This is a genomic window from Paenisporosarcina sp. OV554 (assembly GCF_003058165.1).
Classification (GTDB): Bacteria; Bacillota; Bacilli; order Bacillales_A; family Planococcaceae; genus Paenisporosarcina.
The window spans coordinates 1-90866 of sequence record NZ_QBUC01000015.1 but is presented as its reverse complement, the minus strand read 5'-3'; the positions used below and the strand labels follow the sequence as shown (position 1 = coordinate 90866).

81 protein-coding genes and 1 pseudogene are annotated in these 90866 nt (G+C 37.5%); 59 read left to right on the top strand and 23 right to left on the bottom strand.

Annotated elements, in window-relative coordinates; genetic code table 11:
* The first annotated feature begins 575 nt into the window (after window positions 1–575).
* On the top strand, window positions 576–1766 hold the full coding sequence (locus C8K15_RS13415; RefSeq protein WP_108586910.1) for an MDR family MFS transporter: 1191 nt from the start codon (window positions 576–578) through the stop codon (window positions 1764–1766).
* Between the two features lie 16 nt (window positions 1767–1782).
* Here C8K15_RS13415 and gyrA read toward each other — a convergent pair whose 3' ends face one another.
* The 7 genes from gyrA to dnaA form a co-directional block, all read right to left on the bottom strand.
* Window positions 1783–4353, bottom strand: a complete 2571-nt coding sequence (gyrA, locus tag C8K15_RS13410) for a DNA gyrase subunit A (RefSeq protein WP_108586909.1) — start codon at window positions 4351–4353, stop codon at window positions 1783–1785.
* Between the two features lie 27 nt (window positions 4354–4380).
* Window positions 4381–6306: a DNA topoisomerase (ATP-hydrolyzing) subunit B gene (gyrB, locus tag C8K15_RS13405; protein WP_108586908.1), complete on the bottom strand. Its 1926-nt coding sequence runs from the start codon at window positions 6304–6306 to the stop codon at window positions 4381–4383.
* A 38-nt stretch (window positions 6307–6344) separates the two neighbouring features.
* Window positions 6345–6602, bottom strand: a complete 258-nt coding sequence (locus C8K15_RS13400) for a hypothetical protein (protein WP_233260486.1) — start codon at window positions 6600–6602, stop codon at window positions 6345–6347.
* Window positions 6599–7717: a DNA replication/repair protein RecF gene (gene recF / locus C8K15_RS13395; RefSeq protein ID WP_108586906.1), complete on the bottom strand. Its 1119-nt coding sequence runs from the start codon at window positions 7715–7717 to the stop codon at window positions 6599–6601. Before recF ends, C8K15_RS13400 begins: the two co-directional genes overlap by 4 nt.
* Before the next feature lies 1 nt (window position 7718).
* Complete coding sequence (gene yaaA, locus C8K15_RS13390; RefSeq protein WP_108586905.1) at window positions 7719–7946, bottom strand: S4 domain-containing protein YaaA; 228 nt, start codon at window positions 7944–7946, stop codon at window positions 7719–7721.
* Between the two features lie 108 nt (window positions 7947–8054).
* Window positions 8055–9191, bottom strand: coding sequence for a DNA polymerase III subunit beta (dnaN, locus tag C8K15_RS13385; RefSeq protein ID WP_108586904.1), 1137 nt, complete (start codon window positions 9189–9191; stop codon window positions 8055–8057).
* A 168-nt stretch (window positions 9192–9359) separates the two neighbouring features.
* Entirely contained in the window at window positions 9360–10706 is a 1347-nt protein-coding gene (gene dnaA, locus C8K15_RS13380; protein WP_108586903.1) for a chromosomal replication initiator protein DnaA, read from the bottom strand.
* Window positions 10707–11227: 521 nt separating this feature from the next.
* On the opposite strand from dnaA, the gene rpmH reads away from it, so the two are divergent.
* From rpmH to C8K15_RS13325, 11 genes are all read left to right on the top strand, one after another.
* A complete protein-coding gene (rpmH, locus tag C8K15_RS13375) occupies window positions 11228–11362 on the top strand; it encodes a 50S ribosomal protein L34 (RefSeq protein ID WP_016428940.1) in 135 nt (44 codons plus the stop codon).
* A gap of 230 nt (window positions 11363–11592) precedes the next feature.
* A complete protein-coding gene (gene rnpA / locus C8K15_RS13370; protein ID WP_108586902.1) occupies window positions 11593–11940 on the top strand; it encodes a ribonuclease P protein component in 348 nt (115 codons plus the stop codon).
* A 68-nt stretch (window positions 11941–12008) separates the two neighbouring features.
* Entirely contained in the window at window positions 12009–12779 is a 771-nt protein-coding gene (gene yidC, locus C8K15_RS13365; protein WP_108586901.1) for a membrane protein insertase YidC, read from the top strand.
* Window positions 12776–13537 (top strand): RNA-binding cell elongation regulator Jag/EloR, encoded by a 762-nt coding sequence (gene jag, locus C8K15_RS13360; RefSeq protein WP_108586900.1) that lies wholly within the window; start codon window positions 12776–12778, stop codon window positions 13535–13537. The genes yidC and jag overlap by 4 nt, the downstream gene beginning before the upstream one ends.
* 170 nt (window positions 13538–13707) lie before the next feature.
* Window positions 13708–15093, top strand: coding sequence for a tRNA uridine-5-carboxymethylaminomethyl(34) synthesis GTPase MnmE (gene mnmE, locus C8K15_RS13355; RefSeq protein WP_108586899.1), 1386 nt, complete (start codon window positions 13708–13710; stop codon window positions 15091–15093).
* Window positions 15094–15123: 30 nt separating this feature from the next.
* On the top strand, window positions 15124–17013 hold the full coding sequence (gene mnmG / locus C8K15_RS13350; protein ID WP_108586898.1) for a tRNA uridine-5-carboxymethylaminomethyl(34) synthesis enzyme MnmG: 1890 nt from the start codon (window positions 15124–15126) through the stop codon (window positions 17011–17013).
* Between the two features lie 66 nt (window positions 17014–17079).
* Window positions 17080–17793 carry a 16S rRNA (guanine(527)-N(7))-methyltransferase RsmG gene (gene rsmG / locus C8K15_RS13345; protein ID WP_108586897.1) on the top strand — a complete coding sequence of 238 codons (714 nt, stop codon included), beginning with the start codon at window positions 17080–17082 and terminating at the stop codon, window positions 17791–17793.
* A gap of 93 nt (window positions 17794–17886) precedes the next feature.
* Complete coding sequence (gene noc, locus C8K15_RS13340; protein ID WP_108586896.1) at window positions 17887–18750, top strand: nucleoid occlusion protein; 864 nt, start codon at window positions 17887–17889, stop codon at window positions 18748–18750.
* Between the two features lie 244 nt (window positions 18751–18994).
* Window positions 18995–19756: a ParA family protein gene (locus C8K15_RS13335; protein WP_108586895.1), complete on the top strand. Its 762-nt coding sequence runs from the start codon at window positions 18995–18997 to the stop codon at window positions 19754–19756.
* The gene (locus C8K15_RS13330; protein ID WP_108586894.1) at window positions 19749–20600 is read left to right on the top strand and encodes a ParB/RepB/Spo0J family partition protein; all 852 of its coding nucleotides are present in this window, start codon (window positions 19749–19751) and stop codon (window positions 20598–20600) included. The genes C8K15_RS13335 and C8K15_RS13330 overlap by 8 nt, the downstream gene beginning before the upstream one ends.
* A gap of 142 nt (window positions 20601–20742) precedes the next feature.
* On the top strand, window positions 20743–21477 hold the full coding sequence (locus C8K15_RS13325; RefSeq protein WP_108586893.1) for a DUF554 domain-containing protein: 735 nt from the start codon (window positions 20743–20745) through the stop codon (window positions 21475–21477).
* On the opposite strand, the gene yyaC is transcribed toward C8K15_RS13325, so the two are convergent.
* Window positions 21397–22005, bottom strand: a complete 609-nt coding sequence (gene yyaC, locus C8K15_RS13320) for a spore protease YyaC (RefSeq protein WP_108586892.1) — start codon at window positions 22003–22005, stop codon at window positions 21397–21399. The genes C8K15_RS13325 and yyaC overlap by 81 nt on opposite strands.
* 87 nt (window positions 22006–22092) lie before the next feature.
* Between yyaC and C8K15_RS13315 the strand changes: the two genes are divergently transcribed.
* The 4 genes from C8K15_RS13315 (at window position 22093) to C8K15_RS13300 (ending at window position 24918) form a co-directional block, all read left to right on the top strand.
* Window positions 22093–23007 carry a mechanosensitive ion channel family protein gene (locus C8K15_RS13315; RefSeq protein ID WP_108586911.1) on the top strand — a complete coding sequence of 305 codons (915 nt, stop codon included), beginning with the start codon at window positions 22093–22095 and terminating at the stop codon, window positions 23005–23007.
* Window positions 23007–23216, top strand: a complete 210-nt coding sequence (locus tag C8K15_RS13310; protein ID WP_108586891.1) for a DUF951 domain-containing protein — start codon at window positions 23007–23009, stop codon at window positions 23214–23216. The genes C8K15_RS13315 and C8K15_RS13310 overlap by 1 nt, the downstream gene beginning before the upstream one ends.
* A gap of 155 nt (window positions 23217–23371) precedes the next feature.
* Complete coding sequence (gene ychF, locus C8K15_RS13305) at window positions 23372–24472, top strand: redox-regulated ATPase YchF (RefSeq protein WP_108586890.1); 1101 nt, start codon at window positions 23372–23374, stop codon at window positions 24470–24472.
* Between the two features lie 65 nt (window positions 24473–24537).
* Window positions 24538–24918 carry a gamma-glutamylcyclotransferase family protein gene (locus tag C8K15_RS13300; protein ID WP_108586889.1) on the top strand — a complete coding sequence of 127 codons (381 nt, stop codon included), beginning with the start codon at window positions 24538–24540 and terminating at the stop codon, window positions 24916–24918.
* A gap of 33 nt (window positions 24919–24951) precedes the next feature.
* On the opposite strand, the gene C8K15_RS13295 is transcribed toward C8K15_RS13300, so the two are convergent.
* Window positions 24952–25500 (bottom strand): metalloprotease family protein, encoded by a 549-nt coding sequence (locus C8K15_RS13295; protein ID WP_108586888.1) that lies wholly within the window; start codon window positions 25498–25500, stop codon window positions 24952–24954.
* A gap of 176 nt (window positions 25501–25676) precedes the next feature.
* Between C8K15_RS13295 and rpsF the strand changes: the two genes are divergently transcribed.
* The 8 genes from rpsF to C8K15_RS13255 all read left to right on the top strand — a co-directional run bounded on the left by rpsF (window position 25677) and on the right by C8K15_RS13255 (window position 33315).
* Entirely contained in the window at window positions 25677–25970 is a 294-nt protein-coding gene (gene rpsF, locus C8K15_RS13290; protein ID WP_024536273.1) for a 30S ribosomal protein S6, read from the top strand.
* Between the two features lie 56 nt (window positions 25971–26026).
* Window positions 26027–26533, top strand: a complete 507-nt coding sequence (gene ssb, locus C8K15_RS13285; protein ID WP_108586887.1) for a single-stranded DNA-binding protein — start codon at window positions 26027–26029, stop codon at window positions 26531–26533.
* Window positions 26534–26660: 127 nt separating this feature from the next.
* Entirely contained in the window at window positions 26661–26897 is a 237-nt protein-coding gene (gene rpsR / locus C8K15_RS13280; RefSeq protein ID WP_017378776.1) for a 30S ribosomal protein S18, read from the top strand.
* A 231-nt stretch (window positions 26898–27128) separates the two neighbouring features.
* Entirely contained in the window at window positions 27129–28070 is a 942-nt protein-coding gene (locus tag C8K15_RS13275; protein ID WP_108586886.1) for a YybS family protein, read from the top strand.
* Window positions 28071–28082: 12 nt separating this feature from the next.
* Entirely contained in the window at window positions 28083–30059 is a 1977-nt protein-coding gene (locus tag C8K15_RS13270; protein ID WP_108586885.1) for a DHH family phosphoesterase, read from the top strand.
* Window positions 30056–30505 (top strand): 50S ribosomal protein L9, encoded by a 450-nt coding sequence (gene rplI / locus C8K15_RS13265; RefSeq protein WP_108586884.1) that lies wholly within the window; start codon window positions 30056–30058, stop codon window positions 30503–30505. Before C8K15_RS13270 ends, rplI begins: the two co-directional genes overlap by 4 nt.
* Window positions 30506–30517: 12 nt before the next feature.
* Complete coding sequence (dnaB, locus tag C8K15_RS13260; protein ID WP_108586883.1) at window positions 30518–31879, top strand: replicative DNA helicase; 1362 nt, start codon at window positions 30518–30520, stop codon at window positions 31877–31879.
* 149 nt (window positions 31880–32028) lie between these two features.
* Window positions 32029–33315 (top strand): adenylosuccinate synthase, encoded by a 1287-nt coding sequence (locus C8K15_RS13255; protein WP_108586882.1) that lies wholly within the window; start codon window positions 32029–32031, stop codon window positions 33313–33315.
* A gap of 230 nt (window positions 33316–33545) precedes the next feature.
* On the opposite strand, the gene C8K15_RS13250 is transcribed toward C8K15_RS13255, so the two are convergent.
* Window positions 33546–34451 carry a YitT family protein gene (locus C8K15_RS13250; RefSeq protein WP_108586881.1) on the bottom strand — a complete coding sequence of 302 codons (906 nt, stop codon included), beginning with the start codon at window positions 34449–34451 and terminating at the stop codon, window positions 33546–33548.
* Window positions 34452–34805: 354 nt separating this feature from the next.
* Here C8K15_RS13250 and C8K15_RS13245 point away from each other — a divergent pair, with 354 nt between their 5' ends.
* From C8K15_RS13245 to C8K15_RS13200, 10 genes are all read left to right on the top strand, one after another.
* Window positions 34806–36281 (top strand): M23 family metallopeptidase, encoded by a 1476-nt coding sequence (locus tag C8K15_RS13245; RefSeq protein ID WP_108586880.1) that lies wholly within the window; start codon window positions 34806–34808, stop codon window positions 36279–36281.
* Between the two features lie 201 nt (window positions 36282–36482).
* Window positions 36483–37190, top strand: a complete 708-nt coding sequence (gene yycF / locus C8K15_RS13240; RefSeq protein WP_108586879.1) for a response regulator YycF — start codon at window positions 36483–36485, stop codon at window positions 37188–37190.
* Window positions 37191–37195: 5 nt separating this feature from the next.
* Complete coding sequence (gene walK / locus C8K15_RS13235; protein ID WP_108586878.1) at window positions 37196–39019, top strand: cell wall metabolism sensor histidine kinase WalK; 1824 nt, start codon at window positions 37196–37198, stop codon at window positions 39017–39019.
* Window positions 39010–40341, top strand: coding sequence for a YycH family regulatory protein (locus tag C8K15_RS13230; protein ID WP_108586877.1), 1332 nt, complete (start codon window positions 39010–39012; stop codon window positions 40339–40341). Before walK ends, C8K15_RS13230 begins: the two co-directional genes overlap by 10 nt.
* Complete coding sequence (locus C8K15_RS13225) at window positions 40328–41143, top strand: two-component system regulatory protein YycI (protein WP_108586876.1); 816 nt, start codon at window positions 40328–40330, stop codon at window positions 41141–41143. The genes C8K15_RS13230 and C8K15_RS13225 overlap by 14 nt, the downstream gene beginning before the upstream one ends.
* 12 nt (window positions 41144–41155) lie before the next feature.
* On the top strand, window positions 41156–41944 hold the full coding sequence (locus C8K15_RS13220; protein ID WP_108586875.1) for an MBL fold metallo-hydrolase: 789 nt from the start codon (window positions 41156–41158) through the stop codon (window positions 41942–41944).
* 171 nt (window positions 41945–42115) lie between these two features.
* A complete protein-coding gene (locus tag C8K15_RS13215; protein WP_108586874.1) occupies window positions 42116–43408 on the top strand; it encodes a S1C family serine protease in 1293 nt (430 codons plus the stop codon).
* A 201-nt stretch (window positions 43409–43609) separates the two neighbouring features.
* Window positions 43610–43774, top strand: coding sequence for a CxxH/CxxC protein (locus tag C8K15_RS13210; protein ID WP_108586873.1), 165 nt, complete (start codon window positions 43610–43612; stop codon window positions 43772–43774).
* Window positions 43775–43863: 89 nt separating this feature from the next.
* Complete coding sequence (gene rlmH, locus C8K15_RS13205; RefSeq protein ID WP_108586872.1) at window positions 43864–44343, top strand: 23S rRNA (pseudouridine(1915)-N(3))-methyltransferase RlmH; 480 nt, start codon at window positions 43864–43866, stop codon at window positions 44341–44343.
* Window positions 44344–44663: 320 nt separating this feature from the next.
* Window positions 44664–46223 carry a malate:quinone oxidoreductase gene (locus C8K15_RS13200; protein WP_233260485.1) on the top strand — a complete coding sequence of 520 codons (1560 nt, stop codon included), beginning with the start codon at window positions 44664–44666 and terminating at the stop codon, window positions 46221–46223.
* 379 nt (window positions 46224–46602) lie between these two features.
* On the opposite strand, the gene C8K15_RS13195 is transcribed toward C8K15_RS13200, so the two are convergent.
* Window positions 46603–47142, bottom strand: coding sequence for an ECF transporter S component (locus C8K15_RS13195; RefSeq protein WP_108586871.1), 540 nt, complete (start codon window positions 47140–47142; stop codon window positions 46603–46605).
* Window positions 47143–47755: 613 nt separating this feature from the next.
* Between C8K15_RS13195 and C8K15_RS13190 the strand changes: the two genes are divergently transcribed.
* Window positions 47756–48940, top strand: a complete 1185-nt coding sequence (locus C8K15_RS13190; RefSeq protein WP_108586870.1) for a ParM/StbA family protein — start codon at window positions 47756–47758, stop codon at window positions 48938–48940.
* 9 nt (window positions 48941–48949) lie between these two features.
* Complete coding sequence (locus C8K15_RS13185) at window positions 48950–49567, top strand: hypothetical protein (protein ID WP_108586869.1); 618 nt, start codon at window positions 48950–48952, stop codon at window positions 49565–49567.
* A 152-nt stretch (window positions 49568–49719) separates the two neighbouring features.
* Here C8K15_RS13185 and pgeF read toward each other — a convergent pair whose 3' ends face one another.
* The gene (gene pgeF / locus C8K15_RS13180; RefSeq protein WP_108586868.1) at window positions 49720–50484 is read right to left on the bottom strand and encodes a peptidoglycan editing factor PgeF; all 765 of its coding nucleotides are present in this window, start codon (window positions 50482–50484) and stop codon (window positions 49720–49722) included.
* A 437-nt stretch (window positions 50485–50921) separates the two neighbouring features.
* Entirely contained in the window at window positions 50922–51413 is a 492-nt protein-coding gene (locus tag C8K15_RS13170; protein ID WP_108586866.1) for a hypothetical protein, read from the bottom strand.
* 955 nt (window positions 51414–52368) lie between these two features.
* Between C8K15_RS13170 and C8K15_RS13165 the strand changes: the two genes are divergently transcribed.
* Both C8K15_RS13165 and C8K15_RS13160 read left to right on the top strand, forming a co-directional pair.
* Window positions 52369–53556, top strand: coding sequence for a NupC/NupG family nucleoside CNT transporter (locus tag C8K15_RS13165; RefSeq protein WP_108586865.1), 1188 nt, complete (start codon window positions 52369–52371; stop codon window positions 53554–53556).
* Between the two features lie 180 nt (window positions 53557–53736).
* Window positions 53737–55122 carry an MATE family efflux transporter gene (locus C8K15_RS13160; protein WP_108586864.1) on the top strand — a complete coding sequence of 462 codons (1386 nt, stop codon included), beginning with the start codon at window positions 53737–53739 and terminating at the stop codon, window positions 55120–55122.
* A gap of 435 nt (window positions 55123–55557) precedes the next feature.
* On the opposite strand, the gene C8K15_RS20350 is transcribed toward C8K15_RS13160, so the two are convergent.
* Window positions 55558–55716, bottom strand: a complete 159-nt coding sequence (locus tag C8K15_RS20350; protein ID WP_158268315.1) for a hypothetical protein — start codon at window positions 55714–55716, stop codon at window positions 55558–55560.
* 511 nt (window positions 55717–56227) lie between these two features.
* On the opposite strand from C8K15_RS20350, the gene C8K15_RS13150 reads away from it, so the two are divergent.
* Window positions 56228–57100, top strand: coding sequence for a proline iminopeptidase-family hydrolase (locus tag C8K15_RS13150; protein WP_108586863.1), 873 nt, complete (start codon window positions 56228–56230; stop codon window positions 57098–57100).
* A 226-nt stretch (window positions 57101–57326) separates the two neighbouring features.
* On the opposite strand, the gene C8K15_RS13145 is transcribed toward C8K15_RS13150, so the two are convergent.
* Window positions 57327–57569 (bottom strand): hypothetical protein, encoded by a 243-nt coding sequence (locus tag C8K15_RS13145; protein WP_108586862.1) that lies wholly within the window; start codon window positions 57567–57569, stop codon window positions 57327–57329.
* Between the two features lie 137 nt (window positions 57570–57706).
* Between C8K15_RS13145 and msrA the strand changes: the two genes are divergently transcribed.
* The 8 genes from msrA (at window position 57707) to C8K15_RS13105 (ending at window position 70347) form a co-directional block, all read left to right on the top strand.
* The gene (gene msrA / locus C8K15_RS13140; protein WP_108586861.1) at window positions 57707–58672 is read left to right on the top strand and encodes a peptide-methionine (S)-S-oxide reductase MsrA; all 966 of its coding nucleotides are present in this window, start codon (window positions 57707–57709) and stop codon (window positions 58670–58672) included.
* Between the two features lie 130 nt (window positions 58673–58802).
* Complete coding sequence (locus tag C8K15_RS13135; protein ID WP_108586860.1) at window positions 58803–59588, top strand: nucleotidyltransferase domain-containing protein; 786 nt, start codon at window positions 58803–58805, stop codon at window positions 59586–59588.
* A 53-nt stretch (window positions 59589–59641) separates the two neighbouring features.
* On the top strand, window positions 59642–60661 hold the full coding sequence (locus C8K15_RS13130; protein ID WP_108586859.1) for a phosphotransferase enzyme family protein: 1020 nt from the start codon (window positions 59642–59644) through the stop codon (window positions 60659–60661).
* A gap of 254 nt (window positions 60662–60915) precedes the next feature.
* Window positions 60916–61329 (top strand): hypothetical protein, encoded by a 414-nt coding sequence (locus C8K15_RS13125; protein WP_108586858.1) that lies wholly within the window; start codon window positions 60916–60918, stop codon window positions 61327–61329.
* An 80-nt stretch (window positions 61330–61409) separates the two neighbouring features.
* Window positions 61410–62366: an HD-GYP domain-containing protein gene (locus tag C8K15_RS13120; RefSeq protein WP_108586857.1), complete on the top strand. Its 957-nt coding sequence runs from the start codon at window positions 61410–61412 to the stop codon at window positions 62364–62366.
* 657 nt (window positions 62367–63023) lie between these two features.
* The gene (gene gltB / locus C8K15_RS13115) at window positions 63024–67610 is read left to right on the top strand and encodes a glutamate synthase large subunit (protein ID WP_108586856.1); all 4587 of its coding nucleotides are present in this window, start codon (window positions 63024–63026) and stop codon (window positions 67608–67610) included.
* Window positions 67611–67632: 22 nt separating this feature from the next.
* On the top strand, window positions 67633–69120 hold the full coding sequence (locus C8K15_RS13110; protein WP_108586855.1) for a glutamate synthase subunit beta: 1488 nt from the start codon (window positions 67633–67635) through the stop codon (window positions 69118–69120).
* Between the two features lie 225 nt (window positions 69121–69345).
* Window positions 69346–70347, top strand: a complete 1002-nt coding sequence (locus C8K15_RS13105) for an NADP-dependent oxidoreductase (protein ID WP_108586854.1) — start codon at window positions 69346–69348, stop codon at window positions 70345–70347.
* Between the two features lie 56 nt (window positions 70348–70403).
* On the opposite strand, the gene C8K15_RS13100 is transcribed toward C8K15_RS13105, so the two are convergent.
* Entirely contained in the window at window positions 70404–70829 is a 426-nt protein-coding gene (locus tag C8K15_RS13100) for a MarR family winged helix-turn-helix transcriptional regulator (protein ID WP_108586853.1), read from the bottom strand.
* A gap of 112 nt (window positions 70830–70941) precedes the next feature.
* Between C8K15_RS13100 and C8K15_RS13095 the strand changes: the two genes are divergently transcribed.
* Complete coding sequence (locus C8K15_RS13095) at window positions 70942–71349, top strand: organic hydroperoxide resistance protein (protein WP_108586852.1); 408 nt, start codon at window positions 70942–70944, stop codon at window positions 71347–71349.
* Window positions 71350–71762: 413 nt separating this feature from the next.
* On the opposite strand, the gene C8K15_RS13090 is transcribed toward C8K15_RS13095, so the two are convergent.
* The gene (locus tag C8K15_RS13090; RefSeq protein WP_108586851.1) at window positions 71763–72431 is read right to left on the bottom strand and encodes a TraR/DksA C4-type zinc finger protein; all 669 of its coding nucleotides are present in this window, start codon (window positions 72429–72431) and stop codon (window positions 71763–71765) included.
* Between the two features lie 715 nt (window positions 72432–73146).
* Between C8K15_RS13090 and C8K15_RS13085 the strand changes: the two genes are divergently transcribed.
* From C8K15_RS13085 to C8K15_RS13050, 8 genes and pseudogenes are all read left to right on the top strand, one after another.
* A complete protein-coding gene (locus C8K15_RS13085; RefSeq protein ID WP_108586850.1) occupies window positions 73147–74328 on the top strand; it encodes an ABC transporter substrate-binding protein in 1182 nt (393 codons plus the stop codon).
* Between the two features lie 88 nt (window positions 74329–74416).
* Window positions 74417–75292 carry a branched-chain amino acid ABC transporter permease gene (locus C8K15_RS13080; RefSeq protein ID WP_108586849.1) on the top strand — a complete coding sequence of 292 codons (876 nt, stop codon included), beginning with the start codon at window positions 74417–74419 and terminating at the stop codon, window positions 75290–75292.
* A 12-nt stretch (window positions 75293–75304) separates the two neighbouring features.
* Window positions 75305–76255, top strand: a complete 951-nt coding sequence (locus C8K15_RS13075; protein ID WP_108586848.1) for a branched-chain amino acid ABC transporter permease — start codon at window positions 75305–75307, stop codon at window positions 76253–76255.
* Window positions 76245–77033: an ABC transporter ATP-binding protein gene (locus tag C8K15_RS13070; protein ID WP_108586847.1), complete on the top strand. Its 789-nt coding sequence runs from the start codon at window positions 76245–76247 to the stop codon at window positions 77031–77033. The genes C8K15_RS13075 and C8K15_RS13070 overlap by 11 nt, the downstream gene beginning before the upstream one ends.
* Window positions 77026–77733 (top strand): ABC transporter ATP-binding protein, encoded by a 708-nt coding sequence (locus tag C8K15_RS13065; RefSeq protein ID WP_108586846.1) that lies wholly within the window; start codon window positions 77026–77028, stop codon window positions 77731–77733. Before C8K15_RS13070 ends, C8K15_RS13065 begins: the two co-directional genes overlap by 8 nt.
* Before the next feature lie 167 nt (window positions 77734–77900).
* Window positions 77901–78545: pseudogene (locus C8K15_RS13060) on the top strand (MFS transporter); the annotation flags it as partial.
* Window positions 78546–78882: 337 nt separating this feature from the next.
* Entirely contained in the window at window positions 78883–79635 is a 753-nt protein-coding gene (locus C8K15_RS13055) for a hypothetical protein (RefSeq protein ID WP_108586845.1), read from the top strand.
* Window positions 79636–79869: 234 nt separating this feature from the next.
* Window positions 79870–81168, top strand: coding sequence for an NCS2 family permease (locus C8K15_RS13050; RefSeq protein WP_108586844.1), 1299 nt, complete (start codon window positions 79870–79872; stop codon window positions 81166–81168).
* Window positions 81169–81232: 64 nt separating this feature from the next.
* On the opposite strand, the gene C8K15_RS13045 is transcribed toward C8K15_RS13050, so the two are convergent.
* The 4 genes from C8K15_RS13045 to C8K15_RS21190 form a co-directional block, all read right to left on the bottom strand.
* On the bottom strand, window positions 81233–81697 hold the full coding sequence (locus tag C8K15_RS13045) for an SRPBCC family protein (RefSeq protein WP_108586843.1): 465 nt from the start codon (window positions 81695–81697) through the stop codon (window positions 81233–81235).
* A complete protein-coding gene (locus C8K15_RS13040) occupies window positions 81694–82038 on the bottom strand; it encodes a MerR family transcriptional regulator (RefSeq protein ID WP_108586842.1) in 345 nt (114 codons plus the stop codon). Before C8K15_RS13040 ends, C8K15_RS13045 begins: the two co-directional genes overlap by 4 nt.
* A gap of 91 nt (window positions 82039–82129) precedes the next feature.
* Entirely contained in the window at window positions 82130–82504 is a 375-nt protein-coding gene (locus C8K15_RS13035; RefSeq protein ID WP_304590800.1) for an SRPBCC family protein, read from the bottom strand.
* Window positions 82440–82646: an SRPBCC domain-containing protein gene (locus tag C8K15_RS21190; RefSeq protein ID WP_255421113.1), complete on the bottom strand. Its 207-nt coding sequence runs from the start codon at window positions 82644–82646 to the stop codon at window positions 82440–82442. The genes C8K15_RS13035 and C8K15_RS21190 overlap by 65 nt, the downstream gene beginning before the upstream one ends.
* Window positions 82647–82838: 192 nt before the next feature.
* On the opposite strand from C8K15_RS21190, the gene C8K15_RS13030 reads away from it, so the two are divergent.
* Window positions 82839–83438, top strand: a complete 600-nt coding sequence (locus C8K15_RS13030) for a kinase (RefSeq protein WP_108586841.1) — start codon at window positions 82839–82841, stop codon at window positions 83436–83438.
* Between the two features lie 83 nt (window positions 83439–83521).
* On the opposite strand, the gene C8K15_RS13025 is transcribed toward C8K15_RS13030, so the two are convergent.
* Complete coding sequence (locus C8K15_RS13025) at window positions 83522–85924, bottom strand: immune inhibitor A domain-containing protein (protein ID WP_108586840.1); 2403 nt, start codon at window positions 85922–85924, stop codon at window positions 83522–83524.
* 707 nt (window positions 85925–86631) lie between these two features.
* On the opposite strand from C8K15_RS13025, the gene C8K15_RS13020 reads away from it, so the two are divergent.
* Complete coding sequence (locus C8K15_RS13020; RefSeq protein ID WP_108586839.1) at window positions 86632–87225, top strand: SET domain-containing protein; 594 nt, start codon at window positions 86632–86634, stop codon at window positions 87223–87225.
* A gap of 69 nt (window positions 87226–87294) precedes the next feature.
* On the opposite strand, the gene C8K15_RS13015 is transcribed toward C8K15_RS13020, so the two are convergent.
* Window positions 87295–88968, bottom strand: coding sequence for a ribonuclease J (locus tag C8K15_RS13015; protein ID WP_108586838.1), 1674 nt, complete (start codon window positions 88966–88968; stop codon window positions 87295–87297).
* A 401-nt stretch (window positions 88969–89369) separates the two neighbouring features.
* On the opposite strand from C8K15_RS13015, the gene C8K15_RS13010 reads away from it, so the two are divergent.
* A partial coding sequence (locus C8K15_RS13010; RefSeq protein ID WP_108586837.1) for a spore germination protein occupies window positions 89370–90866 on the top strand: 1497 nt, incomplete at its 3' end.

The window sequence follows — 90866 nt, the reverse complement described above, 5'->3', positions numbered from 1 at the left end:
TGTATTAGGCACGCCGCCAGCGTTCGTCCTGAGCCAGGATCAAACTCTCCATAATGGTGAGTCGATTAGCTCGACTTTGTTGCTGGCGTCAAAAATTTGACGTTTATAATGAACGGTTAAGTTCAAGTTTGTTTTCGATACCGACAGGTGTCGGCGGAAGAAAACGTTTTTGCTTCCAGCACCGAAGTGCGTTCCGCTTTATTAGTTGACGTTTTGCTGTTCAGTTTTCAAGGTTCATTTGGTTTTTTATGTTGTCACTTGTTTTGGCGACTCACTTATAATAACAATTCCCCATACTGATGTCAACAGTATTACAAAGAAAAACTCAATTTCTTTTGAGATATCTTAATCGCGAAATACATGAAAATGAACTTCTTCTATATATAGTAGTGTCTGTAACAAACTTTCTTTCTTTTTGTCTATATGCGGAGTTTGCCGATAGTTAAACTCTTGAGATTTTTTTCGTTAATTATTGCTTACTAGTCATTACAAATACTAAAGACTCTTTATTCATTTTTCGAACTATCCAGATAACTTATAGAAGGGTAGTATGAAAGTCAGAAAGAGGGGTTTGAATGCGAGACAAATTTTCATTTCATCCTGTTGTATGGACTTTGTTAATAGGAACTGTATTTGCTAGAGGGGCTAGTTTTATGGCTGTACCTTTCCTTGCCTTATATTTATCAAACACGCATGGAATCCACCCGATATTGATTGGTATAACGATTGGACTATCTCCATTGACTGGAACACTCGGTGGATTCATTGGTGGATATTTTTCAGATCGGTATGGTCGAAAAAAGGTTATGCTTTGGACCATATTCGTTTGGGGGTTGGTTTACTTTGGCTTTTCCCAAGCCTCTCATATCGGAACGTTTATGGTTCTAAATGCATTGAATGGTCTTTGCCGTTCGTTCTTTGAACCGTCTTCACAAGCATTGATGGCTGATTTAACTTCAGTTGATAAACGGAAACGCGTGTTTTCATTACGTTATACAGCTATTAATATCGGGGCTTCTCTTGGCCCGCTTCTTGGCGTTTATGTAGCACAGTTTTCTACTTCACTGCCGTTTTTATTAACGAGTATGATGTACCTTCTATATGGAGGAACTTTATTCATTATGTTAAATCGTTACTCAATCAGAAATGATTTACCTATTCACCAACTTCCGATTCTGGATTCTCTTATCGTGATATGGAGAGATAAAACCCTCCTTGTATTTATTATTGGTGGAATACTTGTCAATATCGGTTATTCCCAAATTGATTCTAACTTACCTCAATACATACAAAATTCTTTTTCAGATGGCATAGCTCTTTTTGCTAAGCTGATCGCATTAAATGCAATTCTCGTTATCGTTTTGCAAGTTCCTTTAAGTTTAGTATCAGAAAAGTGGCCAGTTCTTCGAGTGATGATTTTAGGAAGTATTTTGTTCGCAATTGGTTTTGCGAGTTTCGGTTATGTTACGACAACTATTGGCTTGATGATGGCGATGGCGATTGTCACGATTGGTGAGATTTTCATCTTTCCCTCCACAAGTGTGTTTATAGATCAAATTGCACCTGACAATCGAAAGGGAACTTACTTTGGAGCTGGCCAATTTCGATCAATCGGAAACTTCACCGGACCTGTTCTTGGAGGGTGGTTACTAAAAGATTTCGGAGGTACGCTATTATTCTCAGTAATCGGGATTATTATTTTATGTAGTATTATCTTTTACTCACTCGGTTATAGGAACATACAAAAAAAAGGACTAAGGCGATAATGCCTTAGTCCTTCTCTTATTCTTCGGATGTTTCAGGTTCAGTTGTTGTATTTTCACTTACGTCAGTGTTTGATTCTTCGTCACTCACTTCAGAAGTTAATTCTTTACCTACTATAGTAGTTCCCTCTTCACCGTCTTCATCAAATTCTTCTACATCTTCAGCTTTTTCTACTTTTGCGACAGTTGCCACGAGCTCTTCCTCGCCTAAACGAATTAAGCGAACGCCTTGTGTGCTTCGGCCCGTTATAGAAATGCTATTAACATCCATACGAATTAACATTCCATTAATCGTAATAAGCATTAAGTCTTCTGAACCATCCACCGTTTTTACTGCGGATAATGGACCAGTTTTATCTGTGATTTGGCTTGTCTTAATACCAACTCCACCACGAGATTGTAAACGATACTCTTCTTCAGGAGTTCGTTTCCCGTAACCATTTTCCGTTACGACTAATACTTCTTGACCTGGCTCCAAAATTTCCATGCCGACAACATAATCGTCTTCACGTAAGCGAATTCCTCGAACTCCAGATGCTGTACGTCCCATTGAGCGGATATCTGTTTCTTCAAAGCGCACAAGCATTCCTCTACGCGTTCCGATGATAATGTGTTTCTTGCCATCTGTTAATCGTACGGAAATCAATTCATCGTCTTCTCGTAAAGAGATTGAGATAAGACCATTTGCACGAATATTGGCGAAACCATTAACAGGGGTACGTTTAGTTACTCCTAGGCGAGTTGTGAAGATAAAGTACGCATCCTCTTCAAATGATGCCATTTGAATCATTGCCGTAACTTTCTCTTCTTTATCGACACCTAATAGATTGACGAGTGGTAATCCCTTAGCTGTTCGACCATACTCAGGAATTTCATATCCTTTTGCACGATAAACTTTCCCCGTGTTTGTAAAGAATAAAATCGTGTCGTGTGTTGACGTAAATAGTAAATGTTCTACGAAATCATTTTCATTCGTACCCATTCCTTGTACGCCACGTCCGCCTCGTTTCTGACTTCGGTAGGTATTAACAGGCAAACGTTTGATGTAGCCATTGTGTGTTAATGTCAGTACCGAATTCTCACGTGGTATCAAGTCTTCGTCTTCCATCATTTCAGCTCCACCGGCTGTAATTTCAGTTCGACGTGTATCGTTAAAGCGCTCTTTAATTTCAGTTAACTCTTCACGAATAATTTGTATGACTTTAAACTCGTCAGCAAGAATAGCCTTCAATTCAGCAATCAGCTTTTGTAATTCCTGGTACTCAGCTTCAATTTTGTCGCGTTCTAAACCTGTTAAGCGTTGAAGTCGCATATCAAGAATGGCTTGCGCTTGTCTATCAGATAAATGGAATTGTTCAATCAAACCATTTTTTGCTTCTTCGCCAGTTTGCGATCTACGTATTAACGCAATAATTTCATCAATATTATCAAGTGCTATACGAAGACCTTCTAAAATATGTGCGCGATCTTCTGCTTTGTTTAATTCAAATTGAGTACGACGTTTGATTACCACTTTTTGATGTTCTAAGTAATGATATAAAATCTCTTTTAAACCAAGTACTTTTGGTTGACCATCAACAAGAGCAAGCATGTTAACACCGAAGCTTGATTGAAGAGATGTTTGTTTATATAGGTTATTAAGTAATACATTAGCATTTGCATCTTTACGAACTTCAATGACAATGCGCATCCCATTCCGGTCTGACTCATCGCGAAGATCCGTAATACCATCAATCTTTTTATCACGTACTAGTTCAGCAATTTTTTCGATAAGTCTAGCTTTATTTACTTGATATGGAAGTTCGTGAACCAAAATAACTTCTTTACCACTCGACTTTTGTTCAATTTCAACTTTCCCTCGAATGATGACAGAACCTCTACCAGTTTCATAAGCACGACGAATCCCGCTTCTTCCTAAAATGATACCGCCTGTAGGGAAGTCTGGACCTGGAATAATTTCCATCAATTCCTCAGTCGTAATTGATGCGTTTTCAGCAAGTGCCAAGACTGCGTCAATCGTTTCTCCTAGTTGGTGAGGCGGAATGTTTGTCGCCATCCCAACCGCAATCCCTGATGTACCATTCACTAATAAGTTAGGGAAACGGCTAGGTAGTACAACAGGCTCTTGTTCTTGACCATCATAATTGTCTTTGAAATCAATTGTATCTTTATTAATGTCTCGAAGTAATTCCATAGCGATTTTTGACATACGTGATTCGGTATAACGCATTGCTGCAGCAGCATCTCCGTCTACCGAACCAAAGTTTCCGTGTCCATCAACTAGCATGTAACGGTAACTCCAGTGTTGTGCCATACGTACCATTGTGTCGTAAATTGAGCTATCACCATGCGGATGGTATTTACCCATTGCATCTCCAACAATACGTGCTGATTTCTTATGGGGCTTGTCAGATGTGTTCCCCATACCTTGCATCGCATATAAAATTCGTCGGTGAACGGGTTTCAATCCATCACGTACGTCTGGAAGTGCTCGTGAAACAATGACACTCATTGCATAATCAAGAAATGATGTTTTTATTTCAGTGCTGATATTAATTCCTTTTACTCCACTGTTCGGAATATCTGTCATGCAGGCAACCTCCCTTCACTTGGCTCATTAAATATCTAAGTTTTTCACGTATATTGCATTTTCTTCAATGAATAAACGACGAGGTTCTACTTCATCCCCCATTAATCGATTAAATGTATCATCAGCATCAATTGCATCTTCTAAATTCACTTGTAACAACGTGCGAACTGAAGGATCCATTGTCGTATCCCATAATTGAGTTGCATCCATTTCTCCTAGACCTTTGTAACGCTGAATTCCAGGTTTCGGATGTTTAGGAAGTCTTTCTAAAATTTCTTGAAGTTGTTTATCAGAGTAACAATATTCAACATTTTTGCCTTGTTTAATTTGGAACAAAGGCGGTTGAGCAATATATACATAACCCGCTTCAATTAAAGGACGCATAAAACGGAAAAAGAACGTTAAAAGTAGTGTACGGATATGCGCACCATCAACATCGGCATCGGTCATAATAACAACTTTATGGTAACGAGCTTTTTCAAGTGTAAATTCTTCTCCGATTCCTGTTCCTAGAGCAGTAATCATGGCACGAATTTCTGTATTTCCTAAAATACGGTCAAGACGTGCTTTTTCAACGTTTAATATTTTCCCTCGAAGTGGAAGAATTGCCTGGAAGTGACGATCACGCCCAGATTTTGCAGAACCTCCAGCCGAGTCACCCTCAACGATGTACAATTCACTATCTGCTGGAACGCGTGATGAACAGTCCGCTAATTTACCTGGAAGACTTGATACTTCTAAAGCTGATTTACGACGTGTAAACTCACGTGCTTTTTTCGCAGCAACACGTGCGCGAGCAGCCATCAAACCTTTTTCAAGAACTTGACGAGCAACTACTGGATTTTCAAGCATAAAACGCTCGAATCCACCAGAAAATAAAGAGTTAGTAATCGTACTTACTTCTGAATTTCCTAATTTCGTTTTCGTTTGTCCTTCAAATTGTGGATCCGGATGTTTAATTGACACAATAGCAACCAAGCCTTCACGGACATCATCACCAGATAAATTGGTATCTGCGTCTTTTAGCAAGTTATTTTTACGCCCATAATCATTGATTTCGCGTGTTAACGCCGTCTTAAAGCCGGATTCATGTGTTCCGCCTTCATAAGTATTGATATTATTCGCAAACGAGAAAATATTTGATGAGTAGCCACTGTTATACTGCAAGGCAATTTCAATAGAAATCCCATCTTTTTCTCCTTCAATGAAAATTGGTTCATGTATCGGCTCTTTTGATTTATTTAAATGTTCAACATACGACTTAATACCACCTTCATAGTAGTAAGTATTTGTACGAACTTCTTCTTCTCTATCATCAGCAATTATAATACGTAGTCCTCGGTTTAAGTAAGCTAACTCACGTAAACGATTAGCTAAAATATCATATTCGTAGACAGTCGTTTCAGTAAATATTTCTGGATCTGCTTTAAAACGAATGGTTGAACCTGTCTTGTCCGTTTCGCCTATAACACTTAATTCTTGTGTTACGTCTCCACGTTCAAATTTGATGTAATGAAGCTTTTCATCACGATGAACATAAACTTCTGTTACTTCAGAAAGTGCGTTTACAACTGATGCACCTACACCATGAAGTCCACCAGAAACTTTGTATCCGCCACCGCCAAATTTACCGCCAGCGTGTAAAACAGTCATAATAACTTCAACAGCAGGACGTCCCATTTTCTTTTCAATATCGACAGGAATTCCACGACCATTATCTTCAACTTTAATCCAATTGTCTTTTTCGATTGTAATGGCAATTTCATCACAGTAACCCGCTAATGCTTCATCAATCGCATTATCCACGATTTCCCATACAAGATGATGAAGACCTTTTGAACTCGTTGAACCAATGTACATTCCTGGACGTTTACGTACCGCTTCTAGACCTTCTAATACCTGTATTTGATCAGCATCATAAGATTTTTGCAGTTCTTTTTCTTCCATCGCCATAAAACTCACCTGCTCTTTCCTACTGTTTTCGCTATTATTCAAAAGGGGATTGCCCCTGGATTTAGATTAATTTTCTTCATAATGTTCTGCGGACTTAGTGGTGATGCATACGTTAAAAAAGGAGTAACAATTAAAGACTTTACACGAGGTCTATCTGTTAAGACTCGTGTGCGTGAATTTTGCAGCCACGCGTCCCGCTCTGTCTCTTCCTTTATCTCACGAAAATCTAAAATCGTGAGGATTTCGCTGTACTTGACGACAATTGAGTTGCCGATAACCACATACAAAATACTCACGCTCCTTCATCAACATGTCCTTGTTTCACATTATATATTGCTGCTTGTGTAATTGTTTCGTGGTTAATACCATCCACGCTTGTAGTTGTAACGAATGTTTGAACTTCGCCCTGAATGGTATTTAATAAATGTGACTGTCTATAATCATCAAGTTCGGACAATACATCGTCCAATAGCAACACGGGCGATTCACCGACTTCTTGTTTGATTAATTCAATCTCTGCAAGTTTGAGTGACAACGCTGTGGTGCGTTGTTGTCCCTGCGAGCCGTAAGTTTGTACATCATAGCCATTTACAAAAAATTGTAAATCGTCACGATGTGGACCAGTTAAAGTCACGCCTCTTGCTAATTCTTGAGATTTACTTGCTTCTAACTTTTGACGTAAATAATCAGCCATTTGATTGAAAGTTTTATTTTGATCAAGACCACTGACAGGATTATAGCGAACTTCTAATTTTTCAAGACCACGGGAAATACCGAAATGAATCGGTTCTGCCCATTTTTGAAGAAGCTCCATAAATTGAAATCTTTTACGAATAACACTGACAGCTGCTTGAATATATTGATCTGTATATACATCAAACATCACATCATTTAAAGATGATTTTCCTTGATGCATTTTTAATAAATGATTGCGTTGTTTTAATAATTTTTGAAACGTTAGTAAATCGTGTAAATAAACAGGTGAGATTTGTCCAATTTCCATGTCCAAGAAACGTCTACGTACTTGAGGACTGCCTTTAACTAAATGCAAATCTTCAGGTGCAAACATCACGACATTCAATTGGCCGATATAATCACTTAACCGACTTTGTTCTAAATGATTCACTTTTGCTTTTTTGCCTTTTTTCGACAAAGTTAATTCAAGCGGTAAGCGACCGTACTTTTTTAAAACATCACCTTTTATTTTACCATATTCTTCAGTCCAACGTATTAATTCTTTATCATTTGAAGTCCTGTGTGATTTTGCCATAGAAAGCACATAAATCGATTCCATGATGTTTGTTTTTCCTTGAGCATTTTCACCAATCAATACATTAATCGTTTTTGAAAAACTTAACTCTAACGATTCATAGTTTCGATAGTTTGTTAATTCAAGACTTTCGATGAACATCTTATTGTCCGCTCGTTTGTTCCACTATACGGAATTGTCCAACTCCTGGAATGCTTACAAGATCTCCATCTCGAAGTTTCCGACCTCGTCTTACCTCAACTTCATCATTCACTAATACCTCATTTTCTGATAAAAACCATTTCGACATTCCGCCTGAGCTAATTGCATCAGTCATTTTCAACATTTGGCCTAGTGTTACATATTCCGTTCCAATTTGAAGATTTTTCAAAGCAAATCCATCCTTCGTTTTTTAGTCTATCCCTTCATTTTACTCCATTTTCTCTAAGAAGTAAAAAAGGATAGCCCAGTAGAGGGCTATCCTTCAAATAGTTGATTATTAATACGTGCGAACCGGTAAAATTAATTGCAAAATCGCATCATCATGAACAGATTTTAAGATGAATGGGCGCATTGCACCAGTGAATTGAACCATTACATCTTGACCATCTACAGCTTTTAAAGCATCCATCATATATTTCGCACTAAAGGAAATTTTCAACTCTTCTCCTTCAATCGAAGTTGCTTGAATTTCTTCTTCCACTTTCCCAACTTCAGGTGAGCTTGAAGAAATTTCAACAACGTTGCCTTCTAAAGAACTAAAACGAACAATGTTATTGCGCTCTTCTCGTGCTAATAAAGAAGCACGATCAATGGCTTGCAGTAATGCTTTTCCATTTACAGTCACTGTTGTTTTATATTCATTTGGAATCAATCGAGATGTATCAGGATAATTACCTTCTAGTAAACGAGAATAAAACAATACATCAGAAGTTTTAAATAATACTTGTTGTTGAGTCATCACAATATTCACAGCTTCTGAAGAGTCTCCAATAATTTTGCTTAATTCATTTAAGCTCTTTCCTGGAATGACTACGCTATATTCCCCTTCAGGCATTTGTTCTAAAGTGGTTTTACGACGAGCAAGACGGTGACTGTCTGTAGCAACGCAAACAAGTTCTCCATTTTTCACTTCCCAATGAACACCTGTTAATACAGGACGACTCTCTGAAGTTGATACGGCAAAAACGGTTTCACGAACAATTGATTTTAATAAGTCAGCTGGAATAACAAACTGACGATCATCTTGAATTTCAGGAAGTAATGGATATTCAGAAGGATCTAGTCCAATTAAATGAAACTCTGATTTACCTGAACGAATATGTGTTTGATAGTTTTCATTAACATCTATTTCAACGTCATTAGTTGGTAACTTACGAACGATTTCGTTAAACATACGTGCTTGAACAACAATCGTACCTTCTTCGATAACTCGAATCACTTGTTCTCCATTTTCTTCTGCTTTTATAAATGTTTGAATCGTGATATCAGAATCACTACCTGTTAAGTGTAATCCTTCTTCTGTAACTTCAAGTTTTATTCCTGTCAAAATTGGAATTGTTGTCTTTGAACTAACTGCTTTCATAACATCGTTTAATCCATCTAATAACCGATCTCGCATGATTTCAAATTTCATCAATTATACCTCGCTTATATATTTATTAATGTTTAAAAGAATAATAGAAATAGTAATAGGGCCTGTGGATTTGTTGATAAGTCCACTTTTATGAATACTATCAATCTATCCACATGTTGATAACCTGTCCATAAACTAAGCAGCCTGACATAAGGTTATCCACAGTTGTTAAGTCTTGCTTAATAGACTCTTAATTTGTTTTAGGTCTTGTTGAAGAGCTTGATCCTCTTTTAATAGAGTAGAAATTTTTTCGTGTGCGTGGATAACTGTGGTGTGATCTCGCCCTCCAAATTCCTCACCTATCTTAGGCAAGGAGAAACTCGTTAACTCACGAGATAAATACATGGCGATTTGTCTAGGAAAAGCAATTGATTTCGTCCGTTTCTTCGCTGTGAAATCTTCTAAACGCATGTGATAGTGTTCACCGACCGTTTTTTGAATATCTAAAATTGTAATTTTACGTGGTTTAGCATTCGGCATAATATTTTTTAAAGCTTCCGCAGCTAAATCAGCATTCATATCTTTGTTTACTAAAGAAGAATAAGCTACCACACGGATTAGTGCCCCTTCTAGCTCACGTATATTGGAATCTATTTGGTTGGCAATGTACATCATTACTTCATTAGGAATGTCTAAGCCATCCGCTTTTGCTTTTTTCCGCAGTATCGCAATACGCGTTTCCAAGTCTGGAGGCGTAATGTCCGTGATTAAACCCCATTCAAAACGAGAACGTAAACGATCTTCTAAAGTTGGAATTTCTTTTGGCGGTCTATCACTGGAGATGACAATTTGCTTAGATTCCTCATGCAATGTATTAAATGTATGGAAAAACTCTTCTTGTGTTTGTTCTTTTCCAGCTAAAAATTGAATATCATCTATTAATAGAACGTCTACACTACGGTATTTATTGCGGAAATCAACCGTTTTATTATCTCGTATGGAGTTAATAAACTCGTTCGTAAATTTTTCTGAAGATAAATAAACGACTTTAGCATTTGGGTTATGTTCTTGTACATAATGCCCAATCGCATGCATTAAATGGGTTTTTCCCAACCCCACGCCACCATATATAAATAGTGGATTGTATGCTTTTGCCGGTGCTTCAGCTACTGCAAGAGATGCTGCATGTGCAAATCGGTTACCAGAACCAATAACAAATGTATCAAATGTGTATTTTGAATTTAGCATGCCAGGAGAAAACTCTGGTTGTTCGTGGTCTTTCATAGGAAGAATAGGTTTAGGAAGTGAAAAATCGTCTAAATTTTGATCTTTCGGAACGACAAATCTAATAGATAAGCCTTCACCAGTTAATTCAGTTAAAATACCTGCAATCAAGTGAACATAATGTGTATCCAACCAATCGCGTGCAAATGAGTTTGGAGCAGCGATTGTTACAGTATCTCCTTGATATGTCAGCATTTTTGTGGATTTGAGCCACGTTTCAAAGCTAGGTTTCGAGATTTTATTCTCTACTTGAGCAAGAACACTCGACCATAGTTCTTCTAAATGTTCCAACAACGTACCTCCTTATTTAAAATATTTATTTATCGACAATCTTACACATCAATATGTATAGTCATACACAATACCACAGGCTGTGGATAAAGGTTAATAAGAGTCTCGGGATAAGCTATCCACAGATTATCAACAGTTGTGGATAACATTTAATAGTCGTTTTTGTTTTTGAAGAGTAAAACACAAACATCGTATCAAAAAAAATGAGAAATTACAAGAGTTCTTGATGGTTATCCACAAAATGAATATTCATGCACAACGGTGTTGTCCACAGCCAGTTAGTTTGTGAAAAACCTGTAGATAACACTTGTGGATAGAAAAAATACTCGAAAATGGTTATCCACAAGGCTCAGGATAACCATTTTCTGATTTGTGGACAACTATAAACCATCTAGAGATTTACTGAAGTACAAGCATATTTCGAATTGCTATTGACATTTAGGGAGTAAATTATATATAATATCCAAGACTGTCTGTAGTAGATAAATCGACTTTCAAATATTTCAGGAGGTGTCACATAAATGAAACGCACATACCAACCAAATAAACGTAAACATAGTAAAGTACACGGGTTTCGCTCACGTATGAGTTCAAAAAACGGCCGTCGCGTATTAGCAGCACGTCGTCGTAAAGGAAGAAAAGTATTATCAGCTTAAGTCCACTGATCCGCATCAGTGGTCTTTTTTTTCTTTTCCTATAAGAAACATATAATCAGGTGAAGAAAATCGCTTTACGAAGAAAGTGATAAACATCGACGCTGGCGTATGCCGAAGAAGATGTCAATCGCAGCTTTACTATGAGGGTGAGTAACATCCGGACTGGGCGTGAGTCGAAGCAGATGTTTAATCTTTCTTTAAAGAATGCGTAAAGGTGAAGCAGGTGAATCATGAATAAACGTCAACGAGTAAAGAAAAATGCAGAGTTTCAAAAAATATTTAAACGTGGTAAATCCTTTGCGAATCGCCAGTTTGTTTTATACTTTTTACCAGTAGAAGGACAAGAGGAGTTTCGCATCGGCCTATCCGTTAGTAAAAAAGTCGGAAATGCAGTCGTCCGCAATCGAATTAAACGCTATATCAGACAATCTTTCTTGGAACTGAAAGATGAAATCAACCCAAAGATGGATTATGTCATTATCGCCAGAAATCAGGCGGCCAGTTTAGATTTTCATGAGTCAAAGAAAAGTTTGCAACATGTACTTAAAGTCGCCAAAATGATACAAATGATTAAGTAAAAAAGACAAGAAGTTTTAGATGTATATATATATAGAAGAAATGGAATGTCGTTTTAGGGGGAAGAAGGGTGAACAAACGCTTAGCTTTAGTCCTCACGCTTGTTTCTGTCACTCTATTACTGAGTGGATGTACAGAATATAATCAACCAATATATGAGGACAGTAAAGGATTTTGGAATGAATTCGTTGTTTGGCCTCTTGTTGCGTTAATAACTTATTTTAAGGAATTACTTGGAACTTACGGATTAGGAATTGTTTTCGTGACAATTATTATCCGATTAGCGATTCTTCCATTAATGATTAAACAAACAAAGAGTGCAAAAAAAATGCAAGAAATTCAACCTGATCTAGCTATACTCAAGAAAAAATACAGTTCAAAAGATGCGGCAACTCAACAGAAGTACCAACAAGAAATGATGGCGATGTTTAAAGAGAGAGGCGCCAATCCAGCCGCAGGTTGTTTACCTGTAGTTATTCAAATGCCAATCTTAATTGGTTTCTATCACGCGATTAGTCGCATGAATTCAACGCCAGAAATTAACTTAGGTAGTTTCTTATGGTTCCCACTTGCAGAACCAAGTATTATACTTGCTATTTTAGCTGGGATTATGCAGTTCTTAGTACTAAGAACAGGACCAGCAATGGATAATCCTCAAATGAAAATCATGATGTATTTCATGCCAGTAATGATTGTAGGGTTCGGTATTTTCTTACCATCTGCATTAACACTTTACTGGGTAATCGGAAATGTTATTTCATTAATTCAAAATATGATTATTTACAAACCATGGGAAAAACGCACACTTCAACCTGCTAAAACTGGAGGGGCTAAAAGGTGAATCAGATTACTCAAACGGGTACAACAACTGAAAAAGCGATATCTACAGCATTAGTTAAACTTGGGACGACGATAGAACAAGTTACCGTAAATGTTTTAACTGAAGGCAAAAAAGGATTTTTAGGATTTGGCTCTAGACTTGCAGAAGTGCAAGTCACGGTAAAAAATGAAAAACCTAATGAACAAGTGGATGAAGTCGTCTTGGCTGAACCTGAATCTGAACCTGAAGTTCCAGAAACAAAAGTAGAAGAAGTTGTAGCTCCTCAACAAGAATCAATTGTTTTAGAAAACACCGAGTCCACTCGAGGACTTGCTGTCGAAGAAGCGAAAAAATATCTGAAACAAATTGCCGAAGATATGAAAATTGATGACTTAATTATTGAGACGGTGCAAGACGGTAAATACGTCACACTACGTCTTGAAAGTAAAAAAGCTGCCGTTCTGATTGGAAAAAGAGGTCAGACGCTAAATGCATTACAACAATTGTCTCAGCTAGTAGCCAATAAATACTCCAACCAATTCTTGATGATTCAACTCGATGTTGAAAATTACCGCGAGCGTCGTCAAGAATCATTGGAACAATTAGCTGAACGCATGGCTGATAAGGCAATTCGAACAGGTAAAAAAGTAGAGTTTGAACCAATGCCTTCTTATGAAAGAAAAGTGATACACCACGCACTATCGCGTCGTTTAGATATTGAAACTGTATCAGTTGGAACAGATCCTAATCGTTATCTTGTTATCGAACCTTTGAAGTAATTAACAACGGACCTTACGTCATCAGACGAAAAGGTCCGTTTTCTTATGGGGATAACTGACGTTTCCTACTATCGATTTTGGTGATTTTATGCTATTATTATACGTTAGAGAATCATAATCGTTTTTAGTTATCCACATGTGGATAAACAAGGAAAAGGAGGTGGGCGATTATGGAATTCGATACTATTGCTGCGATATCCACACCTATGGGTGAAGGAGCAATTGCGATTGTACGATTAAGTGGATCAGATGCAATTTCAATAGCTGATCAAATTTTTCGTTCACCAGGTGCAAAAGCACTAAGCAATCAATTAACTCACACGATCCATTATGGACATTTAATTGAGCCTACAACAGGCGATGTAGTAGAAGAAGTCATGCTGTCTTTGATGAAAGGTCCAAAAACCTTTACAAGAGAAGACGTTGTTGAAATAAATTGCCATGGAGGCATCGTAATAGTCAACCAAGTCTTGCAACTTGTATTAAGACACGGAGCACGACTTGCCGAGCCTGGAGAGTTTACAAAACGAGCATTCTTAAATGGGCGTATTGATTTATCCCAAGCAGAAGCGGTAATGGATTTGATTCGAGCGAAGACTGATCGAGCTATGAATGTAGCGCTTGGACAAATGGATGGGAAATTATCACGATTGATAGCAACGCTGCGACAAGCATTACTTGAAACACTGGCACAAGTGGAAGTGAATATAGATTACCCTGAATACGATGATGTTGAAGAAATGACCCTTCCGATGATAATTGAAAAATCAACTTGGGTTAAAAATGAAATCGAACGATTACTACAAACATCCATGCAAGGGAAAATTTTAAGAGAAGGCTTGTCTACGGTAATTATTGGACGACCAAATGTTGGGAAATCATCTCTATTAAATAGTTTAGTTCAAGAAAATAAAGCGATTGTAACGGAAGTTGCTGGAACAACACGCGATATTATCGAAGAATATGTAAATGTTAGAGGAGTTCCACTGAAACTTGTCGATACAGCGGGTATTCGTGAAACTGAAGACATAGTGGAACGTATCGGTGTAGAACGCTCTAGACAAGTACTTAAACAAGCTGACTTGATTCTTTTAGTACTAAACCATTCTGATGAGTTAACCATTGAAGATGAGCGATTATTTGAAGCAATACATGGTATGGACTTTATTGTCGTTATTAATAAAACCGATTTAGAGAAAAAAATTGATACTCAACGCGTTCAAGAACTATCGGGAAATCGGAAAATTGTTACCACCTCTTTACTGCAAGAAGAAGGAGTGGACCAATTAGAAGAAGCAATTGCCTCTTTATTCTTCGAAGGATCTTTAGACAGTAACGATTTGACTTATGTATCTAACGCGCGTCATATTGCGCTATTAAATCAAGCTAAACATACAATTGAAGATGCAATAAATGCAGCACAAGCTGCCGTGCCAATCGATATGATTCAAATCGATGTCACTAGAACATGGGAAATTTTAGGTGAAATAACAGGTGATACAGTTGAGGAAAGTTTAATCGATCAGCTATTTTCACAATTTTGTCTTGGTAAATAAAAATACGATAAACGAAAGGAATGAACGAACATGCAGAATTTTGAAGCGGGCTCGTTCGATGTAATTGTTATTGGAGCAGGGCATGCCGGTGCTGAAGCAGCTTTAGCAGCAGCAGGAATGGGTGCAAAAACTCTAGTTCTAACAATAAATTTAGACATGATTGCATTTATGCCATGTAATCCATCCATCGGAGGCCCAGCCAAAGGAATTGTCGTCCGTGAAATTGATGCTTTAGGCGGCGCAATGGGGAAAGTAATAGATAAAACACATATTCAAATGAGAATGTTGAATACAGGTAAAGGACCGGCAGTGCGTGCCTTACGTGCACAAGCTGATAAGGTCTTATATCAAGCAGAAATGAAACGTTTAATGGAAGAACAAGATAATTTGTCTATTCATCAAGCGATGGTTGAAGAATTAATCGTTGAAAATAATGAAATCCAAGGGGTAATTACACAAGTTGGTGCAATCTACCGAGCTAAAACAGTCATTGTTACGACAGGAACATTTTTAAGAGGTGAAATTATTATTGGAAACTTGAAATATTCAAGTGGCCCTAATAACCAACAACCTTCATTAAAATTGGCAGACAATCTTCGGGATTTAGGTTTTGATTTAGTTCGATTTAAAACTGGTACGCCTCCACGCGTAAACAGTAAAACAATTGATTACAGCAAAACAGAAATTCAACCTGGAGACGATGTTCCACGAGCGTTTAGCTATGAGACATCTGAATTTATCACAGATCAATTACCTTGTTGGTTAACATATACCAATGAACGTACACATCAAGTGATAGATGAAAATTTACATTTGTCACCAATGTACTCAGGAATGATTAAAGGTACAGGCCCGCGTTATTGCCCTTCTATTGAAGATAAAGTCGTGCGTTTTAATGATAAACCTCGTCACCAAATATTCTTAGAGCCAGAAGGACGAAATACTCGTGAGGTATACGTGCAAGGTCTTTCTACAAGCTTACCTGAACATGTGCAACGTAAATTACTTGAAAGTATTCCAGGATTAGAAAAAGCAGAAATGATGCGAGCTGGTTATGCGATTGAATATGACGCAATGGTCCCAACTCAGTTATGGCCAACACTAGAAACGAAAAAAATCCGTAATTTATATACAGCTGGTCAAATTAACGGTACATCCGGTTATGAAGAAGCGGCTGGTCAAGGGCTAATGGCTGGTATGAATGCTGCTGCTCGTGCTTTAAATAAAGAAGAAATTATTTTAAGTCGTTCAGATGCGTATATCGGTGTGTTAATTGATGATTTAGTAACAAAAGGAACGAATGAACCTTATCGTTTACTTACATCAAGAGCAGAATATCGTTTGTTACTACGTCACGATAATGCAGACTTAAGATTAACCAAAATCGGATTTACTGCTGGATTGATTTCTGAAGAGCGTTACGAGCGTTTCGAAGCTAAAAAGAAATTAATCGAAGAAGAAATCATTAGATTGCGTAAAACCATCATTAAACCGAATGAAGAAACACAAAGTATTATTCGTTCGAAAGGTGGGACGGAGCTAAAAGACGGAATTAAAGGACAAGATTTATTGAAACGTCCCGAAATGACGTATGAGGACATTGCAAAGTTATCACCTTCAACTATTCAATTAACAGATGAGATGAAAGAACAAATCGAAATCCAAATTAAATATGAAGGTTACATTGAAAAATCTCTTCTACAAGTTGAAAAATTAAAAAAAATGGAAAACAAAAAAATTCCAGATCAAATTGACTATAATGCCATTTCTGGTATAGCTACTGAAGCGAAGCAGAAATTGAAAGAAGTTAGACCATTATCAATTGCCCAAGCATCTAGAATTTCAGGGGTAAATCCTGCTGACATTTCCATCCTATTGGTGTATATTGAACAAGGAAGAATAGCGAAAATATCCGGATAAGTATAAAAGTGTCTATGTTGCTAATTTCAGCATATAGACACTCTTCATATACGGAAGGGGTCTCATATGAACCAACAACAATTTGTTGAAGCACTAAAAGAAAAAGGGATTGATTTAAATCCTGAACAACTTCAACAATTTAATAGATATTACGAGTTGCTTGTTGAGTGGAATGAAAAAATGAACTTAACTGCAATTACAGATCAACCATCCGTTTACTTAAAACATTTTTATGACTCAATCAGCATGGCTTTTTATGTGGATTTTTCAAAAGGTCAATCAATTTGTGATGTAGGAGCCGGAGCGGGGTTCCCAAGTATTCCTTTGAAAATTTGTTTCCCGCAATTGCAAGTGACAATTGTGGATTCATTAAATAAACGTATACAGTTTCTCACTCATTTGAGTGAACAACTAAAGCTAACTAATGTTCATTTTGTACATTCTAGAGCAGAAGAATTTGGACAAAATCCAAAATACAGAGAACAGTATGATATGGTCACTGCACGAGCAGTAGCAAGATTATCTGTATTATCTGAACTTTGCATTCCATTAGCAAAAGTTGGAGGACAGTTTGTGGCGATGAAAGCTACAGCTGCACAAGACGAATTAAGCGACGCAAAAAAAGCATTATCCATTTTGGGTGCGGAAAAAATTCAAGAATATTCTTTCACTTTGCCTGTTGAAAATAGTGAGCGTTCATTGTTTGTTTTTAATAAAGTGAAAAGCACTCCTAAGAAATATCCAAGAAAACCTGGAGTTCCTAATAAGTCTCCATTGTAATTTTGTGTTTCACGTGGAACATTAATAAAGGATTGGCGAGATTTGTCGCGAATAAGTACAAGTAGTGAGTTTCTTAAAGGTGGTGCCTCGGGGATGAAAAGTCCTTTTTCACGTTTTTTTGGAAGTGGCGAAAAAGAAATGGCTGCTACAAAGCAAACAGCCGAACAATATGAAGAAGTTTTAAAAATCCCTTTAAATCTAATTGTCCCGAATCGTTTTCAACCTCGGACAGTTTTTGATGAGTCTAAAATTGAAGAATTAGCTCGTACAATTCACACTCATGGAGTAATTCAACCTATCGTTGTACGTAAAATGGATGACGAAGATCGATATGAAATTATTGCTGGAGAACGCCGATTCCGAGCAATGACGAAACTGGAGTGGGAGTTAGTTCCTGCAATTGTACGAAATTTAAGTGATAAAGAAACAGCATCAATAGCATTGATTGAAAATCTTCAACGTGAAGAGTTAACGGCAATTGAGGAAGCACTAGCATATCAAAAGTTGTTAGAACTACATGAATTAACTCAAGAAGCTTTAGCACAACGTTTAGGAAAAGGACAATCCACAGTTGCTAATAAATTACGATTGCTTAAACTACCACAAATAATCCAAGATGGTATTCTAAGACGTGAGATATCTGAACGTCATGCTCGTGCATTAATGCCTGTTAAAGAAGAAGATAAGCAAATTGAATTATTCCATGAAATTATTGCTCAACAATACAATGTAAAGCAGCTTGAAAAGAAAGTGGATGAATGGTTGAATCCACCAGTAGTAGAAGGAAAGAAAGAAAAACCAAAGAGAAAAACGATTAGTCGAGATGTAAGAATTGCATTGAATACACTTAGACAGTCATTTGCAATGGTAGCCAAAACAGGGATTAAAATGGAAACCGAAGAGGAAGAACATGAAGATTTCTATCAGATTACTGTGAGAATACCTAAAAAGAAATAATGATATTGCGAAGTTGTGAACTCTTGCTATGTAATTAGCAAGAGTTTTTTCATTTGTAATAATAATATAATCCTTTTTTAATGAAAATTTTGTTAGAATGAAATGATAAGAAAAATTGTAAAATTCTCAAATAATTAGTCAGAACAGTCTAATTCTTTTTTCGTGATTTTTCGAGTGGAAAACTGAAGAGGGTGTGAAGCTAACGTTTGAAGCTAGAAATGTGTAGAAGAGAGCAGGTGCAAGCGTGGGGAGAATTATTGCGATCGCCAATCAAAAAGGCGGCGTAGGTAAAACGACAACATCTGTAAGTTTAAGTGCATGTCTTGCTTACTTAGGGAAAAAAGTCTTGCTTATGGATACAGATCCACAAGGGAATGCAACAAGTGGTGTTGGCGTCAACAAGGGTGATGTACACCAATGTATTTATGATGTATTAATCGATGATATAGATATTAGGAATGTGATTTTAGAAACTAAAGTCGAAAATTTATATGTAGTACCAGCGACTATTTCTTTAGCGGGAGCAGAGATCGAGCTTGTTACAACGATATCTCGAGAAGTTCGGTTAAAACGGGCACTTCAAGAAGTAAAAGAAGAATATGATTATATCATTATTGACTGTCCGCCTTCTCTAGGACTGTTAACTATTAATGCATTAACAGCTTCAGATGCAATATTAATACCAGTTCAATGCGAATATTATGCGTTGGAAGGATTAAGCCAATTATTAAGCACTATTCGTTTAGTACAAAAACACTTAAATAACCAACTCACAATTGATGGTGTGTTATTAACCATGTTTGATGCTCGAACAAACTTGGGCATTCAAGTAATTGAAGAAGTGAAAAAGTACTTCCAAGATAAAGTGTATAAAACAATTATTCCTCGAAATGTCCGACTGAGCGAGGCTCCGAGTCACGGAGAACCAATTATTATTTATGATCCAAAATCTCGTGGTGCAGAAGTATATCTAGAGTTGGCTAAGGAAGTGATTCGTAATGTCTAAAGGTTTAAGTAAAGGTTTAGGTAAAGGTATTAATGCGATTTTCCCTGGAGAATCAATTAATCAAATGGAAACAGTTGAAAAAATTTCTGTAAATCTAATCAAGGTAAACCCGTTCCAACCTCGAAAAATTTTTGATGAAGTAGCACTAGCGGAACTATCTGAATCAATTAAAGAACACGGTGTGCTTCAACCAATTATTTTAAGAAAAAAAGGAAAATCATTTGAAATTGTAGTAGGGGAAAGACGTTTTAGAGCTTCTAAAGATGCTGGTTTAACTGAAATTCCTGCTGTAATTCGAGGGTTTACCGATCAACAAATGATGGAAATTGCGATACTTGAGAACTTGCAACGCGAAGACTTAACACCGATTGAAGAAGCGGATGCATACCAAAACTTGATGGAAAATCTAAGTCTTACTCAGGAACAATTGGCATTCAGATTAGGAAAGAGTCGACCTCACATCGCTAATCATATTCGATTATTATCTTTACCAGAAGTGGTTAGAGAGAAGATTTCCTCGAATAAAATCTCAATGGGACATGGACGTGCATTACTTGGATTAAAACAAAAAAAAATGATTCCTGCTATTTCAGATAAAGTTATGAAAGAGAACTTGAATGTAAGACAGCTTGAAGCACTTGTCCAACGGATGAATGAAAATGTTTCACGTGAAACAACTAAAACGATAAATAAAGATATTTTCATTGAAGAAAAAGAATCTCAATTGCGTGAAATTTTCGGGACAACTGTTTCAATTAAAAAAACTAAAAATAAAGGGAAAATCGAAATTGAATTTTTCTCTGAAGATGATTTAGAACGAATCTTAGAATTATTAGAAGATTAAATTGCCTATTCCCATGAAGAGTATTCTTTAAGGGAATAGGTTCTATTTTTGAATAATAATCTAGCATTAAATTTCATTGAATTAGGAAAAAATAGGGAATGACAACAAGAAAAGACTTTCTATGGTGAGATGAGGAAAAAAGATGGTGTTATTAGGGACCTTAATTAATGCTCTACTCATAATTGTTGGAACCATTATTGGTAGATTGTTAAAAAACATTCCAGAAAATATGAAGCAAACAGTAATGTACGCCATAGGTCTTGCAGTTACTGTAATAGGTCTTCAAATGGGGTTTGAAAGCGGTCAATTTTTAATTGTTATTATCAGTTTAGTTTTGGGTGCGGTCATAGGTGAATGGATTGATTTGGACCTTCAACTTAATCGATTAGGTCAATGGCTTGAAGCAAAAGTAGGTAAGAACAAAAAAGGTGAAAACATTAGCATTGCACAAGGATTTGTTTCTGCAACGCTGATTTTCGTTATTGGTTCAATGGCTATTTTAGGATCACTCGATAGTGGGTTGCGAAATGACCATGATTTATTGATTGTAAAAGGGTTAATCGATGGCTTTACATCAATTATTTTAGCTACTACATTGGGCATTGGGGTCCTTTTATCTGCGATTCCTGTAATTTTATATCAAGGGACTATCGCACTTTTTGCCACTCAAATTAGCCGCATTATTCCAGAAGAAGCTCTTGCATTGTTCATTCGGGAAATGACGGCAACTGGTGGAATCATGATTGTGGCGATAGGTTTAAATATGATTGGATTGACTAAAATAAGAGTAGCAAACTTATTGCCAGGCATTTTGGTGGTGGCTGTCGTCGTTGCTATTTCTTATCAATTTCATTTGGTACCGTTGCCAAGCAAGTAAAATCCCGCGTGATAGAATTTTACCCATGTCATATGGTAATTGAAGTCGAGTGTTTTGTAAGACGGTATACTCTTGAAAGCCGCCGATATTTACAATTCCTTTGATTGAAAGATCCCCGATAGATGGTAAAGTTTTTTTTACTGCTTTTCCTGGGAAAAGCGGGCCTTTTTCAATAACGATATGGCCAATTTTATCAACTTTTCCTAAGCAAGCATCTATTGCTATTACATATGGTTTGACTGTTCTTGCTTGAAATGATTCTATATTTTGTTGTAAATTCAAAGCGTGAAGAGGTTGCTGTAATGTACCGATAACTTCATATGGAAAAGAAGGATACTCGCTAAGCCAAGTACCCACTAAAGGGCCAAGTGCGTCGCCAGTGGATCGATCGGTTCCTATACAACAAAAAGTAAGATTGGATTTTTCGAAAGGAATAATCTGAAGAAAAAGCGAGCTTAGACGCCAAGCGACGCCGGAATCTTGATAGAAAAATTCTTCTGGTTGTAGATGAGACGAAAATGCAAACATAGGGTAAGCTCACTCTCTTTTTTTTCATAGTATACGTATTAGAAATAGGCTTTATTCAAAAAGGTGGTAGACAAATTGAACATCGAAATGAACATTGAAACAACCATAAATAAGATGAAAAAATTATTGCTAGACGAAGAATTATGGATTGATTCAGGTATCATCATTTTAAAAGTTTTCTTTATTATACTTCTTGCTGGAATTGTGGTGAAAATAGGTAAAATCGTGATTCAAAAATTGTTTGAAGTAAGGATGAAAGCGCCTTTACGTTATTCCGAACGCAGACAAAATACATTGCTTAAATTACTTCAAAACGGTCTTGCCTATATTGTATATTTCGCTGCTATTCTAGCCGTTTTATCAGCTTTAACTATTGATGTAACCGGGTTACTCGCAGGTGCTGGAGTACTTGGTTTAGCTATTGGTTTTGGGGCACAAAACTTAGTCCGTGATGTAATTACAGGGTTCTTTATTATTTTTGAGGATCAATTTTCAGTAGGCGATTATGTACGAATCGGTGCAGCTGAAGGAACTGTTGAAGAAATAGGGTTGCGAACGACAAAACTTAGTGGATTAAATGGTGAAATTCATATATTTCCGAACGGAACGATTGTTGAAGTCGTAAACTTTTCCTTAAACAATTCCATTGCCATTGTAGATGTTAGCGTAGCGTATGAAACGGACATTCCAAGGGCAGAAGAACTTATTCGTGAGTTTTTAATGGAACTTCCAGATAAATATGAACAGTTGGTGAAACTACCTGTGTTACTTGGTGTTCAAAACTTGGCAGCTTCGGAAGTAGTTATGCGCATTACTGCTGAAACAATGCCTATGCAACACTTTGCCATTGCACGTATCATTCGTCGTGATTTAAAAATCTTTATGGATGAGCATGGTATTGAAATTCCATATCCGAAAATGGTGATGTATCAGAAGAAGACAGGATCAGTGGACGCAGGAATAGGTGATCCTGTTAAGAATGATGATAAGGGGAAAATCTAATGGACGTAAAAACCTATGAACTTGGCGACATAGTTGAAATGAAAAAACAACACCCTTGTGGGACAAACGAGTGGAAGGTCATCCGCATGGGTGCCGATGTACGGATAAAGTGTGAAGGGTGTCAACATAGCGTGATGATTCCACGGAGAGAATTTGAGAAGAAAATGAAAAAGATAGTGAAGAAAACAGAACTCTCTTCAGAAGAATAGACAATAACCTTACAAAAATCTATAATATATAAGTTACATGAATATAGGAGAACTTCACACGAGCTCGATTCAGCGTTTGATGTGAGATTATAATAAAAGTGAAAAACTAGTGTTTATATATAGATAAGCTAGTAATTATGAAAGGTTGGGAAACCATGGCATTAACAGCAGGAATTGTAGGATTACCGAATGTTGGTAAATCAACTTTATTTAATGCAATTACAAAAGCAGGTGCTGAGGCAGCAAACTACCCATTCTGTACAATTGATCCGAACGTAGGAATTGTAGAAGTACCGGATGAGCGTCTTAATAAATTAACGGAACTTGTTGTTCCAAAGAAAACTGTTCCTACGGCCTTTGAGTTTACTGACATTGCTGGGATCGTTAAAGGCGCTAGCAAAGGAGAAGGGCTTGGAAATAAATTCTTAGCACATATTCGTGAAGTGGATGCAATTTGCCAAGTTGTGCGTTGTTTTGTTGATGAAAATGTAACGCATGTTGCTGGAAAAGTAGATCCAATTTCGGATATTGAAGTAATCAATCTTGAGTTGATTTTGGCTGACTTGGAAAGCGTTGAAAAACGTTTGCAACGTGTAGGCAAAATGGCGAAACAAAAAGACAAAGATGCAATGGTTGAAGAACCGGTTTTGATCAAACTTCGTGATGCTTTTGAAGAAGAAAAACCAGCACGTTCTGTTGAATTTACAGAAGAAGAATTACGCGTAGTTAAAGGTCTTCATTTATTGACAATCAAACCTATGTTGTATGTAACGAACGTTGCAGAAGACGAAATTGCAAATGCTGAAGAAAATGAGTACGTTCAAAAAGTTCGTGAATTCGCTAACGCGGAAAATTCACAAGTGATTGTCATTTGTGCGAAGATTGAAGAAGAAATGGCTGAACTTGATGATGAAGAAAAAGCGATGTTTATTGAAGAATTAGGCATTAAAGAAGCTGGATTAGATCAACTAGTAAAAGCTGCATATCAATTATTGGGACTTGCAACTTACTTTACAGCGGGTGTACAAGAAGTTCGTGCTTGGACTTTCCGTAAAGGTATGAAGGCTCCTCAATGTGCCGGTGTTATCCATACTGACTTTGAACGTGGATTTATTCGCGCAGAGACAGTATCTTATGATGACTTAGTGGCTAACGGTTCAATGGCTTTAGCAAAAGAAGCAGGTAGAGTGAGATTAGAAGGTAAAGAATATATCGTACAAGACGGAGACGTTATGTTGTTCCGCTTTAACGTATAATACAAAAGGGTTAGTCGAAATTCGGCTAACCTTTTTTTTGAATACCAAGTAAAGGGGGATTAGACATGAATTTATTTGTATACGGTACGTTATTACGTGGAGAGTCCAATCATCATGTGATGGACGGTGCAACACTTTTATATACAGGTGGAATGCTTCAAGCGAAAATGTATGACACGGGGAAGGGATATCCCGCCATTGAACTTTCGATGGGTTCCACTATCGTCGGTGACATTTACGAGATTCCAGACCATATGTGGTTAAACCTTGATGATTTAGAGGGGTATACGGGCAATCCTACAACGGATTTGTATTCAAGAGAATTCGTCAAAGTTCAAACATTGGACGGTTTAGTAGAAGCCGTAGTTTATACAGTTTGCGACGAATCGATGAAACTGTATGAAATTCCTTCCGGTGATTGGACGAACTATCGTCAATCTAAATAAGTAAAGCTGCTCCCTTGAAAACGGGAAGCAGCTTTACTTATGTTCGAAAATATATAGTTTAGGTAATTCTGGATCATCTTTAATCCATACATCATCATTTACTGTTCGAAGCTCTTTTATCATTGAAAAATCTCCGACAGCACCAGCGATTAACCAAGCTGATAATAAAACAAGAAGCGGACTATTTATCGAAATCGCAATAACTGCAGGTAGAACTCCTGTTGTCCAAAACGGAAGGATCAACACTTTTCTCATTGCTTTGTTCTGAACTGCTTCGTTTGTTGTCGCGTAAGCAACTCCTAATTGCATGTTAATCCCGAAATCCAGTGAGCGCCAAGGGACTTTAGCAAATAGGACAAAACCGACTAAGTGGCTAGCTTCATGTAAACCGATTAAGACAATGTATCCAACCAAGAAGAGGAGCAGGCCGAGCCAGGAGAAGTCAAATGAAAAATCTTGGTGTACAATACTATTCAATAGTAAGAGACCAATACTTAAGCCAATTGTCAAAATCAATCCGGTCTTACCAATTTGTTGAATGTCTAAGTCTATGATTTTTGTTGGATTGGTCCATTTCTGCATAATCTTCACCCCTATATAATTAGTATAGCGAAAAAGCTGCTTAGAAAGACCATTTAAATAGTTGGTTGCGTGTGTAGTAGGTTTGTGATACAATCAACTGATGTGAGTAATAAACGTTACTTGCTCCTTGCCTACTGTTACAGTCAGGCCCAAGTCCATAAGGAGGTGCAAAAAAGATGAAAAAATACGAATTAATGTACATTATTCGCCCAACAATCGAAGATGACGCGAAAAAAGCTCTAGTAGCTCGTTTCGACGAAATCTTGACTTCGAATGGTGCTGAAATCATCGAGTCAAAAGAATGGGGCAAACGCCGCTTAGCTTATGAAATCAATGACTTCCGCGAAGGTTTCTACCAAATCGTGAAAGCAAACGCTGATTCAAGAGCAATCGACGAGTACATCCGTCTTGCTAACATTAACGAAGATATTATTCGTTTTGTAGCTGTAAAAGCACACGTTAAAAAATAAGAATATAAAATCGAGTTTACTCGAAACAACTTGCAGACGAGGGAGGTTGTATTCTGATGATTAACCGAGTGGTTTTAGTCGGAAGACTGACAAAAGATCCTGAGCTTCGTTATACACCAAGTGGAGTTGCAGTTGCACGTTTTACAATAGCTGTAAATCGTTCATTCTCTAACCAGCAAGGTGAAAAAGAAGCGGATTTTATTAACTGTACTGTTTGGAGAAAACCAGCTGAAAACACAGCAAACTTTTTGAAAAAAGGAAGTTTAGCAGGTGTCGAAGGGCGTATTCAAACTGGAAGCTATGAAGGCACAGATGGAAAGCGTGTTTACACGACTGAAGTTGTAGCTGATAGTGTTCAATTCCTTGAACCACGTAATAGTTCTGGTGGAGATCGTCCTCAACAAGGACAACCTTTTGGCGGCGGTTCAAATCAAAACAATCAATATTCATCTAATCAACAGAATCAATCACCAAATCAGCAAAACTATACACGTGTAGATGAAGATCCATTCTCTAGTGGCAGTGGCCCAATCGAAGTTTCAGACGACGATTTACCATTCTAAGTCGAAAATCGGAAAGACTGAATCGAAAACTTGTTTTCGCATGAGGTCTTGAAGCCAGACAATCCATTATGATGAATATCTTATATACACACTCAAATACAACCAAAAACTAAGGAGGCGAAACGATATGGCACCACGTCGCGGAGGCAAAAGACGTAAAAAGGTTTGTTATTTCAACTCAAACAATATTACGCACATTGACTATAAAGATGTTGATTTGCTTAAAAAATTCGTATCAGAACGCGGAAAAATTCTTCCACGTCGAGTTACGGGAACAAGCGCAAAATATCAACGTAAATTAACTTCAGCAATCAAATTATCACGCATCATGGCATTACTTCCTTTCTCTACTGAAGAAAGATAAGAATTGAACATGAACGCTTAAAAGACCGGGAAACCGGTCTTTTTTTGATTTCTGCAGTTTCACTTATTTTGAACTTTTGTTGCATCTTGTACAACATGTTACAATAAGAAGGTAATGTTGCCCTTCAAAGGGTAGAATAAATGCCCAACAAATAGTGTTTCCTATATAGCTAAAGAGGATCAAGGTAATTTAATAATGAATATATGTTTTTTAAGTTAGGAAGGTTTTTGAATGCCGAATGAACAAACGAGACAGCTAAAATTAGGTGCAATGGTAATTGTACTGTTCTCTATTTTGTTGGCTGTTTCTTTATATGTGCCTATAGTTAGTTTTATTACCTCATTTTTTATCGCATTACCACTAGCCTGGTATAGTGCGAAATTTAATCGCAAAACGTCTATTCTCGTTACTGTAGTTAGTATCGGAATATCTTTTTTTATCGGAGGATTACTGGCAGTCCCAATCAGCATGATTCATGCAGTACTGGGTCTTGTTATCGGTGATGCAATTCGGATGAAAAAAAGCAAGCTATTTATGTTACTGTCGACAGTAATTGTATTACTTGCAACTATTGTCATTCAATATGTGGTTGTTGTGTTGCTTTTCGGAGTTAATCCGGTGAAAGAATTATTAACAATCGCGTCAAATCAATATGATCAAATTGGTGCGTTATTAGAACGTTATAATGCATTGCCGAATAACTATGATAATACTGTAGCAGAAATATTATTCATGTTTGAAACAGTTATTCCATCCATCTTGATTATTTCTGTTTTTCTTTTGGTTATTGTGTTTATCAATATTTTATTGCCTGTTTTAAAAAGATTGGGATTAGTTGTACCGAAGTTCCCCGCATATCGAAACATGAAATTCCCTAAATCTATTTTATGGTATTACATGGTAGTGATTGTAGTCACTTTATTTGTCGAATTGGAGAAAGGTACCTTTGCATTTATGGTATTTGCAAATGCAACCCTGATACTTCGAGTATTACTTATTTTACAAGGTATTTCGTTCATTCAATTCTACATCCATCAACAGAGATGGCCAAAATGGCTTGCTTTTGTCGCAACTATTTTAGCGTTCCCTTTACAGTCGATTACATTTATAATCGGAATTATTGATTTGGGATTCAACGCTCGATTGTATGTCAAAGAGAAGAACAGAAAATAAGGAGCTGGAAAAATGTCAGCATTTTTTAGAAAAAGACCAATTCGTGTTCCTTTATTTTTTCTATCATTGCTCGGCCTGATAAGCGCTCTCTTACTCCTGTTCTGGCATATGTGGATAGGTATAATTGTAGCTGTTCTATTTGCCACAGTTTTATTGATAGGTTGGCAATTAGAGAAGCGTTTATATGAAGAGACAGAAAAACATATCGAGACTTTGTCTTACCGGATGAAACGAGTGGGAGAAGAAGCGTTACTCGAAATGCCAATTGGTATTTTATTGGTAAATGAGCATTGGACAATCGAATGGGCAAATCCATACATGGCAAGAGAGCTCGAATTTGATTCAATTATTGGAGAAAATTTATTTACATTGTCTGAAGAATTTCACACACTTGTAAAGCAAGAAGATAATAAAGAGCAAACTATAAGTTTGTCAGGAAAGAAATTTAAAATCTTGTATAAACCAGAAGAAAAACTCTTATATTTCTTTGACATTACGGAGCAAACAGAGCTTGAAACGTTATATTATGCTGATCGTAGCGTGATTGCCGTGTTGTTTATTGATAATTATGATGAATTAGCACAAGGGATGGAAGATCAAACACGAAGTCAGTTAAATAGCATGGTAACGTCTCTGGTCAATAACTGGGGAGCAGGTTATGGAATTTATGTTAAACGAATTTCATCAGACCGCTTCATTGCTGTATTAAATGAATCCATTTTACTTGAACTAGAAAAAACGAAGTTTGCGATATTAGATGAAATAAGAGAAACTACTTCTAAATTAAACTTATCCTTGACGCTTAGTATCGGAGTTGGTGCAGGATCATCATCATTAGTTGAGCTTGGTCAACTTGCACAGTCAAGTTTGGATTTAGTATTAGGACGTGGTGGTGACCAAGTTGCCATTAAACAGCCAAGTGGAAAAGTAAAGTTTTATGGTGGTAAAACGAACCCAGCAGAAAAGCGCACTCGGGTTCGGGCACGTGTCATTTCACATGCATTGCGTGATTTAATTCAAGATAGTGATCAAGTATTCGTAATGGGGCATCAATTGCCGGACATGGATGCTATAGGTGCCGCTGTCGGTGTACGTAAGATGGCAGAGATGAATCAAATTAATGGCTATGTTGTCATTAATTTTGATGAACTTGACCAGAGTGTGACACGATTAATGCAAGAAGTGAAAAATAAGCCAGAGCTGTTTGAACGCTTTATAACACCTGAAGAAGCGTTATCGAAATTAACTGATCGCACATTACTCGTGGTCGTAGATACACATAAACCAAGTATGGTTATTGATGAAAAGCTATTAAATCGAGCTGAAAAAGTAGTGGTTATAGATCATCACCGTCGTGGTGAAGAGTTTATCTCTAATACAATGCTTGTTTATATGGAGCCTTATGCATCATCAACATCTGAACTTGTAACAGAGTTACTTGAATATCAGCCTAAACATGATAAAATATCCATGCTTGAAGCAACTGCGATGCTTGCTGGAATTATTGTCGATACGAAGAGCTTTACTCTTCGGACAGGAGCAAGAACATTTGAGGCAGCCTCATATTTACGCACAAATGGAGCAGACACAGTGTTAGTGCAGCGTTTGCTGAAAGAAGACATAGCGACATATATTGAACGTTCAAAAATTGTCCAAACCGTTGAATTTTTCCGCGAAGGTATAGCAATTGCGCACGGGGAAGAAACGAAACCTTATAGCCAAGTGCTTATTGCACAGACTGCAGATATTCTGCTGACTATGAAGGGTGTATCAGCCTCATTTGTAGTGGCTAAAAAAGATAATGGAGATGTGGGCATTAGCGCACGTTCTATGGGTGAAATTAATGTTCAAGTGATTATGGAAAAACTCGGTGGCGGTGGTCATTTAACTAATGCCGCATGTCAAATTAAAAATGGCATGATTGAGATAGCAATTGAACAACTGAAATTAGCAATCATTGAAATTGTCGAAGGAGGCCAATCAACATGAAAGTAATTTTCTTGAAAGATGTTAAAGGCAAAGGGAAAAAAGGCGAAATTAAAAATGTAGCAGATGGGTATGCCCATAACTTTTTATTGAAAAACAACTTAGCAACAGAAGCGAACCAAGCAACAATTAGTGCATTAGATGGTCAAAAACGAAAACAAGATCAACAGGCTGAACAAGTGCATGAAGATGCGAAAAAGTTAAAAGAGAAATTAGAAGAAATAACGGTAGAATTAAAAGCTAAATCTGGCGAAGGTGGCCGTTTATTTGGTTCGATTACAACGAAACAAGTAGCTGAACAACTTCACAAATCAACAGGAATTAAAATCGATAAACGTAAAATGGAATTAGATGATGCCATTCGTGGATTAGGTTATACAAACATTCCAGTAAAATTACATCAAGAAGTAACTGCTATATTGAAAGTACATGTAACAGAAGAAGCATAAGGAGAGACTGCAATGAGCGAGCCCATGATGGATCGGATTCCCCCTCACAACCAAGAAGCTGAACAGTCCGTTATTGGGGCTATCTTTTTAGAGCCTCAAGCGCTCATTACGGCTGCAGAAATATTACAATATGAAGATTTTTATAGAGTAGCGCATCAAAAGATTTTCCAGACGATGAATCGTCTAAGCGATCAAGGAAAACCAATCGACGTCGTGACAGTGACAGAAGAATTATCGTCAAAGAAGGAACTAGAAGATGTTGGTGGTCTTTCGTATTTAACAGAAATCGCGAATTCAGTGCCTACCGCAGCTAACATTGCACATTACGCACGCATAGTGGAAGAAAAGGCGTTGTTACGTCGTTTAATTCGAGTAGCAACAAATATCGTCGAGGATGGCTTTACACGTGAAGATGAAGTAGAAGCCTTATTATCTGAAGCCGAAAAGAAAATGATGGAAGTATCCAATCGGAAAAATGCGGGTGATTTCAGACACATAAAAGATGTGTTGGTGCAAACGTATGACAACATTGAACTTCTTCATGCTCGTAAAGGTGATATTACAGGTGTACCTACAGGGTTCCGTGATTTAGACCGTATTACTGCCGGTTTCCAACGCAATGATTTAATTATTGTTGCAGCCCGACCGTCAGTAGGTAAAACCGCTTTTGCCTTGAATGTGGCGCAAAATGTGGCAACCAAAACCGAAGAAAATGTAGCCATCTTCAGTCTAGAGATGGGTGCAGAGCAGCTGGTAATGCGTATGCTTTGTGCGGAAGGAAATATTGATGCACAAGTGTTACGTACGGGTGCATTAACTGCAGAAGATTGGCGCAAACTAACAATGGCTATGGGTAGTTTGTCTAACGCTGGAATTTTCATCGACGATACTCCGGGTATTCGTATAAATGAAATTCGGTCAAAGTGTCGTCGACTAAAACAAGAATTTGGTCTCGGTATGATCATGATTGATTACTTGCAACTTATTGTAGGTAGCTCAAACGGTAAAGAAAATCGTCAACAAGAAGTATCGGAAATTTCAAGATCATTAAAATCACTTGCACGTGAGTTACAAGTGCCTGTTATTGCATTGTCTCAGCTTTCTCGTGGAGTAGAGCAACGTCAGGACAAGCGTCCAATGATGTCCGATTTACGTGAATCGGGAAGTATTGAGCAAGATGCCGATATTGTATCTTTCTTATATCGTGAGGATTACTACGATAAGGAGACTGAAAATCAAAACATGATTGAAATTATAATTGCGAAACAACGTAACGGCCCTACAGGGACTGTAACCCTTGCTTTTGTTAAAGAGTTCAATAAGTTTGTAAACATTGATTGGAGTCAGCATCAACAACCAACACCTGACTATTAGCTTTCTGGAAAAAACACGAACGATGAATGTCTTATTTCATTTTTATGTTCGTGTTTTTCTTGTTTTTGGTTGACTAAATGCGTTTACGTTGGTACAATTAAGACTGTTTGATTCAGGACGCGTGAAAGCGTCTGACGGAGGTGCTGATTATGACATCGGTTGTAGTAGTAGGAACACAATGGGGAGACGAAGGTAAAGGGAAAATTACCGACTTCCTATCTGAGAATTCTGAAGTAATTGCTCGTTATCAAGGTGGGAATAACGCGGGACATACCATTATTTTTGGTGGAGAAACGTACAAGCTTCACCTAATCCCTTCAGGTATTTTTTATAAAGACAAAATTTCAGTAATCGGGAACGGAATGGTTGTCGATCCAAAAGCATTAGTAAAAGAGTTAAAAGGATTACATGAGCGTGGGGTAACGACTGAAAACTTACGTATTTCAAATCGTGCACACGTTATTTTACCTTACCACTTGAAGCAAGACGAAGTGGAAGAAACTCGTCGTGGTGCAAACAAAATTGGTACTACAGGTAAAGGTATTGGACCAGCTTACATGGATAAAGCAGCACGTGTAGGTATTCGTATGGCTGACTTACTTGATAAAGAAGTATTTGAAGAAAAACTTGAGCGCAATTTAGAAGAGAAAAACCGTTTGTTTGATAAGTTCTATGAAACAGAAGGTTTTACAAAAGAAGAAATTCTTGAAGAATACTACGGTTATGGTCAAGAAATTGCTAAGTATGTAACGGATACATCTAAAGTATTGAACGACGCTTTAGATGATGGCCGACGTGTTTTATTTGAAGGTGCACAAGGGGTTATGCTAGATATTGACCAAGGTACTTATCCATTTGTGACATCTTCTAACCCGGTAGCAGGTGGAGTGACAATTGGAGCGGGTGTAGGCCCAACGAAAATTAACCACGTTGTGGGTGTATGTAAAGCATATACATCTCGCGTAGGTGATGGTCCGTTCCCAACTGAATTATTTGACGAAGTTGGCAATCAAATTCGTGAAGTTGGTAAAGAGTATGGTACAACAACTGGTCGTCCACGACGTATCGGTTGGTTTGATAGCGTAGTTATCCGCCATGCACGTCGTGTGAGTGGATTAACAGATCTTACAGTTAACTCGATTGACGTGTTGACTGGATTAGACACGGTGAAGATTTGTACAGCTTACAGATATAAGGGTGAACTGATTACTGAGTATCCAGCGAACTTACGTATGTTAGCTGACTGCGAACCAGTATACGAAGAATTACCAGGTTGGAGCGAAGATGTAACATCTTGCAAATCACTTGACCAACTTCCAGAAAATGCAAGACACTACTTAGAACGAATTTCACAATTAAGCGGTGTACCAATTTCAATTTTCTCAGTAGGACCAGATCGAAATCAAACTAATATTATTACTAGCGTTTGGCGCTAAATTAATAACCCACGAAAAAGCGGGGAAAGGAAACTTTCTTCGCTTTTTTGCGTTTTTGGGCATTGGATCAATAGCGCTCTGGCTCATAGTTCAGATTGCATTTTTGATTCTTCTCAGATCACTTCAGAATATATTTCCTACAAACATTTAGCAGCAAACAACTGAATCGACCACTAACAAAAAAATGCGCTTCCCATAATGGGAAAGCGCATTTTTTCTTTACAGAGACATTAATGAATATTTTTTTTCTTGAAACGTCCACCACGTACTTCTGCTATGTTCCCAATTGCCACAAACGCTTGAAGATCGATATCTTCTACAATGGTTTTTAGTTTCGCTTCTTCTAAACGGGTGATTACAGTGAAAATAATTTTCTTCTTATCTCCAGTATACGCACCTTCACCGTGTAAATAAGTAACTCCACGTCCCAGTCGGTCAATAATGGCTTCACCGACTTCATCAACATGTTCACTGATGATATACACCGATTTTGATTCGTCTAATCCTTGGATTACAATATCGATTGTTTTATAGGCGATAAAGTAAGCCAATGCAGAATACATCGCTTGTTCCCAAGTAAATACAAATCCTGCAATCGTGAAAATCATTACGTTGAAGACCATAATAATTTCGCCTACAGAAAAAGCCGACTTGCTACTAAAAAGAATAGCTAAGATTTCAGTGCCATCTAAAGAGCCACCATAACGAATGACAAGTCCAACACCTATACCGAGTACGATTCCACCAAAAACAGTTGCTAAAAGTAAATCATCTGTGAAACGAGCAACAGGATGTAAAAAATATGTAAAAATTGAGAGGACAGTTATTCCTAACACTGTAGATAAAGCAAACGTTTTACCAATTTGTTTATATCCTATAAAAAAGAAAGGTATGTTTAGTAGGAAAATAAAGAGTCCTATTTCAAGACCCGATAGATGAGATAAGATAATGGATATTCCCACAATACCGCCATCTAATAATTGATTAGGTACTAAGAATAATTCAATACTCATGGCCATAAAAATAGCACCTATGATAATCATAACAATACGTTTTGCTACGACAGCTTTAGATGCTTTCCTGTGAGCATAAGGTATTTTTTTTATAGCATTTCGTTGTTCTTGTTCGTCAGTCATTGAATTTCCCCTTCTCTAACTAATACTCTAATTTTAACGTATTGCAGCTAAATAGCATAGGCAGGGGACTTAGAATATGACAAAAACAACAATAAAGGAGCGTCGAAATTGAAGTACTAGGTGAAAAGAGATATTTATTATGTGAAATAAAATAGAATTATTAGAATATAGACATCTTTTTAATGCAATTTATACCATTTAAATGTAATACATGGAATGAATGAGTCATTTTCTTTACAATGTGGGCGATCGTGAGGACTGAAGAAATAGGTTGTGTTAAATTATATAAGTGTGAAATGTTTCACACAAAAAGAACCATTCGTTTTCGGATGAGATTTTGAGAGGGGCTTTATCATGAATTTGAAATGGAATACTGGTGACAGGAAGAAGATTTCATCCGACCGAAAGCCAAACCGCACATCAAATATAATGAAAAAAGCAGCCATAATCGTAGTGCTTGCTTCAAGTCTTACATTTAATATCGGATTTGCAAAAGACAATGAAAGCAGTCAATTGCAGGAGATTTTTCATATATATGCTAGTGGTGAATATGTAGGAGCGGTTTCAGATAAAAAGGTTGTGAAAGACCTCGTAGAAGAAAAAATTGAAAAGACAAGCTCCCAATACGATGATTTGAAACTCACGGATGGATCGAAATTGTCCATCATTCCGGAGCAAGTCTTTGATCAAGAAACAAACGATACGAAAACAATTGACAAGCTAGACGACCTAGTAACGGTCGCTGCAGATGCATTTGCATTGTCGGTCAATGACGAGATTGCCGTCTACGTCAAAGACTTAAAATCGTACGATGAAGTAATTCGCAAATTAAAACTTCAATCTATTTCTGAAAAAGAACTCATCGAATTGGAAGCTCATCAAGACTCTAAAGATTCTTTACCACCATTGAAGGATAATGAAACAAGAATTTTAGACATTGAGCTAAAAGAATCAGTTTCTGGTGTGACAAAACAAGCAAAACCAGATAAGATTTTGACCGTAAATGAAGCAGTTAGTTACCTTCAACAAGGTGCTTTAGAAGAGAAAACATATTCGGTTCAAGCCGGGGATTCATTTAGCAAAATCGCTGCTCAACATAATCTTACTTCTGCTGAATTAACAAAGTTAAACAATGGCTTTAGCGAAGAGAGTGTTCTACAAATTGGTAAACAATTAAAAGTTACCGAGGTTAAACCTTTAGTGAATGTAGAAGTTGTTCGTGAGGGAAAACAAATAAAAGAAGTGAAGTTTGAAAAACAAGTGAAAAATTCATCTGAAATGTTTAAAGGTGATTCTAAAGTTCTTCAAAAAGGTAGTAATGGAGCCAAAGAAATAACGTATATAATTCGAGAACAAAACGGGATTCCTGTAGACAAATCTATTCAAAAAGAAAAGATTGTTAAAGAAGCAAAAAATAGTATCGTAGTTAAAGGGACAAAGGTAACTCCATCTCGTGGTTCAGGTAAGTTTTCTTGGCCAGCTGAAGGGGGCTACATTTCAAGTGAAATGGGCCGACGTTGGGGTAGAGAGCATCGCGGAATTGATATTGCTCGACCTAGTGGCTTTGCAATAAAAGCAGCTGATAATGGTGTTGTTACATCCGCTGGAAAAGAAGGCACTTACGGAAACAGAGTAGTAGTAGATCATAAAAATGGATTTCAGACTACTTATGCTCATTTAGCATCAATAAATGTAAAGAATGGACAAGTAGTATCTTCTGGTTCGAAATTAGGTGTTATGGGTTCAACAGGAAATTCTACAGGTATCCATTTACACTTTGAAGTACGTAAAAATGGTGTAATTGTCAATCCTCTTAATTATTTAAAATAATAATATCTTGTAAGACGGTCAATATTGCGAAATTGGCCGTCTTTTTATGTATGAATTTGTCGAATTATTGCCTGGGAAATATTCAACATTTCCCAATTGTTACTCGATAGATGCGAAACAAGGTAAAGCGTGATAGAGTAGGTGTATGATGAGGTCAATTTATATTCACATAGATAGATGGCAAGAGAGAGGATGGATTGTATGAGTAAAACGATTTTAGTAGTTGATGACGAAAAGCCGATTGCGGATATTTTGCAATTCAACTTAAAAAAAGAAGGATATAATGTAGTTTGTGCATATGATGGGGATGAAGCTTTAAAAAAAGCAGAAGAAATTAAACCGGATTTGATGTTACTAGATATTATGTTACCAAATCGAGATGGAATGGAAGTTTGTCGTGAGATTCGTAAAAAGTACGACTTTCCTATCATTATGTTAACTGCTAAAGATTCAGAGATTGATAAAGTACTTGGTTTAGAGTTAGGTGCAGATGATTATGTAACAAAACCATTTAGCACACGTGAATTGATTGCTCGTGTGAAAGCAAATATGCGACGTCATCAAACTTTACAATCAGAGGATGCTGAAGAGGCAACGAATGATATAGTGGTTGGCTTATTAATTATTCAACCAGACGCATATTTAGTGTTAAAACGAGAAGAATCTATTGAACTAACGCATCGTGAGTTTGAATTGCTGCATTACTTAGCAAAACATATCGGACAAGTAATGACGCGTGAACATTTATTGCAAACAGTATGGGGCTATGATTATTTTGGAGATGTTCGTACTGTAGACGTAACGATTCGTCGCCTTCGTGAAAAAATTGAGGATAACCCAAGTCACCCAGCATGGATTGTGACACGTCGTGGTGTAGGGTATTATTTGCGTAATCCTGAACAGGAGTAGACAGAATGCAAAAGGTTGGCTTTTTTAAATCGATTCACGTCAAAATCGTCCTGATTTACATTCTGTTGATTCTTTTGGCAATGCAAATCATCGGTCTGTATTTTGCGCGTGAGTTAGAACATACACTTAAAAAGAGCTTCACCGATTCCATTGAACAACGAGTGGATTTGGTGGAGTTTAGTGTGCGTACAGAAATTACCAAACAGCGGGGAGAAGAAGACCCGAGTTTAGAGCAAAGTTTACGCACAGTACTATATAGCATTCAATCAGAAGATATAAATGAAATAAGTGTAATAGATAACAATTTCCGCATTTTAGCAACGTCTGAAACAAATAATCAATCCATTGTTGGACAACGCTCAACGGAGACTTTGGTTCGTCAATCCATTTCGTCGGAGACACCGTTTAATAACATTCGTTTAGACCGTCAAAAAAAAGACAGGATATGGGTGTTAGCTTCTCCTATTATTTTTCAAGGTGAAGTCCTCGGTACGATTTATTTAGAATCAAACATTGAAACAGTGTTTGATCAAATGACTGAAATTAACCAAATTCTTGCTGGTGGTACAGCGATGTCCCTTGCCATAACGGTTATTCTCGGTATATTAATCGCTCAAACGATTACCCGACCTATTTCGGACATGCGTAGACAAGCCCAAGCCATGGCCAAAGGAAACTTTTCACGTAAAGTTCGAGTTTACGGGAATGACGAAATTGGACAGTTGGCGATTGCATTTAACCATTTAACCAATCGTCTACAAGAGGCGCAGTCTACTACTGAAGGTGAACGAAGGAAGTTAGCATCTGTCCTCTCCAACATGACAGATGGGGTAATTGCGACTGATCGCAAAGGACGCATCATTTTAATAAATGATCCAGCGTTAAGACTGTTAAGAGTGCCGAGAGAATTAGTGTTGCATCGTCCAATTTCAAGTGCTCTTGGAATTGAATCACAGTACGTATTTGAAGATTTAATTCATATGAAAGAGTCTATTAACTTAGATTTCAGTTCGCCTGAACGACCGTACATTTTGCGAGCAAACTTCTCCGTTATTCAAAAAGAAACAGGTTTTGTAAACGGCTTGATAACAGTTCTCCATGATAATACCGAACAAGAGAAAATTGATATGGAACGACGTGAATTTGTTGCGAATGTTTCGCATGAACTTCGAACACCATTAACCACAATGCGTAGCTACTTAGAGGCGCTTGCTGATGGTGCTTGGGAAGATAAGGAATTAGCACCATCATTTTTAAACGTTACACAAACTGAAACTGAACGCATGATTAGGTTAGTCAATGATTTGTTGCAGCTATCGAAAATGGATAGCCGAGAATACGATTTAAACAAGGAGTTTGTAGAGTTTAATAAATTCTTTAATCGCATCATTGATCGTTTTGAAATGTCGAAATCACAACAAGTTCATTTTGTTCGCAATTTACCAGAATCACAGTATTTTGTGGAAATCGATACTGATAAATTAACTCAAGTCATCGATAATATTATTTCGAATGCTTTAAAATATTCGCCTGACGGTGGAAATATTCGTTTTGGTATAATCGTGCACGATGGATTATTAAAAGTGATGGTTTCTGATGACGGGATGGGTATTCCGAAAGAAAATGTAGAACGAATTTTTGATCGTTTCTATCGTGTAGACCGAGCACGTGCAAGATCAATGGGTGGTTCTGGACTGGGACTTGCTATTGCCCGGGAAATGATTGAATCACATGGTGGTGCTATATGGGCAGAAAGTGAAGAAGGAAACGGAACGACCATATTTTTCACGTTACCATTTGAGTTAGATGAGGCAGGTGAATGGGATTGAAATATATAGAGCATGCAAAATCGATTTTCCTAGCCTTACTAATTGTTTTAAGTGTGACGTTAACTTTTACTATTTGGACCTATACTCCAACTTACGACACCATTGAATCAACACCAGTAGTAGACATATTAATCGCAGAGAGCAAGCGAATAGATGATGTCATTAAACCTTATAAAATGATTGCAAGTCGTGAAAACAACATGACAGGTTCGATGGAAACATTTGATTTAGAGCGAGTTGTCAATGTCATGAAGGACTGGCAAATTAGTGATTTGACTCTAGAAGATACTGAGTTAACTAACGAAGAATTAAATGAATTAGTCGGGGCAAATAATCGATACACATTGTTTTTCCCAGACGATGTACCATTTCCGGTATATGATAATATTTTGCCATTTTCTATTTCTGACATTCCAGAGGATGGATTTGATAGATTAATTGTAGATTGGAATCGTTCGGATAATGAGCAACTGAAAGTTTATTTTGCTAGTTCTAAAACAAAAACATTGTACTCAGCAGTAGCCAAAAATGTTGACTGGAAATTATTTGACCAAAAAGTAGTGTCATCGACATTAGGGTTCTCGAAGTTTACAGATATTCAGCGTAAGGGAAATCTGTCCCTTTATGTTTCCGCTCAAGATGTTGAAAGTATTCGTTACACGTATTATTTAAAAGAAATTGAACCGAAACGTTTCCAAGACGCCTTATTCAGCGATCCTAGTCTAGTACGTCAGAGTCCTGTAGGTACAACAAATGAAGAATATTCGGATGGTACATCATTGATGAATGTGAATTTATTGGAACGGACTTTAAGTTTTGTTAATCCATCTGCAGAAACTTTAGTACCAGCTATTCCTTCTAAATTAGTATTTGATAGTTTGAATTATATAAATGAGCATGGAGGATGGACTGACGAGTTTCGATTTGCCAAAATGAACCCTGCAAATCAACAAATTGATTATCAATTGTACTTGTTGGGCTATCCAGTCTTTAGTACCGAGACTTCTACAAAAATTACTGCATTCTGGGGAGATCCTGGAATTTTCAATTATTTGCGACCATACTATACACTTGATCTGTCATTGCCTTTTGATACTGTCATTTCGACTTTACCATCTGGTGAGAAAGCATCTAGAGTGATGCAACTGGTGAAAGACATTGATTTTAATAACGTGGATGAACTGACCCCAGGCTATTACTTAACTCGGGATGATGAAAAACGTTTACTGATATTAGAGCCATCTTGGTTTTATTTATCAAATAATCAATGGACTCGCCTTTCGCCTGAAGATCTAGGGGGTGGGAAGCGTGGATTGGAATAAAACCAAAACCATCTTTATTATCGTGTTTGCGATTTTAAACGTCTTTTTATATTCAATGTATTTAAATCGTTACATTGATTCAGAAGAAGTCGAAGTACTCGGTGAAACTTCCATTGAAGAGAGATTACAAGCTGGTAACATTCTCTATGAAAATATTCCTGAAAATACGTCTAAAGAAACGTATGTTTCAGGAAATATTCGGGTTTATGTAGAAGAAGAATTAAAACCAATGGATAACCAAACATTTAAAGTCCTTGATAAATCAAAATTAATCTCCACATTTGAAAAACCGGTTCCACTTGGCAGCATAGAAGACAAGACAAACATGAGGCAGTTTGTAGATGAAAATGTTTTAGATGGCTCATCCTATGAATTATTTAATGTCGACGTTAAAGAGAGAACAGCGACATTTTTCCAAAAGATCAATAAGCGACCGATTTTCTTTAACCAAAATGCTCTCCTCACTATTTACTGGAACGAAGAAAATGAAGTTTATAAATATGAACAGACAGGCTTTGAAGAGCTTGAAGATAATTTTGATCAAACAGAAAGTTTGTTACCCGATGAGCGCGCTGTTGAAGTGTTGTATCAACGAAATTTATTGAAACCCAATTCTACAATTACAATGATTAGTCTAGGGTACTCAACACTCGTGGAATTAACAGAAACCCAAGTGTTTGCACCAACTTGGCGAGTTCGTGTAGAATTACAAGATGGCACGAAAGAAGACTATTTTGTGAATGCGGTAGAAGGAAAGATTATCGAATTTAACAAAGAGTCAGAGGAACCACAAGAAGAGTAAGGAGTTTTCGTCATGCGTTTTAGTGTTTTAGCAAGCGGTAGTAGCGGGAATTCCATTTACGTCGAAAACGATGAACATGCGTTTTTAGTCGATGCAGGACTGAGTGGACGTAAAATGGAGGAGTTGTTTACCTCAGTTGACCGCAGTATGAAAAAGTTAAGTGGTATTTTGGTTACACATGAACATAGTGATCATATAAAAGGGCTAGGAATTCTAGCTCGTAAGTATAAAGTTCCGATTTATGCCAATGCCAAGACGTGGATGGCTATGGAACATTTAGTTGGAAATATTCCAATCGAACAACGCTTTCACTTTGATATGGAGTCTGTAAAAACATTTGGGTCACTGGATATACAGTCATTTGCTGTATCTCACGATGCAGCAGATCCAATGTTTTACGTGTTTCATGAGAATGGTCGTAAACTCGTATTAATAACAGATACTGGCTATGTAAGTGATCGGATGAAAGGCCATATTAAAGGCGCAGATTCATTTGTCTTCGAAAGTAATCATGATGTTGGTATGTTGCAAATGTGTCGTTATCCGTGGTCTATTAAACGACGTATATTAAGTGACGTCGGCCATGTTTCAAATGAAGATGCAGCAGTCGCGATGAGTGAAGTGGTTGAAGAGAAACCGACGCGCATCTATCTCTCGCATTTAAGTAAAGATAATAATATGAAAGATTTGGCTCGTATGAGCGTAACGCAAACGCTTGAATCTTGTGGTATTGTTACCGGCGAATTTTTGAAACTTTATGACACCGATGCAAATATAGCAACCGAATTAGTTACTGTCTAAACCCCGCTTTTGTGGGGTTTTTCTTTTGGAGGAATTCGTAGGAACTCTAATCTGACTCCAGTGTAATTTTCTCTTTTCGATATTTTGAGCAAGTTTTAAAGCCATTTTCATCTAATTTTAATGTTGGTTGGTTAAAGTAAGGATAACGAATAATAGAGAGGGCGATAATTTATGGGATATTATGATGACCAACCACCAAAACCACCTGAGCCGCAAGAACCGCAAGGAACACAAAATCGACAAGAACCACAAGAACCACGAGAAATAATAGAGCGACAAGAACGAAAAGAACCGCAAACAAGAATAGTCAAAAAAGGAAGTAAAGGTGGCTACTTTTTTAGCGGACTTTTAGGTGTTATGATCGGTGCATTGATTGTATGGCTAATGTTACCTTCTCTCGTGGGTATGATGCCAGGAAGTGAAACAGTAAGTGACACTACTTCAAATAAATCACAGCAATTATCTGCTGACATAACAACGGATGTCACATCTGCAGTAGACAAGGTAGCAAATTCAGTCGTAGGTATCACGAATATTCAAGGAACATCCAATTTTTTAAGTCCTTCAAATGAAGGACAAGAAGCAGGAGCAGGATCTGGTGTTATTTATAAAAAGTCGGGCGATAAAGCATATGTTATTACAAATAATCACGTCATTGAAGGTGCAAGCCAAATTGAAGTGACATTAGCAGATGGATCAAAAGTAGAAGCAAAATTATTGGGTACGGATATTTGGACTGACCTGGCCGTTCTTGAAATGGATGCTTCAAAGGTAACAACAGTTGCTGAATTTGGAAATTCGGATTCTTTAAAACAAGGTGAAACAGTGATTGCGATTGGTAATCCACTTGGTTTAAACTTCTCAGGTTCCGTTACAACAGGAGTTGTATCTGGTAAAGACCGAGCAATCCCAGTTGATTTAAATGGGGATAACCAAATCGATTGGCAAGCTGAAGTATTACAAACGGATGCAGCCATTAATCCAGGTAATAGTGGAGGGGCTCTCGTAAATTTAGCTGGACAATTAATTGGTATAAATTCAATGAAAATTTCTCAAGAGGCTGTTGAAGGAATAGGCCTTGCGATTCCTGTAAATTCCGTCATTCCAGTAATCGAAGATTTAGAAGAGTTTGGTGAAATGAAACGTCCATCAATGGGAGTTACATTAGTAGATGTAACAAATGTCTCTGCATTCCATCAACGCGATACGCTGCGTCTGCCAGAAGAGGTTTCAACAGGTGTGGTTATTGACAAAGTAGTAGAAGGGTCAGCATCTGACGTAGCGAGATTAAAACAATATGATGTCATAGTTGAAATGGATGGAGAAAAAATCGAAAATATGATTGATTTACGTAAACACTTATATAATGAAAAAGAAATTGGGGATAATTTGACTTTGAAAGTTTATCGTAAAGGGGAATTGATGGAAGTCACTTTGAAATTAAAAGATGACACAGCATTATAAACTCCCCAAAATCTCTTGTGGATGACAAGACTAGGTTGTGGATAACCATTTTCAATTTACAAAAGTTTTACACAGCGAGTAGGACGTGCTAATATGCACCTTTCCTACTCGCTTTTACTTTGTTAATATAGATTGTGGATAAAGGTAGACGAATTGTGTATAACTTAGTGAATTATTAGATAATCGAAAGGATGATAAGAAATGAATATTAACTGCTGTCAAACCCATATAGAACATGCACTTGATATGTTTGTGGCAAAGCAAAATACCTTTCCGATTTTAACAGAAATTTCAGATGAGGAAAAGTTATCCACAAAATGCGATTACTGTGATGTCGTAGCAATATATTTAGTGGCGAACGAATGATTGCATACTATATATAGTTTTGCTTGTGGATATGTGTATAACTTCTGTGGATAGCGTGTTTGTAAATAAAGTGTAAAGGTGGATAACCTGTGAATATCACAATTATTTCCGTTGGGAAGTTAAAAGAAAAATATTTAAAAATGGGTATTGAAGAGTATACGAAAAGATTAGGAAGTTACGCGAAAATAGATTTGATAGAAGTGGCAGACGAAAAAGCACCAGAAAATTTAAGTGATGCCGACATGGAAATCGTCAAGAAAAAAGAAGGCGAACGCATTTTAGCAAAAATCGGAGCGGATACTTATGTTATTGCACTGGCGATTGAAGGAAAAATGAAATCCTCTGAACAACTAGCCGATGATTTGCAATCGCTCATGACTTACGGTCGTAGCAAAGTGGCGTTTGTCATTGGAGGATCACTCGGGTTACATGACGACGTCATGAAGCGCTCGGATGAAAAGCTATCATTTTCGAAGATGACTTTGCCGCACCAATTGATGAAATTGGTATTAATTGAGCAAGTGTATCGTGCTTTTCGTATAATTAAGGGAGAACCTTACCATAAATAACTTCGAAAATTAGATGGTGTCGGTTCACTGCTTACGGCAAATCAAAGCTTCAATCCTTGCAAAAAGCTAGGTTAAGGCATTGGTTTTTGTGTGTTCTCCGGTTTTGTGGAAAGACTTCTCACTGTTAACCTGCTTTCAAAAGGCTTATAATTAATAGGTACTAGTAGATATTTTAATGTGCGAATAATTGTATTACAATATGATATGGATATAGTTGAAACAGAAAAGGTGTGTGGCTGGGTCTCGCCTAAGTTTTTTGGGACTTGTAAGCAAGAGCGCCTACATCCTTTCTGCAATTTTAGGGACTAAGGATGGTAAAAATGGACATTAGAGAAACTAAAACAGACGTCATCTTAATTGGTGCCGGAATTATGAGTGCGACTTTAGGGACACTTCTAAAAGAATTAGTACCGGAATGGAACATTAAAGTGTTTGAGAAGCTCGACAATGCAGGAGAGGAAAGCTCGAACGAATGGAATAATGCAGGAACAGGGCATGCGGCACTGTGTGAGCTTAACTACACTACTGAAAAAACAGACGGCTCTATAGATATTAGCAAAGCTATTAAAATTAATGAACAGTTTCAACTTTCAACACAGTTTTGGTCACATCTTGTAAAAAACGAGCTGATAAATAATCCACAGGACTTTATTATGCCCTTGCCTCACATGAGTATGGTACAAGGGGAACAAAATGTAACGTTCTTAAAGAAACGTTTTGAAGCGCTGTCAAACAATCCTTTGTTCCAAGGGATGGAATTTTCTGATGACCCAGCAAAACTAATGGAATGGATTCCGCTTATTATGCAAGACCGTCCAGCGAATGAAGCGATAGCGGCAACAAAAATTGACTCTGGAACGGATGTCAACTTTGGTGCTTTAACTCGTATGTTGTTTGACCACCTAAAGACTAAAAACGTCGATATCAAATATAACACTAGTGTGGATAATATTAATCGTACTAGAGATGGTTCATGGGAATTAAAAGTACGCAATGTCTATAGTGGCCGCGTTGAACACCATTCTGCAAAATTCGTCTTTATCGGAGGCGGGGGCGGAAGTGTGCATTTACTGCAAAAATCTGGTATTCCTGAAGGGAAACATATTGGTGGATTCCCAGTAAGCGGGATTTTCATGGTGTGTAATAATCCAGAAGTTATTGCGCAAAATCATGCAAAAGTATACGGTAAAGCAAAAGTTGGTGCTCCACCAATGTCTGTTCCGCATCTTGATACACGATATATCGACAATAAAAAATCGTTGCTATTTGGACCATTTGCCGGCTTCTCACCGAAGTTCTTAAAAACAGGTTCAATGTTGGATCTAGTAACCTCCGTAAAACCGAATAATGTCTTAACCATGTTGGCGGCAGGCGCAAAAGAGATGTCATTGACAAAATACCTGATCCAGCAAGTTATGTTAACGAAAGAACAGCGCCTTGAAGAGTTACGAGAGTTTATCCCTAACGCTAAGAGCGAGGATTGGGATTTAGTAGTAGCTGGCCAACGTGTACAAGTTATCAAAGATACCGCTGAAGGCAAAGGAACGCTTCAATTTGGTACGGAAGTTGTAAGTGCCGCTGATGGCTCAATCGCAGCATTACTAGGAGCTTCTCCAGGTGCTTCTACTGCTGTTCACGTTATGCTTGAGGTATTAAGAAAATGCTTCCCGCAACATATTGAAGATTGGGAGCCTAAAATCAAAGAAATGATTCCTTCTTATGGTGTGTCACTAATGGAAGATCCAGAGCTTCTACACGAAATCAATACTTCAACAGCAGAGACGCTCGGTCTAAGCGAAAAAGAAGCGGTCAATTCTTCTGATGGAGAAACAGAGGTAATTAATGAAAATGAAGAGATTGAAAAGGCAATAATTGAATAAAAGATAAAATTATTACTTAAAGATTGAGTAAAGCCTGCCGTCTGGCGGGCTTTTTTATGCAGATCGTTCATGAATGCAAATGGTTTAGATTAAAAAAAAATCAACTGCTGTACACAGGTGAAAAATCAGTAACAAAGCCTTCCCACATCGCGTGCATTTGAACAGTTTTTTCGGAGCAAACATTCATTCCGAAGCACCCATTCCCGAGCCAAATTACGTCATGTGCCTTCCGTGTACATACCAACAGCTGAATCGGCCCATAGTAAATGAGGTCATTTCTAAAGTTTAATGAAAAATAAAAGAAAAGGAGAAGGCTTGATTTACTAAGCCTTCTCCTTTTTAGTGTATATAAAATAGTTGAATGGTTGTGCGTTATTAACTATTTTAAAAAAGAAACTTTTTTCAGCGCAACACAAACAGGTATAGCTACAAGGATGCCGACAACATTTTGAACGATGTTTCCAGGAATAGAGGCCACTGGTGCAATCCAGTTACTATATAGAACCCCTTCACAAAGGTAATAAACCCCTAACATCACAGGAACTGAAATGATAGTAGCGAGTAGATTGAAAGTAACACTGTTACCATTGCGGCCGTTCGACCAAGCAATTTTTCCTACTATATAGCCTTGTAAGCCGCGAGCCACAATGGTGAAGGGTGCCCACAATGTCCAACCAGAGACTAAGTCGAATAACCCCATTCCAACAGCACCAGCGATGGCTGCTTTTTTAGGACCAAATAAGAAGGAGGCAATAAAGAGCATAGCTGTTCCGAGATGAACTAAACCGCCATTTGCCGTAATCGGTAGTTTGATATTTAATAAGAGAGTAGCAACGAATACGAGAGCAATAAGCATTGATGTTAGAATCAAATTAAAAGTTTTTGTGCGTGAGCTTGAGTAGCTTTGTGTGTTTTGCATAGTCATGAACCTTCTTTGCTTTTTTTGAATTCACTGATAACATTAGCAAAGGACTGGTATATTTAAAAGTATCAGTTTAGCGTAAAATGTAGGGGTCAGTTTGTAGAAAAATCGGAAAATCGAGTGTAGAATCATGATAGGAATTTTTAGTCACTAATCGATTATTTCAGCTAATATACTCAAAAAAGCACATCAACTTTATTCATTGATGTGCTTTTACCTATATATATTTTCTCAGATAGAAAAAAGTTTAATTAAGCAATCATGAAATTAGCGAGTTATCTAAAAAGTTGTATGATACCAAAAAAGTTATATAAATACGGAAAATGGAAAATTCCCACCACACAGATGATGTTCCGTGAAAATAATTTTAAATGTTTTCATAATGTGTACATGTATACATTATGAAAACAAATTGAATACAAAAGTGTACACGTGTAAACAAACCCGTACACATCCCTACGTATAGCCATGTGTACACATATGTATATTTTGTATACGAAAATAGGGCAAATGTTTACTTTTCGAATACAACTTTAGATGGGTTGACGTAGCTATAAACCTTATATAATCTATAATTGATTAGTATTATATAAACGAGAGGAATGATTTGATGAACACTTCTAGAATTTGTGCAATTGATGTAGGTAACGACTCGGTTAAGGCTTTATTTGGAAAGTCGGATTATGAATTATACATACCCAATGTTATTGCAATGGCAACTGAAGACAGACCAGTTATAGGAATAGAGGACTTAAATGATAAGGATCCCATTGAGGGAATTCATATTAAAGTCCACTCCCCTGCCTTAAAAGAGAACAATTTAATTTATCGTGTTGGTAGTTTAGCGACAAAAAGTGATAATGCAAGTGAACTAGATCCAGGTAGTAGCAAATCAGAGGAAGATCAGACATTAGTTATGCTTTTTGCTACTTTGGCATTAGACGCAGTGAGAGAAGAAAATTCTGAAATTTTCAAAAAGAATAATAATGTTATTGATGCGAATTATACGCTAGGTACGGGATTGCCACTTCGTGAAGTAAAAGAAGGAAAAGATGTAGGCTACCGCTCTCAGTTATTGGGTTCAGTTCATCAAGTTGAATTTTTAGTAACTCCTAAATATCAAGGATTAAAGGTAAATATTAAATTTGACCAAGTCAAGATATATCCTGAAGGATTTGCAGCCTATATTAACTTGGTTATGGATAGTGATTTAAATATTATTAATAGAGATTTAATAGACAAAAGCATCTTGATTCAGGATATTGGGGGACTATCTACTGATGTTGCAGTTATCAAAAATCGTAATGTAGACGATGATAAAGCCCAAGGATTTAATCTTGGCGTATCTGAGGCCTTAGAGTCGATAAGAGAAGAAATTAGACTAAAACATGGCGTGGAATTAGATAGTCGTAGAGATGTTGTTGATATCATCACAAGAAAAAATGATCGAAATCATATTATGGTAAAAGGAAGCCGTACAAGCGTCCATGATATTACAGATAGAATTCTTTTAGACTTAGCGAAGAAAGAATATCGCCATTTACGTAATGTTTGGCAAAAAAATTCCCAAACAGAAATCTGCTATTTTGTAGGCGGCGGAGCAATAGTTTTAAAAGAATATATCAAAACTATTAATAATAGCTTAAATGGTTATAATATTGAATTCTTTGAAGACGAAAAAGAAAGTATTTGGATGATGGCAAATGCTTATCATAAACTAATCTCTGATTATGTTAGAAAGAATACTAAAGAGATAAAAACTAAAGAGGCAACGAAAGAAAAAGTAGAAAAATAGGGTGATTTCATGGAAAGAACGGGAATGACTGGCATTCAGAGGGGGCAGGCGATTACATTTCGCCTGCCTGCTAACACTCCAGAACACATCATAAAGCAAATGCAAAAGTTAAAGGAAACTGAGCGAAGAAACTTTTCAAGCAAAATGGCAGAATTTATTTTAGAAGGCGTAAGTAACTCCTTATCCAGGGATAGAGAAACAGTAACGATTCCTCTGCCAAAACAATTAAGTAAGGAACAGCGTAATTGGCTCAAACACTCACATTCAGAAGCTTTGTTGGGGAATATTGTTTATCAATTGTTAAATGATCCAGTTCGAGCAATGTCTGTTCTAGCATCTCTTAATAGCAATGCTTTAGATATTGATCAAGCCCTGTATTTACAAGACATGAAGACTCAAAAGATAGAAGAAGACTTTTTAAAAGCAAGTATTAAGAATGACATTTCAACTGAATTAGAAGTAAATCAAGAGGTATTTCTTCATGACGAACTAGAAGATGATTTGATGAACTTTGATTGGGATAAAGCTAAACAAGAGCATGCTGCTACAGAGGAAGACTCAGCGGAGAATGTTGAAGAAGATGTAGAGGATTTACTTGGAAGTTTCCTTTCAAAAATGAATAAGTAATTAGATGCGAAATTGGTAGGAATCGTTATTTCTACCAATTTTGCATTTAAACGGTTCATTATTTCTTTATGAAAGCACATCATTGTTTCAGTTGATGTGCTTTTTTTAGTATATTTAGCTGATAATATCGATTGTTACTTGATTCGAATCGGTCATTCGCCTTTTTTCATAATAAAACTCAGATGTCTTCCGCTTTGCTTGTCTTGGCGATAAGAGAAACCATCAGGATTTACATACGTGCAGGTCTGATCAATCGTAATTTGCCCAGCTGGGATACCTGCCAACTCACATTGTCTTTTCACGATTAGTTGATTATCAATATGGTATTTGTGTGTCTCTTCTTTGTAAAACATAAAATCATCTGCATAACCAAGGGCTTTGAATCTTAAGTACACCTCTTCATCGACTTCAAATTTTCTCTGACTTAAAGCTGCGCCAATCTGTACATGCAGGTCATTTGCATCACAATGTTCAACTAGTTTTAAATGCTCAATAAGTTTTAAAGTAATTTCTTTGACTGTTCCTTGCCACCCAGAATGAATTACGCCTATGAGACCATTCACTTCATTATAAAAAATCACGGGGACACAATCTGCAGTGAAGCTGCATAACAGCACATTTGGCTCAAACGTATATAGAGCGTCTGTATCTGCAATGGCATTATTAAGTTGATTAGCACCGCGTCCTTTGTCATCAAGCATTACGCGATGGAAATTAGAGCTATGTGTTTGGTTTGCACAAACAAAATCATCCAGTTCACAATGCAACTCAGTAGCTAAATTCTTTCGGTTTTCAAGAACATGATCAGTGCTTTCACAAGCATGAAGTGCCATATTGTTGTTCTCAAGCTCGGCTTGATCTTTCATGGTCATCCCAGCTATGAATTTCTCATTATTTACATACATATTTATTTTCATATCATCACCTGTTTTTAATATATATGAGCGTGTTGTCTATGTATAGGGTGATATATATCCCACTTTAACAAAAAGACAGACTTCGTGTTCAGAAGTCTGTCTTTCGTTTTTTCAAAATAATCCCGGAGAGTATTTAATGAAATAATAAATAACATAAATCCAACTTAAACAACCATGTACGATGGCCCAACCGATTGACTGATATGCAGTGTAAGAGATAATCATGGAAAGGCAGGTTCCGTAACCGATTCCCTTTTTTATGACGTTTGCAGTTTTTTGTTCTTTAGTGAGATTTATTCGTATCCCCCCAGTCATAACCTTGAAATATCCTTATTGACACTACCAAGTTATGACAAAGTTCATGGGATTATTCCACAGAAGGAGACATAGGCTGGATTAAATTTGCAGACACATATTTGTGGGTTTTAGCTGAAGAATTAACACCAAACCACAATTTTATAAGGAGTGGTCTGAGCAGGAATGCTTCTTGTTGTAGGACCATAAATCACAATAAGATTGCGGTTTGTAGGGGTGTGTGTAAAGGCTTGCCCATTCGTCAATACAATTGGAGTGTAAGGTGAAAGATTCAATTTTAATTGTCCGTCCTGACTCTCTAACTGTGTATTAAAATAATCTACTTTTACATTTTGATAAGGATTTTCTTTTACCATTACCAGTGCCCGATATTGCGGTGGGTAAATAAGGGGAACGGGAGCATTACCATCATAATAGCCGGTTATCTGGTCTCCTACAGAAACCATTTCATGGTCTACAAAATAAGTGGTAGGCGATACCACGAAATTTACTGAAGCGCCTAAGCCGTTATCGACTGATATCATGCTATAACAACCTTCGTTATCACCATTTGCTCCAGTCATAAAATCACCGATCATGGTGACGATACCATGAAAGGATTGAAAATTTATCATACGCATACCTCCATTGTAGTTTTGACATATTCCTATATATGCTATGCATTCCTAAGCCTCTTTGTTATCTTTACAAAAATAAAAGCTTTAGAAACACGAATAATTGCTGTAAGTAGATGCAATACTGGAAGATTGTTAACACCACAAAGCTTTAAATGTACATTTAAATTTAGTCGCGACTGTTACTCAATAAGACTTAGAATGAAGAATTAATTACAACAAAAAAAGCTTCTTCTAGCATGTTATGTGTGCTTGAGGAAGTTTTTTTAGTGTGAAACCTACATATTTTTTTGTTACTTATTCCCGTTATTCAGAATTCCCCTGAAATCCAGGCTGTTTTTTCGTAATATTAATAATGACTTGGAAGCGGATACTGTTAGAATAACCCATCCATTTTCGACACTACATTGTTAAATTCATGTCGGTAATTGGCTAGCAATAAAAATCAGTAAATAGTAACTATTCTAAAATAAAGCGATTTCAATTTGATATAGTATATTAATTAAGTAGCTCTATTGAGGTGCTTTTTTTGTTGAGGATTAAGACTAAATTTGTTGGTGCTGTTCCAACCTTTTTGCCATAGTTAGACGTCATTCAGGGGAGCATTCGCAGTATGCGTACCTTAACTCATATGCATAAGAACCAGCTATTTGTGGGAAAGTTAACCTTACTTAATTGGAAGTATAGGGTGGTTTTTCAAAGTCACTTGAGGTAACGGAAAGAGGTTTACCGAGAGAAACACAAAGCAATAGGTAATAATTGTTTTAAAACTACCATTTAAAGAATTGGTTTATTAGGGCGAGACTTTGAGCAACATAAGGGTCAATTAGAAAACTAATATCTGAAATGGTTAAGATAACGGGTTTATGAATAAACTTCATAGCAACTCATGAGTTCTTGTTATTGAACAAGCTCAAGTTGCATAACAATAAACTGATGAAACGGGGAATTCGATATGACAGAACTATTAATAGCAATTCTATCCGTTATGGTGTTATTAGGTGCAGCATTCCTAATGTCAAACGATAGGAAAAATATTAACTATAGAGCAGTAGGAATCTTGTTTGTTGCTCAGCTAGTTACAGCTTATGCAATGCTTAATACGACAATTGGTGGACAGGTAGTAAGAGCAGTCACCAACTTTTTCTCTAAATTGATGGAATTTGGTAATGAGGGGATAGCTTTTGTCTTTGGAGGCTTTGAGTATCAAAACGATATGCCAGTATTCTTTATCTCAGTTTTATTATTGATCGTATTTACATCTACTTTACTGAGTGTACTGACTTACATCAGAGTATTACCTTTAATGATTAAATATCTTGGAGGAGCAGTTTCTAAAGTAACAGGCCTACCAGTAATTGAATCTTTTTCTACTGTAGCCTCTTCCATCTTTGGCGATACAGGCGCTTTGATTGCAGTAAAGACACATATACCTAAAATGAACAGAAATAGATTATTTATTGCGACCACAGCATCCATGACAAGTGTATCAGCATCTATAGTGGGAGCTTATATGACTATGATTCCTGCTGAATTTGTACTAGTGGCTTTACCTCTTAATGTAATGTCGGGCTTACTACTGGCGTCTATGGTAGCTCCTGCTCAATTAGTTGAGGGTGAGCAGATTAACATCAAAGATATGATTCATGATAAGTCTTTATTTGAGGCAATAGGTAATGGTGCAATTGATGGTATGAAAGTGGCAGGAATTGTAGGAGCGATGCTGATTGCTTACATCTCTCTAATTGCCATGGTTAACTTTATTCTTACATCGACGATTGGCACTGATTTAACAACTATTATGGGGTTAGTATTATCTCCTGTAGCTTGGTTGATGGGCGTACCTGCAAATGAAATGGTACAAGCAGGCGGAGTCATGGGAACTAAGATTATCTCTAATGAATTTGTTGCAATGTTGGGCTTTAAAGAGATGATACCTGCGTTGACTCCTAAGACTGTAGGAGTTGTATCGGCATTCTTAGTATCATTTGCTAACTTTAGTTCGATTGGCATCATCCTAGGGACAGTGAAGGCGATTGATGAAAAACAAGCAGGCGTAGTTGCTACGTTTGGTCTTAAAATGTTATTAGTTGCTACTATGGCATCTGTATTAACAGCTACAGTGGTTGGTTTATTCATCTAAGAAATAATTAATAAAATGCCCTTGTTACGATTAGTCGTAACAAGGGCATTTTATTATGAGTAATTAATCATTTAAAGAAGCTTAAATCACTCAAAATCCTTCATACTGATTGGGTCTGGCAATATTACTTATTACTTGGTAAGATAACTTAATTGTTAAATTTGGGAAGAAGGTGAATAAATGGCTTCAATCAAAGCTAAAAGAGGACAGGGTGAGAAGCTAAATTTATTTACCTTAACTTGGCCTATTTTTTTAGAAGTGTTTCTTTTTATGTTAATGGGAATAGTGGATACATTCATGCTCAGTGCATTATCGGATGATGCAGTATCGGGTGTTGGTGCAGCGAATCAGTATATACATATTGCCATATTAGTACTAGAAGTTGTCGGAACTGGGGCGGCGATTGTTGTATCTCAATACCTTGGTTCAAAACGATATATCGAAGCGTCCAAAATATCGGCGTTAGCAGTTACGTTGAATTTAGCAGTCGGTCTCCTAATCAGTGCTGGGTATCTTATATTTTCGAGAAGTATGATGACGGCGATGAATTTACAAGGAGAGGTATTGGAATACGCAGAACAATATTTATCTATTGTTGGAGGGGCAATTTTTCTTCAAGCCATCATTAACTCCTTAGCTGCCATTATTCGTGTTCATGGATGGACAAAACAAACGATGTACATATCTTTAGGGATGAACATTATTCATGTTGTGGGGAACTATTTACTGATTTTTGGTAAATTCGGTTTTCCCGAAATGGGTGTTCAAGGTGCTGCTATTTCTTCGGTCCTTAGCCGTGTTATTGCTCTCGTCTTCTTCTTTTGGTTACTCTACCAAGTAGTAGAATATCGAATAAAATTCCAATTTTACATTACCCTATCTAAAGAATATATTGGTCGGATATTACATATTGGAATTCCAGCCGCTTTTGAGCAAGTGATATACCAAGTGTGTCAACTGGTGTTCATATACTATGCAACGTATTTAGGCGCGGAAGCATTAGCTGCCAGACAATATGCTACGAATATTTCAATGTTCACATTCTTATTTGCCATTGCTATAGGTATGGGTACAGCGATTATTGTAGGGAGATTAGTCGGGGCGAATGAAAAAGAAGAAGCTTATTCGAGATTATGGAAGAGTTTAAAATCCGCATTGATGATCACCTTAACGATGGTGATTCTCGTGATGATCTTCCGCTACCAGCTTATCGAGTTGTTTACAGATAATCCAGAGGTTATAAAAATAGCGTCATCTGTTCTCTTGCTCAGTATATTTTTAGAGACGGGTCGAACGATGAACATCGTCATCATTAATTCCTTACGTGCAGCAGGAGATGCCAGATTCCCTGTCATAATTGGGGTGTTTTCAATGGTTTTGATGAGCTTACCATTAGGCTATTTTTTAGTATTTTATTTAAATATGGGTCTCCCTGGAATATGGATAGCTATTGCGGTAGATGAATGGACTCGAGCTACTATTATGTATTTTCGTTGGAAAAGCAGAGCTTGGGAAAAATATGCTCTGGTTCATCCTGAAGCTTCGGAGAAAAAAGCTATCACATAATTCATCCCTATCGCAAATTGAATTAGCGATAAGGCGTTTTTTTATATTGGTGACTTAGATAGGCTGGGAATGTATACAATCAAAAGTCAGAGGACGCCGTGGAATTCACCTCGAACTCTGATAGATGGGGATCTTAATAGAATTTAGTAATTAAAGGAAAGAGAATTATTCAGAGTGGAACTTACAATCTGTGGTAATTCTCTTTTATTAATAGAATTTTTAATGACAAGCTCCTTTATAGCAGTTACGAAATAAATGCTCTCCATCAACAATTGGGCTCTTCTATCGTTGGAAGTCCACAGACAGTAAAGAAAGGCTACAGAAAGTATTGAATGATAGTCAGGCCGATGAAATCATGGCAATTACCCAGGTATTTGATCACAAGGCTTGCCTTCGATTTTATGAAATTTTAGCAAATATTACACAAAGCAAAAGTTAAAAAGGACAATAATGGTAGGGGGACTTCCTTTTAGGAATTTCTTTAGATGTACACGAAGCAGTGGATTCACTTGTGAAATCCACTGCTTTTATTGTTGTTTTTTCTTGATTATGTTCCTCAATAAAGGCTGCCAGTCCAACCGCAGCCCCATTCAAGAACTTCCACGAATGGAAGACCCCCGATCCTAGCGCTTAACGAGTTTTTCTGTGAGCGAGTATCTAGTTTATAGGGTGAGCGGGCGCTCAGTCTGACTTTTTGGGGTTCACGTCTGAAAAAAGAGAGCTGACGTCTGAAAAAAAGGGTTTCCCGTCTGAAAGAACACGCTTCACGTCTGACTTTATCCAGAAAGTCATCCAACAAATAGGCTGCCAATACATATAATTAGAAACCGACGAAAGCTCCAATTTGTTACCTGTTATTTGTGATTCCTTCTGTTAGAATCTGAGGTGCAGCCCAAAACCAAAAAGAAAAAGCTAAAACAGAATTAGTGGTCTAACTAATTTAAGAAACTTTTACTAAGGGAGTTACGATTGACCGATATTTGTAAGCAGGATAATCTGTGATTGTGTTGAACTTTTAAAATAGGAAAGAAAATTGTGAATTCCTTTTATCAGTACGTAACATGTTTGGAACTATAAACAGTCGATATGAAAAGGGGACAATTAGATGAAGCAAGTTACGGAAGGATTTATTCCCGTTACAGGCGGAAATGTTTACTATCGAAAGACGGGGGATGGCCCTGGTATTCCGCTGTTAGTTTTGCATGGTGGACCGGGTGGGATGAGCAGAGAATCAGATCCACTAAGAATGTTAGGAGACAATCGACCGGTGATTCACTATGACCAGCTCGGGTGTGGGAATTCGGATCGACCTGAAGATTTGTCATTGTGGACCGTTGAACGATACGTCGAAGAATTGGCCCAAGTTAGAGAGGCCCTTGGTTTGGAAGAAGTTCATATTCTCGGACATTCATGGGGGACAATGCTTGCAGCCGCTTATCTTCTTGAACAACCCACAGGCGTCAAAAGTGTGATTTTTTCTAGTCCGTGCTTGAATTCACGTATGTGGGAGCGTGACCAGAGAGAATATTTGAAGGATTTACCGCAAGAGTCGCAGGATATTATTGAACGGAGTGAAAGAGACAAGACAACGGACTCAGATGAGTACCACCATGCCATGATTCAATTTTATGAACGTCACGTATGTCGACTACTTCCTTGGCCACAAGAACTTCTGGACAATATGAAGAGATCGAACCATGCCATTTATGGATTCATGTGGGGAGCTTCAGAGTTTACTGTAACGGGTACTTTACAAGATTTTGATGTTACGGAAAGATTAAAAGAAATCGTCATCCCAAGTTTATTTACATGCGGAAATTTTGATGAAGCAACGCCTAAGACCACTGAATACTATGCAAGCTTGGTTCCAGGATCTGAGTTTCATATATTTGAGAACAGTTCACATATGCCTGGAGTTGAAGAACCAGAAACGTATGCGACTAGAGTACGTGAGTTCTTAAATAATCAGTCTAAGTAACATGCGATCAAGTAGTACGAAAAGATGATTTTCTTTCTTTTTTTCATATTGAAGAGTTGATTCGACAGTCATTTCCCAGGAAATATCTCCTTTTTCGACATGATTTGCTACCTGGTTCTGGTGTCAAAAATACCCCCAATTATCAAGACGATTATTGGGGGAGGAACTATAACTTTTATTTTTCACCCGAAAATAATGACCGAACTAATGATGCATTGCTGCATACTTACATTTTGCCTTGCTTAATCCAAAGCCAATTGCGGAATGCTCCTAATAATGAAACGAAGAATAGAGCGCCTAACAGAATTAAATACATAAGTAACCGATTGTTTTCTTTAATAGCTTCTAAATGTAGTCCAAACCATATTAATAGTCCGAAAAAGGACAGCCACATGAGAATGTTTGGGCCAATTAACAGCCATCGTACCCCTTTGTCTTTTATGATTGTTTTGCCTTCCATTTTTAACATTACATCCTTCCTTACCGGAGTAGGTACCAAATTTGGGAGCTACCCAGTTGAAATACAAATACTAGACAATAAAAAGTATACCCTAAATATAAAGATGATGGATTTTACGAAGTTTTTCTAATGAAAGGTAGGTTACGATGACGACAAAATTTAAACTTGCAACATTTGGCGGAGGTTGCTTCTGGTGTATGGTTTCCCCTTTTGATGAGCAACCAGGTATCCATCAAGTGGTTTCAGGATATACAGGTGGACACACCGTGAACCCAACATACGATGAAGTTCATACACACAAAACAGGACATTATGAAGCGGTCCAAATTACATATGATCCATCAGTTATCCCATATGAAAAACTGTTGGACCTGTATTGGCAACAAATCGATCCAACCGATGCGGGTGGGCAATTTAACGACCGAGGTGATTCTTATCGCACCGCGATTTTTATTCATGGTGTCGAGCAAAAAGAGCTTGCAGAATCATCTAAAGAAGCTCTAGAAAACAGTGGACGTTTTACAACGCCGATTGTGACGGAGGTTTTACCTGCTCAACCTTTTTATCCAGCAGAAGAAAAGCACCAGCATTATTATAAAAAGGTACCGTTTCATTACAATCTCTACAAGGAAGGGTCGGGTCGCTCTGCTTTTATCCGCAAGAATTGGAAGAACACGAAAAGCGATGCTGAATTGAAGCTGGAACTCACACCTCTTCAGTATCACGTGATGAAAGAAAACGGGACTGAATCCCCTTATAATAACGAATATTGGAACAATAAAGATGAAGGGATATATATTGACCGTATTTCAGGTGAAGCGTTGTTTAGTTCCCTGGATCAATATGATGCAGGATGTGGATGGCCAAGCTTTACGAAGCCACTTCGACGCAATGAACTTACAGAAAAGCTTGATACATCTTTAGGGATGCGCCGCATAGAAGTGCGGACTAAAACATCTGATTCGCATCTGGGACATGTCTTTGACGATGGACCGGGTTTAGATCGCGCTCGTTATTGCATGAATTCAGCTGCACTTAAATTCATTCCAAAACAACAACTAGAAGCACAAGGTTATGGCGAATTTATCTCTTTGTTTCAGCAAGTTAACTAGGATACGAGGCGTGTTTGTGCGATAAAGTTTTCGCAAAGGAAACAACGTTCAAGCTGTCTCATTAGCCAAGTAAACTCGCTAATGAAAATAAAACAGGAGCGTAAAGAAAAAAATTAAAGGATGAATCAAAGTGAATGAAATAATCAAAATTAAATTAAAAGAAATTGAAGAGAAATATCAAGTTAAGGTCTTATATGCAGTTGAGTCAGGTAGTCGGGCATGGGGATTTCCTTCAAAAGACAGTGACTATGATGTGCGATTTATATATATACATCAATCAGATTGGTATCTGTCGATTGACCCACAAGGCATTGGGGAGAAGAGAGACGTTATCGAAGTACCCATAAATGATTTGCTGGATATCAGTGGATGGGAAATCACGAAGGCTTTACGACTTTTTCGCAAGAGTAATCCACCACTATTAGAGTGGATGAAAAGTGAGATTGTCTATTATCAAGCCTATTCATTCATTGACCAAATGCGGGAATTGGAGCCGCAGGTATTTTACTCAAATGCGACACTCTACCATTACTTAAATATGGCCAAAAAGAATTATCGGGAATTTTTGCAGGGAACAAATGTGAAGATAAAAAAATATTTTTATGTACTACGGCCAATTTTGGCATGTAAGTGGATTGAAGAGAAGCAAACAGTTCCGCCCATCGGTTTTCACGAACTAGTAGATACAATGGTATCCGATCATCATTTGAAACGTGAAATCGAGCTTCTTTTAAAACGTAAAATTGCTGGGGATGAAATGGATTTGGAGCCAAGGATTCAACTAATCAATGATTTCCTGGAAAGTGAAATGATACGCTTGGAAGCTTACGTCAAAACCATTTCTATAGAAATTGATAATCCTACTGAAAAATTGAATGTTTTATTCAGAAATACCTTGAAGGAAGTTTGGGAATAGGAGTCATTGAAGCGAAGAATTAGATAAATTATTGAAAATGAGGAGGAAATACCATGGAACAATGGGTGGAGAAACTATTTACCGAGGATGTACTGAAAGAAGCGGCAGCTCGCTACGGAGCAAATGCGACGAATGCCAAAAAGCTAGGGGACTTTGAGAATTATGTTTATGAAGTAGAACGAAACGGTACGCCTTATATTCTGAGATTGACGCACTCTTCGCATCGCTCGAAACAAGAAGTAGAAGGCGAACTAAAGTGGATTAACTTCCTCCATGGTCACGACGTTCATGTGTCACTTGTGCATACGTCAAAAAATGACGAGCTTGTGGAAGTATTGCCAGTCGAAGATTCATTCTTTTTCGTCTGCTTGTTCGACAAAGCGCCAGGGACTTCAGTCAAAATGAACAGTCCAGAATTCGGGCCGGAATTGTTTGAAAAATGGGGAGCCATTACAGCAAAAATGCACTTAGCAACAGAGCATTATCAAGATTCAGAAACAGAACGTCTGCAATGGGATGAAGATGATTTAATTGAGCTTGAAAATTTTATTGATGCGAATGAAGACGAAGCGATCATCATAGGTAACCGACAACTTGTTGCCAACATCCAACAGCTACCTCAAACAAAAGAAACATTCGGATTAATTCATTCAGACATACATATGGGCAATTTCTTTTATTATGAAGGGGATATACACGTGTTCGACTTCGATGATGCCATGTATTTCTATTTCATCAGCGATATTGCGATTCCTCTATATTACTCGACCTGGTGGAAGTATAGAGAAGAAACACTTGAAAAGCGTTCAGCGTTCGGAACCGAATTTCTAACGCATTTCCTAAAAGGTTATGTTAGCGTTCGACCAATGACGCTTGAATGGCTAGAGCGCTTACCACTATTCTTGAAGTTGCGTGATTATACACTTTACGGCGTCTTTCATAAGAAAATGGACCTCTCAAATGGACATGAACAGGAAAATAAGCGCGTTGCTGGCATCCGTGAGCGTCTTATAAAGGATGAACCTATAGTCAATCTGAACTACCAGGAGATTTGGAAACAATTGAATATCTGAGCTAAAGGTTTTTTAGAAAGTATAATTAGACAGAATAATACAAATAAATGTGTATTTAGGACGTAACTTCTTATATAATAAAAAAAAGAATCGAATATATTTTCATTGAGTGGATGTAGATATAGAGCTAAAGAGGCACATTTTGAGTAGGGTTTCGCTTTTTAGTTGCAAAATGACCCTTTAAGAACTAATAGATTTACATTATCTATCAATATGCACTTTTATTTATAAAATTCATCATTGGGGGTTATTTTTTGAAGAAAATTTTTACGATTCTATTAACAGCATTACTATTCTTGGGGTTAAGCACCAATGTATTTGCTGCAACTGATGAAGATCAGGCTAAAGGCCTTCAATTAATTGAAAAGGCCAATATAAAAATTGATAAAAAGATTGAACAGGCTGTAAAAGACGCAGATAGATTACAGGAAAACTATCTTTCACAAGTAGCTATGCCAAATGCAGAAATTGATCAATTAACTACAAAATATAATGAAGAACTTGATAAAATCATCCGCTCAGTATATGAAGAGACACTTCAAATATCAAAAGAAACAATCATTGAAGCTGAAGAATATGGCATTAAAGCTGAATGTAGCTGGGTGTTAGTAGAATTTGCGGACAGATCTGTATGGATTGATCCTATTAAAGTAGTAGGAGAGAACTAGTAATTTAAATTGTTATTCATTAATAAAAAAAGAGTTCTAGCTAATGATCTCTTTTTATATATGTATTTGGGGTGGAAAAGTTGGAAGGTTTTAAGATTGGTAAAAAGGGTTCATCTCTGGAAAGAGTTAAATATAATAGAAATGATATTAGCTTATTAACTCGTGGAGATGGGACTGAAGTATTATTACAATCAATCGAAAAAGATAGATTGTTTTATATTTATCCTTCTGATAACCCGGAAGTTATGGAATTTTATTTGATCTTATCCGGTGAAGTCGTTTGTGAAGTTGATAATGAAAAGTTAGTTTTGGGTCCTCAAGATTATTTCTCAGCTAAAGGACTTATCGAGCCTATACACTTTACTGCATTATCAAACGTTACGTTACTATGGGTTACTACAGAGCCTATATTTGATTCGTTGAGTAATGAGATATCTTCTCTTATGGATGTAGTAAAGAAAGTAGAATTAAAAGATCACTATACATATATGCACAGTGATCGTGTAGCGAATAACGCTGTGAAAATTGCCAAAAAAATGAATTTGAATAAAGACCAAGTGAATAACATCAATACCGCATCTTTTTTACATGATATTGGGAAAATTAATATTCCTGAGGATATTTTAAATAAACCAACTTTCCTTAGTGATGAAGAATTTTCAATTGTAAAGAAGCATCCAGTTGATGGTGTTGAGATGATTAAAGGCAACCAATATGAAGAAATCCTTCCCATTATTGAACAACACCATGAGCGTTTAAATGGGAGTGGTTATCCATACGGCTTAACAGGAGATCAGATTCTTTTGGAATCTCGTATTATCGCAGTTAGTGACTCATTTGACGCCATGACAGAAGATCGACCTTACCGTAAAGCATTTGAACCTCAGTTTGCATTAGACGAAATAAAAAGGCTCGTGGATATTCATTATGATAAGCATGTTGTAGAAGCGTTTGAAGAGGTCCTAAAAGAAGAGGGGAAAATTCCTGACTATCTAGATGCATCCATCGCTCCCTTGCAACCTGCAAGCACAGAGTAATCTAGATTTGGTTAACTACAGAATAGATGGTTTCTTTATGTAGATGTTCGGCCGAAGATGCTATTTCGGCCTCTTCCTGCTTTTTAAGGAAACGAAAGAGTGCATTTGCGCCTAGCATGCCGCAAGAGTGTGAAGCATGAGACCAACAAGTATGTGTTTTTCATACTTGTTGGCATGTGGAACGTGTGGCAAGCGCAAATGTTCGATAAACAACAATATAATATAAAAGAGCCAAATATAAAGGGATGTCCTCATCATAGGATATCCCTTTTTGTATTCTTAATAATATTCTTTTCTTCCCTTCCCGAAAATAGTAAAAACAATTGATCCTGGATATTTTAAGAGCATTATAAAGCGAAGAATTAGAAATGTATAAATGATGTTTTTTTAAATATATTTAATGTTAAGAAATTTTAAGGTAAATGAGTAATAAACCTTGATTTTGCTTGCTATTTTCGATGTTCGAAGAGTGTTTTTATAAATTAGCGGAAGCGTTTTCATTCATATAATTAAATAAAAATACAATAAAATTATGTCAGAATCTTATGTTAAAGCGTATTTTATGATATGATTATTCAAAATTGATAGTGAACTGTGAAGAATCCCTTCATGAAAATGAACCAACTTTCAACAGATTACTAGAGAGGGGACGTTGTCATGTCAAAGAATGGATACCCTGTTTCACAAGGCTTATATAGTCCTGAGCAAGAGCATGAAGCCTGTGGGATTGGAATGATTGCAAATATTAATGGTAAACAGACACATAGCATCGTTCAACATGCGATTACCATCTTATGTAACATGGAGCATCGAGGTGGCCAATCTTCGGATACAAGTACTGGTGATGGAGCAGGTATTTTAACGCAAATTCCACATCGTTTTTTCCAAAAACAGTGCGAGAAAGAAAACATCTATTTGCCAAGAGAAGGCGAGTATGGTGTTGGAATGGTATTTTTACCGAGGGATCACGATACTCGAATGAAAAGCAAAGATATTTTTGAGCGAATCATTGCAGAAGAAGGCCAAACATTCCTAGGGTGGCGTCCAGTTCCCATAAACGAATCATTTGTTGGGAAAGTGGCTTCAAAAACAAAGCCTTCGATTAGACAATTATTTATACAAGTAAGCGAAGATATAAAAACCCCACTGGATTTTGAGCGAAAGCTTTACATTATTCGAAAACGTATTGAAACAGAAATGGCAAGCATGAAAGGCTACGAAGATGTTTACATCAGTAGTTTATCTACCCGTACCATTGTCTATAAAGGAATGCTGATTCCCGAACAACTCGATTCGTTTTACATCGATTTAAACCATCCTGACTATAAATCCGCATTAGCACTTGTGCATTCCCGTTTTAGTACCAACACTTTCCCAAGTTGGAAGCGAGCACATCCAAATCGTTATACCATCCACAATGGAGAATTTAATACATTACGAGGCAATGTCAATTGGATGCGTGCACGTGAGCAAATGTGTGAATCGGAATTCTTCAATCGTGAAGATTTGCAAAAAGTGTTACCTGTCATCGATTCAGACGGCAGTGACTCATCCATGTTTGATAACTGCTTTGAGTTCTTACATCTTTCCGGACGTTCACTTGCGCACACAGCTATGATGATGGTACCTGAGCCTTGGGCGAACGATAAGAACATCAAAGAAGAAAAACGCGATTTTTATGAATACCATAGTACGTTAATGGAACCATGGGATGGTCCTGCTGCACTCGTATTTACTGACGGAAATCAAATTGCAGCGTGTCTGGATCGCAATGGATTAAGACCGGCTCGTTATTATGTAACCAAAAGCGGCATGATTGTTCTAGGTTCAGAAGTAGGGGCATTGGATATTTTCGCAGATGATATTGAATATAAGGAAAGATTAGCACCGGGTAAAATCCTTCTAATCGATTTGGAAAAAGGCACGATTATTCCGGATGAAGAAGTCAAACTTCAAATTGCGTCAGAACAGCCTTATAGAGAGTGGCTAACAAATATGACGGATTTAGAAGATATTCCAGAGGCACTCGAGCAACAACCAGTTCATGCGGGAGACCAGCTCTTAAAGCAACAACTAGCATTTGGTTATACACGAGAAGAATTAAATAAAATTATCAAACCACTTGTTACAGAAGGAAAAGATCCAGTCGGTTCAATGGGTTATGATTCTCCACTTGCAGTGTTATCGAAAAAGCCACAACTACTGTACAACTATTTTAAACAGTTATTTGCACAAGTAACGAATCCACCAATTGATGCGATTCGCGAGAAAATTATTACGATGACAGATACAACTATAGGTGCTGAAGGAAACTTAGTAAGCCCAAATCAAGACAGCTGTAAGCACATTCGACTTAAAACACCTGTGCTGACCAATCGTCAATTACAAAAAATTCGTTTGCAAAATTTAGATGGTTTCAAAACGATAACGTTCTCTACGCTTTTCGAAGCAAAGATGAACGAAAATAATATGGAAAATGCTCTCGATAGCTTGTTTGTTAAAGCTGATAAAGCAATAGAAGAAGGAACAACCTTGTTGATTTTATCTGATCGAAGTGTGTCAGAACATCAAGCAGCTATTCCAGCACTTCTTGCTGTTTCTGGTCTACATCATCATTTGATTCGACAAGGAACCCGTACAAAAGTAAGCATTTTACTTGAATCTGCTGAAGTGAGAGAAGTACATCACTTTGCGACGCTACTGGGTTATGGGGCAGAAGGAATTAATCCTTACCTTACATTTGATTCTATTCGCGATTTGATTGATAAAGGTGAAATCAACATCGATTCATTCGAAAAAGCGGTTGAGAAGTACATTTACTCAGTAACAGATGGCGTCATAAAAATCCTCTCTAAAATAGGGATTTCAACGATTCAAAGTTATCGAGGAGCTCAAATTTTTGAAGCAGTAGGCATTCATATGGATGTTATCGACAAATATTTCACACGAACATCTTCACGTTTAGGCGGAATTGGTATCAATATGATTGAAAAGGAAGTGCTAATGCGTCATGAGGAAGCATTTGGTGAAAATCGAGGAAGCAATCAAACACTAGATTCGGGAGATGAATTCCAGTACCGTGCAAACGGCGAAGATCATCAGTACAATCCGAGTACGATTCATACCCTCCAACATGCTTGTCGAACAAATAACTATGAAGTCTTTAAGAAATACACGAAAATGTTGACGGATGAAACGACAAACTTGCAATCACTTCGAGGACTTTTGAAATTTAAACAGCAACCATCAGTGCCGATTGAAGAGGTAGAATCGGTTGAGGCTATTTGTCGACGCTTTAAAACCGGTGCTATGTCATATGGGTCGATTTCTAAAGAAGCACATGAAGCTTTAGCTGTTGCCATGAACCGTGTTGGAGGTAGAAGTAACACGGGTGAAGGTGGAGAAGATATCGATCGATTTACCCCAGACCCAAATGGCGATTCGAGACGTAGTTCTATCAAGCAAGTAGCGTCGGGTCGCTTTGGTGTGACAAGTCATTACTTGGTCAATGCAGATGAGATTCAAATAAAGGTGGCGCAAGGGGCTAAACCAGGTGAAGGGGGACATCTTCCTGGGAAAAAAGTGTATCCATGGATTGCAGAAGTGCGTGGTTCAACCCCTGGTGTGGAATTAATTTCGCCACCACCACATCACGATATTTATTCAATCGAAGATTTAGCTGAATTAATTTTTAATCTGAAAAATGCCAATCCAAGAGCACGTATTAGCGTCAAATTAGTATCTGCTGTAGGTGTTGGGACGATTGCAGCAGGTGTTGCAAAAGGAAGAGCAGACCTTGTATTAATTAGTGGTTATGACGGTGGAACAGGCGCTGCTCCTCGAACAAGCTTGAAGCATACGGGATTACCGTGGGAGATTGGTTTAGCTGAAACTCACCAAACGCTTCTGTTAAATGGTCTCCGTGACCGTATTGTCATTGAAACAGATGGCAAAATGATGACAGGAAGAGACGTGGTTTTAGCTACATTACTAGGAGCGGAAGAGTATGGATTCTCAACAGCACCGCTTGTTGTTCTAGGCTGCGTTATGATGCGCGTCTGTCATATGGATACATGTCCAGTTGGTATTGCGACTCAAAACCCTGAGTTACGTAAGAAATTCACTGGGGATGCAGAACATGTTGCCAACTTTATGCGTTTTATTGCAACAGAAACAAGAGAGCTAATGGCTGAACTTGGTTTTAGAACGATAAACGAAATGGTCGGGCGTACAGATGCACTTGAAGTAAATGAAGCAATTGATCATTGGAAAGCGAAAGACATCGACCTTTCAGCCCTACTTTACTCACCAAACCTGCCAGCTAAAGTAGGACGTTATCATACTCGTGATCAAGATCATGAATTAGAGAAAACGCTCGATTTCCAAGAGCTAATTCCAATCTGCAAAAACGCGATTGAAAAACAGGAACCAGTTGAGTTTACAACGGCCATTCGCAATATTAACCGTGTTACCGGAACGATGCTCGGTAGTGAAATAACAAGACGTTACGGAGAAAAAGGATTGCCTGAAGATACGATTCGATTAACACTTAAAGGATCAGCTGGTCAAAGTTTTGGTGCATTTATTCCCCGGGGAATAACTCTGAGATTAGTCGGAGATTCAAATGACTTTGTTGGAAAAGGGTTGTCTGGTGGGAAAATAATTGTTCATCCTGACCCAGTTGTCACTTTCCAACCTGAGAAAAATATTATTATTGGGAACGTGGCTTTCTATGGGGCTTCCGCTGGTGAAGCATACATTCAAGGCATTGCAGGAGAGCGTTTCTGTGTACGTAATAGTGGAGCCAACGTAGTAGTTGAAGGCGTAGGTGACCATGGCTGTGAGTATATGACGGGTGGAAAAGTTGTCGTTCTTGGTTCAACTGGACGCAATTTTGCTGCAGGGATGTCGGGTGGTATCGCCTATGTCTTTGATGAAGACGGTACATTTAATTCAAAATGTAATGCAGAACTTGTTCTTATTCAACCTATAGAAAATCCAGAAGAATTAAAAGACGTATACAACATGATTGAAAAGCATGTTGACTATACAAATAGCGGGCACGGCAAGCGTATTTTAACTTACTGGGAAAAGTATTCTTCGCAATTCGTTCGTGTTATACCAAAATCATACTTGAAAATTAATGATCGAATTAAAACTCTTCAAGATAGCGGTTTAACAAAATTTGATGCGCAAATGACTGCGTTTGATGAGAGCAACAAAGAATTGGCAGCAATAAAATAATCACGACAACAGGAGGGGTGTAATGGGAAAGCCAACGGGATTTATGGAGTATGCACGTCAATCGCAACTTGAACGTGATCCACGTAAGCGATTAAAGGATTGGAAAGACTACACGTCGCCGATGTCGGAAACAGAAATTAGACAACAAGGTGCACGTTGTATGGATTGTGGTGTCCCTACTTGTCAAACCGGTACTGAAATTAATGGTGTGACAACAGGTTGTCCAGTGTATCACTTGATACCAGAGTGGAATGACCTCGTGTATCAAGGACAGTGGAAAGAAGCATTGAAGCGTGAACATGAGATGAATAATTTCCCTGAATTCACAGGAGCAGCGTGTCCTGCACCGTGTGAAGGCGCGTGTGTCCTTGGTATTAACGAGCCTCCTGTTGCAATCCGCACAGTTGAGCGTGCCATTATTGAAAAAGGCTTTGAAGAAGGTTGGGTCATTCCTGAGCCACCAGAAAGACGAACTGGCAAAAAAGTGGCGGTCATTGGCTCTGGACCTGCTGGACTCGCAGCGGCAGCGCAGCTCAACAAAGCGGGCCACTGGGTCACCGTTTTTGAACGCAACGATCGTGTAGGAGGTCTTTTAACTTACGGGATTCCTGAAATGAAATTACCATATGAAATAGTTCAACGTCGTGTTCAACTGCTTGAGAAAGAAGGAATCACGTTTGTTACAAATACAGAAGTAGGAAAGAACTACCCTGTTAAAAAGCTCAATCAAGAATTCGACTCTACTATTTTATGTGGAGGTGCAACGATTCATCGTGATGTTCAAGTGGAAGGTCGCGAGCTAAAAGGTATTCATTACGCTATGGATTTCCTCCATGCCAACACGAAAAGCTTGCTTGACTCCAACCTTAAAGATGGAATGTACTTGTCGGCTAAAGGCAAAAATGTGATTGTCATAGGTGGCGGAGACACAGGTACGGATTGTCTAGCAACCGCAGTCAGACATAATTGCCAAAGCTTAACGCAGTTTGATATTTATGATCAAAAAGGATCCATCCGGGATGAACTTGGAAACCCGTGGCCTCAATACCCGGTGATTCACCGTATCGAGTACGGTCAAAAAGAAGCAGCGAGTAAATTTGGTGAAGATCCACGTGCCTATGCTGTTCAAACAACCAAATTTGTTGGCGATGACAATGGTCATGTAAAAGAAGTACACACAATTAATGTAAAACTTCGGATCGACCAAGAAGGTGATCGTATCCGTGAAGAAATTCCGGGAACAGAAAAAATATGGCCAGCAGAAATGGTCTTGCTTGCAATTGGCTTTAGTGGTCCAGAACAAGGACTTCTACAACAGCTAAACATTGAAACAAACGCCAACTCTACGGTTAAAGCAGAGTATGGAAAGTATGTGACCAATGTAGAAGGGGTCTTTTCAGCTGGAGACATGCGTCGTGGCCAAAGCCTTATTGTGTGGGCAATTAACGAAGGACGTGAAGTAGCGAGAGAATGCGATCGTTATCTGATGGGCGCGACAGTATTGCCTTAGGAAGAGCGGATTATCTATTCCACTCTCAACGATGAATAAAGTTTCAAAAAAAGCATCTTGGAGGTCATTCAAGATGCTTTTTTTGGTAATCACTAAATGGCCTCCAATAGAAATCGAGTGCATGATAGGTTTGAATGATTGAACAATTAAAAACGAGCGTATTGTTTTTTATAGGTAACACAGAATACTATATTCTACTTCAGATTTTGATAAGGATGATACTGAATGAAAGCTATGGTTATTAAACGATATGGAAAAGATGTCCCATTGCAGCAAGTAGAAGTACCAATTCCAACAATTGGAGAAAAAGACATTTTGGTAGAAATTTATGCAGCGAGCATCAATCCCGTTGATTATAAAATAAGAGATGGGAAAGTAAAAATGCTTTTGACGTATCAAATGCCGTTAATAGTAGGAAATGATTTTTCAGGAAAAGTCTTAAAAGCAGGAGCTAAAGTTACGAATTTTAAGATCGGTGATGAAGTATATGGAAGGCCGCGTAAGACTCGTATTGGGACATTTGCTGAATACCTTTCCGTACATGAAGATGACGTTTCGCTAAAACCAAAGAATCTAAGCTTTGAGGAAGCGGCGTCGCTGCCTTTAGTGGGACTAACTACTTGGCAGGCTTTTCATGAAATACTGAAACTCAAACCTGGTCAAAAGATTTTGATTCATGCCGGGGCTGGTGGTGTGGGGACATTTGCCATTCAACTAGCGAAACAAATGGGTGCATATGTGGCGACTACAGCAAGTGATAAGGGCTATGAACTAGTGAAATCACTTGGTGCGGATGAAATAATTAATTACAAACAGCAAGATTTTGAAGGAATCTTAAAAAATTATGATGCTGTCTTTGATACATTAGGTGGTGAAACTCTTGAGAAATCGTTTAATGTGTTGAAAGCTCAAGGGAAGATTGTTTCAGTCTCGGGATTGCCAAATCGAAAATTTGCCATTCAAAACAATTTAGGTCTATTGAAAACCATTTTATTTTCCATTGTTAGTAGAAAAATGACAGCGTTGGAGAAAAAACATGATGCAACATACCATTTCTTATTTATGAAGCCAAGCGGTGAACAACTATCTCATATAAAAAAACAGGTCGAAGAAGGAAAAATTCGTCCGATCATCGATCAGATTATACCCTTTGAAGATGCTCAAAAAGCCATTAATTATGTGGAAACAGGAAAAGCAAAAGGGAAAGTGGTTTTAAAAATGAAATAATAAACGAAAGGATCAACTGAATTTATCAGGTTGATCCTTTTTCAATAAATCACTTACTACATATTTAGCTTTTGACTTAGTTCGTCTAGCATCCCTTTATATCGTTTATACTCGTCGTCGGTTAGTCCAAGAACCCTTTGGATTTGCAATGGGATGGAGGCCGCTTGCTCCCGCAATGAGTGTCCTGCATCTGTGAGTTTAATTACGAGCTCTCGTTCATCTAGTTCGTTACGTGCTTTTTCAATATAACCGGATTGAATAAGCTTATTTAATAGAGGGGTAAGAGTACCGGAATCTAATTGTAATCGTCGGCCAATCGCTTTTAAAGGTATTCTGTCTTGTTCCCAAAGCACTAGCATAACTAAGTATTGTGGATAGGTTAGGTTGAAAGGTGCAAGAATGGTTCGATAGCGTTTACTGATTTCTTTTGAAATGGCATAAAAAGGGAAGCATAGTTGGTTCGATAAATGTAATGGATTCATAGGAAATATCCTTTCTTAAAACAAGATAGTTGTAATCTCAAATTAGATTGTATACAATCTAATAGCGCACAATCTAATAGGGTGACACAATAATGATGAGGAGGAATATATAATGAAAAAATTATTTACAGCAACAGCGACAGCAGTGGGAGGTCGTGAAGGACGCGTTCGTTCACAAGATGGTGTAATAGACGTTGCGCTAGCTATGCCGGGTGTGAAAAAAGAGGCGACTAATCCAGAACAACTTTTTGCTGCGGGCTACTCGGCTTGTTTTGATTCAGCATTAAATGTGGTCTCTCGACAGGAAAAAATTAAGCATGGCGGATCAGAAGTTACTGCTCATGTCTCACTAAATCAAGGCACTGATGGCTACTCAATATCTGTCATACTTGATGTTCTCGTGCGAGACGTAGCAATCGAAGTAGCACAGAAGCTTGTCGAGGCAGCACATCAAGTATGCCCTTATTCACGAGCTACAAGAGATAATATTATTGTAGAGTTAGAAGTCCGAACAGTATAGACATTATTTATGACAACATGCATACGACCAATCTAATCCTATTGTATCGTTAAACTTAAAATGACCTACTTCGAATGAAGAAGTAGGGTCATTTTTTAAAAATTGGACTGACTTACATTAAGCTTCGGGTTGCTACAATATATTAGAAATAACTAATCAAACAAAAAATAGGATTTATCAATACATTATATGGATACTTGTTATCACAACAAGTATTAATATTTTTGAAGGATTCCGTAAAGCTCGTAATTCTAAACAATCGTTATCAAACAAAATGTTTTCTAAGTAAAGCGATGGATAGGCTGTTAATCATCTCCAAAAACAAGCTGAATCTGGAATGAAAATAAAGGAAACGACCACAAAGATAGTATTCCTTTGTGGTCGTTTCCTTTAAATATCCATAAATGGGCTATTCATAAGTAATCGTTTCGTATAGCTTCTTCTTGTTCGGCGAGGGAAATTTCTTTGTTGTCTCCTCCAATACTTGTTATATGCAATGAATCCACTTCTTCATCCATACCTTCTTCGTTCTCATCATCATATAATTCATTGAAATCAGCGTGATCACCTTCAAAATCCGATGGTGTTTCAGATGTGCCATACTGTGCGACTTCTTGAAAACTGTCTTCATAATCTCTAACACCGTCTCGTTTGTGACGTTCGGCGAAAGAGTTATCGTTTGCTGGGTGTAAAATTTGCTCTTCGGCAGGCCGATCCTGAGGAAGGGAATTCGCTGCATGGTCAATGCAGCGAGTCGTATAAGGTAAAGCTTCTAAACGCTCAAATGGAATGTCTTCGCCACAATCATCACAAACGCCATACGTCTCATTTTTCATCGCTAAAAGGGCATTATTTACTTTTTCTAATTCAGAGTGTTCATGAACATGAATCGCCATATCTTTCTCACGTTCATACAGTTCTGTTCCTAAATCAGCAGGATGGTTATCGACTGTTGATAATTCGGCTGTCGTATCCCGAAGACTGCCTTGTTCTATGAACGCATTGTCCTCATGTCTTTCCAACTGAACCTTTTGTTCCAAAAGTAATTTCTTTAACGTTGAGTTTTGTTTTTCTGTAAGCATAGGAGATCACTTCCTTCAAATTTAATCAATCCTGTTTTTGACAAACAAGAGCTCCATATATAGCTTTGACCAAATGTATGAATCTTAAAGGGAAAATGATAAAAAAATCTGATGGTGTTAATTAAATGAAAAGCACAACAAAAAAATTCACAAAAAATTATTTCCTTAGGTGGAATAATATAGTCTTTTTAATGTTTTTCGACTCTTTTTTTGTGTTAAATAAGGTAATATTTCAGTAACCGAAATGATCCTAATATATTTAATGTCGTTAAAAGCGCATGTGAAAAGCGGCAAAAAATTAATACGATTGGAAAATGCCTTTCTTATTCAGGTTCACCTTGGAATTGCATATCCATTTTGTTGGTTTATGCCATTACCTATATTTGTGAAAATATAGTAATACGAGTGTAAAAGCGAGTTCCAGACTCCACTAGCATTAATAAGTATGTTGGCTATTAAACCTCTAAAGAAATAATTATTAATCCGAAATATATACTTGTTTTTCTTTTTGAAACGGCATATTCACATCAATTAATTCATGATTTTAATATAATATTTAGAAATATCTCAATTAACTAAAAATTAATATAGACTTAATAGTCTAATTGTTTTACAATACAATTGCTTACCATTAAAAAATGATAGTATCTGACTACTAGATTAAATGTAAATATGTGTATTTAGTTTTCAGAATTATCCAAAAAAGGGGATTGTTATGATGAAGAGAAAGTTTACTCAACTGGCTGTGGTTTCTACATTATTAGCTAGTATATTAACTGGTTGCGCAGGTGAAGGTGGAAGTTCAAGTTCAGCTGGCGGAGATACCATTAAAATTGGTGCGAACTTAGAGTTATCTGGCGGTGTTGCTTCTTTTGGATCTTCAATCTCAAAAGGGATCGACCTTGCTGTTGAAGAAATTAACAAAGATGGCGGAGTCGACGGTAAAGATATTGAAATTATTAAAGTAGATAATAAATCCGAAGGTTCTGAAGCAACGAGTGCAGCTATCAGATTAACAAGTAAGGACAAAGTTACAGCAATTATTGGTGCAGCTACAAGTGGTAACACAGTCGCACAAGCACAAATTGCAAATGATAATAAAACTATTCTACTTACACCTTCTGGTACAAGCCCTAACGTAACTGTTAATGAAGATGGTAGTGTTAACGAGTTTGCTTTCCGAACTTCGTTCATCGATCCATTCCAAGGAACAGTTGCAGCTAACTTTGCAGCAAATGAGTTGAAAATTAAAAACGTAGCCATCTACGCTGATAGTTCAAGTGACTATGCAAAAGGTCTAGCAAAATCTTTCAAAGAAACGTTTGAAGCAGCTGGTGGGAAAATTGTAGCTACAGAAGCGTACGTTACGAAAGATACGGATTTCCGCTCGACATTAACACGTATTAAATCAGCAAAACCAGACTTCATTTTCATTCCTGGTTATTATGAAGAAGTTGGTTTGATTGTAAAACAAGCTCGAGAAATGGGTATTGATGTTCCATTAATGGGTGCTGATGGTTGGGATTCTCCGAAATTAGTTGAATTAGCAGGTGCAGAAGCACTTAATAATACATTTATTACAAATCACTATTCTTCTGAAGATCCAGATGAGAAAATTCAAACATTCGTTAAGAACTTCTCGGATAAATATGATGGCGCATCACCAGACGCATTTAATGCACTTGGTTATGATTCTGTCTATTTGTTAGCAGACGCAATTGAACGTGCAGGAGATTTAGATACAACGAAGATTAAAGATGCACTTGCAGAAACGAAAGATTTAGCTTTAGTTTCTGGAAATGTAACAATTGATGAGCAACATAATCCAATCAAGTCTGCAACAATTTTAGAATACAAAGACGGCAAACAAGTCTTTAATACAAAAGTAAATCCTTAATGATCTGACTGAGATGGGAGGATGGAACAATCATCCTCCTATCTTATTTTTATTGGACTGTTGAGATTTAATAAAGGAGTGAGGATACATGGAATGGGTACAACAGATTATCAACGGAATATCACTCGGTAGCATCTATGCGTTAATCGCACTTGGCTATACGATGGTTTATGGAATTATTAAGTTAATCAACTTTGCCCATGGGGACGTATTCATGGTAGGGTCTTTCATTGGGTTTTACTCAATTACCGCGTGGGGACTTGGATTTTTCCCAGCACTATTATTGTCAATGGTTGCGTGTGCAGCATTTGGTGTCCTCATAGAAAGAATCGCCTACAAACGACTTCGAAATGCCACTCGGATAGCGGCCTTAATTACTGCAATTGGGGTTTCACTTCTTATTGAATACGGTGTCATATATGTTCGAGGAGCACAACCGGAAGCATATCCAGATGTAGTTCCTAATATTTCTTTTAATTTATTTGGAGCTCAAATTAGCAGTCAATCTATTTTAATCCTTTCTGTATCAGTAATACTTATGATCATTTTGCAATTAATTGTACATAAAACAAAAATTGGTAAAGCAATGCGCGCCGTTTCACATGATGTAGACGCAGCAAAATTGATGGGTATCAATGTTGATAATACGATTTCAGCAACGTTTGCGATTGGTTCAGCTTTAGCTGGAGCAGCTGGTGTTATTTTTGGAGTGTATTATACAAAAATCGAACCACTAATGGGAGTTATTCCGGGGTTGAAGGCTTTCGTTGCTGCTGTTCTCGGTGGTATTGGTATTATTCCAGGAGCAATGGTCGGAGGTCTTGTTCTTGGAGTGGTCGAAACAGTGGTAAGTGGCTTAGGCTTTTCATTATGGAGAGATGCAGCAGCTTTCATCATTTTAATCTTAATTCTAATTTTTAGACCATCAGGCATCTTTGGGAAAAATACACGAGAGAAAGTGTAGGTGAAGGGACATATGAAAAAGATAAACAGTTTCTGGTTAATTATTATTTTATCGATAGTGATTTATGGAGTAATCCAGTATCTCATCACTACAGGAATTTTGAATCAGTTTTATTCAAACACACTCATCTTTATTATCATTAACATAATATTAGCCGTAAGTTTACATTTAGTGATTGGGATTACGGGACAATTTTCAATCGGTCATGCTGGGTTTTTAGCAATAGGAGCATACATATCGGCTATCGTGACAATGAAACTTCATCTACCTTTTTCTTTAGCAATCGTCATGGGTGGTTTGGTTGCAGCGTTAGCCGGAATGGTCGTAGGGATTCCTTCTCTAAGATTAAGAGGCGATTATTTGGCAATTGCAACCTTGGGATTTGGAGAAATTATTCGAATTGTCTTTCTTAACATTGACTATGTTGGCGGGGCAGCAGGTATGCAAGTTTCTCAATTAACTACATGGACAACTTCTTTCGTCTGTTTAGTAATTACGATTATTGTGATTGTGAACTTTACTAATTCCAGACATGGACGCGCATGTATCTCTATACGAGAAAACGAGATTGCTGCAGATGCTATGGGGATAAATACAACATATTACAAAGTCACAGCCTTTGTTATAGGGTCGTTTTTTGCAGGGGTTGCAGGTGCTTTATATGCTCATAATTTTTATATTATTCAACCTACAAACTTCACGTTTTTAAAGTCATTTGATATTTTAATATACGTTGTATTAGGTGGGTTAGGAAGTCTATCTGGAGCAGTAATAGCAGCCGTGCTGTTAACGATTTTATCAACTTTCCTCCAAAGCTATCCCGAAACACGTATGATCATTTATAGTCTGATATTGATCATTGTTATGTTATATCGACCTAAAGGATTAATGGGAACACGCGAAATCACCGATTATTTTAAATCGTGGAAAGGTACGAAAGGAGACAACCAATATGGTAAGTAAACCTTTACTTCAAGTACAAAATGTAGGAATTCGTTTTGGTGGACTTAAGGCTGTCTCTGATTTCAACTTAGAAATCCATCAGGGAGAGTTAATTGGGCTAATAGGACCCAATGGCGCTGGAAAGACGACTAGCTTCAACTTATTGACTGGCGTATATGTACCAACTGAAGGTGAGATTTTGTTCAATGGAAAACGTTTGAATGGTCTTGCACCATATCAAGTAACACGTGGTGGGATTAGTCGTACGTTCCAAAACATCCGACTTTTTAATGAATTATCTGTGTTAGATAATGTGAAAGTTGCTTATCATTCATTAGCGAAGCATTCGATGTTTAGCTCGATTTTCCGTTTACCATCTCACTTTTCTGGCGAAAAAGAAATGGAAGAGAAATCATTAGAGTTTCTCAAGATTTTCGAATTGGATCAATACAAAGATGAGCTTGCCAAAAATCTCCCTTATGGAAAGCAAAGAAGATTAGAAATAGCCCGTGCTTTAGCAGCAGGACCTCAATTACTATTATTAGATGAGCCAGCAGCAGGGATGAATCATAAAGAAACACACGACTTAATGTCATTAATCGCTTTTGTTCGAGAAAAGTTCAATTTAACTATTTTATTAATTGAGCATGATATGAACTTGGTTATGGGAATTTGTGAAAGAATTTATGTGCTAGATCATGGTGTGTTGATTGCAGATGGGACACCTGAACATATCCGTAACCATCCTAAAGTAATTGAGGCCTATTTAGGAGAGGAGGTTCCAAAAGATCATGCTTAAAGTAGAACAATTAGATGTATACTACGGAAATATTCAAGCATTAAAAGGCATATCTCTAGAAGTTAATGAAGGTGAAATTGTTACGTTAATCGGAGCAAATGGAGCAGGGAAAAGTACTCTCCTAAAAACATTATCAGGATTAATTAAGCCAAAAGCAGGGCTTATCAACTACTTAGATTCTTCCATCTCAGGTAAGCCAGCTCAAAGTATTGTGAAAGCTGGAATATCTCATGTGCCAGAAGGAAGACGAGTCTTTTCAAATATGACAGTTGTTGAAAACCTAGAGTTGGGTGCTTATTTACGAAAAGATGCAAAGGAAATACGCAAAGATTTTGAGAAAGTATATGAACTTTTCCCTCGCTTATATGAGCGTCGGAAACAGTTGTCTGGAACACTTTCAGGTGGGGAGCAACAAATGCTTGCAATGGGAAGAGCCATCATGGCAAAGCCTAAACTTCTTTTACTTGATGAACCATCTATGGGTTTAGCACCTTTGATGGTAAAAACAATATTTCAAATTATTGAAGAAATCAATCGTGAAGGCACGACGATTTTATTGGTTGAGCAAAATGCCAACGTTGCCCTTTCCATTGCCGATCGAGGGTATGTGATTGAAACTGGGCGGGTAGTTGTTTCAGGACCTGCAGCAGAGTTACAAGCAAGTGAGCAAATTAAATTGGCGTATCTAGGTGGTATTTAATAAAATTCTTCAGGGAGTAGTTTAAAAACTACTCCTTTTTTTATTTTTTCGGTCAGGGCAATAGCTATATTTCCCTCAATTCAATCCAAACGTATGTGTGATATATAAATAAATGGAAAGAAATAAAATTTTCTGAAACCTGGATTAATAGAATCTGAGTGGGGTATAGAGAAGAGAGCGCTGGTACCATTCGAGCTCTCATGAAACACCCGAAAGCGGTCCTGACAGTTGTTGGACTAACACTTGGAGGAACTGTTGCCTTCTATACCTACACAACATATTTACAGAAGTTCATGGTGAATACAGTAGGACTTGAAAAGGAAATCGTCAGCTGGATTAACTTTATTGCATTGCTTATCTTTGTCGTGTTGCAACCGCTAGCGGGCGCGCTGTCTGATAAAATTGGACGACGCCCTCTATTGATGACTTTTGGCGTCCTCGGAACCTTACTGACGGTTCCAATCTTCATAATCATGGAGAATACAACAAGTCCTGTAGTTGCTTTCTTGCTCATGATGGTAGGTCTCATCATTGTCACTGGTTACACTTCCATCAATGCGATTGTTAAAGCCGAACTGTTCCCGACTGAAATCCGTGCTCTTGGAGTAGGATTACCATATGCATTCACCGTCGCAATCTTCGGCGGAACGGCGGAATTCATCGCGTTATGGTTGAAGAACATTGGTCACGAATCGCTATTTTACTACTATGTAGCTGGCTGTATTTTTGTGAGCTTCCTTGTATACTGGTGTATGGCTGAGTCTTCGAAGGTCTCTAAAATCGAAGCGGAACTGGATGTTGAAAAACGTTAGTATCGAGAAACATATTAATAGTACTCTGAAGAGAGCTTAAAGATTCGGCATTTGGAATGATGAAAAGAAAACATGAAAAAAATTATGAATAAACAGAGATAGCGAATTGAGACACATAAAAATCGAAATTCCTTTAGGCTGCAGTACTTTCAAAGGCTACTCAAGACAAAACTATATCGGATTCTTTTACAATAAACTTTGCGTGATCCGTCTTTTTAAAAGTGAAATGATTTTTAGAGGTTCTTCAACAGGTTTTTCCTTTCAATCTTCTGAATGCCGTATCTTATATGAATTGCATAAGATATACAAAGTACTTCAGAAGGGGGACTAAATAACGATGGGTTTATTTATTAATAACGAGAAGCATCCAGATGTTTATAAAAATAATGGACAAATTAATGATTCTAACCAAGGTTTCTATAGAAAGAATCAAATGTCTGACATGATAGATGAACAACAAAAAACAAATGAAACCTTACAACAATCACTTAATGAACTAAAAAGTTTTTGTTACAAACAAACAAATAGACAAAACAACCGGTGGAAGTATCTTCAGTACGGGATAAGTGAACAAAGAAAATTGAATTATCAACATGAAAAAGTTGATAATCAGGTATTGGCCTGGTTAGAAAAATTAGATGAAAAAAATTCGACACTTCAAGTGACTCTAAAAGATGAAGTGATATTTAAAGTAGAAATGAAAAATTATATGGACACCTTGAACCATTCAAATTCCGAAGTGGTAAATAAGTTAGATAAATACGGATTGACAAATGAGCAACTTGAATTAAAAGTGGATGAGCAACTAGATATGCAAAATCAGCTATCGCAACAAATTTCAAAGCAAGCTGAAACTCAACTGGAAGTTTTAAATCGACTGGAAAATCAAGAGGCGTTGACAGAGAAGATAATAAGGCAAGTCGATTATTTCAGAACTACTCTTTTTGAACGAACCAATTATCTATCTGAGAAAATAGATACTGGTTATAACTATGCCATAGCATACATCTCTAAATTAATGACAAGTAATGATCATTTGCCTAAACAATTAAAAATTAAACAAAAAGAAACTAAAGAAAATGGCAATTAAAATAACCTGAAATTAAAATAAAAGATCAAAGAAGAAGGCGTTACTAAGAAAAATGTAACGTCTTTTTTACATGGTCTCTATAAATTTTAGTGGCTTTGCAACATGCCTAAATTTTAAGGAAACAGAATCAAAAGATTGACAGTTGACTCGATAATGATTAGAATGCATAATGGCTCACCTGTTTATCAGGCAGAGCGGGTTGGGAGAGGGCTAATTTTATAGAAGGTTGAAAAAATGTTTAATTGGATTGACCGATTTTTCGGTCTTAAAGCGAACGAAACGACTGTAAAGCGTGAACTTATGGCGGGGATCATTGGATTTTTTACAGTGGTTTACATTATTGCTGTGAATGCACTTATCCTGTCTGAAGCGGGGATGCCACTTGAGGCTGCGATAGTAGCGACGATTGCTGCATCCGTGTTTGGATGTCTCGTCATGGGCTTATGGGGTAACGTGCCTATTCTGCTGGTACCAGGCATGGGAATCAATGCACTGTTTTCTTATACGATGGTCCAATCAATGGGCTTGTCTTGGCAGGAAGCACTGGCAGTCGTTTTCGTATCAGGCGTCATTTTCGTGTTTATTGCGTTCACACGTTTTTCGAGAATGCTGAGCGCGGCTGTACCGCAATCCTTGAAAGAGGCAATTACGGTGGGTCTTGGATTATTTTTGATGCTTATTGGTCTCGAAAAAGGCGGTATCGTTGAAAAAGGAACAAGTTCCATATTGGCTCTTGGTTCTTTGGGGGATCCCCAAGTACTTGCAACGATTTTAACTTTTCTCGTCGCAATCGTGCTATTTATCCGCAACGTTCCAGGAAACTTTCTCATCACAATTGTGGTGGGAACCGGTATTGCATCATTCTTTGGATTAATTGATTTCAATCAATCAGACAACGCGTCTTTCGGAGCAGCTGAAGCATTTCATGCATTCGGTGCATTATCGTTCGAGAATTTCTGGTCCATGACGTTTTGGATAGCGGTGTTCTCACTCACAATGGTCATTGTGTTTGAAAACATAGGTCTTGTGCATGGCCAAGTCTCGTTTATCAATCGGTCTGACCGATTTAGTCGTGCGTTTCAGGCGAACTCGGTTTCGGCTATGGCATCTGGGATCTTCGGCACCAGCCCAACAGTGGCCGCTGTCGAAAGCGCTGCAGGTATGGCTGCGGGTGGGCGTACTGGCCTTACAACGGTAACTGCTGGTCTGCTGTTTTTGGTAGCTGCATTTTTCATTCCAGTTATCAAGCTTATCCCAGACAGTGCAATTGCTCCGATTCTCATAATCATTGGTAGCTTGATGTTGCAGAATATTCGAAACCTTGAGTTGAAAGACTTAAGTGAAACTTTTCCTGCGCTCCTTATTGTTGCCATGATTCCGTTTACGTATAGTATTGCTGATGGTATTGCCATTGGGTTTATCTTGTATCCAATCTTAAAGATTGCGATTGGAAAATGGCGAGAGGTTTCACCAACACTTTACGTAATTGCAGGGTTATTCCTGATGAATTTCGTATTTCATGTGGTAGCCTAAATACAGAAAACGCATCTGCGAAAGCGGGTGCGTTTTGTTTTTAGTGTAAGTATATATGTATATATCAATTAAGGACTTTGTAATCGTGCAATGCTTCTTGTTCTACTCTGTCTAAAAATTCTTGAATCACATGATCTCCATTGACTCTACTGCCAAGCTTAAGCATCGCTCTTCCAACAAAATTGATACCGCGATTGGATCCAGCATAAATGAATTTAGTTTGCTGTTTCGTTACTTGTTCCATTGTGAAAGCAAGATTCATTTCAAATGCACGTGCAAGTTGAAATTGAATACGCTTGTGTTTACGATGATCCGTATTTTCATATTCGACGATTTCCACTACATATGTTTCATTTCGTTTGCCTTCTTGATAGGTTTGTTCATAAGTCGAACCCTTCATTTCTGGCTTTTTCTCCAGCCAACGATTTTCTACTACTTTAGGCATGATCCGTTTAGCTTGTTCTTCTTCAAATAAACTCCACACTACGTCAATCGGTGCATCTATAAGACGTTCTTCAATCCATTTCATGTTTCGCCCTCCTGCCCAGTTCGAATAAATTCTTCAATTTCATGGATCGTTTGTTGTTTTTGAGTTATCTCCATGTTTTGACGTTCTTTCTTTTGATGGAGCAGTACTTCCAAATTTGTGAAAGACTCATCTCGCATGACATCTTTCATTTCCTGAATGGTACAGCCAAAACTTCGAAGTTTTTGTAAAAGAATAGCTAGAAAATACGAACCGTCATCATAGTAGCGATAATTGTTTGAATCGTCTACAAATGCAGCTTCAAGTAATTGTTGTTGTTCATAGTATCGAAGAGTTTCTTTACTTAAACCAGTTAATTCACTAAACTCACTGATTTTATACATACGGGTCCTCCTCTTCCTTCATCTTAAAGGATAGGGTGCACCACAGAGTCAAACGGTTTAAGACCATAAATTACAGAAGTTCATCATGATTTTAATCCATTTTTACATATTCTTTTAATTCTTCTAAATAAGTCTCTAACTTATCAAAAGTCCCAGTAAATCCTTGTTTGATTCCTTCATGTGAAGCCCGAAAGAGAGCTTGTTCTTCTTCAGATGCAGAGATAGGTATTCCTTGCATCATAAGGGTGGTTTTCCCTTTTGACTCTGTAAAAATCAGTTTATTGAGAATCTCAAGTGGCCAATTTGGATGGAAAGGAGCTCGAACAGTCTTGGCCATTTCATCGGAAAAGGAATTAACGAAGACGAGTCGATTTGGGTTTTCGATTTCCCGATAGACGAATTTACCCCACAAAGTTTGACCATCTGCTGATGTTTGGCTGTAATGAAAAGTACCGCCTGACTCCAACTCGATACTTGTTAATTTCTACTGTAAAACCTATCGGCGCCCACCAATGTTTCAGATGATTAGGTTGTGTCCACATATTAAAAAGAGTTTCTTTTGGAACGTCAAATGTTCGCATAATTTGTAATTCTTGATTTACTGTCATAGATAGTCCTCCTAGCAATATTTTTGTAATTTCACTCATATAAAGTTCACATTTCGTTATGGACTTCATAAAACCCTTTAAAAAACTGAACTTATTTACAAGAAGGATTATTATTATATAACCCAAAATAAGATATACTACCTTAAAATACAGAAGCTCTTGTAGGAAAGATTATGAAAAGGGGGAAGAATTTTGGAGAACCATGTTGAGGCATTACTAAAACTCATTTCATCCAGTGGCACTAATGGACGGTTTATATTAGGACTTGACGGTTTAAGTCGATCAGGCAAAACGACTCTATCCAAAAAGCTTTGTGAAAGTTTAAAAGAGAGAAATATTCCACATCAAGTGCTTCATATTGATGATCATATAGTGGAGCGCGAAAAAAGGTATCATACAGAGAATGAAGAATGGATTGAATATTACCAATTACAATGGGATGTTGAATGGTTAACCCATCAATTATTTGAAAAACTAAAAGTATCGAATGAATTAAACTTGCCATTTTATGATTTTACTTCTGACACAAGTATGTTGAGGACCATTCAACTTCCAGTGCATGGTGTAATTGTTATTGAAGGAGTTTTTCTTCAACGAAAAGAATGGAGAATTTTCTTTGATAAGATTGTGTACTTGGATTGTCCAAGGAGTAAGAGATTTCTTCGCGAAAGTGAAGAGGCACAAGAAAATATTTCAAAGTTCACAAAACGGTACTGGAAAGCAGAAGACTTTTATTTAAGCACAGTCCGTCCGAAAGAACATGCTGATATGGTCATAAAGGAAGGGATGTAAATGATAGTATCTTACATTGATGATAACGTTTAAACATCATGCAAAAAACCCCAGTAACATATGCGTTACTGGGATTTCTATGCTTATTTGTAAATGACGATTGACCCTACAGACTTATCTGAAGCCTTACCATTTACCGTCATTTTCAGTCCATATGACTGCAAATCGCGACCTGCATCGGGCATAAACGAATTGCTGAATGACTTCGAATCATCAAACAAACGAACACCTTTTTGAGTTGCATAGTCCAATGTTTGAGTTGGATAAACCAAATTCAATCCAGATGTTTTATCTAAACCGAACGCTGCATCCGCTAAATGGAAGCGAGAACTTGCTTGTAACTGCGTACCATCTGCAATATTCCATCGTAAATCGGTGTTCGTATGTGCATCAACAACCCCTAAGAAACCATCTCCAGGGTGAGCCCCAGTCCAGTTATCCGTGTAACTGTCATCCACATACCACACTACTAAACCACCGTCATAGCTCATTAGTGAATTACCACGAGCAATGTTGCCTAAACCTGCATCCACACCTGCATGATTTCTCCACTCTAGTAAATAGTAATGATTCATTAATTTATTACCGTTGAAACGCTCAAACCCATTCAAAGTGAACTTAGTTGTTTCTGTTTCGGCGCCATCTTCTACGATTGTTTGTCCATCAGCTACTACTTTCACATTATCCGCAAAGAAACCAAGTTCCGAAGTACCCCAGTCCGTTACACAACGTAAACGAAGTTTAATATTTTGTCCTGCATACTCATTCAAATTGAACGATTGTTCAGTCCAACCATTAGAATGACCTGTTAGACCAGGCATTGAATTAAGAATCGTTGGATAACCTTCTGGAACAACATCACTTCTCGTGTTTGCATTTCCAAGAGATTTCCATGTCGCACCGTTGTCCTTAGAAACTTGTACAAATGCAAAATCCCATTTTTCTTCAATTTCGTACCAAGCATCAAAAGTTAATGTAGCAGAAGTTTTTCCTGTCAAATCAACGTTTGTCACCATGTTTGAATCGGTTTCATCTTTTTGACCACCCCAGAATTCATAGCTACCAGATTTCGGTGTGTTCACAGGTGTTTCTTTTTTCGGTAAATTGATGCGAACTGCTTGGTTGTTTTTACCAAGTGGAGAATTCGCTTGATCTAATAAAAACTGTGTACCTTTCGAAGAAACATCCTCCCAATCTAATGTGGCTGGTTCAAACCATTCGCCACCTAATGTAGATTGGAAATATTGCTTAGCCCATGGAGAGAATCCAGTCGGTTCTGTGCCAGGAATTTTGCCAGCCCAAGAACCCGCAGACATGATAGACCAATATGCAACTGCTTCACCCGCTCCAGAGTATGCCGTGTCATATTCATCCGGTAACCCTAAATCATGACCATACTCGTGTGCGAATACACCAGTTGCCCCATCTTCAGGCATTACTGTGTAATCGTAGAATCCTGGTTGGCCAGTTCCTAGTCCATCGGGATCCACTAATGATGCTGAACGATGTGACCAAACTGCTTTATCTCCTAATGAACCACCGCCAGCTTCTTGACCCATCCCAGAGTGGATGATTTGTAAGTGGTCCACTAATCCATCTGGTTCCCAGAAATTACCATCTCCATCTAAATCATGTGAATCTTCTAAATCGTAATCTTCTAATGGAACACCAGCCGCTTTAGCCGCGTTATATACATCTTTTACTAATATTTTTGATCCGCCTGGTGCTACATTATCATGACCGCCAGTAGTTCTATCAGCACCATAAAATGCTGCAGTACCAGGAAGTTTTAACCAACCATATGCTTTTCCTTCAATCGTATACGTACCACCAGATTGTTCTTCATAATATTGTTTCTGTGAAACAAACGTTTCTCCATTCGGACCTTTCACGCCATTGTCACCGAAAATCATATCTTCGAAATGCTTCGTGTTGTAATCTTCGTAGTAGTTGTCTGTTTCATTTGGTTGGAGATTATTATGTTCAAAATCAGAGTATTCTACCATTAGTGTTAATAGTTTACCTTGTTTCACTACACCTGGTGATGCCCCTTCTTTAACAGGATCTGGTTGTTTTTTAAACTGACCGTTTTTATTGCCATTTCCATTCAATAAACCATTATTAAATTCTTTGAATTCTTTCTGTTTCTTCGCTTCTGCTTGTTTCACTTGCTTAGCTAAAGGATCCTTACTTGCTTTTAAATTGGATTCGTCTTTCCCTTTAAGTTCTAAATAGCTGTGTAAGCCTTTTTGTTTTTGTGCTTCTGTTGCCTTTGCTGGAATCACACCACGCTTAATTAATGCTTGGATCAATTTTTCTTCATTTACAATTGTGAGGTCAATCTCCCCTGCAAAATGAGAAGTGTGAGAGACTTTTTGGTGAAGGGGAGCTTCAGAAATCGGACTTGCTAGACCACCAGACATACCGGTGATTAATGTACCTACAAACACAACAGATGTAATACTAGATTTCCAAAACTTGTTCAACTCGTAACCTCCTAATATTTTTTCATTAATAGAATATTCTTAAAAATAAGGCATTACAATGTGCTTGAATGCCTATTTTACTTTTAACAATACTAGTCTATTAGAACTGTGCATGTTGTATATTCACCTCCTTTTTACATATAATTTCACTTATTACCATCACTAAATTACATTTTTCGAGTAATTATTTAAATTTACTCCTTCAATTCGTGATAGTCTTTAATCCAATAGGATAATAGGTCAAGAAAAAAGTTTCGGTTTATTTTGTTTGGATAATCCTTAGTGAGGAAGGAAAGAATCCAATGAATCGATTAAGGCACCCGAATCCACTTCGTGGTTTACCTCCTTTTGTTAAGTAGAAAATGACAAAAAGGGAGATGGGGACAGCGAGAAATACATTGAATTTGAAATTTGGTCTTCCGTCACCTAAATGGACGGTGATCCTAGGTGCTGTCTTGATGCAAAATGAAAAGGAATTGACCGTGAAAAGTCGAAGTAGTAGCGTAGTGAAAAAAACACCTCCCGGAATATAAATTTTCCAGGAGGTGTTTTTGTGAAATTACATGTTCATTAAAAACTCACATTGAGTTAACTTTTCATTCTAAGTGCCTAGATGAATCTAAAGAAGTACTTAATGTCCCAACAAGTAGTTCCCCACCTGCATAGAATATTTTTAATACCAACTTTGTAAAGGGGAATACTCTGACATGATTCATCCGCATACTGAACTACGTTTTATAAATGAGCAAATGGGTTTTGGCGTATTTGCTACTCAATTTATCCCTAAGGGAACCATTATATGGGCATTAGATGAGCTTGACCAAATTCTTGAAGCTGATTATCTAGATACTGTGGATAAATATAAAGGCGAGCTCATAAAGAAATACGCATATCGAAATCAAGATGGAAAGTTTGTTTTATGTTGGGATCTTGGGAAATATGTGAACCACAGTTTTCATGCGAATTGCATGGGAACTGCTTATGAGCTTGAGATAGCAATTCGAGACATTTACCCAGGGGAACAACTAACAGATGACTATGGTACGTTAAATATTGATGAACCTTTTGAGTGTATCTCAGAAGAAGGAACGGAGAGAAAATTAGTTTACCCAGATGATCTTCTTACCTATTATGAAAAATGGGATCAACAGGTGCTTAGCGCGTTACAACATGTACATGACGTTGAACAACAGCTTCTTCATCTCGTACGTCCGGAATTTATAGAGAAAATCAATACTGCAGCGACTGAACAATTTTTGGGGGATTCAATTAAAACCATTTATTATAATCGGAACATTTAATCGGCGTCAAATTCGTTTATTACCATAATAAAAACCACCACAATATAATATCGTGATGGTTTTTAGATTTTAAACTTCAATAATGATTGGCAAAATCATGGGTCTTTTTTTCGTTTTAGTGAATAAGAATTTACCAAGGGTTGCTTTTACACTTTGTTTTAACACACTACGTTGATTGCCACTTGATGATTTTGTTGTCTTAACGGTGGTAATAACTAATTGATTGATTTCATTCATTAATTCTTCCGAATCACGGGCATAAATAAATCCTCGAGAAATGGTGTCTGGTCCGGTTATAATTTCACCATCCACTTTACTAAGGGTAATAACGATGACAATCATCCCATCTTCAGAAAGCAACTTACGATCTCGTAATACCATGTTTCCGACGTCACCAATCCCCAAACCATCTACGAAAATGTTTCCAGAAGGGATTTTTCGTGTTTGACGAGCAAGTGAGTTGTTCACATCGACAACATCTCCGTTGTTAATAATAAAGATGTTGCCTCTTTCTACTCCAACAGATTCCGCTAATTGACGATGTTGATGAAGCATTCTGTATTCCCCATGAATAGGGATAAAGTATTTTGGTCTCATTAAAGTCAGCATGAGTTTCAATTCTTCCTGTTGAGCATGTCCAGAAACGTGCATACCAGTGGCACTTCCCGAACCGTAAATCACTTTTGCTCCCAATAAGTATAAATTATCGATAACTTTAGATACATTGCGTTCATTTCCAGGTATCGGAGAAGAAGCAAATATCACAGTATCTTCAGGGAGAATGCTTACTTGACGATAATTGGAGCTCGATAATCGTGATAAAGCAGCCATTGGTTCGCCTTGGCTCCCTGTGCAAAGTATAGCCACGCTTTCAGGATCCATTCTACCAACGTCATGTGCTTCAATTAGCATGCCTTCAGGAACATTTAAATAACCTTGTTCCATAGCAACCGATACGACATTGACCATACTTCTGCCGAGTAAAGCAAGCTTACGATTGGTCTTTTGTGCAGCGTCTACAACTTGCTGGACGCGATGGACATTCGAAGCGAAGGTTGATATAAACACTTTTCGACTTGCTTTGCGGAATGCATCTTCAATGTGTCCACCTACAAGACTTTCGGAGGGTGTAGAACCTGGACGTTCCGCATTGGTACTTTCCGATAATAAAACGAGGACTCCATTTTTACCGATTTCAGCCATCTGATGAATATCAGCGTATTCATTATTCACAGGAGTTAAATCGAACTTGAAGTCACCCGTATGTACGATTGTTCCTTCAGGTGTCTCGAAGGCTATACCTAGACAATCCGGAATACTATGATTGGTTTTGAAAAACGTACACTTAATTGAGTTGAAGTTAAGGACTGATTTGGAGTCGATTAAATGTGTTTCGGTCTCTCTGAGGATTCGGTGTTCCTTTAACTTAATTTCAATTAGTCCCATGGTTAATCTTGTTGCATAAATGGGCATATTCAATTGTTTTAGTAGGTACGGGATGCCTCCAATATGATCTTCATGACCATGGGTAACAACCAACGCCCGAATCTTGTCTTTGTTTTCCTTCAAATATGAAATATCCTGGATGATCAAATCAATTCCAAGTAAACTCTCATCCGGAAATTTAGAACCACAATCGATCACCACAATATCATTTTCAACTTGTAATACATACATATTTTTGCCGATTTCATTTACACCACCCAAGGCGAAAATAGATAATGCATTTTCTACAGTATTCATATTTAGAATCCTCCCATTTTGAATTACTAGATAAAGTATTCCCACGACAGTTTCATTTTATGAATAAAAGATTTTCCGCTAAAATTTTGTATCGAAATATTATTTGAATTATGGCGAATATTGCAGGGATGTTTATATAATCAACTAAGTTGTAATCATAAATGGAGTGCCTGGTGTAAAATCTCCTGCATTCCATTGTTCTTTTTGTAAAATAAGCGATAAAACCTAACAATGGTTTTATCGCTTTTATTGTTTTGTCCATATTTATCAATGGTCTTTAAACTCTATTTATTAAGCTGGGTGGGTTTAGTTTATTATGTAAAGGTCAATAATAGGAAAATCATAAACTCAATCCCGGTTTCAGATGCGAACAAAAAAACAAATAGTAAATGAGGTAGTGTATGGACATTTTTAAAAAGAAAAATAATAAAATAAAACCCCAGTCCACTTCACTTGACCAAAAAATGAAGAAAAGTTCAACTATCGAATTAAACACAAGTCTTCAAGAAAATTTACAATTCATAAACACTTCTTTAGGAAAAAGCACGGATATTATCATTCGAGAAATTCGAATTGGAAATGAAGGAACCATTAAAGCCGGTATTATTTATACAGATGGGTTAACCGATACACCTTCATTACAAAACTTCATTTTGGAAACGCTCATGCTAGATATCAAAGGGGTTGAAATACAGGAAAAGATAACTCCTGAACAAGATCTTATTAGTGTATTAAAAGACTTTGCCATGACAGTAGGAGAAATTAAAGATATAACTGATTTTGACGTACTTTTTACTGGTCTTTTATCGGGAGATACGATTATTTTAATTGATGGATATGCGCAAGGTTTACTCATTTCCAACAGACAATGGGTTGATCGGGGAGTAACCGAAGCAACAGCTCAGATGGTAGTCAGGGGACCACGCGAAGGTTTCTCCGAGAATTTACGTGTAAATACAGCCTTAGTTCGCAGGAAAATTAAAGACCCAAATCTTTGGATGGAATCAAAAATTATTGGAAAACGAACGAAAACGAACGTTGCCGTGATGTATATGAAGGGAATTGCAAATGACAAAATGGTGAAAGAAGTCCATTTGCGTTTGGATAAAATAGACATTGATGGAATTCTTGAAAGTGGAAACATCGAAGAATTGATTGAGGATGCACCTCTCTCACCTTTTCCCACCGTTTTTAATACAGAACGTCCAGATATAGTTGCTGCGGCACTATTGGAAGGGCGCATAGCTATTTTAGTTGATGGAACACCCTTTGTACTGATTGTTCCAGCATTATTTGTTCAATTTTTCCAATCTTCCGAGGACTACTATCAACGCGCAGATATTGCGAGTCTAATTCGGCTTCTTCGTTTTTTTGCATTTACAATTGCTTTATTGGCACCATCATTATTTATTGCAATCACCACTTTTCATCACTCAATGCTACCACCTGCACTCCTTATTAGTTTGACAGCCCAACGGGAAGGCGTCCCATTTCCGGCATTTGTTGAAGCAATAATAATGGAAGTCACCTTTGAACTTTTGCGTGAAGCAGGTATAAGAATGCCCAGAAACATCGGTGCAGCCATGTCTATAGTAGGGGCATTTGTAATTGGAACAGCAGCCGTTGAAGCAGGCATAATTTCTGCTGCGATGGTCATCGTAGTTTCATTAACAGCCATTTCAAGTTTTGTTTCTCCTACTTATGACTTGTCTATCGCTGTTAGGATGTTCCGCTTTGTATTTATGGCAATCGCAGCAGCGTTCGGTTTGTTTGGAATTACGATAGGTTTAATTGCTCTTATTCTGCATTTATGCAGTTTACGTTCTTTTGGCATACCATATATGTCTCCATTAGCTCCATTTAATATTTCGGATCAAAAGGACACGTTTATTCGTTTG

Bases quoted from the DNA above. Each gene is read 5' to 3' on its own strand.
- C8K15_RS13230 (WP_108586877.1), top strand. From the start codon at position 39,010: ATGGGATTGAAATATATAGAGCATGCAAAATCGATTTTCCTAGCCTTA.
- rplI (WP_108586884.1), top strand. From the start codon at position 30,056: ATGAAAGTAATTTTCTTGAAAGATGTTAAAGGCAAAGGGAAAAAAGGC.
- C8K15_RS13195 (WP_108586871.1), bottom strand. From the start codon at position 47,142: ATGCAAAACACACAAAGCTACTCAAGCTCACGCACAAAAACTTTTAAT.
- C8K15_RS13090 (WP_108586851.1), bottom strand. From the start codon at position 72,431: ATGCTTACAGAAAAACAAAACTCAACGTTAAAGAAATTACTTTTGGAA.
- C8K15_RS13050 (WP_108586844.1), top strand. From the start codon at position 79,870: ATGTTTAATTGGATTGACCGATTTTTCGGTCTTAAAGCGAACGAAACG.
- C8K15_RS13095 (WP_108586852.1), top strand. From the start codon at position 70,942: ATGAAAAAATTATTTACAGCAACAGCGACAGCAGTGGGAGGTCGTGAA.
- C8K15_RS13085 (WP_108586850.1), top strand. From the start codon at position 73,147: ATGATGAAGAGAAAGTTTACTCAACTGGCTGTGGTTTCTACATTATTA.
- C8K15_RS13275 (WP_108586886.1), top strand. From the start codon at position 27,129: ATGCCGAATGAACAAACGAGACAGCTAAAATTAGGTGCAATGGTAATT.
- rpsF (WP_024536273.1), top strand. From the start codon at position 25,677: ATGAAAAAATACGAATTAATGTACATTATTCGCCCAACAATCGAAGAT.
- C8K15_RS13270 (WP_108586885.1), top strand. From the start codon at position 28,083: ATGTCAGCATTTTTTAGAAAAAGACCAATTCGTGTTCCTTTATTTTTT.
- rsmG (WP_108586897.1), top strand. From the start codon at position 17,080: ATGAACCAACAACAATTTGTTGAAGCACTAAAAGAAAAAGGGATTGAT.
- C8K15_RS13255 (WP_108586882.1), top strand. From the start codon at position 32,029: ATGACATCGGTTGTAGTAGTAGGAACACAATGGGGAGACGAAGGTAAA.
- walK (WP_108586878.1), top strand. From the start codon at position 37,196: ATGCAAAAGGTTGGCTTTTTTAAATCGATTCACGTCAAAATCGTCCTG.
- C8K15_RS21190 (WP_255421113.1), bottom strand. From the start codon at position 82,646: ATGACAGTAAATCAAGAATTACAAATTATGCGAACATTTGACGTTCCA.
- C8K15_RS13315 (WP_108586911.1), top strand. From the start codon at position 22,093: ATGAACATTGAAACAACCATAAATAAGATGAAAAAATTATTGCTAGAC.
- C8K15_RS13105 (WP_108586854.1), top strand. From the start codon at position 69,346: ATGAAAGCTATGGTTATTAAACGATATGGAAAAGATGTCCCATTGCAG.
- noc (WP_108586896.1), top strand. From the start codon at position 17,887: ATGAAAAGTCCTTTTTCACGTTTTTTTGGAAGTGGCGAAAAAGAAATG.
- yyaC (WP_108586892.1), bottom strand. From the start codon at position 22,005: ATGTTTGCATTTTCGTCTCATCTACAACCAGAAGAATTTTTCTATCAA.
- C8K15_RS13080 (WP_108586849.1), top strand. From the start codon at position 74,417: ATGGAATGGGTACAACAGATTATCAACGGAATATCACTCGGTAGCATC.
- C8K15_RS13325 (WP_108586893.1), top strand. From the start codon at position 20,743: ATGGTGTTATTAGGGACCTTAATTAATGCTCTACTCATAATTGTTGGA.
- dnaN (WP_108586904.1), bottom strand. From the start codon at position 9,191: ATGAAATTTGAAATCATGCGAGATCGGTTATTAGATGGATTAAACGAT.
- C8K15_RS13245 (WP_108586880.1), top strand. From the start codon at position 34,806: ATGAATTTGAAATGGAATACTGGTGACAGGAAGAAGATTTCATCCGAC.
- C8K15_RS13100 (WP_108586853.1), bottom strand. From the start codon at position 70,829: ATGAATCCATTACATTTATCGAACCAACTATGCTTCCCTTTTTATGCC.
- C8K15_RS13295 (WP_108586888.1), bottom strand. From the start codon at position 25,500: ATGCAGAAATGGACCAATCCAACAAAAATCATAGACTTAGACATTCAA.
- C8K15_RS13040 (WP_108586842.1), bottom strand. From the start codon at position 82,038: ATGTATAAAATCAGTGAGTTTAGTGAATTAACTGGTTTAAGTAAAGAA.
- C8K15_RS13130 (WP_108586859.1), top strand. From the start codon at position 59,642: ATGGAACAATGGGTGGAGAAACTATTTACCGAGGATGTACTGAAAGAA.
- rnpA (WP_108586902.1), top strand. From the start codon at position 11,593: ATGAATAAACGTCAACGAGTAAAGAAAAATGCAGAGTTTCAAAAAATA.
- C8K15_RS13055 (WP_108586845.1), top strand. From the start codon at position 78,883: ATGGGTTTATTTATTAATAACGAGAAGCATCCAGATGTTTATAAAAAT.
- C8K15_RS13065 (WP_108586846.1), top strand. From the start codon at position 77,026: ATGCTTAAAGTAGAACAATTAGATGTATACTACGGAAATATTCAAGCA.
- C8K15_RS13210 (WP_108586873.1), top strand. From the start codon at position 43,610: ATGAATATTAACTGCTGTCAAACCCATATAGAACATGCACTTGATATG.
- C8K15_RS13150 (WP_108586863.1), top strand. From the start codon at position 56,228: ATGAAGCAAGTTACGGAAGGATTTATTCCCGTTACAGGCGGAAATGTT.
- C8K15_RS13015 (WP_108586838.1), bottom strand. From the start codon at position 88,968: ATGAATACTGTAGAAAATGCATTATCTATTTTCGCCTTGGGTGGTGTA.
- C8K15_RS13045 (WP_108586843.1), bottom strand. From the start codon at position 81,697: ATGAAATGGATTGAAGAACGTCTTATAGATGCACCGATTGACGTAGTG.
- C8K15_RS13300 (WP_108586889.1), top strand. From the start codon at position 24,538: ATGAATTTATTTGTATACGGTACGTTATTACGTGGAGAGTCCAATCAT.
- C8K15_RS13415 (WP_108586910.1), top strand. From the start codon at position 576: ATGCGAGACAAATTTTCATTTCATCCTGTTGTATGGACTTTGTTAATA.
- rpmH (WP_016428940.1), top strand. From the start codon at position 11,228: ATGAAACGCACATACCAACCAAATAAACGTAAACATAGTAAAGTACAC.
- C8K15_RS13020 (WP_108586839.1), top strand. From the start codon at position 86,632: ATGATTCATCCGCATACTGAACTACGTTTTATAAATGAGCAAATGGGT.
- C8K15_RS13215 (WP_108586874.1), top strand. From the start codon at position 42,116: ATGGGATATTATGATGACCAACCACCAAAACCACCTGAGCCGCAAGAA.
- gltB (WP_108586856.1), top strand. From the start codon at position 63,024: ATGTCAAAGAATGGATACCCTGTTTCACAAGGCTTATATAGTCCTGAG.
- dnaB (WP_108586883.1), top strand. From the start codon at position 30,518: ATGAGCGAGCCCATGATGGATCGGATTCCCCCTCACAACCAAGAAGCT.
- rpsR (WP_017378776.1), top strand. From the start codon at position 26,661: ATGGCACCACGTCGCGGAGGCAAAAGACGTAAAAAGGTTTGTTATTTC.
- gyrB (WP_108586908.1), bottom strand. From the start codon at position 6,306: ATGGCGATGGAAGAAAAAGAACTGCAAAAATCTTATGATGCTGATCAA.
- C8K15_RS13110 (WP_108586855.1), top strand. From the start codon at position 67,633: ATGGGAAAGCCAACGGGATTTATGGAGTATGCACGTCAATCGCAACTT.
- recF (WP_108586906.1), bottom strand. From the start codon at position 7,717: ATGTTCATCGAAAGTCTTGAATTAACAAACTATCGAAACTATGAATCG.
- pgeF (WP_108586868.1), bottom strand. From the start codon at position 50,484: ATGAAAATAAATATGTATGTAAATAATGAGAAATTCATAGCTGGGATG.
- gyrA (WP_108586909.1), bottom strand. From the start codon at position 4,353: ATGACAGATATTCCGAACAGTGGAGTAAAAGGAATTAATATCAGCACT.
- C8K15_RS13170 (WP_108586866.1), bottom strand. From the start codon at position 51,413: ATGATAAATTTTCAATCCTTTCATGGTATCGTCACCATGATCGGTGAT.
- C8K15_RS13200 (WP_233260485.1), top strand. From the start codon at position 44,664: ATGGACATTAGAGAAACTAAAACAGACGTCATCTTAATTGGTGCCGGA.
- C8K15_RS13250 (WP_108586881.1), bottom strand. From the start codon at position 34,451: ATGACTGACGAACAAGAACAACGAAATGCTATAAAAAAAATACCTTAT.
- C8K15_RS13185 (WP_108586869.1), top strand. From the start codon at position 48,950: ATGGAAAGAACGGGAATGACTGGCATTCAGAGGGGGCAGGCGATTACA.
- yycF (WP_108586879.1), top strand. From the start codon at position 36,483: ATGAGTAAAACGATTTTAGTAGTTGATGACGAAAAGCCGATTGCGGAT.
- ssb (WP_108586887.1), top strand. From the start codon at position 26,027: ATGATTAACCGAGTGGTTTTAGTCGGAAGACTGACAAAAGATCCTGAG.
- C8K15_RS13145 (WP_108586862.1), bottom strand. From the start codon at position 57,569: ATGTTAAAAATGGAAGGCAAAACAATCATAAAAGACAAAGGGGTACGA.
- C8K15_RS13070 (WP_108586847.1), top strand. From the start codon at position 76,245: ATGGTAAGTAAACCTTTACTTCAAGTACAAAATGTAGGAATTCGTTTT.
- C8K15_RS13165 (WP_108586865.1), top strand. From the start codon at position 52,369: ATGACAGAACTATTAATAGCAATTCTATCCGTTATGGTGTTATTAGGT.
- C8K15_RS13310 (WP_108586891.1), top strand. From the start codon at position 23,007: ATGGACGTAAAAACCTATGAACTTGGCGACATAGTTGAAATGAAAAAA.
- ychF (WP_108586890.1), top strand. From the start codon at position 23,372: ATGGCATTAACAGCAGGAATTGTAGGATTACCGAATGTTGGTAAATCA.
- C8K15_RS13160 (WP_108586864.1), top strand. From the start codon at position 53,737: ATGGCTTCAATCAAAGCTAAAAGAGGACAGGGTGAGAAGCTAAATTTA.
- C8K15_RS13075 (WP_108586848.1), top strand. From the start codon at position 75,305: ATGAAAAAGATAAACAGTTTCTGGTTAATTATTATTTTATCGATAGTG.
- msrA (WP_108586861.1), top strand. From the start codon at position 57,707: ATGACGACAAAATTTAAACTTGCAACATTTGGCGGAGGTTGCTTCTGG.
- C8K15_RS13330 (WP_108586894.1), top strand. From the start codon at position 19,749: ATGTCTAAAGGTTTAAGTAAAGGTTTAGGTAAAGGTATTAATGCGATT.
- mnmG (WP_108586898.1), top strand. From the start codon at position 15,124: ATGCAGAATTTTGAAGCGGGCTCGTTCGATGTAATTGTTATTGGAGCA.
- C8K15_RS13220 (WP_108586875.1), top strand. From the start codon at position 41,156: ATGCGTTTTAGTGTTTTAGCAAGCGGTAGTAGCGGGAATTCCATTTAC.
- mnmE (WP_108586899.1), top strand. From the start codon at position 13,708: ATGGAATTCGATACTATTGCTGCGATATCCACACCTATGGGTGAAGGA.
- C8K15_RS13190 (WP_108586870.1), top strand. From the start codon at position 47,756: ATGAACACTTCTAGAATTTGTGCAATTGATGTAGGTAACGACTCGGTT.